Source organism: Alteromonas sp. ABH4_457, from assembly GCF_056160625.1.
Genome location: NZ_JBSWXN010000001.1, coordinates 1 through 115,343, shown reverse-complemented (window position 1 = coordinate 115,343; position 115,343 = coordinate 1). Strand labels below are relative to the sequence as shown.

Annotated in this window: 89 protein-coding genes, 1 rRNA gene and 1 pseudogene (1 of these 91 running past the window's edge); 50 read left to right on the top strand and 41 right to left on the bottom strand. The window is 49.5% G+C overall.

Going from position 1 to position 115,343, the window contains the following annotated elements; all coding sequences use genetic code 11:
- Positions 1–494 carry the 5' portion of a beta-ketoacyl-ACP synthase gene (locus tag ACXAGR_RS00455; protein WP_474847450.1) on the bottom strand. It extends 685 nt beyond the left edge of the window, so only the first 494 of its 1,179 coding nucleotides appear in the window; its start codon is at positions 492–494; its stop codon lies beyond the left edge, outside the window.
- Positions 495–556: 62 nt separating this feature from the next.
- Entirely contained in the window at positions 557–820 is a 264-nt protein-coding gene (locus ACXAGR_RS00450) for a phosphopantetheine-binding protein (protein ID WP_119502389.1), read from the bottom strand.
- Between the two features lie 90 nt (positions 821–910).
- On the opposite strand from ACXAGR_RS00450, the gene ACXAGR_RS00445 reads away from it, so the two are divergent.
- The gene (locus ACXAGR_RS00445; RefSeq protein ID WP_474847448.1) at positions 911–1,669 is read left to right on the top strand and encodes a 4'-phosphopantetheinyl transferase family protein; all 759 of its coding nucleotides are present in this window, start codon (positions 911–913) and stop codon (positions 1,667–1,669) included.
- A 93-nt stretch (positions 1,670–1,762) separates the two neighbouring features.
- Positions 1,763–2,692, top strand: coding sequence for a MaoC family dehydratase (locus ACXAGR_RS00440; protein WP_474847446.1), 930 nt, complete (start codon positions 1,763–1,765; stop codon positions 2,690–2,692).
- A 2-nt stretch (positions 2,693–2,694) separates the two neighbouring features.
- Here the strand turns inward: ACXAGR_RS00440 and ACXAGR_RS00435 are convergent, their stop codons facing one another.
- On the bottom strand, positions 2,695–4,767 hold the full coding sequence (locus ACXAGR_RS00435; protein WP_474843308.1) for a putative bifunctional diguanylate cyclase/phosphodiesterase: 2,073 nt from the start codon (positions 4,765–4,767) through the stop codon (positions 2,695–2,697).
- Between the two features lie 173 nt (positions 4,768–4,940).
- The gene (locus ACXAGR_RS00430; RefSeq protein ID WP_474843310.1) at positions 4,941–5,516 is read right to left on the bottom strand and encodes a uracil-DNA glycosylase family protein; all 576 of its coding nucleotides are present in this window, start codon (positions 5,514–5,516) and stop codon (positions 4,941–4,943) included.
- Positions 5,517–5,597: 81 nt separating this feature from the next.
- Here ACXAGR_RS00430 and ACXAGR_RS00425 point away from each other — a divergent pair, with 81 nt between their 5' ends.
- A complete protein-coding gene (locus ACXAGR_RS00425; protein ID WP_474847444.1) occupies positions 5,598–6,158 on the top strand; it encodes a DUF3237 domain-containing protein in 561 nt (186 codons plus the stop codon).
- A 52-nt stretch (positions 6,159–6,210) separates the two neighbouring features.
- On the opposite strand, the gene ACXAGR_RS00420 is transcribed toward ACXAGR_RS00425, so the two are convergent.
- The 5 genes from ACXAGR_RS00420 to ACXAGR_RS00400 all read right to left on the bottom strand — a co-directional run bounded on the left by ACXAGR_RS00420 (position 6,211) and on the right by ACXAGR_RS00400 (position 15,395).
- Complete coding sequence (locus ACXAGR_RS00420; protein WP_474843314.1) at positions 6,211–7,302, bottom strand: acyltransferase family protein; 1,092 nt, start codon at positions 7,300–7,302, stop codon at positions 6,211–6,213.
- A 71-nt stretch (positions 7,303–7,373) separates the two neighbouring features.
- Positions 7,374–9,185, bottom strand: a complete 1,812-nt coding sequence (locus ACXAGR_RS00415) for a sodium:solute symporter family protein (RefSeq protein WP_474843316.1) — start codon at positions 9,183–9,185, stop codon at positions 7,374–7,376.
- Between the two features lie 110 nt (positions 9,186–9,295).
- Positions 9,296–11,218 carry a sialate O-acetylesterase gene (locus ACXAGR_RS00410; RefSeq protein ID WP_474847442.1) on the bottom strand — a complete coding sequence of 641 codons (1,923 nt, stop codon included), beginning with the start codon at positions 11,216–11,218 and terminating at the stop codon, positions 9,296–9,298.
- A gap of 45 nt (positions 11,219–11,263) precedes the next feature.
- Positions 11,264–12,253, bottom strand: a complete 990-nt coding sequence (locus ACXAGR_RS00405) for a LacI family DNA-binding transcriptional regulator (RefSeq protein ID WP_474843320.1) — start codon at positions 12,251–12,253, stop codon at positions 11,264–11,266.
- A gap of 130 nt (positions 12,254–12,383) precedes the next feature.
- On the bottom strand, positions 12,384–15,395 hold the full coding sequence (locus tag ACXAGR_RS00400; protein ID WP_474843322.1) for a TonB-dependent receptor: 3,012 nt from the start codon (positions 15,393–15,395) through the stop codon (positions 12,384–12,386).
- Between the two features lie 543 nt (positions 15,396–15,938).
- Between ACXAGR_RS00400 and ACXAGR_RS00395 the strand changes: the two genes are divergently transcribed.
- Genes ACXAGR_RS00395 through ACXAGR_RS00385 form a run of 3 tightly spaced genes read left to right on the top strand, consistent with a single transcriptional unit; the run spans position 15,939 to position 19,188 of the window.
- Complete coding sequence (locus tag ACXAGR_RS00395; RefSeq protein ID WP_474843324.1) at positions 15,939–16,523, top strand: gluconate 2-dehydrogenase subunit 3 family protein; 585 nt, start codon at positions 15,939–15,941, stop codon at positions 16,521–16,523.
- Positions 16,524–16,537: 14 nt separating this feature from the next.
- A complete protein-coding gene (locus tag ACXAGR_RS00390; protein ID WP_474843326.1) occupies positions 16,538–18,265 on the top strand; it encodes a GMC oxidoreductase in 1,728 nt (575 codons plus the stop codon).
- Positions 18,262–19,188 carry a sugar phosphate isomerase/epimerase family protein gene (locus ACXAGR_RS00385; protein ID WP_474843328.1) on the top strand — a complete coding sequence of 309 codons (927 nt, stop codon included), beginning with the start codon at positions 18,262–18,264 and terminating at the stop codon, positions 19,186–19,188. Before ACXAGR_RS00390 ends, ACXAGR_RS00385 begins: the two co-directional genes overlap by 4 nt.
- Positions 19,189–19,274: 86 nt before the next feature.
- Here ACXAGR_RS00385 and ACXAGR_RS00380 read toward each other — a convergent pair whose 3' ends face one another.
- Positions 19,275–19,928: an SDR family oxidoreductase gene (locus tag ACXAGR_RS00380; RefSeq protein ID WP_474843330.1), complete on the bottom strand. Its 654-nt coding sequence runs from the start codon at positions 19,926–19,928 to the stop codon at positions 19,275–19,277.
- A gap of 390 nt (positions 19,929–20,318) precedes the next feature.
- On the opposite strand from ACXAGR_RS00380, the gene ACXAGR_RS00375 reads away from it, so the two are divergent.
- A complete protein-coding gene (locus ACXAGR_RS00375) occupies positions 20,319–21,830 on the top strand; it encodes an acetyl-CoA hydrolase/transferase family protein (protein WP_474847440.1) in 1,512 nt (503 codons plus the stop codon).
- A 66-nt stretch (positions 21,831–21,896) separates the two neighbouring features.
- Here ACXAGR_RS00375 and ACXAGR_RS00370 read toward each other — a convergent pair whose 3' ends face one another.
- From ACXAGR_RS00370 to ACXAGR_RS00360, 3 genes are all read right to left on the bottom strand, one after another.
- On the bottom strand, positions 21,897–22,775 hold the full coding sequence (locus tag ACXAGR_RS00370) for a carboxylesterase family protein (protein ID WP_474847438.1): 879 nt from the start codon (positions 22,773–22,775) through the stop codon (positions 21,897–21,899).
- 11 nt (positions 22,776–22,786) lie between these two features.
- Positions 22,787–24,400 carry a glucoamylase family protein gene (locus ACXAGR_RS00365; RefSeq protein WP_474847436.1) on the bottom strand — a complete coding sequence of 538 codons (1,614 nt, stop codon included), beginning with the start codon at positions 24,398–24,400 and terminating at the stop codon, positions 22,787–22,789.
- Positions 24,401–24,501: 101 nt separating this feature from the next.
- Positions 24,502–27,411, bottom strand: a complete 2,910-nt coding sequence (locus tag ACXAGR_RS00360) for a TonB-dependent receptor domain-containing protein (RefSeq protein WP_474847434.1) — start codon at positions 27,409–27,411, stop codon at positions 24,502–24,504.
- Between the two features lie 703 nt (positions 27,412–28,114).
- Here ACXAGR_RS00360 and ACXAGR_RS00355 point away from each other — a divergent pair.
- The gene (locus ACXAGR_RS00355; RefSeq protein ID WP_474843340.1) at positions 28,115–29,170 is read left to right on the top strand and encodes a LacI family DNA-binding transcriptional regulator; all 1,056 of its coding nucleotides are present in this window, start codon (positions 28,115–28,117) and stop codon (positions 29,168–29,170) included.
- Positions 29,171–29,210: 40 nt separating this feature from the next.
- Here the strand turns inward: ACXAGR_RS00355 and ACXAGR_RS00350 are convergent, their stop codons facing one another.
- From ACXAGR_RS00350 to ACXAGR_RS00325, 6 genes are all read right to left on the bottom strand, one after another.
- Positions 29,211–30,407: an MFS transporter gene (locus ACXAGR_RS00350; RefSeq protein WP_474847432.1), complete on the bottom strand. Its 1,197-nt coding sequence runs from the start codon at positions 30,405–30,407 to the stop codon at positions 29,211–29,213.
- Positions 30,408–30,425: 18 nt separating this feature from the next.
- Positions 30,426–31,745, bottom strand: coding sequence for a mechanosensitive ion channel family protein (locus tag ACXAGR_RS00345; protein WP_119502407.1), 1,320 nt, complete (start codon positions 31,743–31,745; stop codon positions 30,426–30,428).
- 80 nt (positions 31,746–31,825) lie between these two features.
- Complete coding sequence (locus ACXAGR_RS00340) at positions 31,826–33,310, bottom strand: AMP-binding protein (protein ID WP_474843344.1); 1,485 nt, start codon at positions 33,308–33,310, stop codon at positions 31,826–31,828.
- Between the two features lie 14 nt (positions 33,311–33,324).
- Positions 33,325–34,161 carry a p-hydroxycinnamoyl CoA hydratase/lyase gene (locus tag ACXAGR_RS00335; RefSeq protein WP_474843346.1) on the bottom strand — a complete coding sequence of 279 codons (837 nt, stop codon included), beginning with the start codon at positions 34,159–34,161 and terminating at the stop codon, positions 33,325–33,327.
- A 44-nt stretch (positions 34,162–34,205) separates the two neighbouring features.
- Entirely contained in the window at positions 34,206–35,603 is a 1,398-nt protein-coding gene (locus tag ACXAGR_RS00330; protein ID WP_474847430.1) for an aldehyde dehydrogenase, read from the bottom strand.
- A gap of 26 nt (positions 35,604–35,629) precedes the next feature.
- Entirely contained in the window at positions 35,630–36,967 is a 1,338-nt protein-coding gene (locus ACXAGR_RS00325) for an MFS transporter (RefSeq protein ID WP_474847428.1), read from the bottom strand.
- Positions 36,968–37,385: 418 nt separating this feature from the next.
- On the opposite strand from ACXAGR_RS00325, the gene ACXAGR_RS00320 reads away from it, so the two are divergent.
- Entirely contained in the window at positions 37,386–37,802 is a 417-nt protein-coding gene (locus ACXAGR_RS00320) for a Dabb family protein (RefSeq protein ID WP_474843352.1), read from the top strand.
- Positions 37,803–37,950: 148 nt separating this feature from the next.
- Positions 37,951–38,823, top strand: a complete 873-nt coding sequence (locus ACXAGR_RS00315; protein WP_474847426.1) for a 5'-methylthioadenosine/S-adenosylhomocysteine nucleosidase — start codon at positions 37,951–37,953, stop codon at positions 38,821–38,823.
- Between the two features lie 52 nt (positions 38,824–38,875).
- Here the strand turns inward: ACXAGR_RS00315 and ACXAGR_RS00310 are convergent, their stop codons facing one another.
- From ACXAGR_RS00310 to ACXAGR_RS00300, 3 genes are all read right to left on the bottom strand, one after another.
- On the bottom strand, positions 38,876–39,841 hold the full coding sequence (locus tag ACXAGR_RS00310) for a carbohydrate kinase family protein (RefSeq protein ID WP_474847424.1): 966 nt from the start codon (positions 39,839–39,841) through the stop codon (positions 38,876–38,878).
- Positions 39,842–39,880: 39 nt separating this feature from the next.
- Positions 39,881–41,221, bottom strand: a complete 1,341-nt coding sequence (locus ACXAGR_RS00305) for a carbohydrate porin (RefSeq protein WP_474847422.1) — start codon at positions 41,219–41,221, stop codon at positions 39,881–39,883.
- A gap of 136 nt (positions 41,222–41,357) precedes the next feature.
- Positions 41,358–42,557, bottom strand: a complete 1,200-nt coding sequence (locus ACXAGR_RS00300) for an ROK family transcriptional regulator (RefSeq protein WP_474843360.1) — start codon at positions 42,555–42,557, stop codon at positions 41,358–41,360.
- 199 nt (positions 42,558–42,756) lie between these two features.
- On the opposite strand from ACXAGR_RS00300, the gene fucP reads away from it, so the two are divergent.
- From fucP to ACXAGR_RS00285, 3 genes and pseudogenes are all read left to right on the top strand, one after another.
- Positions 42,757–44,088, top strand: a complete 1,332-nt coding sequence (gene fucP / locus ACXAGR_RS00295; protein WP_474843362.1) for an L-fucose:H+ symporter permease — start codon at positions 42,757–42,759, stop codon at positions 44,086–44,088.
- 143 nt (positions 44,089–44,231) lie between these two features.
- Positions 44,232–44,498: a CopG family ribbon-helix-helix protein gene (locus ACXAGR_RS00290; protein WP_119502442.1), complete on the top strand. Its 267-nt coding sequence runs from the start codon at positions 44,232–44,234 to the stop codon at positions 44,496–44,498.
- Positions 44,499–44,629: 131 nt separating this feature from the next.
- Positions 44,630–44,785: pseudogene (locus tag ACXAGR_RS00285) on the top strand (type II toxin-antitoxin system RelE/ParE family toxin); the annotation flags it as partial.
- A gap of 65 nt (positions 44,786–44,850) precedes the next feature.
- On the opposite strand, the gene leuA reads toward ACXAGR_RS00285, so the two are convergent.
- On the bottom strand, positions 44,851–46,506 hold the full coding sequence (gene leuA, locus ACXAGR_RS00280) for a 2-isopropylmalate synthase (RefSeq protein ID WP_474847420.1): 1,656 nt from the start codon (positions 46,504–46,506) through the stop codon (positions 44,851–44,853).
- A 155-nt stretch (positions 46,507–46,661) separates the two neighbouring features.
- Between leuA and ACXAGR_RS00275 the strand changes: the two genes are divergently transcribed.
- The 4 genes from ACXAGR_RS00275 (at position 46,662) to ACXAGR_RS00260 (ending at position 51,657) form a co-directional block, all read left to right on the top strand.
- Entirely contained in the window at positions 46,662–47,123 is a 462-nt protein-coding gene (locus ACXAGR_RS00275) for an Lrp/AsnC family transcriptional regulator (protein WP_119502445.1), read from the top strand.
- A gap of 2 nt (positions 47,124–47,125) precedes the next feature.
- The gene (locus ACXAGR_RS00270) at positions 47,126–47,596 is read left to right on the top strand and encodes a trehalase family glycosidase (protein ID WP_474847418.1); all 471 of its coding nucleotides are present in this window, start codon (positions 47,126–47,128) and stop codon (positions 47,594–47,596) included.
- Positions 47,597–47,775: 179 nt separating this feature from the next.
- Positions 47,776–48,345, top strand: a complete 570-nt coding sequence (locus tag ACXAGR_RS00265; RefSeq protein WP_119502450.1) for a DUF2780 domain-containing protein — start codon at positions 47,776–47,778, stop codon at positions 48,343–48,345.
- A gap of 84 nt (positions 48,346–48,429) precedes the next feature.
- Positions 48,430–51,657 carry a DUF748 domain-containing protein gene (locus tag ACXAGR_RS00260; RefSeq protein WP_474847416.1) on the top strand — a complete coding sequence of 1,076 codons (3,228 nt, stop codon included), beginning with the start codon at positions 48,430–48,432 and terminating at the stop codon, positions 51,655–51,657.
- A 10-nt stretch (positions 51,658–51,667) separates the two neighbouring features.
- Here ACXAGR_RS00260 and ACXAGR_RS00255 read toward each other — a convergent pair whose 3' ends face one another.
- The 5 genes from ACXAGR_RS00255 to ACXAGR_RS00235 are packed head-to-tail and all read right to left on the bottom strand — an operon-like array spanning position 51,668 to position 58,154.
- Positions 51,668–53,119 (bottom strand): efflux transporter outer membrane subunit, encoded by a 1,452-nt coding sequence (locus ACXAGR_RS00255; RefSeq protein WP_474847414.1) that lies wholly within the window; start codon positions 53,117–53,119, stop codon positions 51,668–51,670.
- Positions 53,120–53,132: 13 nt separating this feature from the next.
- Positions 53,133–54,251, bottom strand: coding sequence for an ABC transporter permease (locus tag ACXAGR_RS00250; protein WP_474847412.1), 1,119 nt, complete (start codon positions 54,249–54,251; stop codon positions 53,133–53,135).
- Positions 54,252–54,254: 3 nt separating this feature from the next.
- A complete protein-coding gene (locus ACXAGR_RS00245) occupies positions 54,255–55,400 on the bottom strand; it encodes an ABC transporter permease (protein WP_474847410.1) in 1,146 nt (381 codons plus the stop codon).
- The gene (locus ACXAGR_RS00240; protein WP_474847408.1) at positions 55,390–57,162 is read right to left on the bottom strand and encodes an ATP-binding cassette domain-containing protein; all 1,773 of its coding nucleotides are present in this window, start codon (positions 57,160–57,162) and stop codon (positions 55,390–55,392) included. Before ACXAGR_RS00240 ends, ACXAGR_RS00245 begins: the two co-directional genes overlap by 11 nt.
- A gap of 2 nt (positions 57,163–57,164) precedes the next feature.
- Positions 57,165–58,154 carry an HlyD family secretion protein gene (locus ACXAGR_RS00235; protein WP_474847406.1) on the bottom strand — a complete coding sequence of 330 codons (990 nt, stop codon included), beginning with the start codon at positions 58,152–58,154 and terminating at the stop codon, positions 57,165–57,167.
- Positions 58,155–58,274: 120 nt separating this feature from the next.
- Between ACXAGR_RS00235 and ACXAGR_RS00230 the strand changes: the two genes are divergently transcribed.
- A complete protein-coding gene (locus ACXAGR_RS00230; RefSeq protein ID WP_474843382.1) occupies positions 58,275–58,904 on the top strand; it encodes a CerR family C-terminal domain-containing protein in 630 nt (209 codons plus the stop codon).
- A 27-nt stretch (positions 58,905–58,931) separates the two neighbouring features.
- Here the strand turns inward: ACXAGR_RS00230 and dld are convergent, their stop codons facing one another.
- From dld to cspE, 3 genes are all read right to left on the bottom strand, one after another.
- Positions 58,932–60,665, bottom strand: coding sequence for a D-lactate dehydrogenase (gene dld / locus ACXAGR_RS00225; RefSeq protein WP_474847404.1), 1,734 nt, complete (start codon positions 60,663–60,665; stop codon positions 58,932–58,934).
- Positions 60,666–60,721: 56 nt separating this feature from the next.
- Positions 60,722–62,032, bottom strand: coding sequence for a DEAD/DEAH box helicase (locus ACXAGR_RS00220; RefSeq protein ID WP_474847402.1), 1,311 nt, complete (start codon positions 62,030–62,032; stop codon positions 60,722–60,724).
- 85 nt (positions 62,033–62,117) lie between these two features.
- Entirely contained in the window at positions 62,118–62,324 is a 207-nt protein-coding gene (cspE, locus tag ACXAGR_RS00215) for a transcription antiterminator/RNA stability regulator CspE (protein WP_119502459.1), read from the bottom strand.
- A 390-nt stretch (positions 62,325–62,714) separates the two neighbouring features.
- On the opposite strand from cspE, the gene ACXAGR_RS00210 reads away from it, so the two are divergent.
- Positions 62,715–64,802, top strand: a complete 2,088-nt coding sequence (locus tag ACXAGR_RS00210) for a putative bifunctional diguanylate cyclase/phosphodiesterase (protein ID WP_474847400.1) — start codon at positions 62,715–62,717, stop codon at positions 64,800–64,802.
- Between the two features lie 12 nt (positions 64,803–64,814).
- Here ACXAGR_RS00210 and ACXAGR_RS00205 read toward each other — a convergent pair whose 3' ends face one another.
- From ACXAGR_RS00205 to ACXAGR_RS00195, 3 genes are all read right to left on the bottom strand, one after another.
- Positions 64,815–65,231 (bottom strand): hypothetical protein, encoded by a 417-nt coding sequence (locus ACXAGR_RS00205; RefSeq protein WP_474843391.1) that lies wholly within the window; start codon positions 65,229–65,231, stop codon positions 64,815–64,817.
- Positions 65,231–66,433, bottom strand: a complete 1,203-nt coding sequence (locus ACXAGR_RS00200; protein ID WP_474847398.1) for a hypothetical protein — start codon at positions 66,431–66,433, stop codon at positions 65,231–65,233. The genes ACXAGR_RS00205 and ACXAGR_RS00200 overlap by 1 nt, the downstream gene beginning before the upstream one ends.
- A gap of 72 nt (positions 66,434–66,505) precedes the next feature.
- The gene (locus ACXAGR_RS00195) at positions 66,506–67,546 is read right to left on the bottom strand and encodes a PLP-dependent cysteine synthase family protein (RefSeq protein ID WP_474843395.1); all 1,041 of its coding nucleotides are present in this window, start codon (positions 67,544–67,546) and stop codon (positions 66,506–66,508) included.
- Between the two features lie 248 nt (positions 67,547–67,794).
- Between ACXAGR_RS00195 and ACXAGR_RS00190 the strand changes: the two genes are divergently transcribed.
- Entirely contained in the window at positions 67,795–68,037 is a 243-nt protein-coding gene (locus ACXAGR_RS00190) for a TIGR03643 family protein (RefSeq protein WP_474847396.1), read from the top strand.
- An 81-nt stretch (positions 68,038–68,118) separates the two neighbouring features.
- Here ACXAGR_RS00190 and ACXAGR_RS00185 read toward each other — a convergent pair whose 3' ends face one another.
- The gene (locus ACXAGR_RS00185) at positions 68,119–68,856 is read right to left on the bottom strand and encodes a 3-keto-disaccharide hydrolase (protein WP_474843399.1); all 738 of its coding nucleotides are present in this window, start codon (positions 68,854–68,856) and stop codon (positions 68,119–68,121) included.
- A 242-nt stretch (positions 68,857–69,098) separates the two neighbouring features.
- Between ACXAGR_RS00185 and ACXAGR_RS00180 the strand changes: the two genes are divergently transcribed.
- The gene (locus ACXAGR_RS00180; RefSeq protein ID WP_474847394.1) at positions 69,099–70,253 is read left to right on the top strand and encodes a DUF547 domain-containing protein; all 1,155 of its coding nucleotides are present in this window, start codon (positions 69,099–69,101) and stop codon (positions 70,251–70,253) included.
- Between the two features lie 81 nt (positions 70,254–70,334).
- Here the strand turns inward: ACXAGR_RS00180 and asd are convergent, their stop codons facing one another.
- Complete coding sequence (gene asd / locus ACXAGR_RS00175; RefSeq protein ID WP_474847392.1) at positions 70,335–71,456, bottom strand: aspartate-semialdehyde dehydrogenase; 1,122 nt, start codon at positions 71,454–71,456, stop codon at positions 70,335–70,337.
- A 374-nt stretch (positions 71,457–71,830) separates the two neighbouring features.
- Between asd and nhaC the strand changes: the two genes are divergently transcribed.
- The 7 genes from nhaC to cyoE all read left to right on the top strand — a co-directional run bounded on the left by nhaC (position 71,831) and on the right by cyoE (position 79,064).
- The gene (gene nhaC, locus ACXAGR_RS00170; protein ID WP_474843405.1) at positions 71,831–73,252 is read left to right on the top strand and encodes a Na+/H+ antiporter NhaC; all 1,422 of its coding nucleotides are present in this window, start codon (positions 71,831–71,833) and stop codon (positions 73,250–73,252) included.
- Between the two features lie 408 nt (positions 73,253–73,660).
- Complete coding sequence (locus ACXAGR_RS00165; protein ID WP_119502468.1) at positions 73,661–74,071, top strand: hypothetical protein; 411 nt, start codon at positions 73,661–73,663, stop codon at positions 74,069–74,071.
- Between the two features lie 181 nt (positions 74,072–74,252).
- Positions 74,253–75,191, top strand: a complete 939-nt coding sequence (gene cyoA, locus ACXAGR_RS00160; protein ID WP_474843407.1) for a ubiquinol oxidase subunit II — start codon at positions 74,253–74,255, stop codon at positions 75,189–75,191.
- 2 nt (positions 75,192–75,193) lie between these two features.
- Positions 75,194–77,182, top strand: coding sequence for a cytochrome o ubiquinol oxidase subunit I (gene cyoB / locus ACXAGR_RS00155; protein ID WP_474820489.1), 1,989 nt, complete (start codon positions 75,194–75,196; stop codon positions 77,180–77,182).
- Positions 77,179–77,781, top strand: coding sequence for a cytochrome o ubiquinol oxidase subunit III (gene cyoC / locus ACXAGR_RS00150; RefSeq protein ID WP_119502470.1), 603 nt, complete (start codon positions 77,179–77,181; stop codon positions 77,779–77,781). Before cyoB ends, cyoC begins: the two co-directional genes overlap by 4 nt.
- Positions 77,781–78,119, top strand: coding sequence for a cytochrome o ubiquinol oxidase subunit IV (gene cyoD / locus ACXAGR_RS00145; RefSeq protein WP_070126334.1), 339 nt, complete (start codon positions 77,781–77,783; stop codon positions 78,117–78,119). The genes cyoC and cyoD overlap by 1 nt, the downstream gene beginning before the upstream one ends.
- Positions 78,120–78,167: 48 nt before the next feature.
- Entirely contained in the window at positions 78,168–79,064 is an 897-nt protein-coding gene (cyoE, locus tag ACXAGR_RS00140; protein ID WP_474843409.1) for a heme o synthase, read from the top strand.
- Positions 79,065–79,168: 104 nt separating this feature from the next.
- Here cyoE and ACXAGR_RS00135 read toward each other — a convergent pair whose 3' ends face one another.
- On the bottom strand, positions 79,169–80,080 hold the full coding sequence (locus tag ACXAGR_RS00135; protein WP_474847390.1) for a LysR family transcriptional regulator: 912 nt from the start codon (positions 80,078–80,080) through the stop codon (positions 79,169–79,171).
- Between the two features lie 120 nt (positions 80,081–80,200).
- Between ACXAGR_RS00135 and ACXAGR_RS00130 the strand changes: the two genes are divergently transcribed.
- Positions 80,201–81,307, top strand: coding sequence for an NADH:flavin oxidoreductase/NADH oxidase (locus ACXAGR_RS00130; RefSeq protein ID WP_474843413.1), 1,107 nt, complete (start codon positions 80,201–80,203; stop codon positions 81,305–81,307).
- Positions 81,308–81,385: 78 nt separating this feature from the next.
- On the opposite strand, the gene ACXAGR_RS00125 is transcribed toward ACXAGR_RS00130, so the two are convergent.
- Together ACXAGR_RS00125 and ACXAGR_RS00120 are read right to left on the bottom strand one after the other, a co-directional pair.
- Positions 81,386–82,309, bottom strand: coding sequence for an alpha/beta hydrolase (locus ACXAGR_RS00125; RefSeq protein ID WP_474843415.1), 924 nt, complete (start codon positions 82,307–82,309; stop codon positions 81,386–81,388).
- A 68-nt stretch (positions 82,310–82,377) separates the two neighbouring features.
- Entirely contained in the window at positions 82,378–83,970 is a 1,593-nt protein-coding gene (locus tag ACXAGR_RS00120) for an N-acyl-D-amino-acid deacylase family protein (protein WP_474843416.1), read from the bottom strand.
- Positions 83,971–84,327: 357 nt separating this feature from the next.
- Here ACXAGR_RS00120 and ACXAGR_RS00115 point away from each other — a divergent pair, with 357 nt between their 5' ends.
- The 3 genes from ACXAGR_RS00115 (at position 84,328) to ACXAGR_RS00105 (ending at position 88,147) form a co-directional block, all read left to right on the top strand.
- Entirely contained in the window at positions 84,328–84,918 is a 591-nt protein-coding gene (locus tag ACXAGR_RS00115) for a porin family protein (RefSeq protein WP_474843418.1), read from the top strand.
- Between the two features lie 290 nt (positions 84,919–85,208).
- Positions 85,209–87,401 carry a VTT domain-containing protein gene (locus ACXAGR_RS00110; protein WP_474843420.1) on the top strand — a complete coding sequence of 731 codons (2,193 nt, stop codon included), beginning with the start codon at positions 85,209–85,211 and terminating at the stop codon, positions 87,399–87,401.
- Positions 87,389–88,147, top strand: coding sequence for an endonuclease/exonuclease/phosphatase family protein (locus tag ACXAGR_RS00105; protein ID WP_474847388.1), 759 nt, complete (start codon positions 87,389–87,391; stop codon positions 88,145–88,147). The genes ACXAGR_RS00110 and ACXAGR_RS00105 overlap by 13 nt, the downstream gene beginning before the upstream one ends.
- On the opposite strand, the gene ACXAGR_RS00100 is transcribed toward ACXAGR_RS00105, so the two are convergent.
- A complete protein-coding gene (locus tag ACXAGR_RS00100; RefSeq protein WP_474843423.1) occupies positions 88,123–89,097 on the bottom strand; it encodes a LysR family transcriptional regulator in 975 nt (324 codons plus the stop codon). The two genes, ACXAGR_RS00105 and ACXAGR_RS00100, sit on opposite strands and share 25 nt — an antisense overlap.
- Before the next feature lie 469 nt (positions 89,098–89,566).
- Here ACXAGR_RS00100 and ACXAGR_RS00095 point away from each other — a divergent pair, with 469 nt between their 5' ends.
- The 18 genes from ACXAGR_RS00095 (at position 89,567) to ACXAGR_RS00010 (ending at position 114,768) form a co-directional block, all read left to right on the top strand.
- Positions 89,567–92,143, top strand: coding sequence for a TonB-dependent receptor plug domain-containing protein (locus ACXAGR_RS00095; protein ID WP_474847386.1), 2,577 nt, complete (start codon positions 89,567–89,569; stop codon positions 92,141–92,143).
- Positions 92,144–92,971: 828 nt separating this feature from the next.
- Entirely contained in the window at positions 92,972–95,584 is a 2,613-nt protein-coding gene (locus tag ACXAGR_RS00090; protein WP_474843426.1) for a TonB-dependent receptor plug domain-containing protein, read from the top strand.
- Positions 95,585–95,735: 151 nt separating this feature from the next.
- A complete protein-coding gene (locus ACXAGR_RS00085; RefSeq protein ID WP_119502482.1) occupies positions 95,736–96,557 on the top strand; it encodes a sulfite exporter TauE/SafE family protein in 822 nt (273 codons plus the stop codon).
- A 27-nt stretch (positions 96,558–96,584) separates the two neighbouring features.
- Positions 96,585–97,751 (top strand): pyridoxal phosphate-dependent aminotransferase, encoded by a 1,167-nt coding sequence (locus ACXAGR_RS00080; RefSeq protein ID WP_474843428.1) that lies wholly within the window; start codon positions 96,585–96,587, stop codon positions 97,749–97,751.
- 316 nt (positions 97,752–98,067) lie between these two features.
- Positions 98,068–99,255: a methyl-accepting chemotaxis protein gene (locus tag ACXAGR_RS00075; protein ID WP_474847384.1), complete on the top strand. Its 1,188-nt coding sequence runs from the start codon at positions 98,068–98,070 to the stop codon at positions 99,253–99,255.
- An 87-nt stretch (positions 99,256–99,342) separates the two neighbouring features.
- Positions 99,343–99,708, top strand: coding sequence for a response regulator (locus ACXAGR_RS00070; protein ID WP_119502485.1), 366 nt, complete (start codon positions 99,343–99,345; stop codon positions 99,706–99,708).
- Positions 99,709–99,728: 20 nt separating this feature from the next.
- Entirely contained in the window at positions 99,729–101,669 is a 1,941-nt protein-coding gene (locus ACXAGR_RS00065) for a chemotaxis protein CheA (protein WP_474847382.1), read from the top strand.
- The gene (locus ACXAGR_RS00060) at positions 101,666–102,166 is read left to right on the top strand and encodes a chemotaxis protein CheW (protein ID WP_119502487.1); all 501 of its coding nucleotides are present in this window, start codon (positions 101,666–101,668) and stop codon (positions 102,164–102,166) included. The genes ACXAGR_RS00065 and ACXAGR_RS00060 overlap by 4 nt, the downstream gene beginning before the upstream one ends.
- 2 nt (positions 102,167–102,168) lie before the next feature.
- Complete coding sequence (locus tag ACXAGR_RS00055) at positions 102,169–105,096, top strand: methyl-accepting chemotaxis protein (RefSeq protein ID WP_474847380.1); 2,928 nt, start codon at positions 102,169–102,171, stop codon at positions 105,094–105,096.
- A 15-nt stretch (positions 105,097–105,111) separates the two neighbouring features.
- Entirely contained in the window at positions 105,112–105,948 is an 837-nt protein-coding gene (locus ACXAGR_RS00050; RefSeq protein ID WP_474847378.1) for a CheR family methyltransferase, read from the top strand.
- On the top strand, positions 105,941–106,555 hold the full coding sequence (cheD, locus tag ACXAGR_RS00045) for a chemoreceptor glutamine deamidase CheD (RefSeq protein ID WP_119502490.1): 615 nt from the start codon (positions 105,941–105,943) through the stop codon (positions 106,553–106,555). Before ACXAGR_RS00050 ends, cheD begins: the two co-directional genes overlap by 8 nt.
- Positions 106,556–106,562: 7 nt before the next feature.
- The gene (locus ACXAGR_RS00040) at positions 106,563–107,609 is read left to right on the top strand and encodes a protein-glutamate methylesterase/protein-glutamine glutaminase (RefSeq protein ID WP_119502491.1); all 1,047 of its coding nucleotides are present in this window, start codon (positions 106,563–106,565) and stop codon (positions 107,607–107,609) included.
- A 273-nt stretch (positions 107,610–107,882) separates the two neighbouring features.
- Positions 107,883–108,248 (top strand): response regulator, encoded by a 366-nt coding sequence (locus tag ACXAGR_RS00035; RefSeq protein WP_119502492.1) that lies wholly within the window; start codon positions 107,883–107,885, stop codon positions 108,246–108,248.
- Positions 108,245–108,829 (top strand): chemotaxis protein CheC, encoded by a 585-nt coding sequence (locus ACXAGR_RS00030; protein WP_119502493.1) that lies wholly within the window; start codon positions 108,245–108,247, stop codon positions 108,827–108,829. The genes ACXAGR_RS00035 and ACXAGR_RS00030 overlap by 4 nt, the downstream gene beginning before the upstream one ends.
- A complete protein-coding gene (locus ACXAGR_RS00025; protein WP_119502494.1) occupies positions 108,829–110,100 on the top strand; it encodes a sensor histidine kinase in 1,272 nt (423 codons plus the stop codon). Before ACXAGR_RS00030 ends, ACXAGR_RS00025 begins: the two co-directional genes overlap by 1 nt.
- 55 nt (positions 110,101–110,155) lie before the next feature.
- A complete protein-coding gene (locus tag ACXAGR_RS00020; RefSeq protein ID WP_474847376.1) occupies positions 110,156–112,072 on the top strand; it encodes a tetratricopeptide repeat-containing diguanylate cyclase in 1,917 nt (638 codons plus the stop codon).
- Positions 112,072–114,420 carry a DNA polymerase II gene (locus ACXAGR_RS00015; RefSeq protein ID WP_474847374.1) on the top strand — a complete coding sequence of 783 codons (2,349 nt, stop codon included), beginning with the start codon at positions 112,072–112,074 and terminating at the stop codon, positions 114,418–114,420. Before ACXAGR_RS00020 ends, ACXAGR_RS00015 begins: the two co-directional genes overlap by 1 nt.
- A gap of 141 nt (positions 114,421–114,561) precedes the next feature.
- Positions 114,562–114,768, top strand: a complete 207-nt coding sequence (locus ACXAGR_RS00010; RefSeq protein WP_119502497.1) for a hypothetical protein — start codon at positions 114,562–114,564, stop codon at positions 114,766–114,768.
- Between the two features lie 276 nt (positions 114,769–115,044).
- Here the strand turns inward: ACXAGR_RS00010 and rrf are convergent.
- A 5S ribosomal RNA gene (gene rrf / locus ACXAGR_RS00005) occupies positions 115,045–115,160 on the bottom strand.
- Positions 115,161–115,343 lie beyond the last annotated feature (183 nt).

Sequence of the window (115,343 nt, the reverse complement as noted above, 5' to 3'; positions counted from 1 at the left end):
GCAAACACTTTGGCGGAAGAAGAGCAGGCGGTGTTAATCGTGAGTGACGGGCCTTTGATACCGGAAAGGTGAGCGGCAAATAAGGCAGGTGCATGAGGATTATGCACAAACGGCTGTTTGAAAGCTTCGGTTAACCCATTGTCGCTGTTGAGTTTGGTGTAGGCTTCTTCAGTACGGTCGATACTGGACGTACTTGAGCCCATGACTAAACCAATTCGGGCAGCGCCGTATTTGTTGATTAACGCTGAAACCGTATGGCGAATCGTGCCCTGTTCATATCCCAATGCAGCAAGGGCATTGTTCCGGCTTTGCCATTGACCCAGGTCATCCACCCCGTTGATTTGCTCAACGACGCCAATCCAGGTGTCTAAATCTGAACCAGGCAGGTTGTTCTTAATCAGGCCGCTTTTATGCTGTTTGAGCGAAGTCCGTAAGGCGCTGAGATTAACCCCGGCTGCCGAACAGGATTCGTAATCGATAATATCTATTTTCATGTCGTCAAAGATAACCCTCAAATAGCTTTATTTACCGCCGATCCGAGGGTAACCGCCCGATTTTATTTATTCTTTTCAACAAATGCGGTTAAGCTTCGTAAGGTCTCGAACGCTTCGCGTGTACCTTCGTCTTCAGCTTTAATTTGCACGCCGTATTCTTTTGATATCGCTAATGAAATTTCCAGCGCATCAATTGAATCGAGTCCCAGACCGTCACCGAATAATTGATCTTCCGGATCAATTTCTTCCGCTTCCATGTCTTCAAGGTTGAGTGCTTCAACCAAAAGCTGAGCCATTTTTAATTCGGATTCTGTTTGTGTAGCCATAGTTGATACTGTCCTTACTATGTACGCTTCTCTCTGAAAGGGCGCTAGTTTAAACTAATGTTACAATAAAAACTATTTCTGCAAACCGGCATGCTTTCCGATTTTACCCCTTCAAAACCGGCAAAATTCATCAGTGATCAGGAGGTACACCTCTGGCTCGTTGATGTTGCTGATACACATGAAAAAAATGTCATGTCTCAGTTGCAGTCGTATTTGTCTGAAGATGAAAAGCTTCGTATGGCAGGTTTTCGCAAGCAGGAAAGCCAGCACCGCTTTCTGGCAGCACGCGGTGCGCTCAGGCTCATTCTGGCCGGATTACAGAAAGCCGGCGATCCGGCCGGCATGCAATTCACTGTCAACGACCATGGCAAACCGTTTCTCACAACAAACCCGGAAAATCTGCACTTTAACCTCTCCCATTCCGGTGACATGATTTTAATTGCTATGACCCGTGGACGTGATTGCGGCGTCGACATTGAACGGATGAACAGCGCCCGCAATTTTAATGAGCTGGCGGATTTTTACTTTCACCCGTCTGAACGTGATGTAATCTCAGCAGCAAAGGGCGACGCAGACATTATGCATCGCTTCTATACACTCTGGTCGTTGAAGGAAGCTTTCATCAAAGCTGAGGGGAAAGGTATGGCCATTGCCGGAGACAGCTTTTACTTTACCGGTATTGATTCTTTGCAGCCTGAGTTAGTGACAACCGCTGATTCTCAAACCAGCGGCCGGCACTGGCTATTCAGTTGTGAGGTTTACAGGCAGGATTACAGCATGGCCCTTGCCGTTGAAAAAATAAATGAAAGGGATATCACGGTTAAACGGCAACGCCTGGTCTTTGATTAATCCGCCTGCCTGTGATTATCCCGTGCTACAGCGGTAAAATTGCGTTAACGTAGCGCCGCGTAAAGAAAAACACTGTTGATAAAGGAGTTCGCAGTGCAGCATATTAAACAGGCTCTGAAAGCGGCCTTCAAAAAAGCCGACAAGCCTATGTTGGACCGGTGTATTACGGAGCAGCGTTCACCCGGATTGCCAGACATCCGTCGCACTCAGCATTTTCCTGCCCGGCGGGTCATCCGTGCATCCCGGGCCTTTAACCGCCTTCATCACTGGCAATACGACACCCTGCATCCCTGCTTTCCTCTCTTTTTGGGGTTGTCACTGCACATCGACGTTCTTACCGCTAACGCGTCGCCTTTTCCGCTGATGGGGCTGGTGCATACAGAAAATACCATCAATCAACTGTTGCCGCTGAAAGCAGAAGACATGGCGATAACTTGTCACTTCAGTGATGTACGACTTCATCCGCGAGGCATTGCCGTTGACGTTATGCTGACAGTGAGCCAACAGGATATTGTGCGTCAGCAAATTACCAGTACGTATTTATACCGGGGCGCTTCCGGCATGCTGAAACAGACCGGGGAAAGTGACGGCGCAGATGTCTCCGGGTCTGAAAAAACCTTTGCAGTCACTTCTGTAATGAACTTTGACGCCGCTGCAGGACGCCGGTACGCCCGTATCAGCGGCGACTATAACCCTATTCATCTTTACCGCTGGTGTGCCAGGCTGTTTGGCTTCAAACACGCCATTGCCCATGGCACTCATGTACTTGCACGATGCATCTCGACGCTGAGCGATGCGACAGTCACAGGGCAGCATGCTTTTTCTGTTACCAATGCGTTCAGGTATCCCGTGCCGTTGCCGTCTGAAATGCGGCTTAGCAGCAACGGGGAAGAAAGTATCGAAGGCAGTAAAGTGTCTGAAGTGTCTTTCGAACTGCGTGACAAGCAGGCAGTCCGCAGGAAGCAGGTAGTGCTGTGCGGACGCATCGGCGCACCTTTACAACATATACCGGCTAACCCGTGAAACTAACTGGCCTGCGCCAGTTTTTTAAGTAGTAAGGTTTTGAGTTCGTCTGCCGGCAGAGCTTTGCTGTAATAATAGCCCTGATATTCCTGCCCGTTCAGTGAACGGATAAACTCCAGCTGTTCCTCGGTTTCAATACCTTCGGTGGTTACTTTCAGGTTCAGTATTTTTGCCAGCGCAATGACCGATTTTACAATAGCCGCGTCCTGATCATTAAATACCGCTTCCGACATAAAGCTCTTATCAATCTTCAGGCGGTCGATAGGGAACCGGCGAAGCTGGGCCAGATTGGAATAACCTGTTCCGAAGTCATCAATGGATAACGACACCCCGGCCTCCCGTAAGGCCGACATAACGCCCTGCGCATATTTGGGATCCTTCACCAGCGTGCTCTCCGTGAGCTCAAGTTCAAGACGGTTCGCAGCCAGACCGGTTTCCTCTAAAATTAATTTTACTGATTCCACAAATCCTCTGTGACTCAGTTGCAGCGCTGAAATATTCACTGCAATAGGCAGCGCCACACCAAACTCCTTTTCCCAGTTTGCTGAAAACTGACACGCTTTTCTGAGCACCCACTCACCCAATGGCAAAATGAGATTCGAATCTTCAGCAAACGGAATCAGTTCATCCGGCGTAACCGTTCCCAGTACGTCATCCTGCCAGCGGACCAGAGCTTCCACACCGGTGACTTTGCCTGAGCTCACCTCCACTTTAGGCTGGTACGCCAGACTCAGGCCGTCGTTTAATAGAGCCAGTCTGAGACGTTCATCCATTTTGCTCCGGCGCTCTGTGCCGCTGGTCATATTTTCCTGATAAAACACATAATTGTTTCTGCCGGACTTTTTCGCCGCATACATGGCAGCATCGGCGTAAACCATCAGTTCATGTTTCTGCGCAGCGTGATCAGGATACATGCTCACGCCCACACTGCTGGATACGTGAACCAGCATGTCTTCAATCTGAAATGGTTGCTGCAGAGACTCAACAATGCGAAACGCCAGACTTTCCGCCACTTTACGGGAAGGATTGCCCTGGATGAGCACCATAAATTCGTCGCCGCCAACCCTGGCAACCAGATCCGTTTCCCTGACCGCTGCCCGTAATCTGTCTGCCGATTGCCTGATCAATAAGTCACCCACATGATGGCCCAGCGAGTCATTCACATTCTTGAAATGGTCCAGGTCGACGAAAAACACACTGAAGGAATCACTGCCCTGTTGCAGTAATTCCTCGATTTTTTCTTCGAAGTGCAATCGGTTAGGGAGCGTAGTCAGCGAATCACGGTAGACCATGCTTTTCAGTTCACGGTTTGCATCACTCAGCGACGCCGCCAGTTGAGCGTTTTTCGATGTCAGGTGAGTATCGTAGATAGACAGCAGCAGAGCACTCAGCATAATGCTCACCGATACCGAGGCCACTGACACAGCCAGTCTGCCGGGAGACAAGCCATCCACCGGCATCATATGCATGCCTTCAGGATAAATGGTTGCCGCCATACCGGTGTAGTGCATACCGGCAATCCCCACTGCCATTACCATACCGGCAGCTACCCGAAACCAGAAGGAAGGACGTTGATTAGCGACCGGGTTCAGGCTGAACACTAACCAGAGTGCAGCAGCGGACGCGCCTACAGCTATCAGCACCGAGCAGGCAAAAATAAGCGGGTCATAACTCAGTTCACCGTGCATTTGCATGGCTTCCATTCCCACATAGTGCATGATGCACACGCCGGCTCCCATCAGCAGAGCTCCAACCGCCAGCCTTCCGGCTGTCGGGCTACCGTTACGAACCACCGCCAGCGCCAGGCCGGAAGTGAGAATGGCTGCCAGAAAAGATACCAGGGTCAGAGGAATGTCGTACATCACCCGGGTGGACATATCCATTGCCAGCATGCCGATAAAATGCATGGACCAGATCCCGACGCCCATAGAAAACGCACCACCGGTCAGCCATAAATGTGAGGCGATGCCTTTGGTCGCACGCAGGCGTCCCGCCATATCCAGTGCAGTCAGGGAAGCAATGAATGCGACACCAAGTGAGAGCGCAACAAGTCCGGGGTGATATTGTGCATCCATGTTCGTTCCTTTTTTATAAACCGGCAGGTCAGTTGTCCGGTGAACACAACACCGGAAATTAGACTTAAGTCTAATGAGCTATGCGGGAAGGAAAAATGCCCGGTGATCAACATGGATATGTGGTTTCATACGTTTTCATCATACAAGCCAGCCTGGCCGGGCTGTGACGAGCGTCAGGCAAGGATCGCTGCAACCTTCTCTCTGAGTAAAGGCAGCACCCTCTTTTCAAACCAGGGATTCCTCGCCAGCCAGCGGTTATTGCGGCCTGACGGATGGGGCAGCACCATAGCATCCGAACCTGATGATGCTGTTTGTTCTACAGCATCAGTTAAGGTTTTGTACTCCGGAAAATAATATTGCTGTGAGTAGCGCCCGATATGGATCATGATTTCAGGGGACAACTGATCGAGAACCGGTTTGTGCCAGGTGGCAGAACAAATTTTAGGCGGTGGTGCATCTGCACCATTCTTGTAGCCCGGAAAGCAAAATGCCATAGGAAGGTGAGCAAATAAAGACGAGTAAAATGCTGACCGGTTCACCCCGAGCCAGAGGCGAAGTTTATCGCCACTGGTGTCATTCCAGGGCTGGTGGCTTTCGTGAGCTTTGATGCCGGGTGCCTGTCCGACAATCACAATTTTCGCTTCAGCATGCAGTTGCACTACCGGTCGGGGAGCATGAGGTAATCCCCCTGCACACAGCGTGCAACGGTGTATGTCACTGAATAATTTGGCCGGATCCGTTTCAGTCATAGACCCACACTGATTGCATAAACTTCAAACTCTGGCACTATGAAACTGCCTGAAAAACCATCAAATAATAAGGACATATCCATGACTTCGCTACTCAAGAAATACTTGTCTGCCGCCATCATAACATTCTCGTTGTTTCCTCTGGCAGCCAATGCAAAAGATTCACCTCAGTATGCCGACATTCCTGCTCCGGAGTTTGAGTTTCTTTTTGAAGCCGTTGTAACACTTGATCCGCCCCTTGAAGTCGGTGAGACACGATACGGTAAACGCCGGATTATAGGCATTAATGGCGGTGAATTTCGCGGCCCCGAACTCAATGGAAAGGTGTTGGGAGGCGGCGCCGACTGGCAGACAGTGAGAAAGGACGGAACCGCTGATCTGGTGGCGGATTACAGCCTGCAAACCGACTCCGGCGAAATCATCTATGTGCATAATGAAGGGATCCGCACCGCTTCACCGGAAGTGCTGGCCAGACTGGCTAAAGGAGAAGACATGCCTGCAGCGTCTTACTACATGCGTACTGCCGCAAAACTGGAAGTCGCTTCAGACAGTCCCCACGCCTGGCTGAATAAGTCAGTTATCGTGTCCACCGGTATGCGAAAGGCCAACAGCGTCGTCCTGCATTTCTACCGCGTTAAGTAACCGCCTTACTCATGCTGCGCGCAGAGAAAGTCTCTGCGCCTGCTGATCCACATTATTTTGCTGTGACTTTCCGTTTGCTGATTTTAAGCAGGTGGTCTGCGGTCCGGTCAATGGCCGCCTTCAACGGCTTTTTCTTCAGCTCCGTGAACGATGCCAGCACCCGGCAGGCGACCAGCGCGAAGACGACAGCAAAAATGTAGCTGGTCCAGCTGGCTGCATCATGGAAAAACGGCACCAGAGATAACAGTAGAAATAGCGGAGTGTGGTACAGATAAATACTAAACGAGAAACAAGCCAGCGCTTTCACAGCTTTGGTTGCCAGCTCACCAATCCTGATACGCAGATGGTATGCACTGTAAAAATTCACGACTGCCAGCAGAGCAAGAAAATAATCCCCAAGAAACTGCTTGGCAGGAATAAATTTAGGCGGCGTGCCGAGTACATAATGATTAAATTCATCCAGCACAGAATCAAAAGCAGTTACCTTTGTTGCAATAAATCCGAGTAAGGTTGCAGCAAACAGGCATAACGCCGTACCCCGGCCCGGCGTGTATTTATCTTTGCACACATAAAGCAATGCGCCCATTCCCCACAATGGTAGAAACAGCGCAATATACGGTCCCATGATCAGAATTACTGCGAAAATGAGTAACCAGCGGTAGCGGTTTGCATAAAGCACCACGGCGATAAATACGTAATACCAGACTTCATAACTTAGCGACCAGTACGGGAAGTTTCCGGCGGGGAACAGGAATCCCAGCCACGACTGGGAATAAAAAGACAGGAAAATAGGGTAGTACAACCAGGCTTTGTTGATGGTGTAGTCTACCGGTTCGCCCTGAACAGATGTATGAATAAGGCTGGCAATGATTCCCAGCATCAATCCGGGCACAGCCACAGAGTAAATCCGCGCCATCCGGTTGGTGGCGAAGGAATACAGGTTTTTATCTTTCTCTTTTCCGCACCAGGTAATGACAAACCCGCTGAGCACGAAAAACAATACCACGCCATCTCTGCCCAGGCGGGCTTCTCCAAGAATATCCTGAAGCCATAATGGCCCGAAGTGACCGGCGTGAGATAGCAGTACCAGAAAGGTGGCAACTACCCTGACCATCTCAAGGTATACAGACAATCCTTTGTTCATTAGTTATTCCTGAACATTGTTACTATTCTGAACGCAGAGTAAACCGTGACTTTACCATATACAACCTCTTGTCACTCCGCCGTGCGCTTCAGCGGTTCCCACCAGAATATTTTTAGCCACGCAGTGCACAGAGCTATCACAGACAGGCTGATAGCAAAAGGCTCCCACGCTTTAATGACCATAAAGATTGGTGCTGCGGTTAATGATGTATGCCAGATAACACCCACCACCACATTAGCGGCATCTTTTTTAAACTGGTTGTTCGCAGTTATTGCGACGCCATCTTCCTGCAGCGCCCGCACGACTGGTTGCCACCAGCCCCAGGGACGGGTTTTCTGATAGAACGCCTTCAGCACCCCCATATCATCCGGTCGGGTGAGCAGGCTGACGCCAATGCACACCAGCAAGCAGAAACCGAATAAAAACGGGAACGCATACAACGGCTGAATGTCCGTGAACATAAGAAAGACCGACAGAATGATTCCCGCCGTCATGCCGCAAAAGAATGCCATGCCGTTGAAACGCCACCAGTACCACTTCAGCACGTTCGCTGCCGTGTAACCACCGTATAACGCAGACACCAGCCACATCACCATACTGTTCAGTGACGGTACAAACAACCCGAGTAACGAACCACAGACGATGAAAAGAACAGACACCAGATAGCTGAGTTTCAGCGCCTTTCTTTCCGGTATCTCAGGATTGATGTAGCGTTTATAAATATCGTTGACCACATAGGCCGGTGCGGCGTTTGAGGTAGCGGCAAAGGTAGACATGAAAGTCGCCAGCAGCCCTGCAATGATAAGCCCCAGCAGACCTGACGGAATAAAATTGGCCAGGGTCAGCGGTAATATTTGCTCGAAATCTGCAGCGCTGTTCATTTGATTTAAAGCCGGCGTGAGATAAACCAGCGCCAGTACGGTGAGGCCGGTGACCATCATGTAGCGGGGAAATAACAGTACAATACTGACAAAACCGCTCATTTTAGCCGCCTCTGACGGTGTGCGCGCAGCAAGAATACGCTGCATATCAAAGTTAGGCGCAGGCCCGGCCAGGCTTTGCAAAATGCCTTTGAAAAGTCCCAGCATAATGAAAAGCGAAAACAGCGAATAGCCGTCACCGGCAATGCGTTCATTAGCCTCAGGCAACAACGCTTGCCAGTCCAAATCCAGTTGCCAGCCGAACGACAGTGATGTCCATCCCTCAGGCACCACTGCAGCCAGCATGCCAGGAGAAACCTGCATCATTGCAATCACACCGATGGCAATGCAGGCCGCTGTCATAACTAAAAACTGTAACACCTCTGTGTAGACCACACTCACCATGCCACCACGTACAACATAAAGCGCAGTAAACCCGGTGATCAGAGCGCCGTAAAGCACTTCGTTAAGCCTGACATCTGTACTTAACTGCCAGGGCAGGAAGGCCGCAGCGAACTTGCCGATGCCGGTGAATCCGTAAGCGAGAAGCCCCAGCACACTGATCAACGCAAATACAACCACAATGATATGGCTCAGCGTGGCCCCCCGCCCTTCGCCAAACCGGAACCGTATCCATTCTGCCCCCGTCATCACACCCGACCTGCGCAACCAGACGGAAAGGAAAATCATAAGAAAAATTTGGTTAAAGCTGGGCCAGAGCCAGGGAATGAATACGCTTTTCAAACCATAGATAAAAAGCAGGTACACCATCCACATGGTGCCACTGATATCGAACATGCCTGAGGCATTGGACAGCCCGAGCAACGGCCAGGGGATTTTATTCTGGCCGAGAAAATAATCTGTTGTGTTTTTTTTGTTAAATCTGGCTATTCCCATTCCAAGCAGAATGACAACACAGAGATAGCCAGCAATGACGAGAACGTCAAAAGACGACAACTTCATAGCATGTTCCATTAAGGCCGGTGAGGCTCAGTCACCATTTTACCTTTTTGAAACCGGTTGTCGTCAATAAACAATGTATTAACGAATGTAACCCGTCAAACGGTGTGACGCTACTGCCCTGCGGTTACCGATGAAGCGGTCCAGTTGTCCGTTCTGAAGGGTACTGCGGGTAAGCCTTCCCCGTTCACCAGATTCACGACCGGATAATCAGCCCAGGCATAGCGCACGGCAACAGGTTTCTTCACATTCGCATTAGTTAATATAATCTTCTCACCGTCCAGTTCCGCGTCAGCAAGAAAGAACCGCTTATCTTCACCGGCGATAATAAAGCCTGCAGGTGCGTTACCTTCTGTTGTTGTCAGGCCCTCAGCATTACTGAAACGTAACGTCACTTTATCGCCTTTAATATCCATACCTGAAAAGTCCGGCCCTGACGTTACGATATCCTGATGGCCGTACGCCTGCCGGGCCGCCTGACGCCATAACCTCTCGCCCACAGGCCGCTTGTTTTTAGGATGAATGTCGTCCGGATTACCCACATCAATGGACACAGCCATGCCAGTATCCGGCAGAGATAACGTCTCTTTTTGTGCATCCCGCAGGTAAGCCCATGCACTGTCGGGCTGTAAGGCCTGTGGTTTCAAAAATGCTGAAAGCTGCACAAACAGGAATGGCAATGTGCCGTCATCCGCCTTTTTGCGCCATGTCCTGATCAGTGTTTTAAATAAGTCTGCGTAGTATTCCTGACGATCGACATTGCTTTCACCCTGATACCAGATAACGCCTTTTGCCCGGTAAGGTAGCAAGGGATTTATCATCGCGTTATACAAAAACCCGGGAGTGAAGGTGTAGTTTTCAACCTCAGGAACAGGGGGCTCAATGGTATTAGTGCCCCGCCATTGTCCGGATATATCAACTTTCTCAGAGCCGACTTCGCGCCAGATTTGTGCCGGCCGGCCCACATAGGCTTTGTTATCCCAGTCGTTCGTCACCCGGATAGCGAATACGTTTTTTCCCCGCCGCAGCCACTTTTCAGGCAGGTGATGCAGTGAATCACCATTGCGCCAGTCTTCTTTAGCAATCACGTGACCGTTGATAAACACAAAAGCGTTCTGAACAATGTCACCCACATTAATCGTGACAGATTTCGACAGATCATCATCTGTAAGCGTGAAGGTATGTCGCAACCAGGTAAATTCAGTAAACGGTGTACTGTTCGGCAGGGCGACTTCAGACCATTGACTGTCATCATAATCAACCTCAGCCGCACCGGTAGCCAGTGCTACGGCTTCACTGTCGATACGACGCCACTTTTCGGTATTTCGCGTGTCGTTGTCACGCAGCGTTTTTGCCCAGTCAGGGTTGCGTTTTACTGCTTCAGCCTGTTCCCGGTAGCCGGGCACAGTTTCAACCGTCGCCAAATCAATCCAGGCTTCTGCCGGTGTGCCGCCCCAGTTACTTTCAATAATGCCCACCATTACATCTTCTTCTGATGAGACTTTTTCAGCAAAAAACCAGGCCACGGCAGAGGATGCACCGGCGGTGCTGGCATTGGCGACCTGCCACTTGCTCTCAGGCAATGTGGTCTGCACTTCCGGCGACAGGGTATTTGGTACATCATAAAGGCGAATGCGTGCATTACCGGCTTCAGCCAGTGCTTTTTCATTACCTGTAACGTGGTCTTTTAAATCCCATTCCATGTTGGATTGCCCGGCGGCAATCCACACATCGCCGTACCACACATCATCAAATGACAAGGTATTATCGCCCTGCACAGAAAGAGTATAAGGGCCGCCTTTTGCTTGTGCCGGTAACGAAAGGGTCCAGTTCCCTGAAGCTGTTACCGTTGTGGTTTGTTCCACGTTATTTATCACAACACGGACAGTTTCGCCGGGCGCACCTGTGCCCCACACATTGACCGGTTTGTCACGCTGTAACACCATGTGATCAGTAAATAACGTCGCTATTTCTGCTGCGGATGCGTGCACTGACATGACAATGGACAGTGTCATGCACAAGAGGCTTTTTTTCATTTCAATTTCCTGAGGTTAACCGGCGTGCACGCAGCAAGAAGAGTGCTATTTAACCGCCCGCGTGCTTTCCCGGATAATGATTTCAAACGGTAAAATGTATTCGGTAAGTTTCGGCTGTTCACCTTCAATTATGCGGAACAGCAATTCGGCAGCTTCTTCCCCCATTCTCACAGCAGGCTGCCTGATAGTGGTCAATGGAGGATCGCAGTAATTGGCCATATCCAGATCGTCAAATCCGGTGACAGAAATGTCATCGGGTACTTTCAGACCTTTCTCTTTTAAGCCTTTAAGTGCTCCGATTGCCATTTCATCGTTGGCACAGAAAAGCGCCGTAGGCCGCTCGTCCATGTTGACGAAATGCTTCACTGCATTAAATCCGGACCAGAACGAAAAGTCGCCTTCAACCACCAGCTCTTCATCAAAGGCAATGCCCGCATTTTCCAGCGCCTGTTTATAGCCATCCTGCCTGGCCATGGAGTGAAGGTTGTCTTTCAGGCCGGAAATCATACCGATGCGGCGGTGGCCCTGACTGATCAGATACGTCACCATTTTGGCAGCGGCTTCTTCATTGTCGATGCGAACAGAATAGTAAGGGGTACCGGCACAGCCAGCCGCATTCACGGCTTTTACATCTTTAATAGGCAAAACAGCTTTGTCATTGTGGGGAGTCAGCTGAATTAATCCGTCCGCCTGACGGGTTTCCACCAGTTGAATAAATTCCTGCTCCCGGCTGGCACTGTCACGGGTATCACCGAGCAACACATTAAAACCATGCTTTGCAGCCGTATCTTCAACGCCACTGATTAACTGCGCGAAGAACAGATTAGCGATATTAGGTACCAGCACTACAATGGTGTTAGTGCGCTGTAAGCGAAATTTTTGAGAGGTGAGATTTGGCCGGTACTGCAATTTCTCTATCGCCTGATTCACACGGCGGAGACTTTGCTTTGAGACCATTTCAGGGTTACTGATAGCTCTTGAAACGGTGGCTATTGATAAGCCTGACTCTCTGGAAACATCACGGATAGTGGCCATAGTCGATACTTTCTACGCTGGAATGGTAAGGGAATTCAACAAACTCCCTTCACGCTTTTTTAATAATTCATGCAGTGTAAAACATCGGGGGTACTATTCGTACCCCCGCTTCACGACTTTCTGCTTAAGCTCAGAACTTCGCTCTTACGCCCACGATGTAGCGGGTTTCATAGTAGTTCTGGAAGGCGTACTGATCTTCCCATTGCAGGTAATAATCTTCGTACTCGCCAGTGATGTTCGAGCCCTGCGCATAGACAGAGAAGTTCTCATCAATGTCGTAGCTGGCAGAAATGTCCACATAAGATGTCGGGGCCTGATAAAGGTTCAAAGCTCCCCAACCACCCTGACCGGCTAAGCGTTCGCTGCGGTAGTTGTAAGCAATACGTGCTTCAAAACGGTCGCCCTGATACCAGCCGATAACGTTAAACTGACGCTCAGAGTTGTCGTTAAACATATTCTCTTCGCCGTAAATGTCAGTACCGGAACCTTCACTGGGTGAATAAGTGAAGTTAGTATCCATACCGAAGCTGGCTAACAGAGACTCACCTTCGATGAAGTCACTGAACGCGATTTTCGCACCGATTTCAAAACCTTCCAGCGTACCACCGTCACCCTGAACCAGCGTAGTGATTGGTACGCTGCGACGTACTATTCCGTCGGCATCCGGCATTTCCATGTCTACCGTCTGGTTCACAGTGAAACTGTCAATTTCAACACGGAATAGTGCAGCAGATACCATACTGGCCTGACCGGGATACCATTCTAACGACACGTCGTAGTTAGTCGAGCGCCATGGATCAAGCTGCGGATTACCCGCCAGGCTACCACCGGTCACAATGAACTGACCTTGTGTCGGGCTGCCTTCTACTGAATCTAACGCATTGCTTAACGTTAAACCTTCACCGTACTGATTCAGGTTAAGCGGTGTCATGTTTTCTGAATAAGCAAAACGTGCAATTACATTGTCCGTGATGCTGTAAGACAGGTTCAGAGTTGGTAACACATCAGTATAGTCACGGCTTGAAACCACATCGCCGGTATCAATAGCGGTACCACTGTAAGGCAGGTTATCACCGGCAATGTTCTGCTTCACAGTAAGGTCAGTTTCGATAACACGAATACCCACGTTACCGGTCAGCAAGCCGTCCATGCCTTCGAAGTTTGCCTGCAGGAAGTAGCTTAGCTCAGCCACATCAGCGCTGAAGCTGGAACCGGGAACGATTTGTTTTACCGATTCACCGAAAACGCGGTTATGGAAGGCTTCAGGATCATCGTAATCTGCAGGATCAACCGCCCAGATTGCAGGAATACCGGAAACAGGGCCGAAGTCTGTGACCTGTACCACGTTGTTGTACTGATCAAGAGGAATGCTTTCCAGAGCGGCATAAGGCATGAATTCGCCGTTTACCATCTCGCCGTCTGAACACGCTGGCGCATCAGCATTCAGCAATACGTCTGTCGCTTTCCACTGTGCCATACAGCCGGCGGTTTGTACCGGTGAAAACAGGTGATAACGCTCGTAGTCTGCGCTGCGTTTACCATAGCGGATACCGCCTTCGATGCTGGTCACGTAACCGCTGTCGAACAAATATTTGCCTTTCATGCTAAAGGCGTTGATGTCGCCTTCTGAGTTTTCATTGTTCTCAGAGCTGAAAGCGCCAATGTTGTAGCTGGACAAATTGCCCATGTAATCGGCAATAGTCGCACCGTCGCCCAGGCCGCCGGTCAGTGAACGGTCAAAGCCGCTCCACACAGGGTGCTCACCGGTAGTGTCATAAGTCAGATGCGGATTTTCGCTGTAGCCCATAGCATTAATAGCTTGCAGACAGCCGCCGTCATCGCCCACAACCACATCATCGGGTCCGCACTTGTCAGACGGAACCAGGTTAGTTGTACGACCCAGCGTGGTTGACCCGTTGGTCATATCGCCTTCGTTATAACCGTGACGGTGTTCCTGGGAGGCACGTCCGATAATTGCACGGAACTGACCACTGAATGCGCCGCCGTTATCGTAATCTAATTGCAGGTTAATGTTGGTAGAACTGTTGTTGTACACATCATTCTGAGTGAATGACTTCAGACGTGACGGATACAGCTCAGCCGTTTGCCAGGAATACATTTCGCCGCCATCAATCATTGCACCGGTGGCACGCTCCTGTGTTGGCGTAAACCAGCCGCGGGGGCCCCACTTGTTGGTCGCACTTAAACCGACTTTACGGTTGTATTCTTCCTGCTCGGTATAGAACACATCTGCGGTGAAAACAAAACCTTCACCCAAATCTACCTGCATGGATGTATTCAGACCCAGACGCTCACGTTCAGTGCCCTGATTCCAGGCAGAAAAACCTTGTGAACCTAAGATAACGCGGCCATCACGGCCGTCCACGCCAACTTCCGCAGCACTGGTGCGGTCGGTCCAGCCGGCATCGCCCGGGCTGCCGGTATTGATACCATTATACGAGTTAGCCAGATTCACATTGGCGTAGGTACCGGAGATCATGAAACCCACATCGCCGTTCTGCCAGTTATACAATGCAGATAAATTAGGATCGTTCTTTTTAGTTTCATCGCCACGTTGCATTTCTGCTGCACCGCTGAAGGTAGAGCCTTCTTCAAAATCAAACGGACGATAAGTTTTTAAGTTAACAGTACCGGTGATACCGGCATTGCCCAGATTGGCTGTGGCATTTTTAAATACATCAGCACCACGGAACAGAGGTGACGGGATATCGCTGAAGTTAGGTTGAGTGGATACAACAGAGTTTGCACCAAGATACTGTTCACCGTTCAGCTGAGTTACTACCTGAGGTAATCCCCGGATATTGAGTGAACCACCCTCACCCGCAGTACGGCGAATTTGCACACCGGAAATACGCTGCAAAGAGTCTGAAATTGTTACATCCGGCAGTTTACCGATATCTGTTGCAGCAATAGAGTCTACAACAGTGGCTGCCGTTCGTTTGTTGAAAATGGAAGCTTCCTGAGAGCCCCGGATACCGCTGACGTTAATCACTTCGATATCACTGTCATCAGGTACTTCTGTCTCTTGTGCGAAGGCTGTTACAGGTTGGATGGCCGCTAGTACGCACAATGCCAACACCGAACGTTTCACGCCATGTTTTCCGGCAAATGTCTCTTTCATCTCTGGTCCCTAATTGCGAAAAAATTTTCTTAAAAAGGGTGCAATTTCGTGTCCTCCCGATACCACACCCGTAATGTAACCGTTTTCAGGCAGAGGCAATCTATTACATTAAAACTTACTTTTCAATAACAGCAATTTTACAGCACAACCTAAATTGCAGGCAGTATACTCACGTAATTAACATAATTCAAAAAACCATATAATTCTTAAACTTAACCAAAATCAGTCTTATTAAAAAGGTGGTTTTTCATGCCTCCAAATGGCGGATTAAGCCTGATAAACTTCACGATGAATGGTTTTATTTTTCAGATGAAACCACGGAACGCTATTCAGTTTAAGAAACCGTTATCAGCAACAAAAACCGCACCAAAAACTAATAAACAGCTATTATTCAATAATTTAAAATTAAACCTAACAACAAAACACAGAAATCATTGAAACCGGTTACATAAATACGCTAAGGTACACCGCAAATTGTTAAATCAATTTACACAGCATCACAAAAATAAAACGTTCCGGATACCAGTTGGATTTTCAAGACCCATGATGAATCGAAGACAACTTCTTAAAACACTTACCGCTGTAGGGGGCATTGGCGCAGCATCCCTGCTAAGCGGCAATGCCATCGCTGCCGCTCAACACTTCAGAGGCGATGCCACTGCGGCTTTACCGGCAATATTGAGCGTCAATGCATTAGAAACCCTGCGCCGTATTTGCGCGCTGACTATTCCTCAAACCAGCACACCCGGTGCTGCTGAGGTCATGTGTCACCACTTTATCGATCATCAGTTAAGTGTGGTGTACGGCGAAGAGGAACAGCAGTCAGCTCTCGCACTGCTTGCCAGCATTGATAAGAACGCCACATCCTTTGGCGCTAAACAGTTTTCCCTCTTGAACGAAGCGTCCCAATTGCGCTTGTTAACTGCCCTGGAGAAAGCAGAAGCCCCCTTTTCTGCCGCTCAAAAGGGCACGTTCAAGTTTCTTAAAAGCCTGATCGTGTTTGGTTATTACACATCTCAGCCGGGCGCGACAAAAGAACTGACTTACCTGCCTGTACCCGGGGGTTTTAAAGGCTCAGTGCCTCTCGCCTCTGTGGGCAGCGCTTACAGCTCTAAAGCTTATTACTAGCCGGAAGTACCGAAATGAACAAAGAAATGTATATAGATGAATCTTCAGAAGTTTATGATGCCATCGTAATTGGTTCAGGCGTGACCGGAGGCTGGGCGGCGAAAGAGCTGACCGAAAAAGGCATGAAAACGCTTATGATAGAGCGTGGCCGTGTTGTTGAACACCGCAAAGACTATATCTCAGAAGCCGTACCGCCCTGGGAATATGCCAACCGTACCAAGGTGGCAAAAGAACTTACTGATGAGCAATACAAAATTCAAAAGCAGTGTTACGCCTTCCATGACGGGACAAAACACTTCTTTGGTAACGATAAAGATTATCCTTACAGTACAGAGGAAGGGACGGATTTCAGCTGGATCAGAGCGAATCAGCTGGGGGGTAAATCGTTACTCTGGCACCGTCAGTCATACCGTATGAGTGCCTTCGACTTTGAAGCAAATAAGAAAGATGGCCACGGCAATGACTGGCCCATCCGCTACAAGGATTTAGCGCCCTGGTATGAGTATGTAGAAAGGTTCGTGGGGATCAGCGGGGCTGCGGCCAACCTGCCACAATTGCCGGACAGCGTATTTTTACCGCCGTTTGAAATGACAAAACCCGAGCTGGATTTCACCGCAAAAATGGCGGAAGCGGAGCCGGATAAACCTGTCATCATCAGCCGTTGCGCCCATTTAACCAAGCCGAAGAAAATCCATCTGGAGATGGGTCGTGCACAGTGCATGGCCAGAAACGAATGTCAGAAAGGCTGCTCGCTGGGTGCTTACTTCTCAACACAAAGCGCTACCCTGCCCGCTGCAGCCAGAACAGGTAATCTGTACATTGCGCCAAACAGCGTGGTGGAAAGCCTCATCTATGATGAGAAAACTAATCGCGTGAAGGGTGTACGTGTTATCGACAACGATACCCTGAAACAGCGGGAATATTACGCCAAAGTGGTGTTCTTATGTGCTTCCACTCTGGGGACCACTCAGATCATGCTGAACAGCACATCTAAACAATTCCCCAACGGTATTGCTAACAGCTCCGGCGTACTTGGCCATTATCTGATGGACCACAATTACAATGCACTGGTGACCGCCAGCATTGACGGCTATGAGGAAGAATATTATTCCGGCCGAAGACCGGCATCGCTGTATATTCCTAACTTCCATTATGAACCCCGGCGCTACCACAAAGACTTCAAACGGGGTTATGCGTTAGCTGGCAGTGCATCACGGGCTGACTGGCAATCGATGGGCAGTATGGATGGCTTTGGGAAGTCCTTTAAATCACTGTTACACAATCCTGGCGGCTGGGGAATTGGCCTGCAGGCTCAGGGAGAAATGCTTCCCCGTCACGATAATCAGGTGGCGCTGCACAGTTCCAAAAAAGACAAATGGGGTATTCCCCAGTTAAATATTAACTGCAAGTGGTCAGATAACGAAAATGCCATGATGCAAAGTGCGCTGGAAGTGGCCTCTTCGATGATGGAAAAAGCCGGCTTCAATAATATTGAACAGCGTATTCTGGGTCAGGCGCCGGGCCTGGCTATTCACGAAGTGGGAACAGCCAGAATGGGCCGGGACCCGAAAGATTCTATTTTAAACGGCTATAACCAGGCTCATGACGTACCGAATTTATTTGTGACAGACGGTGCCAGTTTCTGTTCTACTGGCGTGGGAAATCCCTCGTTAACCTTTATGGCAATTACTGCCAGAGCAGTTGATTACGCAGTAAAAGAATTCAAATCAGGACGACTATGATGACTAAAACAATGAAGCGACTCTCTCCTGTCGCTCTGGCTATTGGCCTTGGCGCAACAGCATTGCTGGGTGGTTGCAGTGAACAACCCGCTCAGAACACGCAAACTGCATCTGAACCGGCTGCACAGGTAGCAGCCCCGGAGACAGAACAAGCTTTTGTTGCTCCGCAAATCAGCGTGCAACTGTGGTCGGTAAAAGACGCATTAAAAGACGACTTTAAAGGCACGCTGGAAAAGCTTGCAGCTCTTGGTTTTGACGGTGTTGAATTCGCAGGCGACTTCGGCCCCTACGCAGAAGATCCTGCCGGCTTAAAAGCGTATCTGTCTTCCATTGGTTTAACGGCCAGTGGTGCACACGTACAAACTCCGCAGTTAACGGATAACCTGGAAGACACCGTTGAGTTTTATCAGGCGCTGGGTATTGATGCTCTGATCATTCCCTGGGATGACCGCGCATTTAACGGTGATGATGTTAAAGCATTCGCTGCGGAACTTACTGATTTATCTGAAGCGCTGGCACCTTATGGCATGAAGGTTGGTTTTCATAACCATGCTCAGGAATGGGCTGATTACGGCGATACCAGCTATTTCGACTATATAGCCAGTCATACGCCTGAGTCAGTCATTTTGCAGCAGGATGTGGGCTGGACAGTACACGCTGACAAAGATCCCATTGCTTTCGTTCGTCGCTATCCCGGCAGAACATTAACCACTCACTTTAAATCCGATGTACTGGAAGACAGTGACTTGCTGCCCATTATCGGCAAAGACGACATAAGCTGGTCTGCGATTTACCGTGCAACAGTGTTAGATGGTGGTGCTGAATGGATTGTCATTGAACAGGAAGTCTATCCTGACGGACTTTCTCCTATGGACGCTGTAGCCGCCTCTAAAGCCGGCTTCGACGCCATCATTGCAGAGTAATTAAACGCTGATGCTGTATTCTCTGCACCTGTGCATTGCTGCACAGGTGCAGAGTGCCAGCATAATTTACTACTTAGTATCCGTAATCAGTCCGGAACCAACGCGATGGCTTCCCTGACCGGAGTTTCACCTTCAGTCAGCTCGATAATTTTACGGCTGATCCCCTCGTTTTCGATAATAGCCAGCAACGTTTCAGCCACATCATCTCTTGAAATATCACCATATTTAATGGCGAGTCCGGCATTTACCTTTCCGGTTCCCTCTTCCAGCGTAAGCGTGCCCGGCCGGAGGATGACCCAGTCCAGCTTACTTTGCGCTAAGTAAACATCCGCCAGACGCTTCACCCGCATGTAGTTTTCAAAGGTTTCTGATATATGTTTGCCCCGGCCGGCATCCGGGAATACCGACACAAGAATGAAACGCTTCACACCGGCAGCCTGCGCGGCATCTACCGACTTTTCCAGTCCCTCACCGTCTACGGCATTCGTTAACTCCACACTGGCACCACCGGCACCGGCGGAGAACACCACGGTATCAGCGCCTTTCATTGCTGTAGCTAAGCTGTCGACGCTGGCATCTGTAATGCTAAGAAGACAGGGTTTCCCTCCCAGCCCGGTCAGGCTGTCGCTTTGTTCCGGCTTCCGGTGCATGGCCGTGACCTGATGGTCGGTGTCACTTAACCGCTTCACTAAACGTGAACCCACTTTACCTGCTGCACCAACAATAAATACGTTTGCCATGATTTACTCCTCTTTCAGATTATCGCCCTGCGTATGTCGCTCAGGCTTGCCCGTTTGGAAGAAGGGCAAAAAAATCATAAGTACAAGATTGGTACTCAGCGGAGTGAGGCAAGATCAACCGGTGCGATGAAACGTAGCCCTTTATTAAACATGAGCTGAAATTGTCTTCCAGCTATGCTTCACAAACCCTTACCAGCAAAGGCCTGAAACCGGTTTTTGTTGGTAAAATTGCCCCGTATACAACTGACGTCTTATTCCGTTCCCGTTAATTCGATGTAAAGTCATTGCTGTATTTTTTAGCAGCGGACTTTCTTGTTCAATTGCTGCTTCCCCTCTTCTTTTTACCATCGCATTGGAATCTTTTTTGAAAAGCGATTTACCGGAGTGATCATGTTTTCTGAATCCAGAATTTTGTGTCCGCAATTAAAAAATAAAGTGATGAGTGCTGAACAGGCTGCTGCATTCATCAATGACGGTGACACAGTAGGTATGAGCGGTTTTACCGGCGCCGGTTACCCAAAAGCCCTGCCGGGTGCCCTGGCTAAACGTGCAGAAACACAACGTCAGGCAGGCAATCATTTCCAAATCAATTTGTGGACCGGTGCCTCAACAGCGCCTGAGCTTGATGGTGCGCTGGCAGCCGTGGATGGTATTAACATGCGCTTGCCCTTCCAGTCCGACCCTGTTTGCCGCAAGCAAATCAATAATGGTCAGATGCATTACATCGATATTCACTTATCTGAAGTATCCCAGTACGCCTGGTCAGGCTTTCTGGGCAAACTGGACATTGCGGTTATTGAAGTGACGGCTATTCATGAGGATGGCCGGTTAGTGCCTTCATCTTCAATTGGCAACAATAAAACCTGGATTGAACAGGCTGATAAAATCATTCTGGAAGTGAACAGTGGACAAAGTCTGAAACTGGAAGGCATGCATGATATTTATTACGGCACCGCCTTACCGCCAAACCGCAAGCCCATCATGTTAACCAAAGCCGATGACCGTATCGGCGATGCGTATTTTACTATTCCCCCGGAGAAGATCCTTGCCATCGTAGAAACCTCTGCCCCTGACAGGAACAGTCCATTTACGCCGCCGGACGCCTGCTCAAGACAGATTGCTGACCATATTCTCAATTTTTTCCGCTTTGAAATTCAGAAAGGCCGCTTACCCAAAGAACTGCTGCCATTGCAATCAGGCGTGGGCAACATTCCCAATGCCGTACTGGAAGGCCTGGATACCGGCGGCTATAAAAACCTGACAGCGTACACGGAAGTGATTCAGGACGGCATGCTAAAAATGCTCAAGTCTGGTACGTTATCAGTAGCCTCGGCCACAGCATTTTCACTCAGCCCCACGGCGCTGGACGAGCTGAATAAAAACATGGATTTTTACCGCGAGAAAATCATTCTCCGCCAGCAGGATATCAGTAATCACCCTGAGATCGCCCGCCGTCTGGGCGTCATTGCCATGAACGGCTTGCTGGAAGCAGATATCTACGGGAATGTGAATTCCACTCATGTGATGGGCACCAGAATGATGAATGGTATTGGTGGCTCAGGCGACTTCGCCCGTAACGGATACCTGTCTATTTTTGTCACCCCGTCCACCGCTAAAAACGGCGCAATATCCTCTATCGTGCCTATGGTGTCTCATGTGGATCACACCGAACACGATGTAAAAGTCATTGTTACCGAGCAGGGTCTGGCTGATTTACGGGGCCTGTCACCCCGTCAGCGTGCAAAAGTCATCATCGATAAATGTGCCCATCCGGACTATCGCGACAGACTGCACGACTATTTCGAAAGAGCCTGTGCCAGCGCCCGCGGTATGCATACCCCTCACATTCTCGGCGAAGCCCTGAGCTGGCATGAGAACTACGAACAGTTTGGTAAAATGTAGGTATACCTGAGAAAGCCGGTGATTGACCTGATCACCGGCGGATGTTGAGCCGGACACACCGGCATTTTATTTCTTCTGTGAAAACAACCATGGCAGTAGTCCGGGTTCTGCCAGAGCCGGATCCCAGCTGTTATGATTCACGCCCGGGTAGGTGGTGAATTTGACCGGATTGCCCTGTGCCTTCAGCCCTTCCACCATGCGAATGTTATATTCGGGGATCACCACCTGATCCACATCGCCATGGAATGCCCAGACGGGAAGATCAGAACGGATATTACCGGCAAGTTCAGCATTTGCACCGCCACAAATTATCACTGCGGCAGCGAAGGTGTCAGGCTTTCTGGCTAACAGCTCATAGCTGCCCATGCCCCCCATAGACAATCCCATCAAATACATGCGGGATGTATCCACGAAAGGCTGCTCTGACAACCAGTCAGTTATCGCTATGACGCCTTTAAGCGCGTCGGTGGCCGGCACGTCATTTTCGCCGGTATACGGATAGTCAAAACTAAAGGGTAACTGACTGCGGTCAGCGATGGCAGCGGCCCAGTAATCTTCTGCAGGCGCCTGAGGGAAAATAACGATGGCGGGAAAGTCGCTGCGGTGCTCTGCAAACAATTTACCGCCGTTGTTCAACTGCGCCTGATTGTCGTTGCCACGCTCTCCGGCACCATGCAGAAAAAGCACCACCGGATAGTTTTTTTGCGGATCAAATTGTTCCGGCAACATCATCTGATAAGGTGTTTTTGTGCTTCCGCTGTCAAAAACATTGGCTTCATAATACTGTCGCCAGACTTCCCCGGCGGCGGACTCCTGTGCACTCACATTCTCTGCCGCAGGTTTTTTTGGCGCCTGAACAACAGGCGTATTGTGAGTGGTACACCCTACCAGCAGAACACTCAATGCCACAGCACTGATTGAAAACTTAGCCAATCTTCCCATCATCTTTTTCCCTGTTAGTGTCCAATGGACTGAATGTTCGACTGTACTTTATGGTCGATAGTAAAGCCCAGCTTTTTCAGTCCCCGCTGAACATCTTTATCCTTCATAAAAGTGTTCCACAACAGAGCTGTCCGGTAGTTTTCTATCATACCTACAATAGGCCCCTGATCGATGGCCAGATAGGTATTTCTTACCTGGGTTTCCGGATTGTCTGACACACTTAAATTAATGCCGTCGAAAAAGCCCATCCGGCCAAACATGTGGCGGCCATGGTTACGGTAAAGGTTTTTCAGTACTTTCATCGACTCAGCCGGTGTATACGGCATAGAGGATAAGGCGGCCGTTGGCGAAATAGTGCCGTGATCCCGTTCAGCGCCCGGTGCATGTGCCGTATAACCCACCGGCACCATATCACCGGCTGTCAGCCCCCAGAGATCTTCACCATAGCCCTGCCAGCCAAAGGGATTATCAATACAGTACGCACGGTTTATCAGTGTATGGCGTTTGTTTTGCTCCCAGTAATTCGTGTAGCGATCACGCAAGCCTCTCGGATCCAGCCCCATGAAGCTGTAATGAGCAAAGAACAGAGGGCCCCCCATGTTCACTTTATTACCCAGCGGTAATGTCATACCATAATAGGTTGAGTAGTTTCTGAATTCTTTGACTTCCCAGCCCCCCCAGCCTTCGTGGTAAGGTTCAGCGGAAATAGCATTAGTCGGGGATGACGCAGCAAGAATGTAGACAATCAGCGCCTCATTGTAGCCTTTGATAGGGTGATTCATTTTCCAGCCGTAATTTTTCGACCAGTGCCAGTACAGAATATCTTTGCCCTGTGTATACCATTCCCAGTCCATGTCTTCCCACAATGCAGTAATGCGATTACGTAAACGCTGCTCTTCTTTATCATCGCCGTTGAAATACTGACGGGCAGTCAGCAGACCCTGCATCATAAATGCGGATTCAACAATATCGCCGCCATCATCGTATTTACTGAAGTTAAAAGCATTCAAATCATCTGCGGTATACCAGTGTGCCCACATGCCCTTGAAACGCTCGAACTGTTCCAGGTGGTCTGTCATTTTGTTCAGTCTCGCCACAGCCGCCTTGCGGGTTACCCAACCCCGTTCCGCAGCAGTGATGATGGCAGCAATACCAAACCCTGTACCACCGGTTGTCACGATGTCACCATCCTGGTCCATGAAGGGGATGCGTTCCCGCGCCATGCCACTGGAAGGTTCAGCATGGTCCCAGAAATAGCGGAAAGTATAACGCTGCACCATATCCAGCAGCTCATCATCGGTAAAATCGCGGGTTTTGGCTTCTCCTGACGCCAGTTCTGTTTCTGTATCGCCGTTTACTTCCATAAGCCGGTATTGCAAGGTCAGATTAGTGCCCAGATCACGGACAAAATCCATGGCAAATGCACTGTTCGTTTCCAGTCGCGTGTGCCAGTTCTTGTCGTCCTGCGTTACCTGAACACGATAGCGGGTACCTTCTTCATGCAATGATTCCCAGTTCAGTTCTACGTGACTGTCGTAACCGGTTATCTGCCATCCGGCAGCGAATACGGGCAGATTAAATAAAGTGATAATGGCGAAAATTGCGCCGGAAAAGCGTTTACTGTTCATGCTGTCTGGCCTCTGATTAAGGTCATGTTTTTTATTGATAAAGTCGGGGCAGTCATGCTGCCCCGTTTTGAATTAAAATATCTGATGTTTGCGTTGTTACATCAGAAGCGCCAGCCTGCTGACAGCTTCAACTGACGTTTTCCGCCGTTAGTTGCCGCAGTCATATTCGGCTGCCGGAAGTTACTTTCATCAGGATTCAGATAGAACGTGTTGTAGTTATTTTCGTTAAACAGGTTCTGAACATCAAAACGAATCCAGGCGACGGAGTTCTCACTGATATAATCTGTCGGGAAGTCTTTACTCAGTGCCAGATCAAAGCGTGAATAGTCACTGGCCGGTGGCTCTGCCCGGCGGAAAGCACACTGGTCATTTTCATCACACAGGGTGTATTGATAAATAGTTTCAGAAGACCAGGTGTATTTGGCAGTGAGCGCCACATTCCAGGGTAAGTCGTAAGAACCGGTAAGCACAACCCGGTGATCAGGCACGCCTACAGACTTGTTCCAGCCGTAATCGCTGACTGACTCATAGTCAAAAGCATAGACTTCACTGTAAACACGGTTTTCTTCCGCATCAGTGAAGGTGTAAGCGATGTTCACGCCCCAGCCGTCTTTATGAGAACGGTTCAGTTTAAAGTAGAGGTTATTCGCGCGGGTTTCACCGTCGTTAGTTCCGATGATCAGACTGCCCCAGCCCGGAATACCGTATCCCCAGGGTGAGCCCCAGTTGGTGCCGGGTTGAAAAAATTCGCCGTCTGGCAAGCGGTTGCCCAGCAGCCAGTTAAAGCCATTTTTACTCACCGTTCTGGCAATACTGATTTCTGAGTTCCAGTCACCGAACACACTGCGTACACCTAAACTCATTTGATCGGAGTACGGCATCTTTAAATCGTTAGGCAACAGATGACGGCTGCCCCTCACCTCTGTGCTGCTGATTAAAGAATCCAGCCCAGCCTGCGTGAGATAAACCGGGTCCCATGCCACACAATTTGACGATGAAGCATCACACTGATTAGCACTGTCACCCTGAAAGAAGTATTCCGCCGTAGCAAACGAACCGGAGCTTTGTTCCAGCTGCATAAAATCGAACTGATTACGATCATAGGAACGGCCATAGCCACCGAACAGCATATGGTTACGGTCTTCGTCCATCACATAACTGAAACCGAGACGGGGCTGCCATGCACCGGTGAAGTATTCTCTCTCGCTGCCGGTACTGATGTAATTTTCAATATCAAAATTGGCGTTCTGAATGTTCTCCCAACCCCTTAAGGCATCGACTAATTCATCCGGCGTCTGATAGTCTTTGTAGCTTGGGGTTTCTTCGTAATCCCAGCGGATCCCGATGTTCAGCGTTAACCTGTCAGTAACTTCCCAGTCATCCTGAATATAAATACCGAACTGACGGTTTTTCGCTTCTACAGCACCGCCCACTGAATCGTCTGCCGGGATCCCCCACTGCACGCGATAGGGCTGCACGATGTCGAAGCTGCCCTGACTATTGAATTCAACGTTGTAGTAATACTGCGGATTAATTGGCTGTTGCTGTATGGTGCGTAATTCGATGTCTTTGTATTTAAAGCCGGCTTTAATCACGTGATAACCGTGCCAGTCCAGATCAAGCCAGGTGAAATCGTTTTGGATCCCCCACCCTTTCTGACCTTTTTCCTGATAGTCCTGCCCGCCGCCGACGTTGATGATCGACTGCTGCGCTGCGGTCACTAAACGCATGCCGGGTTCATCAGTGAAAGCACGGGGGTTCCAGGCAGCATCTTCATAAGTCAGTCGGAATTCGTTCTGCCAGGCATCTGCTGTGTAGGTATATTTCATGTGATAACGGTGGTCCTTTACCTCGCGGTCAACACCGTATTCATAGGCATTGGCGCCGCCAAATCCGGATACATCACTTTCATCCCGTAATTTCACGGACAATTCCAGCGCCTGGTCAGCATTGATCATCCAGTCAATTTTGCCGAAAAACAGATCTTCCTCAAAATCAGAAGCAAAACGGCCGATCTGAGATGCGTATTCATCAGGCAAAGTGACAAAGTTAACCCCTTCTCCACCGATCACATCCTGAGGCTGGGCAATGGTTTTCTTCTCGTAAGATGCTAAAAAGTGCAACTGATCTCTGATAATGGGGCCGGCAAAGGTTGCACCGGCGTGACGGATGAGTGAGCGGGTTTTCCCCTGCGTTTCGTTTGGTTCAGCCTCACGGAGTCCTTCATCGGTGTAGTCGACAAAGAAATCACCTTCAAATTCGTTAGTGCCCGAACGGGTGACGGCGGTAATGGCTGTACTGCCGACCTGGTCATACTCGGCTTTGTAGTTTTGCGTAATCACCTTGTATTCGCCAATGGCACTTTGCGGGAACGGATTTCCCCGGCTGGAGTCCTGACCGGTGACACCGCCTTTAAGGACATAATCTTTCTGGCTCACCCCATCAAGAAACACGTTAACACTGCGCTGATGCTGAGCCCCGCCGCGCAGACTCACGCTGCCGTCTGACGAGGTATTTACCTGCACGCCAGGGGCAAGATCGGCAAAGGCCAGAAAGTTACGGTTATTCTGTGGCAGGCGCATCATCATTTCAGGGGTGATATTGGTGCCGATTTCTCCTCCGGAGAATGCCTCAATGCGGGTACCGGACACCGTGATGACTTCCATATTGTCATCTCCGCTGGCTGCCACATCAAAATTCAGTCGCGCTGTCTGCCCTACGCGAAGAGTGATTTCTTCAACATCACCGTCCACGATAACCTGATAAGTACCGGGTTTCAGACCAACAAACACATAGGAGCCGTCTTCACGGGTAGTGGTTTCACTGACATATCCCCGTTTGGTATCACGGGCCATGACCTTCTTGCCGGCCAACGATTCGGTGGTGCTCTCTACTTTACCCCGCAGAGTGGCACCTTCAATCTGTGCCAGTGCCGGAAAACTGCTGATCCCCGCTGAAGCGATGGCAATAGTCAGGGCGCTGCGCTTCAGCCAGTGTGGTGTCTTCTTCATTGTGTCTCTCCATAAAATAGTGGCCGGCTTCATATCCACGATCCATCTGTTATGACCTGTTGCCGGTAACGCTCACTGAGCGGAGGATCTCTGTCCATTTTTGCTCAGCCTGGTCATGTCACTGTCGATACGCTTTCCCTGATTGCACAACTACCACTCTATGGAAACCGATTTCATCAACAAACCAATAAAACGCCGGATAGATCCAATGAAAACCAGGTGAAAAGGATACGATCCGGCGTCTGGGATCCAAATCTACATTAGCCTTTAGTCTAAAGTCAAATACAAAAAATTAACAAATCCGGTTCACTAAAATAACCTAAAAACCCGATTTAAATATTAAAATACATAAACTTACATAAATATGACCTTTACAAAAATGTTAATACGGATGAGGTAATAGAGAGGTCCATAAAACAGACAGGTTGGAAGGAAAAGACAGGCGGCCACTAAGCATTTCCGGAGAGTGCGGATATCATGACATAGTGTGATAAAGCAGAGAATTCAAAGCAAACTATTGATTTACATTAATTTAAAGAATTAAAAAACAAATAATGAAACCGATTTCCATTACTTTTATTGCCTTTACTGTCCCGAACTGCCAAACTCACTGAAAAATATTACGTGCTGAAATACACAAAAGCTCAGTATCAGCCGGTTTTTCCTTATCCCGACAACCCGCAGAACAAAGAGGATCAGGCTCATGAATAAACGTTTGCCGGCCCTGTCGAAAAGTGGCCATAAAGAACTGGCAATGAGTGATATCGCCAGCAAAGCCGGCGTCTGCAAAGCGACGGTGTCACGGGCATTAAATACACCGGAGCGTGTAAGTGAAGCCACCCGTAATAAGGTGCTCGCCGTCGTCTCGGAAATGGGTTACACACCGAACAAACTGGCTGCCGGATTGCGTCAGGGAAAGTCGCGCAATATCGCCATTATGCTGCCGGATATTACCAATCCCTATTTTTCTCCGGTTATCCGCAGTATCGAGAACGTTGCTCACCGGCGGGGTTATTCAGTGATCCTGAACGATACGCAGGACAACCCGGTACTGGAAAAAACCTTCGCAGGTATGGTGAAGACCCGTCAGGTGGACGGCATCATCACGAATTCCAGCCGTATCCCCTTCGACATAGACCCGTCATTGCCCGTGGAAGAACAACTTCCTCCGCTGGTAAACGCATCTGAATTTACTGAAATTGGCGGGATCCCTAAGGTAGGCGTAGACAATTACCGTATCGGCGTAGAAGCCACGGAACACTTACTCCGGCTGGGTCACCGTCAGATCGGGATCATTGCCGGCCCTGATTCTATTAACAGTTCCCGTTTGAGAGAAACCGGCTTTCGTGATGCGATGAAGCAGGCCGGCATTCCGGTTGACGGGCGCCTGCTGTACCACGGTGATTTTTCCAGTCAGTCGGGGGTCGAAGGCGTACACCGTCTGATGCAGCAGCGCAACCGGCCTACCGCCATTTTCTGCTTCGGAGATCTCGCCGCCATCGGCGCAATGCATGCTTTAAGGGAACTGGAATATTGCATACCCGACGATGTATCCATTATCAGTGTAGACGGTATTGCTTTAGGCGAATATTGCGCGCCGCCGCTTACGACCATTGCCCAGCCAATGGAAGAAATTGGCGAAAAGATTGCTCATATTCTGCTGGATTTAATTGACGGTAACAGGCCGGCAGAACTGATGAATATTCTGCCCCATAAGCTGATAGTGAGGAAAAGTACCGGTCCTGTACCGCAACCCTGAAATTATTGCTGTCAGCGCCTGGCCGGTTGTGCAAAGCAACTTATACCTGCTGAACTTTACCTGCCGGCGCAAGGCGGTTTGCAGTGAGAAACAGCAGTGCAATTACCGCTGCACCGGCCGCGACAGCGGCACTGAAATAGAAACTTGCTACCGGAGATATGGCCCAGATTTGTCCGCCGGCAGCAACGCCCGCAGCCTGTCCGCCACCGATACATACAGCACAGTATAATGCCTGCGCTTTGCCTTCATGGGCAGTGTGCACGCATTGCTTGAACAGCAGCACCGCCACCGTATGAACTGCACTGAAAGACACGCCGTGGAGTAACTGCAACAAAGTCAGCTCTGCAACATTGCCTGCCTGCATCCCTGTTCCCAACCAGCGAAAGGCTGTCAGACACAGGCTCACCAGCAAAATGAACCGTAAACTGAAGCGGCGCATAACCCAGGGCATAGCGGCAAACATCAGTAATTCAGACGCAACAGCGACAGTCCACAGATTGCCGGTAACGGCCGCACTGATACCTTCCTGCTTGAGAAACAGACTGTAATAGCCGTAATAGCTGCCATGACTGAAGTTCACCAGAAAGAACACCACCAGCAACAACCACAGCACCGGATTTTGCCAAATCCCGCCGGGCTGTTCCAGATTGCCGTCCGGTTGTTCCTTTACAGGCTGGTCGCGATTGACCAACGTCATCAACCATAATGTGAACAGCAAGCCGGCGACAATGTAAGGCAACAATGCCACAGAATAAAGATTGATGATCTGTCCGGTAAGCCACACAGCGCTTAAGAAACCGAAGGAACCCCACAGTCTTATTCTGCCGTAACGGTGAGAATCTTTTCCCAGGTGATTCAGCGTGATAATTTCGAACTGGGCATTCAGTCCCTGCCAGCAGAACGCACTGGCACATACTGCCAGAACCAGCGCCCAGTAATGTTCAAAAAAGGCAAACACACACAGAAAAATCAGCGCTGCCGCTAAATTTCCGGCACGGATAACACGCAGGCGGGAAGATGCGCGGTCACACACCTCGCCCCACACGTAGGGAGCAATGAGGGTTGTCACCATCTGCAGTGCGGTGAGCTGTCCGGTCTGCCAGGCGCTGTAGCCCATCGACTCCATAAACAGCATCCAGTAAGGCAGCATTGTGCCGAGTACCGCACAGACAAAAAAATAAACCCCGGACAGCCGCCAGTAAGGCACGGCCGGTTCGGGGTTTCTGCTGGTAAACATCCTTGTTCAGACTCAGTGCTACGGGGTAGTGTTACTGAGCTTAATAGCGTCTTCGTTGATAACCCGCACTTCACGCTGCGGGAACGGGATCTCAATATCGTGTTCGCGGAGGGTTTCAAATACCATCAGCAGCAAGTCGCCGCCCACGCGGTTCTGACCGTCATCCACACCTTCCATCCAGAACTCAACGAACATGTTTACGCCGGAGTCACCAAAGCTGTCGATTTCACAATCCGGCCGGTATTCAATCTCCACATCATCGCCGCTGATCACCTGAGGATGTTCACTCACCGCATCTTTAATGATTTCAACCATTGAGCGGATATCCGTTCTGTAAGCAACAGAGAAATCAATCCGGTAACGTTGTTTTGAATCTTTGTGTGTCCAGTTTACCAGCAACGAGTTGATGAACTTCTCGTTAGGCACCAGGATATCTTTACCGTCGTAAGTCTCCAGCACCGCATAACGCATTTTAAATTCACGGACAAACCCTTTGCTGCCGTCGTCCAGTTCAACGTAGTCACCGACAGTTAAAGAACGGTCGAGCAGGATAATAATACCGGAGATAAAGTTCGACGCGATGGACTGCAAACCAAGACCAAGACCCACACCCACAGCACCACCAAATACGGCCAGCGCAGTCAGGTTAATTCCCATGATATTAAGCAGCAACAGGAAGATAACGCAGAACAGCGCCACTTCGAACAGCTTGGCGAACACTTCTTTGGTGGTGACATCCAGCTTCTTATGGTTGCGGATAATATCCTTACCCATGGAGTTTGAAGCACGGCCAAGCCAGAACAGTAAAATACCGAAAATCAGCACACGGGCGATACCGTAAGCTGATACATCAACGTTACCCACGCTGAAAGAAACGGTTTGCAGTGCGCCGATAACTTTAGGCAGCACATCAATCAGATGAAGGAAAACTATGGGGATCCCCACCCAGCGCAGAAACGCCGCAATCCCTTTATTGGAGACGAACTCACGGATGCAGGAATGAATGAAGATCAGCACAGCGATAACCACTGCGATTTCCAGCAGCCATGCATCCAGCTGATATTGTTTGCCCAGTACCGAAGTCAGTTTCAGTAAGGTGATAGTAATAATAGGAAATAATGTGCCGCCGAGACGATACACAAACATTTGCAGTGAGTGTGCGCCTTCTTTCGGCTCCTGCCGTGTCAGCACAAACAAACTGCGGATCTTCCTTGATACCAGCCATCCCACCAAATAAATCGCCAGCAACGCAGCAACCTGATACAGGAAACCGGGGCTTACCACCGCTTCCTGTACGTGCTGAAACTGACTTTGTAACTCTGCAACAAAATTTTCCATCAATAAACCTGTTTGAGGATTTTTAACGGGCTTGTTGTATCGTCATTTACCGGTGTGGTAAAGCTTTTCCTTATATTATTTCAATGTTCTGCGACCAGTGCTCTGAGTTCTGATTTAAGAATGTTCTTCCTGACCTTTCCGGCACCTGTACGGGGTAATGCGTCCAGCAACCGGACATGTTTGGGTAGTTTATAACGGGCCAGCCCTTTTTCCATTTCCCTTAATAAGCCTTCCTTATCGAAGGATTCATGACTCACCGACGGCACCACAAACAGACAACCGGATTCTCCCCACTTTTCGTCCGGTACACCTATCAGCGCACATTCCAGTATTTGCGGGAAACGCAGTGCTACAGCCTCAACTTCAGCGGGATACACGTTCTCGCCGCCGGAGATGAACATATCTTTGATGCGATCCACAATCCGGATATAGCCGTCCTCGTCGCTCACGCCAATATCACCGGTCTGAAACCAGCCGTCAGGTGTGAAACTGCGTTCATAAGCGCGGTGGTTCTTCCATACATCCACAAACAGGTTCGCACCCTTGATCTGTATTTCACCGGCTTCACCAAATGCCACCGGCTGATTACCCGGCCCGGTCAGCCGCACATCGATACGGTGTGTAGGTAAACCGACGTAACCGGCTTTCTGATCGATAATACGCATATCAAAACTCATCCCGAGCACGGTGCCGGCTTCACTCATGCCATACCCGTCCACGATGGGGATGCCGTCATTTAACCATGCTTTGATCTGTACTTCCGGATGAGGCGCACCACCGGTCAGCAGCGCTTTCAGTCCTGTCATTTTTGACGCATCAAAATGTGCCAGTTGACGAAGGGCATTGGCCATTTGGGGTACACAGAAATAATGACTGACCGCCAGCTCAGGATCACACAACCGGTCAAAGGTACGTGCCGGCTCGAATCCGTCAGAAATGATTAACCGCCCACCGAAGTAAAGCGCAGGACGCACACAGGAAATCAGGCCGATGACATGGAACATAGGTGTTTCGCACAAAAAGGTACTGTGTTCATCCACATGCCCCAGCAGCGCCATATTCTGCGTGGTTTCCATAATGGTTTGTTCGGTATGTACAATACCTTTCGGTAACCCTGTTGTGCCTGATGTGTACAGGATAAGCGAAGGTGCGGCTGCGTTCTCGTTACTGATAACAGAGGGTGTCAGTTCGCTGACCAGATCAGGCAATGTGGAAAGCGCTACATAGGGCAAACCGGCACGGTCAGCCTCTTTATCGCCACATACCAGCGAAGGCTCGCAATCATCCAGTAATTGCATCAGTTCTTCCTGAGACAAACGCCAGTTCAGAGGCACAAATAATACCCCTGCCCGTCCGCAAGCCAGATGCAGCGCCACGGTTTCAGCAGAATTTCTCGCCAGACAAACCAGCCTGTCACCCTTATGCACACCTTGTTGTGACAACCAGGTCACCAGGCGGGAAACAAAACCGTCCCACGCCTCATATGTCCAGCGACGCTGCGAGGTAATGTCGTATACCGCTTCGTCTCCGGGACGCAGACGGGCCTGAAAAGAGAGAAAATCCATGCTGCTCACTCCGCTTACTTCTGCTGACTCTTATCGTATGCACCCAGACCCGGCTTATAGGTCTTGTCATCAATAAACTGCTTGATGCCTTCTTTGCGGCCATCGTTATCGAAGCTGTTTGCTGCTTCCTGCGCACGTACCAGATAGTCTTCCGCATTGTCGTAAGTCATTTCTTTCACGCGGCGGATGGCATCTTTTGTGGCTTTCAGGGCGACCGGATTTTTGCCTTTCAGCACATCACATACCGTCTGTACGCGGGCTTTCAGCTCACTCAGCGGTACCGCTTCGTTAACCAGTCCCCACTCAGCCGCAGTTTTACCGTCAATGTTCTCACCCATCATGGCGTGGTACATAGCTTTACGCAGTGGCAGCAAATCAGCCACGACCTTACTGGCACCGCCGCCCGGCAAAATACCCCAGTTAATTTCACTCAAACCGAATGTGGCTTCTTCGGCCGCAAATGCGAGATCACAGCCGAATAACGGGCCATACGCACCGCCAAAACACCAGCCATTGATCATGGCAACCGTTGGCTTGTGGTACCAGCGCAGACGGCGCCACCAGCCGTAAGCTTCTGACTGCGCCCTGCGTGTTGCGCCCAGGCCTTTCGCTTCGTTTTCTCGGAAATATTCTTTTAAATCCATGCCCGCACTCCAGGAAGTGCCTTCCCCTGTCAGCACCAGTACGGCTACATCGTCGCTGTACTCCAGCTCATCCAGTACCCGCATCATCTGGCGGTTCAGCGCCGGATTCATGCAATTGCGTTTTTCCGGACGGTTCAGGGCAACCCACGCCACCCCGTTTTCGATTGTCACCGCTACGGTGTTTGCTTCCTGATTTTCTGTACTCACAATCATTCCTTACTCAAAACGATAAAATTCAATACTTTAAAAAATTAAATGGGATAGTGGCCGGGTTCAGTTTCCACAGTGATCCAGCGCAGTTCTGTAAACTGGTCGATACCGGCTTTGCCGCCAAAGCGTCCATAACCAGAGGCTCCCACACCGCCGAAGGGCATTTGCGCCTCATCGTGCACAGTAGGGCCATTCACGTGGCAGATACCTGACCGAATTTTTCCGGCGACCTTCATGCCCCGTGCCGCATCGCGGGTAAATACCGCCGCACTCAGTCCGTACTCAGAATCGTTGGCAATTCGCACCGCATCCGCTTCGTCTTTTGCACGGATCATCGCCACCACCGGGCCGAAGCTTTCTTCACTGTAAATCGCCATGTCCGCGGTGACTTTATCCAGCACCGTAGCCGGCATTAGCACCGATGTAGCTTTACCGCCGGTAAGGATCACAGCACCTTTGCTGACCGCGTCGTCAATCAGCCCGTTGACCTTTTCAACAGTTTTCTGGTCAATCACCGCACCCAACGGGGTGTTCCCTTCACGGGGATCGCCGGTTTTCATGGTGGATACTTTCGCTGCCAGCTTGTCGGCAAAAGCATCAGCCACCGCATCTACCACAACCAGACGCTCGGTAGACATACAGATCTGGCCCTGATTCATAAACGCGCCGAAGGAGGCCGCTTTCACCGCTTCGTCAAGATCAGCATCGTCCAGTACCAGCATAGGGGCTTTACCACCCAGCTCCAGCAAGCAGGGCTTCAGATGTTCTGCTGCCCGTTTTGCGATAATGCGGCCCACGGCGGTTGAGCCGGTGAAGTTAATGCGTTTTACCGGTTTGGCATCAATCAGCGCGCCCACAACATCTGCGGCATCTTCCGGCGCATTGGTGACGATATTTACTGTATTTTCAGGGAATCCGGCTTCTGCCAGCGCTTCGATGATCAGCGAATGAGTGCGCGGGCACACTTCCGATGCTTTTAAGATCACTGCATTGCCGCAGGCAAGTGCCGTGGAAATGGCGCGAACACCCAGAATAATTGGCGCATTCCAGGGGGCAATCCCCAGAATGACACCAACCGGAACACGCTGAGCCATAGCAACACAGCCAGGTTTGTCAGACGGGATAACTTCACCGCTGATTTGTGTAGTCAGTGAGGCGGCTTCACGCAGCATGGAAGTTGCTAACATCAGGTTGAACATAGCCCAGCCTGCAGTGGCGCCCGTTTCTTCCATCATGGCTTTGACGAAATCGTCTTTCTTACCTTCAAGGGCAATGGCAGCCTGAGACAGGATGGCACGGCGCTGGTTAGGGCCAAAACCGGACCAGATTTCAAAGCCTTGCTGTGCTTTTTCGGCAACAGCCTGCATGTGTGCACCTTTCATTGCCGGTGCCTCACTGGCAATTTCGCCGGTGAGCGGGTTTAAGCGGGTAAAGTTCATCAACACTCCGTTTTCCGGTGGATTAGTTATTTTGTGACGGCAGACAAAGTAGAATGCGTTGCTGCTCCCCGTCCGCCCTGTTTATTGTTTAAGAAATAAATCGCCAGTGTGGCTACCAGCGCGCCGGTGCCCATGGCAATGGCAACACCCTGCAGGCTGACACCATTTGTGAAAAGTAATCCGGCAACCACCGGGCTCAGTGCCGCACCACCGCGGCCGATACCAATGACCACGCCTGTGCCGCTTGCCCGCACGTTCGCCGGGAACGCCTGTGCCATTAGTCCGTACAGCCCTACAACACCGGCATTAGTGAAAAACCCTGTGGCTGCGGAAACCAGCGCCAGCGTGCTTAAATCGCTGTAACCAATGCCAAAAACCGACACCATCACGAAAGCCAGAATAAGTACCGGTATCATGGTGAGGCGTAAATTCAGCTTGCTGGTTAGCAGTCCCAGTAAGATGGCACCAACCGCACCGCCCAGGTTTGCCCACACCAGCACCTGACCGGCCTGTGCAGCACCAAAGCCCATGTCCACCACAATTTTCGGGATCCATTTTAGAATGAAGTAGAACGTCATGATTTGTGCAAAGTATGCCACCATTAACAGCAGCGTGAGCTTGCGCATTTCAGGCGAAAACAGTGTGCTGTAACTGGATTTTTTGGCTGATACTGCCGGCGCAGGCAATGCATCCAGCAGAGGCTTTTTCATACGCGCAAGCATATGATTAACCTTGTCCAGCGTTTTTTCTTTCGGATGGTTAACCATGTACAGCAGAGATTCAGGCAGCCAGAACGCCACCACCAGCATGAACAGACCGGTAATGCTGCCGCCGAAAATAAATACGGCACGCCAGGTGTGGGTTTCCAGCAACATTGACGCAATACTTCCGCCAAGCACTGCGCCGATGGGATAGCCGGTGGCCATGATAATGACGCAAAGGTTACGGCTTTTCTTATTCGCAAATTCCGATACCATGGCGTTTGTAGAAGCCAGCATTCCGCCAATTCCCAAACCGGTAATGAAGCGGATGATCAACAGTGTCATCACGCTATCGACGAACGCTGCACCAAACATACCAGCGGTCATCAGTACCAGACAAAACTGAATCGTAGGTTTGCGGCCAAACTTATCGGCAATGCCGCCCAGAAAAATAGAACCGAAGGCCATACCCACCAGCTCCATGGCCAGCACCACACCCAGCTCGGCGCGGTTAATCCCCCACTCTGCCGCAATTCCCGGCGAAGCAAAGCTGATAGCCAGAACATCAAAGCCATCCAGCGCATTAAGAGAGATACAAATGATAATTGCCACCCATTGCACAGGGCTCAGTTTGGAATCATCAAGAATTGCAGTTAAAGACATAGTGACCATCCTCTAAGTCACATACGCAAAAAGAAAACAAGGTGTCAGGCGTAAATGACTTGTGTAATCGTTAAACACGATATTAACAATTAAACACATTCTGAGAATGGCATAAAGTGACTAATTACTTTGCAAAAAGTGACGCTATATATTTTATGCAAAGAATTTTAAAATTTGCTGTCAGCCAGAAGCTGTTGTTAAGGTCCTTTGCGGACTGCCCGGTGGAGACCCGGAAGGCTCAAGCGGAACCGGTGAAGCCATGATACGATACGGGCGTATCAGCGGCAGCCAGTGTCATCTTACACTTGTCGCTGTAAACCTGACTTCTGTCTGCTTCGTGAGCACAGTATGATTGCATAGCATGATTGTCGCCTTTACACTCAGTGACACTTTGCCTGAAAATTTACAAGGATTATCAATGACGGACTCTTCCCGCAGACAATTTATGACCACCGCCGGAGCATTGGCAGCCGCCGCGGCCCTGCCCGCTTCTGCGCAAGCTGCCTCATCAAACTGCTCGCTGGATGCGCCCGTACTCCACATAGTGTATTTCTGGCTGGCAAATCCGGACTCAGCGGAAGATAAAGCGATACTGATTAAAGGTTTGAAATCTCTTCAGGCTATTCCTCAGGTTCAGGCGCTGCACGTAGGTGTACCGGCCTCAACCCTGAAGCGGGATGTGATTGACAATAGTTTTCACGTGTCTGAATTAATGATATTCAACTCTGTAGAAGATCAGGATGCGTATCAAACCCACCCGGTTCACCTGAAGTTCGTAGAAGAATGCTCGCACTTGTGGGAACGTGTTGTGGTTCATGACTCATTGTCAGCCTGACTTGAGCCTGACCGCTGCCGGCCAGAGTAGAAAGATCCATTTTTTTCTTTAACAGGTCACGCAGCTTAAAATGCCACCAGAAATTTGTGAGAACAATAACATACTGAGACATAGCGTTTATGTTTTTCAAACCGGAAACCAGCTACCCATGAAAACTGCTTTTCTCGTTTTAATCTTTTGTTTGTTCAGCCGGATGATTTGCGCCGGCGAATTCAGCGCCGCGAATATAGAAACCACCACACCTTACCGTGCACCGGTAATGATTCAGGGACCTATGCCCATTGAAGCTGAATATTTTGCCAGTCTTCTCACCGGCGTCACCATAGAGAAATCAGGCACCACCACCTTCTATAAAGGTTTGCTGAATAATTACCCTGTTGTGGTCGCGCAAACCGGCAAAGGCCTTGAGAATACCGCTGCGGCCACTGCGGTGGGCATCACCCGGTATCATCCTGTAGCCATTATTAATCAGGGCACTTCAGGCGGTCACGATCCGGCTTTGCTGGTCGGTGATATTGTGCTCGGTAAACGTGCACTGAACGCAGGAAATTTTAAAACCCCTTTCAGGGAAAAGGGTGAAGGCTCTGCGCCATTAAGCTGGAAACCCATGGACTTACTGGCCTCGTCAGGCAGTGCCGGTGAAGGGGAGTCAGCAAAGAAATCAGAGAGGATCCGCTATTATGTGGGTGACAGTAAACTGCTGGCATCCGCCCATGCCATAAGCGGTCAATACAAACGGGGAAAAGTAACGGAAGGCACTATTGCCAGCGCAAATTTCTGGAATAACGAGTTAGACCGGATTGCCTGGCTCCATGAACATTTCGGTACCAGTACAGAGGAAATGGAAACCGCCGCAGCGGCGCAGATTGCTCACGCGTATGATGTACCGTTTCTGGGAGTGCGGGTGTTATCGAACAATCTGACTAACGGCGGACACTACGATCCTTCAACGGCCAAGGACTGTCAGCAGTTTGTCCGTGACCTCGTTACCCATTACATCGCATCATTAGAGGCGAAATAAGCAGACTGTTTTTGAGCCGCAGGTTGCTGCGGCTCTTTTCAGTAAAGCCGGATTATTTAAGTTCGATATCACTGCGCGAGGGCAACGCATCAAACGCACCGTACTTTGAAACTGCATGGGCGCCGCAGCGGGTAGCAAAACGCAGAGAAGACATAATGCTTTCAAAGTTGCCTGCCCAGGCCACAAATGACGCTTTATCCTGTACTTCTTCTGCTAACGTGAATAAGAACCCGCCCACGAAGGCATCACCGGCTGCTGTGGTATCTACTGCACTGACAGGAGGCGTAGGATAAATACCGTTGGTGTCGTGACTGTAAAAAGCCACCGGATTTGCGCCATCCGTAACCAATACCAGCGACACACCGCAGTCCATCCAGCTTTGAATCTGCCCGTCGATATTCGACTCGCCATACAGCTCAATGAGCTCCTCTTTGCTGGCCTTTATCACATCCACCTGTTTTGCCGTTTCATCAATAAAATACGGTGCCAGGGAAGGCTCTGCCCAGAATGCAGGACGTAAATTAATATCCAGACACAGAATGCTGCCTGCCCCTTTGAACCCGTCAATGGCAGACAAGGTGACTTGGCGTAAATCCGGCGTGCTCACTGAGCCCGAGCAGAAACTGACAATGCGGGGTTTCTCAAATAATGCAGGCACCAGGTCTGCTTCTGAGATATCAGTATGGGCCGCATTGTCGATATAAAAATCGAAAGATCTTTCACCGTCAGCGTCAAGGCCGACAAAAGCCAGAGCGGTTTTCCCTTTTTCAGAATATGTGGTGAAAGCGGTATTCACCTCAAGGGCTTCCAGTGTTCGGTGCAGGTAATGACCAAACTGATCTTTCCCCAGCTTACCGAACAGATAGCTTTCGCCACCCAGTTTGGCAACTGCAACAGCAACATTCGCAGGTGCGCCACCGGCAAATTTTCTGAAGCTTTCCGTTGCGTCTGTAATTCCGGGCTGCCCCTTGTCAGACAGCATGTCGATTAAGGCTTCTCCCATGCATAACACTTGCATTTGCATTCTCCTTACTGATTGTGCAACAGATAAACCGGCTTACTGAAAAAGCAAACCTGCGAGATTGATATCAAAGCGCAGCCCCAGCACCACGGCATCACTTAGGTCTTCCTGTCTGGCTTTGTCGCCAAACTGATCGGGATTAACGATGTAATGGATGTTGGGCTGAATGCGGATGTTGTCGTTCACATGAATGCCGTAACTCAGTTCCATCATTGCCTGCATACTGGCGGGACGGCCTGAACCTTCGTTAAGGTTGCGCAAAATAAACTGGTCTTCAATGGCGTCATGGCTGTAATGTTGCTCTGTATACACAAAGGCGACCGTATCTTTATCGCGGCCCGGGAATGTCCCCCGCTTCACAAAGCCGGCCTTAAAATAAAAATCTTCAATCAATTCACCGGAGGTGCCGGTAAGCACAGCACCAAACAAGGTAACGCTGCGCTGAGAGTTCAGGTCGGGTCTCAACACGGTCTGTTCGAATCTTGCAAATACACCGGAACGGCCGTTGCGGGTGGCGTAGTCATTTCCGCTCAATGCGGCATAATCACCGTTCTCGTCCTTTGACGGGTCGGTATAATCAGCACCGTCATACCAGCCACCCACTTCATAGCGGCGCGGATAGTCATCATTGTCCCATGTCGTCTGATACCCCAGCGTGACAGGCACCACCACCCCGGTAGAATCTTCAACTCCCCAATCCAGACCATGATCGTCTGACGCCTGGTGAGGCGTATTTTCTTCGTAAACACCGGCATGGAAATAGGTTTTGTCATTAAGCCAGAATTTAGCATGACCACCCCAGCTGGACACCGGCCACCAGGTAAAGTTACTGGTACGGAAGACGAATGTGGGATTGCCGCACGCAGAATTGGTCTGAAAATACTGACACAGCTCGGAACCCAGAAAACTGATATTGGCGACAGTGCGGCCGGCTTCAACCTGAAGTTGCCCGTCAAGAAAGTGTTTTTCTACGGTAAAACGGGCCAGACGGCTGTTCTGTCCGCCATAAATTTCCTGCACCGATGTACTGTTGCCAATGTATTTTGGTGCAAGGTTTTGTCCGTGACGGTTAGTCACTGCCACATGGATTGTGGTGTCTTTCCAGTCAGATGCCTTCTCCATGTCGAAATCTGCACCCACAAAAAGCTGCCCGGCATAGGCACTGCCCCGCTGTTGGCCGCCATTCACATTCGCTGCCGCTTCGCCGGTATAGCTGGCCTGGAAATTAACGTAATCAGGCATGTCCTGTGCACTTACCTGCCCGGAGGCAAGAAGCAGAGCGATGGTTGCACCACAGGTTGAACCGGCCTGAGACACCTTTGTCATCAGCGGTTTACGGGAGGAAATTTCAGATATCAATGAAGGAAAAAAACGCATGCAGCATCCCCTGGCAAAGTGTGATTTCAATCCACAACACGATCACACCGTGTTAACAGTGACTTCAAGGAGACGCAATTTAATGCAGCTGAATTATTAAATCAACTATATTTATTTAATAATTATTGACGAATTGTTAAAGACTGTACTGCGCGAGTAAGGGCAAATTGGCGCTGCCAAAGGACTGGGCATCCGCCCCGACCGAGCCTCCGCGTAAGATTAACGAAGATAATCCCCGGAAGTCAGCCGACTGTAAAAGGTGCCCGCAGCGACTGAGCAATTCTGCTTTGATGTTGTCTGGCAGAGCGCCTTCAATAACCACCGCATCAAGGTCCAGAAAGGCATGGGCACTCATGGCACTGTGCACAATGCCGGTAGCCACAGAGTCCAGCCATTCGCTGATCCCGGGCACATCTTCAGGCCATACTTGTTGCCTTCCATGCAGGAATGCCGTGTCCTGCCCCGCCTCTTTCAGGGTTTTCTCCAGCAGGTATATTGATGCCACATCAAGAAGCTGGCCGCCGGCAAGACTGCCCGGATAAGGCAGAGATCCCACCGCACCGGCATTACCGTGACGACCGGTATGTAACTGCCGGTTCAGTACCATACCGCCACCGATGAAGGTGCCGACAAAGCAATACAGGTAATCGTTGAGATCCCGGTGTTCACCAAACCAGAGTTCGGCAGCACAGGCTGCGGTGTCATCGTTGCACAGATAAACTGGCAAATCGGTGATCTTCTGAATGGCAGCAGGAACATCAAAGTCCTGCCATTCTGACAATGCCTCTTCCGGCGCGCCGGCCTGCTCGCTCCAGCGCCAGATTTCAAATGGCATGGCGACACCCACACCACTCACACGCAGTTTTTCCCCGTCACTTAAGGTTGATAACATCGCCCGTATCCCCTTTTCTGCGAAGCGGATCATGGCATCCACTGCCGGATAGTCCCACTGCTCCCGAAGTGACGAGCGTACTTTGCCGCAAAAATCGATAAGGGTGATCTGAATACTCCGGCGACCAATTTTGATACCGACCCCATAAGCCCCGTCTGCCTTAAGAGAGAAGGGTACGGTGGGTTGTCCCCGCTTACCTCTTTGGGGCTCCCCGCGCAACAACAGCCCGTCTTCTTCCAGTTTATTGATTATTACAGTGGCGGCCTGGGCTGACAGGCCTGTTTCATTGGCTATACGGGCTTTGGGCAATTCCTGATGCTGACGGATCAGCGTCAGAATGCGGCGTTCGTTCAGTGCCCGCAGACCTGACTGGCCTTTCAGCGGGGTGCTTTTTTGCCAGAATCCATGGGGTTCAACTTGCTGGCCGGAAGAATTTGCAGGCATATGAGACATCTTATTTTCATTAAATCAACAACGTATAGTAGTCCTTCCATTCCCTGCTGCCTAGTCCCCTGGCAAAATGCCCCCTTAAAGTCATCCGGAAGAAAGAAAAACAATTAAATAAATTATGTTGATTTATTGACACATAAAATTTTTGTTGTTTAAATCGCTTAACTAATTGTTTACATGCTGAGGAATGACCGTGCAAAAACGCGCGCCACTGGTTTCTAAAGAAACGCTTGTCCCATTCATTTTGCTCACCATCTGCTTTGCAGCCTGGGGCGTTGCCGCCAACATGACGGACCCGCTGGTAAAGGTATTCAGTAAAATATTTACCATGTCGTCATTACAGTCTGCACTGGTGCAGTTCGCATATTACGGCGCTTACTTTTGCCTGGCAATTCCCGCAGCATTCATTAACAAACGGTTTTCCTACAAAACAGGTGTGTTAACAGGCCTGGGCTGTGCTGCCACCGGCGCATTTCTGTTCTACCCCGCCAGCCAGACCATGACTTACGGTTTCTTTCTGGCGGCGCTGTTTGTTCTCGCCGGCGGTCTGTCGATTCTGGAAACCTCTGCTAACCCTTATGTTATGGCCATGGGATGCGAAAAAAGCGCAACCCGACGCTTAAACCTGGCCCAGGCGTTTAACCCTGTGGGCACAAACTTAGGGGTTTTCCTGGCGGCAACCCTAATCTTACCCAACCTTAATCAGGCCTCAGCGGAAGAGCGGGCGGCCATGTCGGTTGCAGAATTGAAATCAGTCATTGGTGCTGAGCTCGACGCCGTTATGTTGCCTTACGTAGGCATGGCCTGCGTGCTGGTGCTGGTATGGATTGCCATTGCATGTATTAAAACGCCGGTAAATGAATCCACAGAATCCCGCAGTGAAAATGTGCAGCTGGGCGCGTCACTGAAACGTTTGCTGGGTAACCGCCACTATCGTTTAGGTGTGCTGGCTCAGTTCTTTAATGTAGGCGCGCAAACCTGCGTCTGGACTTTCACAATTCAGTACGCCATGAAGGCCGTGGGCGGTAATGAAGTAGATGGCGGACAAATTCTGCAGTACAGCATGATTGTGTTTCTGATCTCCCGGTTTGTCATGACCTGGCTGATGCAGTTCCTTTACCCTGCCCGCCTGCTGATGATCATGTCATTAGTTGCCGCAGGCCTGTGCATCATCATGACTCAGTCACCGGATTTCATCGGCGTCATTTCACTGGTATCAATCTCTGCCTGTTTGTCTTTAATGTTCCCGACGATTTACGGTATCGCACTGGACGGACTGGGCGAAGACACCAAACTGGGCGCGGCTGGTCTGGTCATGGCCATCCTCGGCGGTGCAATTCTGCCACTGTTCCAGGCTGCACTTATCGATTCATCCGGCATCGTTGTGTCATATATCGTACCGGCCATCTGCTTCCTGCTGGTCGCCGGCTACGGGTTGTTCGACATCAAATCTCACCCTACACGGGTTGCCCATTCTGACGGTTCTGAAAAGGTTACATCAGAAGAGCAGTTAATGGCGAAGTAACGGGCGCGGACGATTAATAAAAATGTATAGAAAGGCGACGGTTGTCGCCTTTTTTGCGGGCATTTTTTCGACAAATAAAGCATGTGTGGACTCTTTTTAACATGATGTACTACGCTGTAATACAAAATCTTTGGAGATAACTTATGAGTATTACGAGTGTCCGTCTCAATGACGATATAGAGAAGCCACTGGATTCTCTTGCGAAAAAGCTGGATCGAAGTAAAAGCTACCTTATCAATCAGGCGGTGAGAGAGTTCATTGCCAGGCAAGCTGTTGATGACGCCCGATGGGAAGAAACTCTGGAAGCAATAGAGTCAGTCAACAGGGGGGAGCTGATTGATGATTCAGAAGTGAATGCATGGCTCAATAGCTGGGGTTCAGACAAACTGAAAAAAACGCCTTCAATATGAAACTTCAGTATACGCCGCAAGCGGTGGATGATTTGAAACGTTTACACGACTTCGTCGTATTAAAAAGCCCGTTAGCGGCAAGAAAAATTGCAATTGAAATTCAGGACGCAGCGTAACGGTTAAAGCACTTTCCGGAAATAGGTTTACCGGTTCTGGCAAGCCCTTCACCAGAATGTTTCAGAGATATCTATATTGGCAATTACACGATTCGCTACCAAATAAAATCGTCCGGACTCATCTACATTTTGCGCATCTGGCATAACAAAGAAACCGAAAAAGATTCATAAGCAAGAAAGCGGACTGATGTTCTTCTTGTCCGCATCCCTACTAATTATGGCTTTATATGCCAGCATCACATCAACCGGTTAACCCCTGACAACAGCGCTTTAATCGCGGCAGTGATGATATTGCTGTCGCTGGCACAGCCGAAGGTGGAATCAGCCCCTTCCAATTTCACTTCGATGTAGCACACGGCTTTTACGCCTGCACCTTCACCCACCGCGTGCTCGTGATAATCTGCCACTTCCACTTTTTTATTCAGGAAAGTGCTCAGGGCATTGGCCGCCGCTTCAACCGGACCGTTACCGGTGCCCCCTATAGTGTAAACTTCGTTATTCAGGGCAAACTGAATACTCACCGATTGCTCACCGCTTGCCACCGACGTAATCGTGCTGCCGGTATAGGCGAAAGGCGTTGCGGCATCGAAATATTCCTGCTCAAAGACTTCTTTCATACGTTTTGCCGACATTTCTTTGCCGGTGCTGTCGTTTTCACGCTGCACAGTACGGCTGAATTCAATTTGCAGTTTTCGCGGCAGTTGCAGATTCGCTTCCTGTTCGAGCAGGAAGGCCACACCGCCTTTACCGGATTGGCTGTTTACGCGGACAACCGCTTCAAATCCGCGCCCCACATCTGCCGGATCGATGGGCAAATAAGGTACACGCCAGCGGCCGTCTTTACTCTGCACCGCCATCCCTTTTTTGATAGCGTCCTGATGTGAACCGGAAAAAGCGGTGTAAACCAGTTCACCGGCATAAGGATGACGGGGATGCACAGGCAACTGATTGCACTCTTCCACCAGCTTACGGACCTGATCGATATCAGAGAAATCCAGTTCCGGTGACACGCCCTGGGAATACATGTTCATTGCCAGAGTCACAATATCCACATTACCGGTACGTTCGCCATTGCCGAACAGGCAGCCTTCGATACGGTCAGCTCCCGCCATTAATGCCAGTTCAGCAGCCGCCACAGCGGTACCCCGGTCGTTGTGCGGGTGCACACTTAACACAATACAATCCCGCCGATTCAGGTTGCGGTGCATCCACTCAATCTGGTCGGCATAGGTATTCGGCGTATTCATTTCCACCGTCGCCGGTAAGTTGATAATGATTTTGTTCTCTGTGGTTGGCTGCCAGATGTCCACCACCTCATCCACGACCTCTTTAACAAAGTCGATTTCGGTACTGGAAAACACCTCTGGGGAATACTGATAAGTCCAGTTCACTTCCGGTGCGCCGGCGGTCAGTTCCTTCACCCAGCGGGTACCGGTCAGGGCGATGTCTTTCACCCCAGCTTTATCAGTGTTGTACACAATCTCACGGAAGTCCGGCGCAAGGGGATTGTACATGTGTAAAATAGCATTGCGGGCGCCCCGTAAGCTTTCAACAGTGCGCTCAATCAATTCATAGCGGGCCTGAGTCAGCACTTCTATGGTGACGTCATCAGGAATATGGTTGCCTTCAATCAGTAGCCTGACAAATTGAAAATCGATATCTGATGCCGATGGAAAACCCACTTCGATTTGTTTAAAACCGATGGACACCAGCTTTTTGAAGAAACGCAATTTGGTTTCAATCGACATCGGGTCGATAAGCGCTTGATTCCCATCGCGGAGGTCTGTACTCATCCAGACAGGTGCCTGTGTAATGGCTTTATTTGGCCACTGACGTTCAGGTAAGGATACGCCAATGAATCGCTGATATTTGGTATGAGGATGAGTAAGCATGAAACGAAGACTCCGGGATGTATAACGGTTCACGTAGTGTACGCGATATCTGTTGGCAGAGGATTGCCATCACTTGCTTACTTCACACCCTTGAAGCAATAATATAGCTCAAATTGTCACTTCAATGACTTTTAATGCCAGACAGGAGAGCGAAAGTGGAATTAGACAAGACTGACAGACAAATACTGGAAACGTTGCAAAAACACGGTCGTATTTCAAATCAGGAACTGGCTGAAGCCGTCAACCTTTCTCCTTCCCCCTGCCTGAGGCGGGTAAAGCAACTGGAAGACAGCGGCTTTATTGACGGCTATGTTGCGCTGGTTAATGCACGAAAATTGGGACTGACCCTGGTGTCGTTTATTCAGATCGTCATGGACAAGCACACCCCCGAACGATTCGAGAAGTTCGATAATGCTATTGCCACCTTTCCTGAAGTACTCGAAAGCCATTTGATCACCGGTCAGTCTGCAGATTATCTGTTAAAAGTCATCGTAAAAGACATGGATGACTTTCAGCAATTCCTGCTTAATAAACTCACCCGTGTAGAAGGCGTCAGCGGCGTGCATTCCTCTTTTGTGCTGAAATCCCCCAGGAAAAGTACTGCTGTGCCGGTGTAAGGGTGACTTTATCGTTTGAGCTGCCCTGGCGGTCAAAAGGCCGTTACCTATTCACTGATCCCGTAAACAAAAACGACGCAGGTTTTCACTGCACACACCAATATGAACAGTTTAATCTTCTGTCAGGGTTAATGCCGGCAGCCTTCGGAAATGCAGCGGTGGCCTATGACGGTACGACGTTGACGGGAATATTCCTTCGCAGGGAGCCGCTTCAGTGGTTTGCGGTACAGGGATTACAGTCATATGAACACAACAAGCTGGCAGTTGAAGTGATGTCCCGCTGGTTAAATACGGTGGATACCTACTACAAAGCCAACCATACGCTGATGGAGAAATACAATGTGGAAGACATTGCCATCTCTGCCAGCGGCGGCGAATACGAAGTACAACATGGCTTCGGCTGGACCAATGGTGTAACGCAGTTTTTTGCCAAAGCGCTGCGTACCGGCACGCCTGCCAGCCCTGCTTTGTAAAAGCATTTGCATTAGCCCGCATTGCCCGTTAAGGTTGCCTCAACAATCAACGGGCAATGCTTCAGTGTTAACGTGATCCCTCATTAGTTAGCGTCTCTGAAGCCGGACCTTGTGTCTGTCCCCCTGCTCCTGTCATACTTTTCACTATTACACCCTCACAGGGTGACTCCGGAGTTTTTATGAAAGTACAATCTGTTGCCGCTCTGGCTGCACTGGGATTTATATTATCGGCCCCTGTAAATGCTGCATCATCATTGCAGGATTTAAAGAAGGCGCTTACTAAGACGGAAACCACAGAATCCGCAACGGCCAGCGCGTCTGAATCAGTAGATTTATCAGGTTTAATCAGCTCAGTCAGCAGCAATTTAGGTGTAACTGAAGCGCAATCGGAAGGCGGACTGGCTTCTCTGTTTAATTATGTAAAAGGGAACCTTTCTGGTACGGATTACAGTGAACTTGCCGGCAACATTCCTGGCCTGGAAGGGTTATTATCCAGCGTACCGGAAACATCCGGTTCTTCATCTTCAAAGTCTGATGCCTTGTCCGGCTTGCTGAATAAAGCGTCTGAGTACAGCAGCACGGCAAAATCCATCAACGATCTGAAGCAGCAGTTTGAAGCACTGGGTCTGACGCCGGAAATGATCAGCAGCTTTGTCTCTCAGGCCAGCAGCTATTTCAAGAGTGAAAATAACACCGAAACCCAGTCTATTTTCCAATCAGGACTGGATAATTTGCTCTCCGCCCTTTAGGGTAAAACCTCTCATTCATGCAGAGCAGACCGGCAACATCATTGTTGCTGGTCTGTCTGCCGGCTTCTCATTTAATAGTTAAACATGCATTCAAAGAACCGGATCTCTTCTTTCAGCCGTAAACCCCTGTGGCTTCGTTTCTCCGTTTACTTTTTGTTAATTTATCTCACTTACGCGCTACTGGCGGGGGTAGTATTACCTGCAGTGCTGAAGGCCACCGTGCCGGATAAACTCACTGACATGCTGGGGCGGGAAGTCACCGTTAAAGACATCTCAGTGAACCCGTTTTTATTGCGGGCTGAAGTCAGTGACTTCAGCATAAAAGAAGCTGAGCGCGACGAAAACTTCTTTGCCTTACAGGCACTGACCGTCGATCTGGGTTTCTGGCAAACGCTGACCAGCTTTACTCCCACTGTTGAAAATATTGCCTTGCATGCACCCTACGTGCAATTACATCGCTTAACTGGCGGAGAAAATACACGGCTGAACGTCTCTGACATCATCGATACGCTGGCAAAGAATGCGCAACCGGAAGAGCCTGAAACAGCCCCGGAGGAACAGGCTGGTATTCCACACATCAGGCTGAATCATTTTACACTGCAAAATGGCCACATTTTACTTAGCGACGCAGTCACCGGTGCCCGGCTGGATTACCCTGAGCTGGATATCACGCTTACCGGACTGGATACACTGGCCACTATCACTGAACAGCCCAGCAAATCAGCAAATGGCCCCGAATCAAAAAGCAGCGAAACCGCAAGCCGTGAAACTGACAACGCTTACGCCTTTCAGCTAAACACGGCAGAGGGCGGCAAAGTCAATCTTAAGGGTGATTTTCAGCTTTCACCGCTGATGTTTAACAGCGACATCCGTTTGTCGGACATTGCACTGGCCCCCCTGTGGCCACTTTCAAACGACATAATAGATGTTGAACTGACAGACGGCCGTGTTGATTTGGCGCTGGCGTTTTCCTTATTCGAGGACAATGCGTCACTGAATGTGACCGTGAAAGACGGCAGTTTCGGATTACATTCTCTTACCCTTTCCCATCAGGACGAGCCGAAGATAACCTTACCGGAACTTGCCGTCGACGGCATAGAGGCAAGCCTTGCGGATAAGTCTGTCAGCGTTGATAAGATTGCTGTAGCAGACATGCAGGTAAATGCCCTGTTCGATGATGATGGCCTGGATTTACAGCGATACCTTTTACCAAACACAGCGTCACCTGAGACAGAAACACCAAACACAACACCAGCAAACACGGCGTCTTCAACGGGCAGCACATCTGCTCAAACGCCGGCCAGCGAGGAAGAATCAGGCTGGCATGTTGTATTAAATGCCTTTGAATTTACCGGCGGTGAAGTCGCACTGAACGAGAAAGCCATTGCTGACAATATGTTCTGGCGGGTTTTCAATATAAACCTGACAACAGGTCCGGTTGACAGTCAGTTTACCTCACCGGTTCATTATAACTTAGCCCTGTCCACCAGCGGCAATGCTGAGGGTTTTGCTAGTGAAGCCACCGGCACGCTCCGGTCTGAAGGCGATATCGATGTAACGGCACAGCAGGTGAAAGGTGCACTGACGCTGGATAATTTCCTTCTCGCGCCGCTGCAACAATATATCTCGCCTTATGCGAATGTGGTAATGGAAAGCGGACGCCTCAGCACGCAGTCCAGTTTCACTGCTGACACATCAGGCACAGCAGACATTAACGCTTCTGTCAGTCTTGCTGACCTTGCCATTATGGACACACAAAAGAAAGCGCCATTACTTAAATGGAAGGCCCTTGATATCGCCAACCTTGCATTCAGTAAAAAGGCAAATACCTTGAGCATTGATAATGTGGTGTTGAGTGAGCCGTTTGCGAAGCTGGTTATTGACGAAAACAAACACACCAATATCAGCGATATTATTGTGAGCCGCCCTCCGGCAACAGAAGACTCTGGCGCTGCAAGCGAACAGGCCGTGCAGGAAGAGTCTGCGCAGGTAGAGGGTGCAGAACACAAGGAAGGTGACACGCCGGAGAATGCAGCAGATGAAAAATCACAACTGGCTATAACGGTTAATCATATCAGCATTGAGAACGGTAACGCCTACTTTGCCGATAACTCTCTGACACCCCGCTTTGCTTCAGGAATAGAATCGTTAAACGGTACTGTCAGCCAGCTGGACTCTGTATCAGGAAAAGCGGCTGCCGTAGATATAGCGGGCAAAATCGATAACTATGCGCCGGTATCTCTCAAAGGCAATATTGACCCGTTCAGAGACGCCCTGAATCTTGATTTGATGTTCTCGGTAAGCGGTGCTGAGCTGACTTCAGTGAACCCGTATTCCGGCACCTACATGGGGTATTACATTGACAAAGGGCTGCTGTCGCTGGATGTACAATATAAGCTTCAGGGTGATGCGCTGGAAGGCGAAAACCACGTAGTCATCGACCAGCTAACGCTTGGTCAGAAAAGTGACTCTGAGCAAGCCTTAAGTCTTCCTCTCGGGCTTGCCGTCGCGTTGTTACAGGACCGCAACGGTGTGATTGATTTAGGCCTGGAAGTCTCCGGTGATGTAGACAGCCCGGACTTCAGCTTTGGCTCGATTATCCTCAATGCCATTGGCAACCTCATCACCAAAGCCGTTACCGCGCCCTTCTCTTTCCTTGCCAGCTTAGCGGGCAGTGACGATACCCTCAACGAGGTGTCTTTTGCTGCCGGTAGCAGCGAGCTTGATGATGAAGCCACAGCCACATTAACTACTCTGGCAAAAGCGCTGAAAAAGCGTCCCGGCCTGCGACTGAATATAGAAGGGACAGTGAATGCGGTAACCGACGCTGGTGTTCTGGCAGAAAAAACCTTACAGGACAGACTGCTGAGCTTGTCCGGTGCCGTCGCACTGCCAGCGAACCTGACTGCCAGCAGTTATCCCGTCGAAGGCCCGTTATCTGATGCACTTAAACAGGCTTTTACGGAGACGTTGGGGATCACTGTGGAAGAAGAACGGGCTAAAATCATCGCTCAGCTTACGCCGTCAACGAATGAAAAAGGTGACTCTGAGCAAACGGAACAGACACCTCCTGAGGTAGACGAAATCCGGGTTCAACGGGCATTGCACATTGCCATGTACAACTCTGTGCGCAGTAATATCGACATTTCCCCGGGCCAGCTGGCAGCACTGGCAGACATGCGCGCAAAAGCAGTAAAACGTTATCTGATCAACGATGCCGCTATAGATGCCAACCGCCTGTTCCAGTTAAACAGCCGCCACCATCTGCAGGAAGATGTGAGTGGCGCAACGCTTACGCTGGAAGCGGATTAAAGGCGTTGCACTAATGCATGCCCGGGCCTCCCGTCGCTTTGTACACGCTAAGCTGGCTTAAGGTCACATTCAACTGAGATTGAATGTGACCAACCTTAGCATCTAACCATTGTCGTTGCGCCATCAGAACAGGCAATTCACTTGTCAGGCCAGCTTCTGCGTCTGTTTTAGTCAGTGCAAGTCTTTGGGTTATGCGGGACAGCGCTTGCTGACTTTGCTCCAGTTGTCTTCCGGCGCTGTTGGCCTGCTCAATGGCACTGTCAACTTCTGTCCATGCCGATAACACTTGCTGTTGATATTGCACAATGGTTTGCTGTTGCGTAATTGATGTGATCTCAACCTGACGATGAAGCTGGTTCCGGTTGAACAGCGGTAAGTAAAAGCCCGGGCCAATTTGCCAGGTTCGCGACGACCAGTCGGATACCGCACTGCTGCTTAGCGCTTCAATGCCCACATTACCTGTTAACTGGAATTGTGGGAACAGCGCCGCTTCTGCAATGCCTATGTCTGCGGTCGCCGCTCTTACTTTGGCTTCTGCCGCGCGAATGTCCGGGCGCTGACTTAATACACTGGAAGGTACGTTGAGTGTAGAGAGCACATACTCATGAAACGCATCGTGTGGCGCTTCCAACAAAGGTGTCAAGGAACCCGGTTGTACGCCCACCAGCAGCGAAAGCTGATTGGCTAACACATATACTTCACTGCGCTGACCGTCCAGCGTAGCGTTTAATTGATGAGTTTGTGCTTCTAACGCTAAACGTTCTGATTCATCGCCCAGCCCTGCAGCAATCAGGGCCTCCTGTATAGATAATTGAGTATGCAGGTTTGTCAGTTTTTGCTGTTGCAATACCAGTACAGCTTGCTGTGCGCGGTATTGTACATACCGGCGCATTAATTCTGTCGTTAACGACAAACGTAAATCAGCCAGTTCACTCTCTGCCATTGTCTGCTGAGCATCTGCTGCATCAATCTGATTAGCTACTTTTCCCCACAGGTCAGGTTCCCAACTGGCATCAAAGCCCGTTGAGTAAACGGTAAAAGGTGATGCCAAAGCATCCGTCAGGGCATCCTGTTGCTCACCAGAGGACGACAACTTTATAAATCTCGTCATACTGCCGTCTTCACTCAACCGCTGCCTTTTTACACTGCCTGAAAAGCCTGCCTCCGGCTCGCCACCGCTTCCGGCTACCTGCCGGTAAACACGGCTGCTGGCGAAATTCAGTGCAGCCACCTGTAAGCTCTGGTTATGTTTCTCTAACATGCTGTGAAGCGCCATCAGCGTCTTATCGTCGTTTAACCAACGCGACACCGCGTGGTTTTGTGTTTGACCATCAATGCCTTGCAAAGACGGCCAGGTCAACGGTACTGCCACCTCAGGTTTTTCATATTCAGGACCCAATTTTGTGCATCCCGACATGGTCAATGCAGTGATGAGCGTTAAAGAAATAAGCGAAACTTTCATATGATGAATGTCCTTATGAAGTCCTGTGTCTGAAAAGCCAACTGGCTACCGGCAGAGTAATGGTGGCGATAATAACCAGCGGGATCATCTCCTGATAAACGTCAGCAAACGTTGCCCCTTCAAGATAAACACGCCTGACAATATTGACCGAAAAACGCAGTGGATTAATGTAGGTAATATCCTGCATTAATTCAGGCATGTTGGTCAGCGGCGTGGCAAAACCCGACAACAGCATGAGCGGCATGAGTAAAACGAAGGTATACAGCATGGCTTGCTGCATATTCAGAGAAACGGCAGAGATAGACAGACCGATCCCCACACTTGCCAGTGTAAATAAAAATAACCCTGTATAGAGCGTCGTTAACGCCCCCTGAAAGGGGATCTCAAACCAGTACCGGCTGATAAGCAGCACCAGCGAAGATTGAATAAGCCCTATACACACCGACGGCAGCGCTTTGCTGATTAAGATTTGCGAAGGCAGGCTGGGTGTCACAAGTAACTGCTCAAATGTGCCCTGCTCACGCTCTCTGGCAACGGAAAGTGCTGTAAGCATCATTGTTTGAATCATGCTCAGCGCGGCAATCATTCCCGGTAAAATAAGCCAGCGTGTTTCCATATTCGGGTTAAACCAGGCGCGGTTTTTCACCTGCACAGGAAGCTGCCTCCCAAGATCATTTTCCGCATTGTAAGACATGGTAATGGCGTTAAAGCTGCCAAGGGCCGCGTTAGCTGTTGCCGAATTCCGGCCGTCGACAATAAGCTGTATCTGGCTACTTTCCCCGCGGGATAATTTGTCTTCAAAGTCAGCGGGAAAATACACCACCATCAGCGCCTTTTGATTACCGATAACGTCAGCAATTTCCGTACTTCCCGACAGCGTAGCCACCTGATTAAACAGACCGGCACCCTGCAGTTTCTGAAGTACCTCGTGGCTGGCCTGGCTGTCACTTTGATCGAGCACGGCATAAGGCACCTCTTTCAAATCAAATGTGGCGGCATAGCCAAACAGCAATGTTTGCATAATGATTGGCATGATCAAAATGACACGGCTTGAGGGATCTTTTAAAACAGAAAGAAATTCTTTCTGGCACAAATTAAAGATAAGAAAAAAATAGTGACGGACACTTCCCATAGTTTAATCCAGTGTCTTTTTAGTAAGAAAACGGGCCAGACTGAGTAACACCACGGCGTACACTGTGAGCAACACCAAATCTTTAATAATTACGGGCCAGAAATTACCGGCCAGAAACACCGTTCGCAGCAGTTCAATAAAGTACGTGGCAGGAAGCAAACTACCAATAACATGAACGCCGGCGGGTAAATTACCTAAATCGAAAATAAAGCCGGAAAGCATCATCGCGGGCAGGAAGCTGGCGAGAATGGCAATCTGGCTTGCCAGAAACTGGTTGCGCGTCAGTGCCGAAATAAGTAGCCCGATTGCTAATGCCACCAGCATGTATATCACTGACCCTAATACCAATACCCAAAACGCGCCCTGAATGGGCACATGGAAAAGAAAAGTCGACGCCAGCACGCACAATACCAGGCCGATGATACCGACACCAAAATAGGGAATTATTTTAGCCAGAATGATTTCAGCAGGCCGGACCGGGGTAACAAAAAGTGCTTCCAGTGTGCCCCGCTCCCACTCGCGGGCCATGACGAGCGCGGTGAGAAACGTGCCCACCAATGTCATGATAAGTACGATAAGCCCGGGCACAATAAACCATGTGCTGGTGTTGGCATCGTTAAACCAAAGCCTTGGAACAACAGTCACGCCTCCGGATTGATGCGCGTTTGCTCCGAGGCGGTCTTGCTGCTTTGACGCCCACACACCGGTGAGCGTTGAGAAATAGCTACTTATCGAAGAGGCCCGCGTTGCATCGCTGCCCAGCACGATAAGTTGAATGTCTGCATTTCCGGTTTTTAATTTGCTGGCGAAAGTGTCATCGAGAATGGCAATGGCTTCAACATCCCGCGCGCGCAACGCCTTTTCAGCCTGTTTCAAGGAGGTCATCTCACTGGGTATGAAATAAGGCGACAGCCTTATCGTTGAAACGAAATCATTTGTCTCTGGCGCAGGCCGGGTAGTCACCACGGCTAAACGAATATCTTTCACATCCAGCGTAACGCCAAAGCCAAAAATAAAAATGAGCGCGATGGGTAAGCCAATACCAATCAGTAGATTACTTTTATCACGTAGTAATTGCCGGGTTTCCTTTTTTACCAATGCCCACAAGCGAATAGCAAAGGCGCGAACAGGACGGGACTCACTTGACATCAGCGACATCCCCGTCTCGTTTTTGTCGACTTTGCGCAATGATACTGATGAATGTCTCTTCCATGCTCATTGCCGAATCGCCGTCTATGCCAGCCCGTATCTCCTCAGGCGAGCCCATGGCGAGCTTTTTACCTGCATCCTGAATCAAAATCTTGTCGCAGTATTCAGCTTCTTCCATAAAGTGGGTGGTAATGATGATGGCCGTGCCGGTTTTTGACAGTGCCGTGATACGTCGCCAAAAAGCCCGGCGGGCTAACGGGTCCGCTCCGCTGGTTGGCTCATCGAGAAACAATATATCGGGCTGGTGCATAAGGCTGGCCGCCATGGCTAACCGCTGTTTGTAGCCTCCGGGTAATGATGCACTTTTTTGCTGCACATGAGAGGCTAAATCAAATTGGGAAATCACCCGGTCAATGGCTTGTTTTCGCTGCTTTCCCCACAGCCCGTATGCACCCGCGAAGAAGCGCAGGTTTTCAAAAACGGTTAAATTGCCATACAACGCGAATTTCTGTGACACGTAACCAATGCGGGACCGTGCGCCAGCAGCGGCCGTTCGTAAGTTTTTTCCTGCTACGTCCAGCGTGCCTGATGTGGCGGGTAACAATCCGCAGAGCATCCGGAAAGTCGTTGTTTTTCCCGCACCATTTGGCCCGAGTAAGCCAAAGATATCACCGGGATAAACTTCAAAAGACGTTTTGGCAACTGCCGTAAAGTCACCAAACTGTTTAACCAGCTCGTTAACAGACACGACAGGCTTACCGTGCGTTTGAGATTGCCCGGTATGTTGGTTTTGCTGCGCTAATGAGGATACATCCACTGCGGCGGGTTTAATATGAGTCTTCAAATGCATCATAAACGCATCTTCCAGGCGGGGAGGCACAGATTCAGACTGCGCGGCTTTTACCTGATGCGCGATGGCTTTTATATCTTTGTCTTGATGTAACACGCAGCGTACCCGCCCCCCCTGAGGGACGGCATCGATTACGTCCTCTTCGTTATTAAGCAGTGCACTTTGTAAATCCCGCGGCTTTTGGCTTGATGAAGGAGTTACCACGAAACACCGCCCCGCTGCGTCCTGCTTTAATTTCTCAGGGGTACCTTTTGCCAGAATGTTTCCTTCATTAAGCAGGTACACCTGATGGCACCGTTCAGCTTCATCTAAGTAAGAGGTGCTGACCATAACCGTGAGCGACTCATCTTCCACAAGTTGACTGATAATCTTCCATAACTCTTGTCGTGACAGAGGGTCAACGCCAACAGTGGGCTCGTCAAGCAGTAAAAGCGCCGGAGAGCGCACCAGCGTGCAGGCTAAACCGAGCTTTTGTTTCATGCCGCCCGACAAGTTTCCAGCCGGTCTTGAAGTGAATGCAGAGAGATTCGTCATGCTTAGCAGGCGCTCGTACCGCGCCTCACGGGTTGCTTTATCCACACCATGTAAGTCTGCGTACAAATCCAGATTTTCCTGTACGCTTAAATCTTCATACAAACCAAATCGCTGGGGCATGTAGCTAATTAAATTTTGTACCTGCTGTGCGTCTGTCGCCGTTTTATAGCCAAGTACACGTAAGCTGCCATCAGAAGGAACCATCAACCCTGCGACCAGGCGCAGCAGCGTGGTTTTTCCTGCACCATCGGGCCCCACCAGAGCGGTGAGTTCCCCTTTCTTTGCTTCGAAATCTACCTGTTTGAGGGCTACGGTTTGCTGACCGTCTCCGTTGAATTGTTTAACCAGCGCGCTGGCACTCACCACCGGTTCACTCATGATTAGTGTCCGTTGTTAACAAGCATCACAGTGGCAGGCATCCCCAACTTAAGGGTATTGTCAGCATCATCAACCCTGACCCTAACCTCATAAACCAGTGACGTGCGCAAATCCTCTGTTTGCACATTTTTCGGCGTAAATTCAGCGACAGAAGAAATAAAGCTGATAGTGCCTTTGATGGTTTTATTCAGCCCGTCAACATGAACATCAACGGCTTCACCTACCCTGGTGGTCGCCAGTTGGGTTTCATTAATATAAACCCGTATCCACTTGGGTGACGTTAACGCCAACGTGATAACAGGACGCTGAGTGGTGGCAAGGTCGCCGGGTTCCATCAGTCTTGCCCGCACTTCACCATCACTGGGGGCGAGTAACACAGTGCGGCTAACCTGTTCAGCCAGTAAGGCTTTTTGTGAAGCCAGCACTTGTAACTGTGCTCTGGCCTGATCGATGTCTTCTTTTCTCGGCCCCTCTTCAACCAGTGCTAAACTGGCCTTCGCTTGTGCAAGTGCTGCCTGCAGCGCAACTACCTGATCCCTCGCCTCATCAATATCCTGTTGGCTTACGCCTTTACCCAGTGTTTTGCTGTCAACTGAATGCAGTCTTTTAAGCCGGGCTGATGCAATATCCATATTCGCTTGTTGCTGCACCACCACCGCTTTTGCCTGTGCAATCTCCTGGGGTCTTGAGCCCGCCTGCAACTTTGCCACTAACGCTTCCTGGGCGGCAATTTGCGCATTGGCCTGCGCCAGCTCAAGGTTTGGCACGGTATCATCCAGTCTGGCAATAACCTGACCCGCTTTAACCACATCCCCTTCTTCCACATTCACAGCTGTTACCCGCTCGGACTGAGTGAACGATAAAGACACCTGGCGGATATCGACATTCCCGAACAGTTTTGTTTGCTCAGCCCCGCGTTCAGGCCAAAACGTATAGACGGAAACTGCCGCCGCTACCGCGACGACAATGAGTACAGCGAGCTTTTTGTTCATAGAAGAATTCACTTGTGTAAACATCAACACATAACACAATATGAAATTCAAATTTGAATTTCAACTAGTTCAGCGGTAAAGTGCCTGATAATTTACATAAGCGACCTGGTGATGAAATAAATGCAAAACCGAAAGGGCCGTGCCGATGGTGAAGAAACGAAAAAGCGCATCTTCGCTGCCGCCGCCGAATTATTCGCTCAACGGGGTTATCACAACACGTCAGCCAAGGATATTTGCAGTGCAGCAGGCGTGAATGCCGCTGCAATCAATTATCATTTTAATGGTAAAGATGGTCTGTATGAGCAGGTATTTTCTGCGGCGATAGAACATTTTCTGCATTTAGACTTTTTACAGGCACTCGATGAGAGTCACGCAACAGCGCAAGACAAGCTGGACGAACTCATTGAGCATGTGGTGGCCAACATACTGGAAGAGCGAAGCTGGCACGGAAAAGTGTGGGCGCGGGAAATTGTCACGCCATCGCCGATGATTAATACGGTGTTAGTAAACGAAGCTCACACAAGGGCGAGCATCATCAAGAAGATGGTGATGGAGGCCAGCGATTTTAACGCTACCGACGATGACGTTACTCCTGTCTACGCCTTATTCACATTATTAGCACCTTGCATGATGCTGATGATAGTAAACCCGGAGCTGCCCACGCCGATCCAGCCCATTTTTTCACGCCCGCAAAGTGAACTTGTCGCTTACATTAAAAGCCTGATGAGAAATCAGTATCCTGCTAAATAGCACACAGGCCCGCCGGGGTTGGCCACATCAATCGTGACCACCACAACAGCTGTCGCTGTGCTCAGCCCAGTTTTTCAGTTTGGTAGTTTTACCGATCCCCGGGTTGAAGCTGTTGGTCGGGTCGAGCTTGCGATAGAACGACTTCAGTGCGTCTTTGGCAAAATACTCATGCCCCACGTTATGCTCTGCGGGGTACTCAGCATTCCGCGCATCAAAGGTCTGCAGTATTTTGTTTTTCAGCACTTTTGCATCCGCGCCTTTCTTCAACACGTAGTTCTGGTGCATAACGTGGCAAAACAGGTGGCCGTAGTAGAGTTTAGTATCAACCTGCTCATCGATTTCTTCCGGCAGCTCTTCAAACCAGTCGGGATCGTTACGGCGTAATGCCACATCGATAGTCATCATCGCACCCACATTTTTACTGTTCATAATGTGGTAGCGGCCGATAGCACCACCGGCAACAAACCGGTGCAGTATCGCTTTATCTGCTTCATCTTCCGTACATTCGAAGTAGCTGCCTTCATGGGTTTTAAAGAAATTATCCAGATACGCTCGGGCTTCATCTACACCGTCGTTACTCATTTCTAAAATCCAGTGATGCTGGTACTTGTCACGATACACTTCCATGCGGGCCGGTAAATGGCCGGGGAACAGATAACTTAAGTACTGCATGGTGCGGTCTGACATTTTGTTTGGCAAAAAGCCCAGTTTGTCAGTGAAGGCATCAAACTTACGTTTAAAGGCAAACAGCTTAGGGATGAATTTCGCCCCCAGCTTGCTGATGACGATAAACATATCTTTACCGTACTTCTTCGATACGTCGTAGCAGTCGCGGTGCAGATATTCACCGGAGTCCGGTAAGTTTTTAAAGGTAGAAAGAATGTCCCGGCGAATTTGGGTGAACATGGCGGCATCATTAGAGCCCACATAGAACACCTGCTTTTTGTCCGGAATCGGAAAGGTATCAAGGCGTACAGCGAATACCGCCAGTTTACCCGCACAGCCACTGGCTTCATGTAAGCGGCGGCCGTCATTATTAAAACGTGAAGGCGTGTCAGAATCGACATCCCGCACACGCTCATCGTATTCGTTATCTGATGCTCTCAGTTCAGGGAAAGCCACATCGTCTGCTGCGTAGTTCTGCTGTTGCAGATTGGTCAGGATTTCTTCCGGAGAGTCACCAAGATGAATACCCAAGTTATTGACCAGCGACAGCTTGCCACTCTCATCAATTTGGGCAAACAGAGACATTTCGGTGTACGCCGGGCCACGTTTAACCAGCGCACCGCCGGAGTTATTGCAAATCCCGCCGACAATAGAAGCGCCGATACAGGACGAGCCAATCACCGAATGAGGCTCACGGCCGTAAGGCGCGAGCTTTTCTTCCAGACCAAACAGTGTGCTGCCCGCCAGACCGACAATTTGCTTACCTTCGTCAATCAGCTGTATATCATCAATACGCATGGTGCTGATGATTACCAGCGGACGGTCGTAATCTTTACCATCCGGCGTTGACCCGCCGGTTAAACCGGTGTTGGCTGCCTGCATGATAACGGCCACATCCGCTTCCACACATAACGTCAGTACCCGCCAGATTTCCACTAATGTTGCCGGGCGGACCACGGCCAGAGCTTCACCGGAACCGAAACGAAACCCTTTACAATAAGGCTGTTTCTTTTCTTTATCGGTAAGTAAGTGGGCTTGTCCAACGACGTCGCCTAACGAGGAAATCAAAGACTGTGTATCGGTTTGTCCGCTCATAGGTCTCTCTGGCAGGTTGTACTGACGAAATTTCAGGCCACGCACTATACACTAAATTAAGAAGCGTGCGAACCCGTTGACGCCCTCGCAGGCTTTATGCGGGCTGGCCTGCGGCGGGATGGAGAAGCCTTTGCTTGGGGCTTTTTATCCCCGGCATTTGCCTCTTTTGGCTGTTTGGGCTTCTTCGGCTTCTTAGGTTTTTTGGGCGCTGACAAGGTAGTCTCTGCTAACTTAAGATCCGGCTCAAATCCACTCAGGGTTTCCCGTGGCAGCAACTTCTGGATAAGGGTTTCAATATCCTTAAGTTGTTGTAATTCATCAGCACTGACCAGTGACCATGCCTGACCGCTGGCACCGGCACGGCCTGTCCGGCCAATACGGTGCACATAATCCGCTGCGGTATTGGGTAAATCCAGGTTCACCACCACCGGTAACTGGGCAATATCAATACCACGTGCGGCGATATCTGTTGCCACCAGCACATTGACTGTGCCGTCTTTAAACTCGCTCAGTGCACGGGTTCGGGCGCCCTGGCTTTTGTTACCGTGAATGGCAGCGCTTGGAATACCGGAATTGGTCAGACGGGTAGCAATCCGGTTAGCACCATGCTTGGTACGGGAAAACACCAGTGTCTGACGCCATTTCTGCTGCTTAATCAACGCTGTCAGCGCACCAACCTTCTTCGATTTATCCACATTGACCAGGATCTGCTGAACCTCTTCCACGGTGGTGTTCGGAGGCGCAACGGAAATCTTAACCGCTGACTGGGTAATCGATTCTGCCAGGGCTGTTACGGTAGGCGAAAACGTGGCAGAGAAAAGCAGGTTCTGACGTTTGGCCGGCAACAGCTTCAGCACACGTTTGATGTCGTGAATAAACCCCATATCCAGCATGCGGTCGGCTTCATCAAGCACAAGTACTTCAAGCTGATCAAACTTCACCGCGTTTTGCTGGTACAAATCTAACAGACGTCCCGGCGTAGCCACCAGAATATCAGTACCGCCACGCAAGCGTTTCATTTGCGGGTTGATACCTACTCCGCCAAATACCACGGTGGTTTTTAAATTCAAAAATTCATTGAAGCCACGGATATTGTCTTCTACCTGCGCGGCTAATTCCCGCGTCGGTGTCAGAACCAACGCTCTGACATTGTTACCACGTGCCTTTTGCCCTGAAGACAGTTTTTCCATTATCGGCAGTGCAAAGCCTGCTGTTTTACCTGTACCGGTTTGCGCGGCAGCCAGTACATCTTTACCGGACAGAATGACCGGAATAGCCTGGCTTTGAATAGGAGACGGAGACGCAAACCCAAGTGCGGAAACCGCTTTTAATAACGGTGCACTTAAGCCCAGTTCAGAAAACTGCATGAAAACCTCAAAGAATGGAAAAAATGACTTACAGAAAAACGGGCGCTACCAGTGAGCGCCCGTTATAAATAGGATAAGCGTTTGCTTACAGTACTACTACGTCAGCAGCCTGTGGGCCTTTGTTGCCTTGTTCGATAGTGAACTGAACGTTTTGACCTTCGCTTAAAGAACGGAAACCGTCAGATTTGATCGCACGGAAGTGTACGAAAACGTCTTTGCCGCCTTCCTGAGAAATAAAACCGAAACCTTTAGCTTCGTCAAACCATTTTACTGTACCAGTTACCTGAGACATAAATTACTCCAAAAAAATAATAAGTTAAATTAAATACGCCTATTTACGTATGAGGTCTTTCAGGTTTGGAACAGGCGTAGATCAGTAGTTTTCCGGAAGTAATTCTGTGAAGACTTACAAAGAATATAAAGAAATAGCATTAACAAGTTTGAATAGGACCTTCAAAAGGCGCGGCGATGTTACCAGTTGTTTATCAGAATATCCAGCTTATTTTTTAACCGGTTTTCAATGACAGAATTTTAATCTTCGCCGGCCCGTTATTTTCTATATTTATGATTATAAAATCGCCATGCAGGAAATTGCACAAGCAACACCAATGCGCTTTATAAATCCGTGACTATACTCTGAATAGACCAAGTATATAAAAGTCACGCCATCCGGGGTTAATGTTTGAAAAGCCTTCGCACAGAAATTGCGGCAATAACGCTTATTTCTATTACCGTCATCAGCGCGCTGGTGATGTGGGTGTCGTTGCGTGTTTACGAAGGTCTTTACGAAGAATTTGTCTCTCAGGAGCTGCAGGCTCTGTCTGAGAACCTGGCGAATGACTTGCTGCCACATATGACCGCAGATGACGAGTTCCCGCTCATCAGTGTACTGCTTCGTTTAGATGAATATGACAATGTGGAATTTGCCCGTGTCTATAATACGCAAAGCGAGATAGTTAGTGCTTACATCGGCTCTGCACTTGTTAAACACAGGCAGCATTCAGGAACTGAAAGCTCTACCGAAGATGTGAGGCTACACGAACTGGACTACGGACTTCATATTGAAGACAGCCATATCCGCGTAGTTAAAATAATTGGTGACCCGGCCCTGCCTCAGGGCAAACTTGTCATTTCCTATCTTATTGAGCAGTCACTTGCAGACAGCCAGAGAAAGTTCATCGTAGCCATTGTGCCCTTTGTTATTTTCATTCTGCTTATCGCCGTGTTTCTCGTACTGGAATTACAACGCCGCTCCCTGCAACCATTGTTTAAACTCATTGAGAAAATGCGCCGCGTAGAAGAAACCAAAGATTACGCCATAGAAGTAAGCATTGAAGGGAAGTCGGAAATCAAAGCTCTCACCCACGGCTTTAACAGCATGATGTCAGACATCAACAAACAAACCGAACTTAACCGGCAGAAAAATAAATTACTCACCCGTCAGCAGGAGCAAATGGAAAAGCTGGCGAACTTCGACCCCCTTACCGGATTGCCGAACCGGCAGTTTTTAATGAAGTGCCTGAACATCGAGCTGGCCAGAGCCAAGCGGGAAGAAAAAGATGTCGCTCTGCTGTTTCTTGATCTCGACGGGTTCAAAATGGTGAACGATTCCTTCGGTCATGACGTGGGTGACAAATTGCTTTGTAAAATTGCTGATGTGATCAGTGACAGCCTGAGGCTGGATGATGTTGTCGGCCGGCTTGGCGGAGACGAATTTGTCATCATTCTTGGGGAATGCAGTTCGGTGGAACAGGTTGAAGAAGTAGCTGCACGGCTGGTTGAGGCTATCGGCAGTGATCAACTGGTCGATCAATGGAAACTGGAAACAGGCGTAAGCATCGGTATTGCGCTGGCAAAGGACTGCGACTTCAGCCTGACCACCTTAATGAGCAATGCGGATATTGCCATGTATCATTCCAAGCGAAACGGTCGGGGTCAGTTCACCCTGTTCACCCGCATGATGCAGGACGACAACCACCGTATGATCCGCATCTCTACCAGTATTCACACGGCGATTGAAAACAATGAATTCTTCCTTGTCTATCAACCTAAAGTGGACCAGAGCAGTAAGGTGATGGGTTTTGAAGCATTGATCCGCTGGTATAACCCTCACCTTGGCATGGTGTCACCGGCAGAATTTATCCCCATAGCTGAGCAGAGCAATAAAATATCAGTCATCACACTCTGGGTCATGGCGCAGGTATGCAAGGACGTAAAACACATTCTCAGACAATACGGAGAAGCCACAACGATTTCCCTGAACCTGTCAGCCAATGATTTAAAGGACGAAACGGTCACTGCTTTTGTTCTGGAAAAAATACGAGAGCTTGGCGGACTGGCTGGCGCCATTGAGTTCGAAATTACGGAATCTGCCTACCTCAAAAGTTTTCAGGCGGGGAACGCGTTTTTTGATGATCTTCGCGCACTGGGATGCAAAATAGCACTTGATGACTTCGGTACAGGGTATTCTTCTTTAAGCTACCTCACCGAATTCAGCATTGATACGCTGAAAATCGACCGTCAGTTTGTCAGTCAGATTGGAGTCTCACAACGTTCAGAACTTATCACCGTCACCATTATTGAGATGGCACGTCACCTGAAACTGAAAGTCTGCGCCGAAGGCGTTGAAACCCTGGACCAGGCAACGTTTTTGATAGATCACGGGTGTCACCTTTTACAAGGCTATTATTACGGCCGGCCAGAGCCGATTTGTGAAAATAATGAAGAGGACGGGTTAATTCCCGCCCTCGAAAGCCAGCATAGTATGTAGCAAAACCACCTTTCAGCCCGAGGTGTACAGCACTGTCAGTGTTTCCGGCAGCGTCACATCTGCAGGGAGATAGCCCACACTGCCCTGATTTTCCAGTAAGTATTCCATCATGGCGTCCACAGATTGCACCTGAACCGGCGCCTTATTTCTGCCGCTGAACCGCATTTGCGCCCAGTATGACTGAATGCGTGACTCTGTGAGGCCCACAATACGTGCGTTAAAGATAAGCCTGGTTTGCGCGCCGGGGACAAGTGTTACCGGTTCAAGCCCGGACGAAGCTCCGCCCATAAACAGATTGCGCACTTCATGCTTTTCCATGGTGCCTGCCGGCTCTGCAAGATTTGCTACCACAATAATCTCATCACTGGCTTTTGCAGGCTGTGACGACATTAACAGCGCAAGGGTGAGAGTAAGATTCATCAACTTCATCAGAATACCCACTCCAGTCCGAACTGGTACAACACGGCCTGACGGTCAAAGTTTTCGGAGCCCGCTTTTAACTCGAACAAAGAGGTTTTACCGGGCTCACCGTCTAAAAACGTTACTTCCGCTTTCAGTGCCATGCCCGGGCGGAAGTCCCACCGCCCGGTCAGGGTAACAGAATCCAGCACATCGGTGGGAAATCTGGCCTGCAGTTGCTCCACGCCGTAGTAGAGCATATCAAGCTGAGGATCCAGACCAACGGGGATAGTGTTGTTCAGTTCCCCGAGGATCTGATTGGATTTGGCGTAGGTCACTAGTAACTGGTAATCACCGAAATAGCGTCCCAGCGTGACATAGTAGTTTTCGATACCGGCCAGAATATTAATGGTGGATTCCACGTCTACATATTCTGCAGACATAAACCAGTCCAGGCTGTCGTAGCTTATTCCCACAAGGTAGGCATCCACCTGTCCCGTTAATGAAAAATAATCAGCTAAATCATCAAATCCGGTGGCTTTCAGTCCGCCGGTCAATTCTCCCAGACCGGCAATATCCGCTTCCACATCGGCAGAAATAAACGTGGCACCGCGCAGTTGCCAGCCCCGGTAACTGATTTCGGCGATACCGCCGTAAATCTCTTTCACCTCAATGTGAAAGCTCTCCCCGCTGGCTTCAATGTCATCAGAAAAAGAGCCGTAGTATCCTTCCAGCCCTATATAGACATCGTCAATGTTGAACTGATAGCGAGCGTTCCCTCCTTCGTAGCGGGGAAAGAACAGATAGCTGCCGTACAACTGTCGGGGAGGAGATATCCAGGGATAGGCGTATCCCACGTCAAATACGTCAGAATACTGGAGATACGGTGTACGCAACCGGCCTGCTTTAAATTGCCAGTTTGCGTTGGGTTCATAGCTTAAGTAGAGCCATTCCAGCCCGGAGCCGCGACTTTCATCACTGTGCAGAAGCACCTGCCCGGAGACCGATACCGTGCCGGTCAGTGCATAATCAGCCTGTAAGCCCAGCAATGACTTCTCTGAGACACTGACTTTATTCTCATAGCCTTCAAAGTAAGCCTGATCAGTATCCAGATAGCCGGCCACCACGCGGGCGAACCCTGAAAATTCCACGGGGAAGTCGTCACTGGCATTATTGCAGGGTGAGAACAACAATGCGGCAGTGAAGACAACTGTTAAACCTGACTGTTTCAACCTGTGAGATCACTTTATCCAAACTCATACCTGTTTTGAGTATTATTCAAAGTGTCATTTTTACCAGCCGGTTTATGCAAATTTTTGCAACTGCTCAGTGTAAACGCTGATGTCCCCGAACATTTTCTCTACCCACTGCAGATTGTGGTAAGTATCAAGATAACGCTCACCACTGTCACACATCAATGTAACGATAGACCCCTGCTCTCCCCGGGATTGCATTCCTTCAGCCACCTGCAATGCGCCCCACAAATTAGTACCGGTTGAGGCGCCGGCGCGGATCCCGGCAATATCTGCCAGCCAGTGAATGGTGGCAATACTGGCTTTGTCTTCCACCTTCAGCATTTTGTCGATGACATCCGGCTGAAAGGACGCTTCTACTTTGGGCCTTCCTATACCTTCAATGGCACTCCCCCGCTGACTGGTTAACGTGCGGTCTCCGGACTGATAGCTGTCGTAAAACACGGAATGCTCAGGATCCACAACAACCAGCTCTGTCGCCAGCCCCTTATAACGGATATAACGGCCAATCGTCGCTGAGGTACCGCCGGTACCGGCGCTCATGACCACGGTGTGGGGCACGCTGTGAGGTTCAGCCGACATCTGGCCGAAAATACTTTCAGCAATGTTGTTATTGCCCCGCCAGTCTGTGGCCCGCTCAGCAAACATGAACTGATCCATAAAATAGCCGTCACACTCCTGCGCCAGCCGGACGGCTTCATCGTGCATATGGGTGGGACATTCCACAAAATGACAACGCCCGCCGAAACGGGTGATCAGGTTAATTTTGCTTTGTGCCGTGCTGCGGGGCATTACCGCGATAAACGGAATACCCAGCATACGGGCAAAATATGCTTCAGATACAGCTGTGCTGCCGGAGGATGCTTCAACGATAGTCGTGTTTTCACCAATCTTGCCGTTGCACAGGGCATAGAGAAATAAGGAACGGGCCAGACGATGCTTTAAGCTACCGGTGGGATGGGTACTCTCATCTTTCAGATAGATATCAATACCCTTCAGATTAAGTCCTTCGAGCTTAATAAGGTGCGTATCAGCGGAGCGCTGAAAATCCGCATTAATTTTCCTGATCGCCTCTGCAACCCAGTTTTTCATAGTGAGGTCCGTTTTTGTTTGTATGAAGTCAGTATAAAAGCATCAGCAGGGAATCTTCCCGCATTTTTTGGCTGCAAGTCCGGCGAAAGAGAAAAATAATTGCAGACTATGAACTTAAAAGAGAATAAAAATGCAAAGAGATACTCTCTTTGCTGAGCCAGACATTAAATATCATTAAACCATACCGCAGACTTGTTCTGTACTGCCTGATCTCCGCTATGCTACCTGCCCGTAAAAGAGGAGCTTGTATGACACCGGCAGAATTGTCCCGCGTAGTAGAAATGGCGTGGGAAGACAGAACCCCGTTTGAAGCAATAGAGAAACTCTACGGACTCAATGAGTCCGCAGTAATAAAGCTCATGCGAAAGGAGATGAAACCATCATCCTTTCGCATGTGGCGGAAACGTATGCAGGGAATACAAACTAAACATCTGAAGTTACGTCATCCCGGCATTGAGCGCGCTTACTGCCCGACACAGTACAAACGCTGACGGCTCTCAAAGCGTTACGGGCTTTAAACAGGCTGCCGCCTGAGCGCAGGAAGCCCTTTTCTCCGCTTCGTTGTAGCCAGCTTACAATTCTTTTATTTTGATATTCCGGAAAGCAACGGGTGATGTCCATTCCTGCAGCACGATGTGCCCTTTGGTAGCCTTGCCGAAATCAGCAAAGCTTTTAAAGTTGGACTGAGATACCCAGTCTTTCCATTCTTGACTGCCAAGGTCAACTTTCGCGGTTAAATTGCCATTCAGGTAAAAGGCCACTTCACCGTTATTTTGCTTGATAACCGACTGATTCCACTGCCCCTGCTCATGCACTGAAGTTTGTGTAAGCTGTGCGGAATAACCATACAGGCACCCCGGATTTTTCGCCGGCTTTTTATTATCGATATGTTCAGGACCCAGAAGCTGATATTCAGGTCCGGTTTGCCAGGCAAGCTGATTTTCCGGGTTTTCCTGAACATTAATGAACACACCGCTGTTACCATCTACGGTTGTTTTCCATTCGAAGGCCAGTTCATAGTTTTCAAATTCAGCATCTGATGTCAGGTCGCCATGCTGAACACCGCTGGTACGCAGATCGACAGTGATAGTGCCGTCCTGCACTATCCATGAAGGCTTAGCATCAGGATGTTGAAATAAGTGCCATCCATCCAGTGTCTTGCCGTCAAACAGCAACTTCCAACCCTCTTTGACTTCAGTTGTGGTCAGCACATTTTGCTGAGATGAAGATGTAGCAGCCATTGAACCGGCACTAAAGGCTGACAATGCACACACTGCCAGCAGCAATTTCTTATGTTGGTTGATTTTCACAGACCATCCTTAACAATATTCCCGAGGTTTACAGATAAGTGTGTCCCTAATCTGCTGAATGAGACATTACAGTAACATCTTTGTTACTTCCATCGGCTCCCGGCCTTTTTCTTCCGGTGTCATACTCAGTGCGGCAGACTTCCGCACATGCCTGGCATAACCGGCCCTCCCTATTTGCTTTCCTTTGTCCCGGGGCGTATAAAAGACAGTACATAAAGTGTTCAAACAAAAGGATTATTGTGATGAAGAATGCCTGTTGCCTGTGCTTTGCATTCCTGTTTATCAGCCTGCTGAGTTACGCCGGAGAAGCTGACGTACCTGAGGTGTTCAGGGGCCATGCGCAAGACAACATGCTTTATCTGCAATATGACGATCTGGACACATTTTTAAAAACATTTGTTTCCGTGACCGGCTGGTCTGAAAGGCAAAAAGCGGAGAACATAGATTCCAGAGTGGGTACGCGCCTGAAAGTACGCATTAATCCGCTGACGGTACTGGAGGGTAATAAATTCTACTTTACCGCCTTTGACAATGAACAGGTGGTTTCCACGTTGGCAGATATGCAGGCCAGTCTGATGTCTCTGCCGGATGAAATTCCTTTGCCTCTTCTCAGTGCAGATGAGCAACTGGCATACTGGCTGAATCTCTATAACTTCACCATGCTAAATGAGATTGCTAAACGCTATCCGGTCTACAGCATGAGTCGCTACCTCGATCCTGAAGAAGACAAGTATTTCCTTGATGACAAAGTCACGATAGTGGCAGGGATCCCTCTCAGCCTGAATGACATTAAAGACAAAATCCTGAAGGAAAAATATGACAGCAATCCGCTTATCCTGTATGGCCTGTTTCAGGGCAATATTGGCGGCCCCGGCATCCAGAAACGGGCATTCCGTAGTCGCGGAATATGGCGGACACTGAAGAAGTCTGCCACTGAATTTATTAATTCAAATCGTGGCACCTACTACGACGGCAAGGTTTCAGTGTTCTATGAGCGCAACCTGAACTGGTTTCATAACGATGAGGCGGCATTGAAAGCGCATATCCTGATGTATCTCGGCGGTGAAATGACTGAGGAGATCGATAAGGCAGAATCGCTGGATTTCGCCATGAAAGACTGGCAACTGGCAAGCGTAATGGGTGATCAGCGTAGTTACGGCGGGTCTGGTGCGACCAACAGTGCGGCTATGTTAGATTCAGTTGTAGTGAGCGGCAGCGCATTAGTTCCCACTCATATGATGGAGGAATGGGTTTCTAAAACGCCGGCGAGCACCCGTTTATCGCCGTCTCAACTGGCAGTACTTGATGATCTGCGTACCCGGTTCGCTGTGGCCCGGGGCTCGGTATCTGTCACCGATCTCAGCGAAGAAGAGGCGAAGTCAGACAAAGACCAGTAGCCACTGGTAAAAGGAATTCCGGACCAAACAAAAAGGGCGATGTTTTCACATCGCCCTTCCGTATTATGCTTTTTTAACGTTTCATGCGTCCAGGATAATCCGCAGCATGCGACGCAGCGGTTCAGCCGCGCCCCACAATAACTGATCACCGACAGTGAAGGCGGAAATGTATTCCGGCCCCATTGTCAGTTTACGGATACGACCTACAGGAATCGATAAAGTACCGGTTACTTTTGCCGGCGTCAGTTCCTGCATGGTGATCTCACGGTCATTCGGGATCACTTTCACCCAGTCATTGTGCTTCGCCAGTAAACCTTCGATTTCCTCGACACTCAGGTCTTTTTTCAGCTTCAGAGTAATGGCCTGGCTGTGACAGCGCATTGCACCAACACGAACACATAATCCGTCTACCGGTACCGGTGAGTCCTGAGTACCCAGGATCTTGTTGGCTTCAGCCTGCGCTTTCCATTCTTCACGGCTTTGACCTGACGGCAGTTGTGTGTCGATATACGGGATAAGGCTGCCGGCCAGTGGCACACCGAACTGATCTGTCGGGTTTTCATCAGAGCGGATAAATTCAGCGACCTGACGGTCGATGTCGAGAATAGCTGTTGACGGGTCGTCTACCAACGCTTTCACATTACCGTACACAGCGCCCATCTGACTGAGCAATTCACGCATGTGCTTTGCACCGGAACCGGAGGCCGCCTGATAAGTCATAGGCGATGCCCACTCAACCAGATCGGCTTCAAACAAACCACCCAGCGCCATCAGCATGAGCGATACTGTACAGTTACCACCTACATAGGTTTTTACGCCGCCCTGCAGACCTTTATCAATTTCACCACGGTTTACCGGATCTAAAATGATCACCGCATCATCTTTCATCCGCAGTGCTGAGGCAGCATCGATCCAGTAGCCATTCCAGCCGCTTTCCCGCAGGGCCGGATAGACTTCTTTAGTGTAATCACCACCCTGACAGGTAATAATAATATCCTGCTTTGCCAGTGCTTCGATGTCATTGGCATCTTCTAGTACACCGCAATCTTTACCGGCGAAATCCGGCGCAGGTAACCCTTTTTGAGAGGTCGTGAAAAAGGTTGGCTCAATGAATGAGAAATCGTTTTCTTCCTGCATTCTTTGCATTAATACAGAGCCGACCATACCGCGCCAGCCAACTAAACCAACTTTATTTTGAGACATTCTCTGAACCCTTCTTGTGTCCTTCCCGGCGCCTGTCTGACGGCAAAACCTCTTGCGGGCTCTTTATCTTTTGCCGTTGTTCACCGGAAACCTGTTGTAAAGGCCGCAGTCTATAAAGAAAGTCACGGCTTTGCCAGCAGCATTTGTTATCAGCAATAGCTGTTTTTCATACAAGACGGGTAATTTCCGTTGAATAGTCAGTATTGCGCGATGTTGTGATTGCGCTGTGTCGTTGATTCCGATAGGGTAGAAATTAGCCAGAAGAATAATAACCTATTGATTTAGATTAACTTACCTGCCTTCTCCGGCCACTGAGATAATAAAAGAGCCCGCTTTTATCAGCAGGAATGGAACATATACAAGGATGCAGAATCATGCAAACAGTCAGACAACCTTCTCTGCTCCAGGTCGGATTACTCGCCGGCGTAATTATTCTGATGATAATTGTTATGACCCAATATACTCCGCTTCCTATTCAGCTGGCGCTTCTGGGCGCCTGGTTTGCCACCCTCGGGCTGGGGAAATGGCTCGGTCGCAGTTATGAATCCATGCAAAACGGACTGCTTACCGGCATCTCTCAGGGTATGGAAGCCATTCTTGTACTCATCGCAGTGGGCGCCCTGATTGGCAGCTGGATGGCCGGCGGCATTGTGCCTTCTATCATTTATTACGGTTTGTCTGTAATGACACCTCAGATATTCCTGTTCGCCGCCTTTTTTATCTGTGCGGTAACTTCCCTGGCGACCGGTACATCCTTCGGTACTATCGGTACCGCAGGCATCGCCATGATGGGGATTGGTGAAGGCTTTGGTCTGCCCGCTCCTCTTGTCGCCGGTGCTGCCATATCAGGGGCTTATGTGGGAGATAAATTGTCCCCGCTGTCTGACACAACCGTGATGACGGCCTCATTATGCAGAGTTGACCTCATCGAACATATTAAATCCATGCTTTATATCAGCGTACCTGCAATCGTGATTGCCAGTACCCTGTTTTTGTTCACCGGCATTCTCACAGGCCATCAGGGAAGTACCGGACGGGCGACAGAAGTTATGGCTGTTATAGATGCCTGGTTCACGGTCAGTCCGTTTATGATCTTGCCAGCACTGGCGGTCATCACCCTGCTAATTCTTCGTCAGCCGGCGGTTCCGGTTATCTTCTTTGGTGCTTTACTTGGGGTTGTCTGGGCCGTCTTATTTCAGCAGCAGGATGTCATACCGGCATTGGAAACGCTGTATGGCGGAAGCTACATCGAATCTGATGACAATGTTATCGCCGTGCTGCTGAACCGCGGCGGTATGGTGTCTATGCTGCCAAATATTCTGCTTATCATTCTGGCTCTGGGCATCGGCGGCCTGATGGAAGCCACCGGTGTACTGGCTACCATTACCACCTCACTGCAACGCTGGGCTGATAACGTAACAAAATTGGGTTTATCCACACTACTGGCAGGGATCATTGGCAATATATTGGGTGGCGCGGCCTATGTATCACTGATTACCGCCAGCACGATTACCGGTAAAAACTATGATGCGACGGGTACGGACCGGCGGGTACTGTCCCGTAATGCAGAATCCGGCGGAACGGTGGTGACACCGATGATTCCGTGGTCAGACGGCGGGGTATTCATGGCCACTACCCTGGGTGTGACCACAGCAGCTTACCTGCCTTATTTATGGTATCACCTGCTGGTACTTGGCATTGCTATTCTCTACAGTTTTACCGGCTGGTTTCATTTCAACAACGCCATCCGGCCCGCAAAAACCTTTACTAACGAACAAAAAACAACCGAATCGTAGTTGCAAAAATCGCAGGTTCACGCTCCTTATCTGAATATTTCCACTATTTAACTATTGTTGCGCGATTGTTAAATCCACAACAAAATCAGGGACTATCGGTAAGGATAAAAGGAAAAAACTACGACTTTGGTCATGCGTCCATAAGACCTTAGGAGCGATCAGGTCGGATATTGACTCATATTGTCTGAAATTGATATGGATCAACCCCGCCCCAAATGAAAACAAAATGTTAACTGCGATCACAATGCGTTTTCACGCCTGCCGGAAATCTGTTCTCAGTCTCTTTCACTTCACTTGAGTCCCCGGTGATTTTTCTCTACTCTCTGACGCCCGAAGACTAATTTCCTGTTGAAAAGTCGTTTCGAGACAATTCAGCATGACCGGTACACACGAGGACAGATAGTCAGCATGATTACCTCATTGCTCACCAACAATGCTTATGCGGTTTCTTTAAACCGTATGGCAATTGACAGCACCACGCGTGTTGGGGTGGTGCTTTGGCTGGCGACCCTCGTACTGGTATTCAATGTGTCTTTAATTATCAGCGGTATCATGGCGGACTCATCGGAGTTTGTTGGTGCCCTGCATGACAACCTTGTTGTCGAACCTCATTCCCTGGCAGTGATGCACGAAGCATTATCTGTGTTCTTCTTTTCAGCAGTCCTGCTTATCTGTTTATTGGGTATACAGCTACAGCCCGCCCCGTTAGCGCGCGCCGGTGTAGCTGCCTCCCCGAAACCAGTTTTAATCGTTAACGACGATTACCGACAGCCGTTTGTACAACAATCTGGCAGTCGCGCACCACCTTCTGACAAGTGATTTTCTGTTGATTACAGACGTGCCTCAGGTACGTCTGTAATCAAGAGCGCGTCGCGGGTCACTCCTCTGCTGGTTCACGCCGTGTTCACTTGTTCGAAAACCTTCGATAGTCACTATCGGAATATTACGCGTGTCGTCTCTGACGGCAATAACGTTGAACCCGGGTTATAGGAAAATGCTTTTGTCTATTCGTAACCTTTCTAAATTAGCTTTTGCGTCAATCGTGCTGTTACTGGCCGGTTGTAGCGGTGGCGTACTTGATCCGAAAGGACAGGTAGGTATTGAAGAAAAGAACCTGATCATTCTGTGTACGATTCTGATGCTTATCGTTGTTATTCCGGTGATTGTACTGACGCTGTATTTCGCCTGGAAATACCGCGCGAGCCGCGACTTTGAAGTCTACACACCGAAATGGGCTCACTCTACCAAGATTGAAGCCACGGTTTGGTCTATTCCAATTCTGATCATCATTGCACTGGGCATCATTACGTGGCAATCAACCCACGCATTAGACCCTTATGCACCGCTTGAAGATAAAGGCGAGCACATGACTGTTGAAGTGGTTTCACTCAACTGGAAATGGCTGTTCATTTATCCTGAGCAAGGCATTGCAACGGTAAACGAGTTGGTGATTCCGGCTAACAAGCCAGTTTCATTCAAAATCACTTCTGAAGGCACAATGAACTCGTTCTTCATTCCTCAGTTGGGTAGCCAAATCTACTCAATGGCGGGCATGGAAACTCAGTTACACCTGATTGCTGATGAGCCGGGTACCTATAAAGGTATTTCTGCAAACTACAGCGGTGCAGGTTTCACTGGTATGAAGTTCGACACCATTGCAACGCCAACTGAAGCTGACTTTGATGCCTGGGTTCAGAAAGTGAAATCAGAAGGCGGTTCACTGACTTCTGAGAACTTTACGCAATTAGCTGAAGATAGTGAAAACCACCCTGTCACTTATTACAGCACGGTCAGCGACGGTCTGTTCCACGAAATCATCATGAAGTACATGAAAGATCATGGCTCTATGGATTTCTATGGTAAGCCAGCTAATGCCGCTACCGGTGTAAAAGCCGAAGCGATGCAGCACAAAGGCCATCACATGGGGGTTGAAGAGTAAGTATGTCTTTTTTAGGTAAATTATCTATTGAGGCTGTACCGTACCACGAGCCAATCGTAATGGTTACGCTTGGGGTAGTTGCAGTACTCGGTCTGGTGATCGCAGGTCTGATCACCAAATACAAAGCATGGGGCCCGCTGTGGCGCGACTGGATCACGTCCATCGACCACAAACGCCTGGGTATCATGTATATCCTGCTTGCACTTATCATGCTTATGCGTGGCTTTGCCGACGCCATCATGATGCGTACGCAGCTTGCTGCGGCAACAAACGGAGCAGAAGGTTATCTGCCGCCGGAACACTACGACCAAATCTTCACCGCGCACGGTGTTATCATGATCATCTTTATGGCAATGCCATTTATGGTGGGCCTGATGAACATCATCGTTCCGCTGCAGATTGGTGCTCGTGACGTTGCCTTCCCGTTCCTGAACAACCTGAGCTTCTGGCTGACTGCTGGTGGTGCAATTCTTATCAACCTGTCTTTAGGTGTGGGTGAGTTTGCGAAAACCGGTTGGGTTGCTTATCCGCCACTGGCGGGTCTGGAGTACTCTCCGGGTGTCGGGGTTGATTACTATATATGGGCCTTGCAGATATCCGGGCTCGGGACGCTCTTGACCGGGGTTAACTTCCTGGTAACTGTATTCAAGATGCGTGCGCCGGGCATGAAACTGATGCAAATGCCTATCTTCACCTGGACTTGTACCTGGGGTAACATCCTGATTGCTGCGTCATTCCCTATTTTGACTGCAGTACTGGCGATGCTTACGCTTGACCGTTATCTTGATTTCCACTTCTTCACCAATGATTTAGGTGGGAACTCGATGATGTACATCAACCTGTTCTGGGCGTGGGGTCACCCTGAAGTATACATTCTGGTTCTGCCAGCATTTGGTATCTTCTCGGAAATCATTTCTACCTTCACTGCGAAGCGTCTGTTTGGCTATAAGTCAATGGTTTACGCGTCGGGTGCAATTGCAATCCTGGGCTTCATTGTTTGGTTACACCACTTCTTCACAATGGGTTCCAGCGCAAACGTTAACGCCTTCTTCGGTATCATGACGATGGTTATCGCCGTACCGACCGGGGTTAAACTGTTTAACTGGCTGTTCACTATGTACCGTGGCCGTCTGACTATCACAACTCCTGTGCTGTGGACGTTAGGCTTCATGGTTACCTTCACCATTGGTGGTATGACAGGCGTACTGCTTGCTATCCCGGGTGCTGACTATGTACTGCACAACAGCTTGTTCCTGATTGCTCACTTCCATAACACCATCATCGGTGGTGCGGTATTCGGTTACCTGGCAGGTTTTGCTTACTGGTTCCCGAAAGCGATGGGCTTCAAACTGGATGAGAAAACCGGTAAAGCGGCATTCTGGTGCTGGCAGATTGGTTTCATGGTTGCGTTCATGCCACTGTACGTTCTGGGCTTCCTGGGAATGACCCGTCGTCTGAACCACACTGACAACCCGGACTGGAACATCTGGCTGTACATTGCTGCGGGTGGTGCATTCATCATCGCTGCAGGTATCTTCTTCCAGTTGCTGCAACTGTTCATCAGCTTCAAGAACAAAGAAGCACTGAAAGATACTACGGGTGATCCGTGGAATGGTCACACGCTGGAGTGGTCAACTGCGTCTCCGCCTCAGTACTACAACTTCGCTGTTATTCCTCACATCAAAGACATTGATGCATGGACTGACATGAAAGAACGTGGCGAAGCGTATCAGAAGCCTGAGAAATATGCCCCGATTCACATGCCTAAGAACACCTCTGCTGGTTTCTTCATGAGCATGAGCTTCACGGTAATGTGTTTTGCACTTATCTGGCACATCTGGTGGCTGGCCGCTGTTGGTTTCATCGCCGGTATCGCAGTATTCATCAAGCGCTGTTACACCAGCGACGTAGATTACTACGTACAGGTTGATGAAGTAGAGAAAATCGAAGCAGAGCATTTATCTGCTAATGCTAAAGGAGTGAACGCATGAGCTCAGTAGCTACTGATATGCATCACGATCACGACCACGAGCATCACGAGAGTAATAGCGTTTTCGGCTTCTGGGTTTACCTGATGACCGACTGTCTGTTGTTCGCCTCGTTCTTCGCAACCTACGCAGTGTTGTTCATGAACACTGCCGGTGGCGTGTCTGGTAAAGACATCTTTGAACTGGACTTCGTTGCAGTTGAAACCGCGGCACTACTGTTAAGTAGTATCACCTTCGGCTTTGCAATGATTGCAGCACACAAGCAAAACAAAGGCGGCACGCTGTTATGGCTGGCTGTGACCTGGGTTTTCGGTGCCGTGTTTATCGGTATGGAAATCTATGAATTCCATCACCTGATCGTTCACGGTAACGGCCCTGATACCAGTGCTTTCCTTACCGCGTTCTTCTCGCTGGTAGGTCTGCACGGTCTGCACGTAACTTCAGGTCTGATTTGGATGACCATCATGATCATCGAAGTGATGCGTCGTGGTCTGAAAGATCAAACTGTTACGCGCCTGAGCTGCTTAAGCCTGTTCTGGCACTTCCTGGACATCGTCTGGATTTGCGTATTCACCGTTGTTTATCTGATGGGAGCACTGTAATGAGTCAGCACGATTCTCACGCTGTTAGCCATGCAAACGACCATGGTGATGTGAAATCCTATGTGATTGGGTTTGTACTGTCGGTAATTCTGACAGTCATCCCTTTCTGGATGGTTATGGAAGGCGACTTCTCTAAAGGCACCACTATCTGGAGTATCGTTACTTTAGGTCTGGTACAGATTTGGGTTCACCTCAAATACTTCCTGCACCTGAACTTCGTTACCGAAGATGGCCGTGCAAGCACGTTCTCGTTCCTGTTCAGTGCCCTGATTATCTTCATGGTAGTCGGTCTGTCTGTCTGGATCATTTACGAGTCTAACGCGATGATGATGTACTAGCCTCCCGGCTGGTACATTTTCTGAGCGTACGCGAGGTAAACTGGAAATATGAAACCTGTATTTCGTCGATATTTAACCGTGACTAAGCCCGGCATAATTATGGGCAACCTGATCTCTGTCGCCGGTGGTTTTCTGCTGGCATCACGGGGTGACGTTGACTTTATGTTGATGGCGGCAACGCTGATTGGCTTATCACTGGTTGTTGCATCCGGATGTGCAATTAATAACTGCATTGACAGGGATATTGATGCCAAGATGCAACGTACCCGCTCCCGGGTTACCGTGACCGGGGAAATGTCGCTGAAAGCCGCATTCTGGCATGGCATTGTGCTGGGTGTGACGGGTTTTGCCCTGCTGGTGGCGTACACCAACGCCACTGCGGTGTTTTTCGCTGCACTGGGTTATGTGGTGTATGTGGGCGTTTATAGCCTGTATATGAAACGTAACTCTGTGTACGGCACACTGGTTGGCAGCTTGTCCGGTGCGGTTCCCCCGGTTGTGGGTTACTGCGCGGTAAGTGGCCAGTTCGATGCTGCCGCTGCCATTCTGCTGGTGATGTTTAGTTTGTGGCAAATGCCCCACTCTTATGCCATCGCGATTTTCCGTTTCAAAGATTATGAAGCGGCGAATATTCCGGTACTGCCGGTTGCAGAAGGTATCGAAAAAGCCAAACTGCATATCGTGCTTTACATTGCGGTATACGCGATTGTAACCATGATGCTGTCGATTGCAGGTTACACAGGTATCGGTTTCCTGGCCGTCGCCTGTACCACCAGCTTCTGGTGGCTACTGATGGCACTGCGTGGTTATCGCCCTGATACCGACATGACACGCTGGGCGCGTCAGGTGTTCGGCTTCTCCATACTGAACATCACGATCCTCAGTATAGCCATGGCGGTAGACTACCACGATGTAGCACCTAAACTGTTCGCCTTAGCGCTATAGACTTGTGAATACGAAAAAGGGCCGCTCAACTGAGCGGCCCTTTTGTTTGTGCACTGCTTTTATTTCAACACAGATTTCCTTTGTTCACTTCTCTTCCCGGGGTATCACACCTCGCTCAGAATAATTTTAATTTGCTCCCTTATCCATTTTCGCAGGCCGTCTTCATGGGTACGGGGATGCCAGATCTGCTCTATGTTCACATCGGGCAGCGATACCGGCGGCTCGCAGCTGGTAAGGTGCTGACAGGTAGCGGTTGCATAATCAGCGATGGGCTTCAGGCAGGTAAGAAAGACCTCCCGCCCGGTCACAAGTCGCGGTAGCACCATGAAACCTGATGCGCCGGCTACCACCCGCCGGGTTAACCCCGCTTCCGCTAAGGCAGTGTCCACATCACTGTTAAGGTTGCCGGTCAGCGTTGACACTACATGGGGCTTGCTGGCATAAGTTCGCACATCCAGTGGCGTACCCGCGGGGATAAGGGCTTTGTCATGCACCACCCGATACGGTGTAACCATGAGTGACTGACGATAAAAATGTTCGGGAAGATCCCTGAAAAAGCCGGCAATAGCTATGTCACAATCACCTTGCTCCAGCGCCTGCACCGGCAAGCGTCCGGACGTATTGTGCATGACGATGGTTACGCCCGGCGCTTCCGTCTGTACTTTATCCAGTAAACGGGGAAGGAGTAAGAAATCCACCAGATCGGTGCCATAAATATGGATTGCCTCTTCCCGCTGTCCGATGGCATCACCCTCTGCATTAACGTAGAACTCTTCCAGACACTTCACCACACAGCATACCTGTTTAGCCATCTGATGCGCTTTGGGCGTGGGTGTAAAGCCGCGTCCGGTGCGGATAAACAACGGATCATCAAACTCACCACGCAGCTTGTTGAGTTTGTGGCTCATTGCGGGCTGGCTCAGGTTCATGCGAAGCGCAGCCTTGTTCAGGCTGCGCTCTTCGTAAAGTACAGTAAACAAATACAACAGGTTAAAGTCTTTTGATGCGATATTCATAAATTGGAATTATATTTTCGAAAACATTCACTTTTTAAAATCATAAACCGCCCCTATTACTGATAGCAAGTCAGGGGAGCATTTTGTTCCCGGCCAACTCATTACCATTAAGGAAACGTTATGCCCGATTTATTCAGCCCTTACACGCTAAAGTCAGTGGAACTCAGAAACCGCATTGCTGTACCGCCTATGTGCCAGTACAGCGCAGACGATGGTCTTCCTAACGACTGGCACCAGGTTCACTATGCGTCACTGTCACGGGGTGGCGCTGGTCTTGTGATCGTAGAGGCAACCGGTGTTGCCCCTGAAGGACGCATAAGCCCGGGATGTCTGGGTTTCTGGAGCGATGAGCATACCCAGGGCCATGCCGCTATTGTTAAGCGCATCAATGAGGGAGGCGCGGTGCCGGGTATTCAGCTTGCTCATGCCGGCAGAAAAGCGTCTGCGAACAAACCCTGGGAAGGTGACGACCACATTGCAGAAGATGATCCCCGCGGATGGCAACCCATCGGGCCGTCTGCGGTACCGTTTGGCGCAAACTTACCCCGTACACCCACGGAAATGACAAAAGATGATATCGAGCGGGTAAAAGCAGACTTTGTTGCTGCCACGAAACGCTCTGTTGAGGCCGGCTACAAGTGGTTAGAGCTGCACTTTGCCCACGGATACCTGGCGCAAAGCTTCTGGTCGCCGGTTGCCAATCAACGGGATGACGAATATGGCGGCAGCCCTGAAAACCGCGCCCGTTTTCTGCTGGAAACCATCGATGCAGTTAAAGCCGTGTGGCCGGAAGATTTACCATTAACCGTGCGTTTAGGCGTTATAGAATATGATGGTAACGATGACAAGCTGGTACCTGAATCCATTGAGCTGATCAAAAAGATGAAAGACCACGGCGTCGATTTTGTCAGTGTATCGGTTGGCTTCAATACACCTGAAGCCAATATTCCATGGGGCCCTGCATTCCTGGCGCCGGTATCACAACAAATTCGCGAAGAAGCTGACATTCCGGTCGCTACAGCATGGGGTGTTGATGATCCGATGCTGGCCAATAAAACCATTGAAGACGGACAGCTGGATTTGGTGATGGTAGGGCGTGCGCACCTGGCAAACCCGCACTGGAGCTATGATGTGGCTAAAAAGCTGGGTAAAGAGTCACCTTCATGGGTACTGCCTGCACAGTATGCACACTGGTTAGCCCGTTACGCACCGGCAGATTATAAATAACAGTCTGAACAGATAGTAATCTGAAACGTTGCCCGCAGGGCAACTATGGCGCAGGTAAGTACCTGCGCCATATCATGCTCACTGATTTATCACCCGGGCAGGTATAACCCCGTAGTTTTCCATCCATTCCAGCATATTACTGAACCAGTCAGTGGGATGATTCATCCCGAATCCGTGCCCGCCATCAGGCAGCAGTAACATCTGTACAGGCACCCGCTTTTCCACAAGCCCGGCATGAAATTGCAACGCATTCCCTACAGGCACGGCTTTATCATCATTAGCATGAACAATGAAAGCTTGCGGTGTATTGGTGGTGACATTGTCTTGTGCGGAGAAAGTTGAAATTAATCTGTTGTCCGGCGATTCGCCCAGTAAATTCAGCCGTGATCCCTGATGCGTTACGTCTTCTTTCATTGAGATCACCGGATAGATAAGCACCTGGAAATCCGGACGAAGCATTTTTTTCGTATGCGCTTTATTCACCGGCTGTTTGAACTGAGTTGCCAGTGTGGCAGCCAGATGTCCTCCGGCGGAGAATCCCATTACGCCCACCCTGTCTGAGTCGATTCCCCACTCTTTTGCATGCTGACGCACCAGACTGATGGCCTGCTGCGCATCCTGAAGAGGACCATAGGAAGGGTAATCCATAATGTCTTTCAGTGGCATACGGTATTTCAGCACAAATGCGGTAACACCTGCCCCGGCGAAACGGCGGGCGACATTAAAGCCTTCTTTATCGATGGCCAGCCTTTCATAACCGCCACCGGGCAAAATGATAACAGCGGTACCGTTGCGCTCATCCTCAGGAGGCGCAACCATGGTCAGCTCAGGAGAATCCACTGCGACAACTGAGCGGTCGTTTATCACCTCTCGTCCCTGAAACTCTGTGGGTGTGTGGGCTATTTCCCCGGGGATCCCTTCAGGATAAAGTGTTAATCCGGTTATCTGAACCTGCTCTGCTGACACCGCAACTCCGCTGTTAATCAAAACAATCAGTATCATACCGGATAAACCGGCCTTGCGGCGCTGCAGCGATAATCTTTGCGACAAACATTGGAAGAGAAAGGCCCTCATACTTTTCCCGCCCGGTGAGTCAGGATCTCACCGGCATGCTGCCCGGTCATGCCTTGCGGCGTTTTCACAACAACCCCGTTCACCAGGATATATTCTATGCCGGTGGGGTACTGATGCGGTGCGGTAAATGTTGCATTATCAATCACTGTCTGCGGATCAAAAATCACAATATCAGCACGGTACTGTACTGCCAGCGTACCGCGGTCGGTCAGATCCATGCGTTGTGCCGGTAGTGCAGTCATTTTATGAATTGCCTCAGGCAACGTCAGAGTTCCCTTCTCTCTGACGTAACGACCCAATACCCGGGGATAGGAGCCGTAACTGCGGGGATGAGGATTCCCTTCACCGGGTATTGCACCGGCTGTGTCTGTGGCTACTGAGGTAAACGGATATGCCATGATTTGTGCCACATCCTTCTCGTCAATAGCATGGAAAATGCCTTGCGCGCCTCCCTGCTCTTCAATTTCCATAGCCAGTTCCGCTGCATTTGCCAACGTCTGCGCTCTGCCCTGCTGAGCCAGTACCTGACCAAACGTCAACCCGTCCCATTGCGGATTTGCAGCAAAATGGGCTATCTGCAGCCTTTCCGGATCGCCACCACCGCGGTCTTCACGAATGTTCTTTTCAATGCCGGCTTTCACTTTTGCCCGTGTTGCCGGGTCACTGAGACGTTTTAACACTTCTCTGTGACCACCGGCCAGCGACCAGGGCGGAAACAAAATACTGAAGCGGGTTGATGAAGCGGTATAGGGATACTGGTCCAGTGTCACGTCCATCCCCTTTTCACGGGCCGCGGTAATCATACCCAGCGTTGTTTCGCTGTGGCCCCAGTTTGGCAGTCCCACCAGCTTATGATGACTCACATGCACGGGGATGCCGGTATCTTCAGAAATCGCAATAACTTCTTCCAGCGCTTCAGTGATGAGCGCCCCTTCATCCCGCATGTGCGAAGTAAAAATACCACCGTACTGGTGTGCGGTTCCGGCCAGAGCCTTTACTTCAGCGTAATCAGAGTAGACACCCGGCACATACTTTAAGCCGGTCGACAAACCGAATGCTCCCTCTTCCATCGCTTTGGCCACAAGCGCCTGCATGGCCTTAACTTCATCTGCTGTGGCTAGTCTGCCAGCTTCTCCCATTACTTCACGGCGCACATCATTGTGACCCACCAGCAACGCCAGATTTGGACCAAGAGGTGTCGTGGCAGCCTCTCCGAGAAACTCGCCGGTGTGAACCGGTGAAAATCCGCAATTACCGCCAAGAATCGTAGTGATCCCTTGCTGAACCAGATTTTCCAAACCTGGTTGAGTAGCCGCAGAGCGCTCGGCATGAGAATGCAGATCGATAAACCCCGGGCTGACCACCAGTCCGTCCGCTTGTATCACTTGTGCAGCATCACTGGCTGACAGCTGCCCCATAGCGATTATGATGCCGTCTTTAATACCAACATCAGCAGACACTGCCGGTTTGCCGGTACCGTCTATGACCTCTCCCCCGCGGATCAGAATATCGTACTGCGCTGCCGCCAACGGAAAACACAGTGACAATAATCCTGCCCCCAGAACTGTTTTTACTAATCTGCCTGACATCGACGCTCCCTCTTTCTGATCATTTTTTACTGATTGTCATTGTTGTCCGTTATTTATACCCCGGAGAAAGAGCACATGCTTGTGTTGCATGATGAAGTAACCGCAGAACGGGACTGTATTCCTTACAAAGAGTTTTGAACAGGTTTCATGAGCACCCGTTGAAACGGCCAATATTTCACCGGATTTCTCCTCTTCACCCCGTTTATTGGTCAGTTTACATACAAACGTGTATGGCATGCTCTTTGAAACTGTTTAATCAGCGGGCGGCACTCTCTTCAGGTGTACTCACCTTACCGGTCTCTTTTACCGGTTTACAGGTGCAGCCCATACGCTAAACAAAGTAAGAGGAATTTTCTGATGAAAAAATCAATCACAGCATTCGCGGGTATTGCAGCGCTCACTTCTTTATCAGCTTTCAGTGCTTCCGCACAATCTCTGGACACGCCCTGGCAGGATCAACCGGGTTTCTACGTAGGTGGTAACTACGGATATCTGAAAGTAGACGGGCAGGACGATTTTGATGATGATAATGACGTCATTCAGGGTCTGGTCGGTTATCGTTTTAACCGCTATCTGGCCGTAGAGGGATCGGTTATCGACTTCGGTGATTACGGCCATAACCTGTCACGGGCCGATACTGATGGCTGGACAGCGGGTGTAAAAGGTATCTTACCAATTACTAATCAGTTCTCTGTTTATGCCAAAGCCGGACAACTATGGTGGGATACTGATTATTCAGTGAATGGTGTATCCGGTAGCTACGACGACGAGAGTTTATTCATCGGTGCCGGCGTTGCGTACAATATCACTGAGAACTTCCTCGTGAATGCAGAATACACAGTTTACGATGCGGATCTGGATGCCAATGACCTGGCCGATGATCCCGGCGATGTGGACTTTAATACCGATTTAAAACAAGCCAGTGTAGGTGTTGAATACCGCTTCTGATTTGTAAATGTCACTCAAAGCCTCCGGCATTCCGGAGGCTTTTTTGATTCTGACAACCGGCCGGTCACTCCTGTGTACTAACTTCAGGAAAATTCTACAAACCGGCGGACAAACTTACCTGAAGGCAGGAAGCAGGCTCACACCCTCACTTTAACATCTGACAAATTTTCCAATTTAAAACAGCAAGATAACCATATAAGACGGGTATCAGGTCGTATGGAATAGTTTCTGCATTTCATAATGCATTTGTCACTTAATATGCTCATTCCGGGTTGGCATGAGGAGGAACGATGTCAGCAGAACAATCTATTTTCAAACAGGGAGAAAATTGCTGGGCGACTAGTCACGCCAGCTTCGCCACTCCACTTATTGATTGTGGTAATTACTACAAAGCTTTGCATTCGGCGATCCTGAAAGCGAAGCACAGTATATTTATCGTCGGATGGGATATCGACAGCCGGATCAGGCTGTTGCGCGGTGAAGACGAGGCGAACTCCGAAGCCCCCTCAGTGGTCAGTGATTTGCTGGCGTGGAAAGCTGAGCAAAACCCTGACATGAAAATTTACCTCCTGCGCTGGGATTCTTCTCTGGCCTTTTTTGCTCAACGGGAAATGTGGGCGAAAGAAGTATGGGATGAGAAAACACCTGACAACGTACTCACGGAACTCGATGACACGATTCCCATGGGAGGCAGTCAGCATCAGAAGATTATTGTTATCGACGATGAACTGGTATTTTCGGGCGGTATGGATATTTCGACCAACCGCTGGGATACCCGTGACCACCCCATTGAAAGTGAAGAACGCAACGGTCCTGACGGACCTTACACGCCACTACATGACGTCCAGATTGTCTCTGCCGGCCCTGTGGTAGAAAGGTTCGCCGAACTGGTGCGCTGGCGCTGGTTGCGCGTAGCCGAAGAAAAGCCTATCGCCATCCGTGAAGAAGCTGAAACAGACCTGGACAGTCCTGTTCCCGCTTCATGGCCGGACGGCTTTGAGCCCTGGTTTGAGAAGGTCGATTGCGCCCTTGCCCGCACTATTCCGTTCATGGACGAAGTTGAGCCTGTACAGGAAGTCCGTCACATGTTGCTTGACCTCATCAATGAAGCAGAACGGGTAATCTATATTGAAAACCAATTCACTTCCCGTCAGGAAATCGCAGAAGCGCTGAACCGCCGTCTGAAAGAAAAGCCTGAACTGCATGTCATTATTGTCAGCTCCTATGAACCAAAAGGTAAATTCGAGTGTGAGGCATTTTGGGCAGGTCGTATTGAATTTAAGAAAATTCTTGAAAAAGACATCGAGCCTGAACGCATCATTATGTCGTATTCGTCCATTACCGACGAGCACGGACAACATGCGACTAAGCGTATCCATTCTAAAGTGATGACCATCGATGACCGCTACGCCGTTATCGGTTCGTCGAATATCAGTAACCGTTCAATGAGTCTGGATACTGAAATCGACCTTGTTCTGTTTGGTAATAATGATGCAAACCGCCGCCAGATAGCCCGTATCCGTGACGATTTACTGGCAGAGCACACCGGCCGAACCGTTGAACAAGTTACCGCAATCATGCAGGAACCTAATCCGGCACGGGCACTAATGGAAGGCCAGCTGGCTCATGGCTATGTGCTTACCCAGGTGCGTGACGAAATATTTACCAGTCAGGAATCAGGTAAAAATTTCTTTTCATCCTTATCCGATCCGGAAGAGCCGCTGATCCCGCCAATTCCGGGATTAAACGGTGAAGCAACACCGGTACGCAATCCCCGCCGCCGCACGATCATGGTTGGTATCGGCGTTCTGGTGATTGCAGCCCTGGCGGCCACGCTGCTGCTCGCCAGTCACTTTATTCCGTGGTTATCGACAGACAATATCAATGCCTTCCTGGAGGAAAGCCGGGGCACCTATTTCGCACTTCCGACGGTTTTACTTGTCTATGTGGTTGGCGGCTTCTTCTTCTTTCCTGTCACCGTAATGTCACTGGCGGTCTCTGCCATCTTTGGACCGGTTTGGGGACCATTGTACGGCATTATGGGCGCCCTGCTGAGTTCCGCGAGCATGTTCGGTGTAGGTAAGCTGGCAGGTAACGCGGGATTGCGTAAAGTTGGCGGGCCGAAAGTTGCTGCTGTTGATGAGAAGCTGAAAACCAGTGGTATTGTTGGTGTCGCCGCTATCCGGATGTTGCCCATCGCACCATTCAGTCTGGTTAATCTGGTTGCCGGCATTTCATCAATTGGTCTGATGCAATTTTTGATTGGAACATTCCTGGGCATGTTCCCGCCGATGATAGCGAAAGGTCTGGTAGGCGATTCTATTACTCAGATTTTCCGCAATCCGTCACCGGAGACGATTTCCTATCTGGTAGGCGGCATCGTATTGTGGGGCCTGATGATTTGGGGCTCACAGAAAATTGCCAAGCGATACCAGGAAAGCAAACAGGTAGAAAAAACAAAGGGTGAAGAATGTGTCGCATAGTCAGTTATAATATCCATAGCGGTATTGGTCGCGACAATAAGCATGATTATCGCCGCATTGGCAGTTATCTTGCCGAACTGGGTGCAGATATTGTGTTGTTGCAGGAAATGGATACGCGGCCTGAACACAGAGATATTGAAACGGACATCAGAGATATTTGCGCCAGTCAGGTGTTTCAACTGGTACCTTCACCGGCTATTACAGAAGCCGGCGGGGGCTGGTACGGGAATGCAGTACTGACCCGCTTTCCCGTGCTGAAAAATGAAACCCTTGATGTGAGTCAGGATGGTTTTCAGCCGAGAAATATTCAGGCTGTAGATTTACTCACGCCGTCAGGGCCACTGACAGTAATCAATACTCACAAGGGATTGAAGAAAAGTGAACGCCGTTCACAATTCGCAAAGCTTCATGAATACATTGCCGGCAGAATGAAAGAGAATAAGACGCCTATTGTGCTCGGCGGAGATTTCAATGAATGGCAGTTTTTTACCCGCGCATTCCGTGCTCTGGACAGCGTGCTGAACCAGCACAAAGCGGGGGCCACGTTCCCCAGTCAGTTTCCGCTATTTTCCCTGGACCGGATCTGGACTTCACCGGACATTAAACTACGCCGGATCCGCCGTCTGAAAAATGCCCGCACGAAAATTCTCTCTGACCACCTGCCCGTTCAGGTAGACATTCGCCTCCCCGAACAGGATGTCAGTGATTTACAGGAACCGTTTCAGGCACAGGCGATGCTTGGCTGACGATATTTGAGATCGCCACGCCAGTGATTTAATTCCTGCTCACAGGCAGTCACCCTGCGGATAACATCCCGCATTTTTATGCTTGCATCTGTGAGTGATCCGCTTCGGTTAGTGGCCATTAATACCTGACGGCGCATTTCCGGCTGCTCAATTTTCAGGGCTTTCACCAGGCCACTTTCTTCAAGATGGAAAATGGCAGACGATGGTAAAATCATCGCCCCCTCGCCCTGCAGCAATTGCCTGAGCCCTGTCATCAGCTGGCCCGAATATGCCGTGTTGTGCCTCAACGCAACACCAGTCACTTTTTCGTAATGGGCGATGAGCATCCCCAGCGCATCCCGGCTTCCGGGTGTAAGTAACTCAAACTGGCTGAGTTCCCAGAATTTGATCGTGTTACGATCCTGATATTTCTGATACAGCTCTGACTGGTCGTTCACGCCGAGCACCAGATACATGTACTCCTCGATCAGCGGCTCGCAAACCATTGAAACAGCATCAACATCCTGCTCATAGGTAATGGCGATATCAATCTGATTGGTCTCCAGCCAGCCCCGGACTGAATACGACGGGCCGGTGCTGATATCCAGTTTCAGCTTGCTAGCCGATTTTTTTACTTCCGACAATAACGACATGGACAGCACGTTACCGATAGACGGCAACATGCCAACTTTCACAGTACCTGACCGTTCTGCAACGAGGTGCTGTAAATCGGCTTTAGCCGCATTGATATCGTCAATCAGCCGTCTTGCATGCTTCGCAAAAACCTCTCCGGCTTCGGTTAAAGAAACCCCTTTGAAACTCCTTTGAAACAGCGGTGTGCCCATTTCTCTTTCAAGATTGGCCAGTTGCTGGCTGATTGCCGGTTGTGCAATATCTAACTCTCTTGCGGCTGCGGCAATACTTCCTTTTCTCAACGTGGTGAGGAAGTACTGTAACTGTTTTGAATTCATGGCATGTCTCCTGGCGCCTCCATCAAAGTTTTTCTGCCGGTGCCTACGCGCCTTGTCGTTTTAATTTCTTGTTAATACCTAAACGGTATTCTTTTTTGTATTCCAGAACAGCAACTTATATGCCATTGCAGCGAACATTTACAGATATCAATTGTTAACAAAAGGTAAGAATCCCCTGAATGAAAAAAAACATTTCTGGTCTGATATCCCTGCCCGGCCCGCTATTTCCGGTGTTCCCCGTTTGCCCTCAACATATTTTTTATACCCTTCCATATTCTTTTTTCTTCCGCGACGCCGCTCTCATTTTTTAGTCTTTATGAACACAGTTTACAGCTACGCAGCATCGCTGTTCAAAGCTTGTGCATCTTATTGGTGCCGCTGTGAGCCATAGTTGGGCGCGGCCACCGGATCCTCCATGAGCTGCGCCCGCAAAAAGAGCAATCAGGCAACAAACCGGGAACACACACTCATGAAAATAAAAAAATTAAGTGCGTCTATTTATGCCGGATTAACCGGCATGACCATGGCATTAGCGCTGACTCCTTCTGTATATGCACAGGAAACTGATACTCCTGATGCCGAATCGGATCCTTCCCTGGAACGGATTGCTGTTGTTGGTGCGCGGGGTGCGCCGCGTTCTGTGACAAGCTCTCCTGTGCCAGTTGATGTATTGACAGCTGAAGACATGGAAGGTGTAGCATTCTCAGATATGAACGATGTAATGATGACCCTGGTGCCGTCTTACACCCTGTCACGCCAGCCAATTTCTGATGGCGGTACGTTTGTGCGCCCTGCACAGATGCGTGGTCTGCCCACCGACAAAACACTGGTTTTAGTTAACTCCAAACGCCGTCACCGCTCTCCGCTGGTGCAAATTGGTGGCTCAGGTACGCAAGGGCCTGATCTCGCAACCATCCCGACTGCGGCTATCGGTTCTGTTGAAGTACTGCGCGACGGTGCGGCCGCACAGTATGGCTCAGACGCCATCGCAGGGGTCATTAACTTCCAGTTAAAAAATAACAGTGAAGGTGGCTCACTGTCAGCCGAGCTGGGCCAGTATTACGAAGGCGACGGCGATCAGATGGTGATCAGCGGTAACAAAGGTTTTGCGTTAGGTGAAGACGGATTCTTAAGTATTTCTGCTGAAATTACTGATTCAGAAGCGACCTATCGTGGTGAACAGTACTGTGAAAGCTGGTTCTGTGTGACCGACCAGTCTGAAGAATATATCGCTGCTGCTATTGCAAGTGCTAATGCCGTTCACGGTTCAGATGAAGTACAACCCTGGGGCCAGCCAAACTCTAAAGGCACCCGTGTATTTTTTAACTCCGGTTATACGATTTCTGACGAAGTAGAATTGTACGCATTCGGTAACTATTCAGAGACCGAGGGCGATGGTTCCTTCTTCTATCGTTATCCGGGCAACGGCACCATTGAAGACATCCGTCTGCAGGATGGTTCAGTCTGGAGCCCGCTGGAATTCTTTCCCGGTGGCTTTACGCCGCGCTTCGCAGGTGAAGTTACCGACTTCTCACTGGCAGCCGGTGTGAAAGGGATGAGTGGTAAGTGGACGTATGACATCAGTGGCCGGTTCGGTTCCAGTGAAATTGATTACACCCTGAGCAATACCATCAACCCGTCGATGGGTAACGAGTCCCCGACTTCATTCAAGCCGGGCTCTCTGACCAACGAAGAGAAACAACTTCAGGCTGATTTCACCTATGATCTGGACGAATATATTTTCGCTTTCGGCCTGAGCTACATGGACGAGTCCTACGACATCTCCGGCGGTGAAGAAGATTCCTATACTGCAGGTCCATATGCCTCAGCGGATCCATGGGGTTTCTGTAACGATGACGGCACAGCGACGGCGGCAGGCTCAGCCATTGCAGACCTGGACTGTGCAGACGAATCCGACCCGGTTTACACTGTAGTTGGCGTAGGTTCCAACGGCTTCCCGGGATACTCTCCCGAATTCTCCGGTGAATATAACCGTGACTCTTACGCTGTTTACACCGACATTTCCGGTGACGTAACAGACAAACTGTTTGCTCAGGCAGCATTACGTTACGAAGACTACTCTGATTTCGGTTCTGAACTCGTTTATAAAGTGGCCGGTATTTACCAGCTTACCGATGAAATCGCACTGCGTTCTTCATACGGTACGGGTTTCCGTGCTCCGACTCCGGGACAGCAAGGTACAACAAACGTATCCACCCGGCTGCCTAACGGCTTCCCGGTTGCTACCGGTCTGTTCCCTGCCAGCAGCGCAGTTGCTCAGGCGCTTGGAGCCAGTGCACTTGCACCGGAAAAATCCACCAACATTACCTTTGGTATGACGGCGGATTACGGCGACTTCACCCTTACTGTGGATTATTACAATATTGAGCTTGAAGATCGTCTGAATGCCATCTCAACGCTGGATGTCAGTTCCGATCCTGATGCAGAAGACCCGGAAGATTATCAGCGATACCTGAGCCTGGCGAATGCCGGTGTTTCCGGTGCAGAATCAATCGGTGGTGTGTTCTACTTCCAGAACGCTTTCGACACCACAACCGAAGGTGTGGATGTGGTAGCAACGTACAATATGCAGTCAGATATGGGTGACACTACCTTCACAGCATCATTTAACTACAACAAAACCACACTGGACAACGATCCTGAAAACTTCTACAACGAAGAAGATGAGTTTGACCTGGAAAACGGGACGCCGGATTTCCGTGGTACTGCCTCAGTTAAACACAGCATTGAAGACTGGATGATTGTTGCCCGTATGAACTACTACGGCGAATATGAAAATGCCGCGAGCAGTTCTCTGGATGTGATTCAAACCTTTGGTACAGAAATCCTGTTTGACCTTGAGCTGACTTATCACATCAGTGAAAGTTTGTCTCTCAGTGCCGGTGCCCGTAACCTCTTTGATGAGTATCCGGACGCTGGTACTGACGAAATGGGTGAAACCTGCTGTGGTCGTATTTACCGCTCAGACTCTATTGTTGACTGGCAGGGTGGCTATTACTACACCAAGTTAAACTATACCTTCTAAGAACACACAACCTCTTTAAACAGCAATCAGGGCCGGCTTTCTTGCCGGCCTTTCTTTTTCCCTCCAAGCACACGGTTTGTGCCTGCGCTTATATCCGCGTCCGTGCAGTTAAATTCTCCGCAGGCGAAGGCAGTCTCCCCTTCTGTTACTCCCGAATAAGAAGCCACTGATGTGTATTTACTCTCAGATAGAAGAATAATTTGACGGTATTTCAACCGGCAACTAACTTCATATGTACAGAGCGTGTTCCTGACAGGTAACCGCATAGCCGTATTTGTGCGAACGCAGGGTGTAAATTTTAGCTTTAGTTATCCACCTGCAACCAGCCTTAACAATGCGATAAGAAAAACTAAACAATCAAAATAAGCCTCTACACAACAAACTACAAATAAACAATGACTTAAAACTTCTTTATGGCAATTATTAATTTATTGTGACGGCCACATAAAACTTAAAAAACACTTTATTTTCAATAAATTAAGATAAGGCGTATAAATACCAGCCGGCGATTAGTTGTTAAAAATTCGTTTACAGGACGCTGAAATTAAAAAAAATTTCTGCCTGATTTAGTCATTACTCCATGATTTTTATACTTTTTGTCACCCCCTCCATATTTTTCCTATAGCCCTACATATTCTTTTTTCTTCCGCGATACAGGTCTGTTTTTTTAGTCTCGATTACACACAGCACGCCACCGATACAACGTTGTATCAAATATTCTGACCGCCAGGGGCGGCTGTGAATTATTGTTGGGTGCAGTGTCGAGATTTCTCCCTGGCCTGTATCCAAAGAAAAAAGCAATCAGGCAAATTTTGGGAACACACATTAATGAAAATAAAAAGGCTCAGTGCGTCAATCTATGCCGGATTAACCGGCGTGACTCTGGCTTTCGCTCTTTCTCCTTCTGTTTACGCACAAGAAACTGATACCCCCGATGCTGAATCCGATCCGTCTCTGGAACGTATAGCGGTTGTCGGTGCCCGTGGTGCCCCCCGTTCAGTAACCAGCTCTCCGGTTCCCGTTGATGTATTCAATGAGGAAGATCTGGAAGCGGTTTCTTTTACCGATATGAACGATGTTGTCCGCACCCTTGTCCCTTCTTATACCGTTTCACGTGAACCTATTTCAGATGGTGGTACGTTTATCCGTCCGGCTTCTCTTCGCGGACTGCCAACGGATAAGACGCTGGTACTGGTTAACTCTAAGCGCCGCCATCGTGCAGCTCTGGTGCAAACCAGCGGCTCAGGTACCCAGGGACCAGACCTTGCAACAATTCCTACAGCCGCAATCGGCTCGGTTGAAGTGCTCCGCGACGGTGCTGCTGCACAGTACGGTTCAGATGCGATTGCAGGGGTAATGAACTTCAACCTGAAAAACAATTCTGAAGGTGGCAGTTTTTCTGCAGAATGGGGCCAGTACTATGAAGGTGACGGCGACCAGCTCACGCTGACAGGAAACAAAGGCTTTGCGCTTGGAGATGATGGTTTCCTGAGTATTTCTGCAGAGTACACCGATAACGAAGCCACCAGCCGTGGCGAGCAATATTGTGTATCGTCATTCTGTCTGGATAAATCCAACCCGAACTACGATCCCGACGCATCTTATAACGCTTATCTGACAGATGACTTCCTTGCAGCCGCAGAAGCCATGGGGCAGGAATCGCAGGGCGCGAACGTCGTACAGCCCTGGGGCCAGCCAAATTATGAATCAGCAAAGGTCTTCTTCAATGCCGGCTATGTTTTTTCTGAAGCAGCTGAACTCTATGCGTTCGGTAACTACTCAGAAAGCTCCGGTGACGGTGCGTTCAACTACCGTAACCCAACCAACAGTGTGAATGCCGATATTCGCCTGCCTTCAGGTGAAACATGGAATGCACTTGAGTTCTTCCCGGGCGGCTTTACTCCCCGCTTCGCCGGTGATATTACTGATTATTCACTGGCAGGCGGCGTGAAAGGTGCCTCAGGCGATCTGAGCTATGATTTCTCTGCCCGTTACGGTTCAAACGAAATTTCTTACTCCATCTGGAATACATTCAACCCGTCATTAGGTAACGAATCACAAACTTCATTTGAACCGGGCGATCTGGTGAACGAAGAAATGCAGTTACAAGCTGATTTTGTTTATGACTTTGACGGTTACGCCTTTGCATTCGGTCTGAGCTACCTGGATGAATCTTATGAGATTCAGGAAGGAGAGGAAGCATCATACACTGCCGGCGCTTATTCTCAGGCAGATCCATGGGGATTCTGTAACGATGACGGCACAGCCACTGAAGCCGGTTCTGCTATTGCAGACCTGGATTGTGCAGACAGCTCTGACCCTGTGTATACCGTAATGGCTGTAGGATCAAACGGTTTCCCGGGATACTCTCCTGAGTTCTCCGGCGAATACAACCGAGATTCCTATGCAGCTTATGTAGATATATCCGGTGATATCACCGACAGTATTTTTGCTCAGGCAGCGCTGCGTTACGAAGACTATTCAGACTTTGGTTCTGAGTTAGTTTACAAAGTAGCCGGTATTTATCAGGCAACGGATGAAATTGCTCTGCGTGCCTCCTACGGTACAGGCTTCCGGGCTCCGACGCCGGGCCAGCAGGGTACAACAAACGTTGCGACGACGTTTATCAACTCTGAGCCTGTTGCGGTAGGTTTATTCCCTGCCAGCAGTGACGTTGCCCAGGCCCTGGGTGCCAGCACACTGGATCCGGAAACCTCCACTAACATTACGTTTGGTTTAACTGCGGATTACGGTGACTTCACTTTCACTGCTGACTTCTATCACATCGAAATTGAAGACCGTTTCAACGCGATTTCAACGCTGGAAGTTTCAACAGATCCTACTGCCGGAGACGAGTATGACAACTATCTGGCCCTGGTGGCAGCCGGTGTTTCAGGCGCTGAATCCATCGGTGGCGTACGTTACTTCCAGAATGCGTTTGACACCACCACTCAGGGTGTTGACCTGGTAGCAACTTACCGCCTGTCTTCGCAATACGGTGATACCACATTCTCAGCCTCATACAACTACAACGATGTAGAGTTTGATTCTGACCCGAGCGAGGTGTTTAACCCTGAAAATATTTATGACTTCCTGAACAACACGCCGAATTCCCGCGCGATTTTGTCAGCAAGACATAACTATGACGCGTGGCAGGTTGTCGCCCGCCTTAATTACTATGGCGAAAACTCAAACTCTGATTACAACACCAACACTGAAGTACTGACTATTCAGGACTTCGACAGTGAAATGCTGTTTGACCTGGAAGGCTCTTACCTTGCAACAGAAAGTCTGCGCATCACGGTGGGTGTTCGTAACCTGTTTGATACCTATCCACAGTATGACGAAATCGAAGCGTCGAATGGCCGTCTGTACCGTTCAGATTCTATCGTCGACTGGCAGGGTGGTTATTACTACACCAAGTTGGAATACACATTCTGACCTGTACTGGCGGGTAGCTGTTTTACGGCAAGTCGACCTCGTGTCGGCTTTGCTGTGAAAGGGCCGGGGGAGTTCACTTTCGCTGCTTACAGCTGAGATAGCCCCTGAGGACATACCCTCTTTAATTAATGTTTAGCGGAGTTTTGTAGTTATGGAAATCGAGTTGGTCTGGTTTGTTGTTACGTTATGTGCTGCAGGTGCCATTGCAGGCATAACGTCAGGCCTGTTTGGCAACGGTGGCGGCTTTGTTGTCGTGCCTGCCCTGTCTATTGTCTTTCCCTTCTTTGTTCCCGATTCTGATGAAATCGTGAAAGTGGCTATCGGCACGTCTTTAGCCTCTATTGTTGTTTCCAGCCTGCGTTCTGTAATTGCCCACAAAGCGAAAGGTGCTGTGGACTTTGCCGTACTGAAATCCTGGTCGGTATGGATAGTCCTTGGCGTCATCGGCGGATTACTCATTGCAGATAACACCAGTGCAGGCGGACTTAAAATTGTCTTTGCAGCCGGTGTACTGCTTTACTCAATTTACTTCCTGTTCCCCGATTTTGTCGTGCGTCCGGGAATGTATTTCTCTATGCCCAAAGGTATCGGTAAAGCCACCCTCGCATTTGTGCTGGGTGGTTTTTCTGCCTTACTGGGTATTGGCGGTGGAACGCCCACCGTTATCACCATGGTCATGTGCCGCCGCACAATTCAGCAGGCAGTTGCCACTGCTGCAGGTGTCGGCTTTCTCATCGGCCTGCCAGGCGCGTTGGGCTTTTTGTTCATGCGCCACTCTGAAACTGCCGCCCTGCCGGTGGGTACCGTGGGATATGTCAATATTCCCGCCCTTATTGCCATCAGTATCGGTTCGATTATGACGGCCCCTATTGGTGCCAACATGGCGCATAACTTCAGTGAAAAAATGCTCAAAAGACTGTTTGGCATTTACTTAATCATCGTGTCACTCGGCATGTTTTATAAAGCCCTTTAGTCTTTTCACTTTCAAAGGAACTTATTTATGACTTACAACCCTGCACGACGTTTATTCTTAGGCGGCAGCCTGGCTGCTACAGCAGCCGGCGCAACCGGTATTATTACTCCTGCTGCGCTGGCAGCAGGTTCTTCAGTGGCGGCGCCTCACGTAATGTACGGCCCTCAGGCCGGCATCGCCAAGCTGAATGCAAATGAAAACCCCTATGGTCCGAGCCCTGCTGCTCTTAAAGCCATTGCAGAAGCCTCGTCCACCGGCGGTGCCTATTATGCTTATCAGGCGGGCATGTACTTAACTGACATGATTGCAGAAGAGTATGGCCTGAAAAAAGAAAATGTGGCAATTACCGCCGGTTCCAGTTTGATTCTGGCCTTCGCCGCTTATGCCGCCACATCAAAGGGAAAAATACTGGGTCCGGATCTTTTCTGGGATACCACATCCAAGGCGCCAATCAGTCAGGGCGGACCGGATATTGTGCGGGTACCCAACACAGCTGATCTGGATATTGACCTCGATGCACTGTACAACGCTATCGATGACAACATTGCCATGGTCCATATTTGCAACCCGAATAACCCGACCGGCAAAGTGCTCGACACGAAAAAGCTGCAGGATTTCTGTATAAAAGCCTCGAAGAAAACGCTGGTGCTGGTTGATGAAGCGTATAACGAACTGATCAGTGATGGCCCTGCACACTCAATGATCCCGCTGATCAATCAGGGCCACAATATTATCGTGGCGCGTACTTTCTCAAAAATTTATGGTCTGGCCGGCATGCGTGTGGGTTACATGCTTGGCTCAGAAGAAAATATCAGCTTTATCAATCAATATGGTCTCGGCGGCTATTCCATCAACCAGGCCGGCTTGGCAGCAGCGATTGCGAGCTTTAAAGATGAAGCCTTCAAAGACTTCTCACGGGATAAAGTGATGGAAGCCAAAGACATGATTATGTCGGCAGTTAAAGCGAATGGTTTGACGGCACTGCCATCAGCGACTAACTTTGTTTTTGTGAATCTGGGTGATAATGGCGATGCCAATGCCTTCCGTGCTGCTATGGAAACAGAAAATGTGCTGATCCGCGGACAGTACCGGACTTACAAGCCCTGGTCGCGGGTGAGTACCGGTAAAATCGAAGATGTGAAGATGTACGTCGACGCAATGCCAAAAGCGCTGGAAGCCATGTACAAGGCGTAACTGTACGTTAAACACAATGTAATCTGGTCGATGAGAGGTGCTGTAAGGCGCCTCTCATTCTGCTGCATGCCTGATAATCCCCCCTCTTAATCCGGTTCGCAATTGCGACAATCACGACATTCCTGACGATTGAGAATTTTTTTTCTACATTCCTTTCATTACTGAAATTCTTGTCTATAACTTAAATTAACGTGCGCCTGATAACGCATCAGGCAAATCCTTTTGGTCAGTAAATTTCTAAAATTTCACACAGTCTGGACCCAAAGAGACAGAAAAAGCCGACAACGTGCAGGCAGTAACAATCCCGGAATGTATTATGATGAGTGACAATCAAATTATGGTCGGAATAAAAAATACACCACCAATTGCAATGATTGGTGCAGGCGTGAGCCTTGTTGTGGGCTTTGGTTTAGTGTCAATGGGTCTTGCTTATCCGGCAATAGTCGTTTCTTCCATCGGCGTTTTTCTGGCAGCAAAAATGCAATCAGGAGATACAGAACCACAGGCCGAAACTCAGGCTGTACACGCTGAGCCTGTATTTGAACAACAGGAAGTCACCGGCGATATGATGTCGGTAACTCAGGATATGGCTAAAATTATCAGTGACTGTGAGAAAAACCTGTCTGACATTTTCAATACACAAACCGATGCGGTAACCACTCTAAGTGAAGCTTTCCTCAATTTGCAACGCCTTGTAGGCGAGCAAAACACCTGTATTACCCGACTGATTCAGGCAGATTCTGACAGCGGCGAAATGTACTCAAACCGCATGCGTACCTTTGCTGATGAAACAGAGAAGTCACTGGATAAATTCCTTGAGTCTACCGAACAGATTTCAGAAGGCACCACCACCATTCTGGAAAAAGTAAACCGTATCTACGACACCATGCCTACAGTGCTTAAAGCCCTTGGCGATATTGATGATATTTCTGCCCAGACTAACCTGCTGGCACTGAATGCTGCAATTGAAGCGGCACGTGCCGGTGAAGCAGGCCGCGGCTTTGCTGTTGTTGCAGACGAAGTTCGTGCTCTGTCGAACCGCTCCACTCAGTTCAGCGGCGTTATCAAGAAACAGATGGAAAACATCGGCGTGCAAATTGATGAACTCACGCAGGATGTCCGCACACTCGCCGCCCAGGATACAAGCTATATCATTACAGCAAAGCGGGACATTCAGGGAGAGCTGGACGCGATTATCGTAAAAGCTGAGAGCGACGCGAACACAACGAATGAACTTGAAGGGATCTCCGGTCAGCTGGACAGTGCTATCGGCTCTGCTATCCGCGGCATGCAGTTTGGCGACATTAACGGTCAGAACCTCACCTATACCCAGGAAATGCTCACCATCGTTAATGAGCAACTGCCTCTGCTGGGAACCAATGATATTGCCACGGTTAAAAAGAACCTGGAAGAGCTGCAGAGCAGCATGAAAAACCGGGCTAACCTCGATCATAATCCGGTATCTGCCAGCAGCATCGATGCCGGAGAAATTGAATTATTTTAGCAACCACCAGCGCGGCTCGCTTGTTAGCCGGGATGACATGGAATCGCCGGATTCGGCGCAACACGTGAAAAAATTGTCGGGAGTATTATGAGTAAGAATATCCTCATTGTTGATGACTCACCATCAATCCGCCAGATGGTAGAAGTGACCTTAAAGTCAGCCAGTTACCCTGTAACTACCGCCGTAGACGGACAGGATGCGTTAGATCAATGCAAAGTGAAACGCTTCGACTTCGTTTTAACTGACCAGAATATGCCAAGAATGGACGGTTTGACGCTGATCAAAAACCTTCGCGGTATGTCAGCCTATGCCCGTACGCCCATTATCGTGCTCACCACGGAAGCGGGTGACGACATGAAGGCAAAAGGGAAAGCTGCCGGTGCCACAGGCTGGATGGTTAAGCCTTTCGACCCTGCCAAATTACTTGCGGTTGTAGGTAAGGTTCTCGGTTAGTTGTAACAGGAAGCGTCACTATGTCTATCGATATCGAACAATTCCACGCGGTCTTCTTCGACGAAAGTCAGGAACACCTGGATGACATGGAACAGCTCCTCATGGAACTGGATGTCGAAGATCCCGATCTTGAGCAACTCAACAGTATTTTCAGGGCCGCCCACTCAATCAAAGGCGGTAGTGGAATCTTCGGTTTTGATGCGCTTACCGGGCTCACCCATGTCATGGAGAATTTGCTCGACAAAGCCCGCAAACAAACCATTTCGCTGGACGTGCCTACCGTTGATTTGTTTCTTGAAACGGTAGACTTACTCAAGGTCATTCTGGATGCATATCGAACCAGTAGTGAGCTTCCTCAATCTGACATAGACTCCGGTGTAGCAGCCCTCGAAAAAGCGCTGGCTGCAGCCGACGGACAGGCAGCAGATGCTCCGCAACCCGCTGCAGAAAGCGCTGCGGCAGATGACGATGATATCGATGGTTTCGGCTTTTTCGATGATGATGATGACGAGCCCGCAGCAGAAACAGCGGAAGTCGCAGAAAACACAGAAAATGAAGCGGCAAAAGCAGAAACAAAAGATGACGATATAGACGGGTTTGGCTTCTTTGATGATGAGCCTCAACCTGCTGCATCACCGGAAGAAAAGCAAGGTTACGGTTTCTTCAAACCGGTTGAAGCCGTTGCAGAAGACGCCAAAGCCGCATCGGCAGAGGCGGCGAAAGCAGCCGCTAAACCTGCGGCAAAGAAAGCTGCAGCGAAATCTGCGGCTAACAAAGAAGCGTCTTCTATTCGTGTTGACACCCTTAAAATTGATCAGATGGTAAACCTGGTGGGTGAACTGGTTATTACCCAGTCCATGCTGTCGATGATTGGTGATGAAGTCACCGGAGCCATAGGTCAGAAGCTGCAAACAGCCATTGCAGAACTGCAGCGCAATACCCGCGAGATTCAGGAATCGGCAATGTCCATGCGTATGCTGCCGGTGAATATGACGTTTAACCGCTTCCCCCGTGTTGTGCGGGATCTGTCTTCTAAACTCGGCAAAAAGGTTGACCTCGTTATTGAAGGCGGCGCAACTGAAATCGATAAAAGCATGATTGAAAAACTGGTCGACCCTCTGACTCACCTGGTACGAAACAGTATCGATCATGGTGTAGAGAAGCCGGCAGACCGGGTCGCATCAGGCAAAACTGAAAATGGTACCGTGATTTTACGGGCTGCACAGCGTGGCAGTTCGATTGTCATCAGCATTATTGATGACGGGGCAGGACTCAGTCGTGAACGCATTCTGTCCAAAGCAACAGAAAATGGCCTGCCGGTGACACCGGACATGCCTGACAGCGAGGTCTGGTTACTGATCTTCCAGCCCGGATTTTCCACGGCAGCGGAAGTAACTGACGTGTCCGGTCGTGGTGTTGGTATGGACGTTGTCCGCCGGAATATTGAAGCGATTGGCGGCCGCATAGAAATCGATTCACATAAAGGTCTCGGGTCAGCCTTTCATATCCACCTGCCCCTGACGCTGGCTATTGTGGACGGTATTTGTGCTGCCGTGGGCGACCAGATTTTTGTCATCCCGCTGGTCAATATCATCGAATCGCTGCAACCGGTAAAAGAACAGCTCAAACTGATTAAGAACGAACATCTGCTGTGGATAAGAGAGCAGTACTGGCCTCTGGTACCGATTCACCAGATGATGCATGTGGACCATGCTGTTACGAACCCCACGAAAGGGATTGTTGTACTGCTGGAAAGCAGCAAACGTCGCTTTGCTATTCAGGTCGATTCTCTGCTCGGCCAGCAACAGGTGGTGATCAAGAGTCTCGAACAGCACTACCGTAAAGTGCCCGGCATATCCGGTGCCACCATCATGGGAGATGGCCGTGTTGCCATGATCCTGGATGCAGATGCCATCGCAGACTTGTGCAAACCTGTTCATGAAGAGGAAAAAGTATTATGAGTGCCCATGCCAGAGACCATCTCGCATCTAAAGATGTTCAGGAATACTTAAGTTTCATTTTAAGCTCTGAGCAATATGCCCTCGATATTACCTCAGTAAAAGAAATTCGCGGCTACGAGAAAGTCACCCCCATCGCCAATGCGCCCAAATTTATCAAAGGCGTGCTGAATCTTCGCGGTGACATCGTCCCCATCGTCGACTTGCGGATTAAATTCAATATTCCGGATCCGACCTACAATGAATTCACCATCGTCATCATGTTGCATGTTCATAACCGTGTTGTGGGCATAGTCGTTGATGGCGTCTCGGATGTTGTACGCCTTACGGAAGATGAAGTCAGGCCACCACCTGATTTCGGGGTGATTTTCGACAGCCGGTTCCTGAAAGGGCTGGCAACTGTGGATGACCATATGGTCATTCTGGTTAACATTGAACAACTAATTTCCAGCGAAGAAATCGGTCTTGTTGCAGAGCAACTGACCGGTGAGGGAGAGTAATTATGGGTATGTTTGACTGGATCAACAGCGAAGCTTCGCGTGATCAGAAAATTCAGATGCTGCGTAAATCGCAGGCTGTCGATGCTTCTACCTGCTGCATCATGATGGCTGACGCAGACAGAAATATTGTCTACGCCAACAAAGCCGTCGTTAAGTTATTAAAGGATAACGAAGCAGAATTACAGAAAGTATTGCCGCATTTTTCAGCAGACAATCTGATTGGCGAGAACATCGATCAGTTCCATAAGAATCCCGCTCATCAAAAAGGCATGCTGGCAGAGCTCAAGCGTCCGATGTCGTCAAACATCGTTGTGGGCAAAGTTAATTTTAAACTCACCCTCACCCCGCTGAAGGACGAAGAAGGCCACTCAGTGGGCACCATGGTGGAATGGGTGGATCAAACAGAACTTCTGCTGAAAAGCGGCATGCTGGAGGCCCTTCACCGGGTTCAGGCTCTGGCCGAATACACAGCAGAGGGTGAACTCATCGACGTGAATGAGAATTTTCTGAAGCTCACCGGCTATAGCCGGGCGGAAGCACTGGGAAAACATCAAAGCGCTTTCGTGAAACAGGAGCTGGTTCACAATCAGGTATATAAAGACTTCTGGGATAAATTACGGCGCGGCGAAATTGACTCCGGGGAATATCAACGCTTTGGCAAAGATGACAAAGAGTTCTGGGTGCAGGCTTCGTATAACCCGATTTTCGACACTGCCGGCAAGGTCACCAAAGTGGTTGAGTTTGCTATCGATATAACCAGAGAAAAACTGAAAAATGCCGATTATTCAGGCCAGATTGAAGCAATTGGTAAAGCTCAGGCCGTTATTGAATTTGATACTTCCGGCAACATTCAGTGGGCCAATGATAATTTCTTAAGTGCCACCGGCTACAACCTGGATGAAATAAAGGGCCAGCACCACAGCATGTTTGTTGAGCCGTCTGAAAAAATCAGTGCTGCTTACAGCAATTTCTGGAATGAATTACGGGGCGGCAACTTTAAGTCAGGGGAATATAAACGGGTTGCCAAAGGCGGCAACGAGATCTGGATTCAGGCATCCTACAACCCGATTATCGATATGAACGGCAAGGTTTTCAAAGTCGTTAAATACGCCACGTTGATCACTGAACAAAAACTGAAAAATGCCTATTTTGAAGGACAAATTAACGCCATCGGGAAATCTCAGGCGGTCATTGAGTTCAATGTGGACGGTATTATCCAGTGGGCTAATGATAACTTCCTGAACACAGTGGGTTACACCCTTGATGAAATAAAAGACAAGCATCACAGAATGTTTGTAGATAAAGAAACCCGGGGTTCAGAGGAATATTCTCAATTCTGGGCTGACCTGAAGAAGGGTAAGTTCTTCTCCGGTGAGTTTAAGCGAATTAATAAAGCCGGTGAAGAAATCTGGATTCAGGCCTCCTACAACCCTATTCTGGATATGGACGGCAATGTTTTCAAAGTAGTGAAATACGCGACCAACATTACCGAAGAAAAGTTACGTACCGCTTATTTCGAAGGCCAGATTTCGGCTATTGGTAAATCTCAGGCTGTGATTGAGTTTGATATGGATGGCATGATCCTGAATGCCAACGATAACTTCCTGAACACAGTGGGCTATACCCTTGATGAAATTAAAGGTAAACATCACAGCATGTTTGTGGACCAGGAAACCCGCAACAGCAATGATTACCGTTCGTTCTGGGATCAATTGAATCACGGTGTCTACCAGTCTGGCGAGTACAAACGTTTTGGCAAGGGTAACAAAGAAATCTGGATTCAGGCTTCTTATAACCCCATTCTGAACCAGAATGGCAAACCTTTCCGCGTGGTGAAATACGCAACCGATGTCACCGCCCGTACCACTGCAGTTTACGATATTAAACAAGTTATGACCCAACTGGCGAAGGGCGATCTGACTTGCGAGATTGAACACGAGTTTGAAGGCGAGTTCAAAGTGCTGGGCGAGTCTATCAACCAGTTTATCCGTGATATGCGGGTCACCATTTCACGCATCAACCACGCTGTTGAAACCATCAGCAGTGCGTCCAGTGAGATCGCCAGCGGAAATGCAGACTTATCCAGCCGGACAGAGCAGCAGGCGTCCAGTCTGGAAGAAACGGCGTCCTCAATGGAAGAACTGACCGGTACTGTGCGTCTGAATGCAGAGAATGCCGAGCAGGCCAACAGCCTTGCATCACAGGCTTCATCTATCGCCGTAAACGGCGGCAATATGATTCAGCGCGTGGTTGAAACCATGGGCAGCATCAACGAGTCAGCCCAGAAAATTTCAGACATTATCGGCGTAATAGACGGCATCGCCTTCCAGACCAATATTCTGGCACTGAATGCCGCCGTAGAAGCCGCCCGTGCCGGTGAACAGGGACGCGGATTTGCGGTAGTCGCCTCAGAAGTAAGAACGCTGGCACAGCGCTCTGCAGAAGCTGCAAAAGACATCAAAGAGCTGATTTCAGACTCGGTAGATAAGATTGGCAGCGGCAACACGCTGGTGAAACAGAGCGGCGACACCATGGGCGAAGTGGTTACCTCGATTAAGCGGGTTAACGACATTATGTCAGAAATTGCTGCGGCGTCTTCTGAACAGTCCAACGGCATAAACGAAATCAGTAAAGCCGTTACGCAAATGGATGAAATGACGCAGCAGAACGCGGCGCTGGTCGAAGAAGCCGCAGCAGCAGCGGAAAGTATGCGTCAGCAGGCAGCACAACTGTCAGAGCGTGTGGCCACATTTAAATTAAGTGATAAAGACCGCTCAGCAGACCCGATGGAAGACTTACCTGCCATTAGTGCAAGACCGAAATCTCAGTCCCGCAAGCCGGCAGCAGCAATCGGATCAAACGGGAAAAGCAGCAAACCTGCAGTAAAGGCAGCGGCCCCTGAAGATACGGAAGAATGGGAAAGTTTTTAAAGGAGATGGGCCGGTATGAGCCAGAGCGCCCGGCAAGAATTTGCGTTTAATAAAGAGGATTTTGAGAGAGTCAGACGAACCTTATATCAAAAGGCAGGGATCAATCTTACAGATACAAAAGATTCACTGGTGTACAGCAGACTCGCCCGCAGACTGCGGGCGTTGTCGCTGAACAGCTTCGATGACTACCTCACATACCTGAAACGTACGCCTGAAGAAGACGAGAACTTCATCAATGCCCTGACGACAAACCTGACTTCATTTTTCCGTGAGGCCCACCACTTTGATGCGCTGGCAAATTACCTACGGACGCATCCGGGCCAGCGGACAATATGGTGTTCAGCCAGCAGTACCGGCGAAGAGCCCTACTCCATCGCAATGACAGTGGCAGAGGTGTTCGACAGTTTTGATAATCCGGTATCGATCATTGCGTCAGACATTGACAGCCAGGTACTGGCGAAAGCCAGCGCAGGCATATACAACAGCGAGGCGACAACCAAACTGACACCGCACCAGTGCAAGAAGTTTTTGCACAAAGGTAAAGGCAGCCAGAAAGGTAAAGTGCGGGTAGTACCGGAACTGCGAAAAAATGTCAGTTTCAGACGCATCAATCTGATGGATGTGACCTGGCCAATACGGGGACCCATTGATGTCATATTCTGCCGTAACGTGATGATTTATTTTGATAAGCCCACCCAGTTGAATATTTTGAAACGCATGGTGGCACTGTTACCGGATGACGGTTTATACATCGCCGGACATTCAGAGAACTTCAATAAGGATTCACAGATCGTTACGCCAGTGGGGAAAACCATTTACAAACCGGCCCGTGAAGACAGACGCTATGGCTGAAACCTTCATGGACGGCGTGGGGCACGAAGCCAACACATATTATGATCCCCGCTTTGTCCGGCAGGCTGTAAAAATTCTGCCGGGAGAGTATTTTTCTACCGGCAATGACACACTGATGGTCACAGTTCTCGGCTCCTGTGTGTCTGCTTGTCTGATGGATTTGCACAACGGCGTGTGCGGCATGAATCACTTTTTGCTGCCCTCAGACAGAGGCTCTGAAGGTGAATTTTGTGAAGCCTCCCGATATGGCATGTATGCCATGGAGTTGTTGATTAATCAGATGATGAATTTAGGTGCCGATAAGCGGCATCTGCAAGCCAAAGTATTTGGCGGCGGAAATGTGGTTGCGGGTATATCCGTCACCAATGTTGGCCAGATGAACTCAGAGTTTGTAACTGCTTACTTACGAAGAGAGCGCATTCCAATCGTTGCCAGCGATTTAATGGAAGACTACGCCCGCAAAATATATTTCTTCCCTGACTCAGGACAGGTACTCGTGAAACGGATACGGAAATTCAATAATTCAACGATCATGGACCGGGAAAGTGCTTACCGCATTAAGTTGAAACAAGGGCCTGAACAGAGTGAATTTGAACAGTTTGATTAGGTGAGCCATGACGATAAAAGTACTTGTTGTAGACGACTCCGCGTTAATCAGAAATCTGCTTGGCGAAATCGTAAAAAGCGAAAGCGATATGCAGCTGGTTGGTGCCGCACCCGATGCCTATGTCGCTAAAAAGATGGTGCAGGAACACAATCCGGATGTCATCACTCTGGATATAGAAATGCCCAAGGTCGACGGCCTGCGTTTCCTCGATGTACTGATGAAAGCTCGTCCCACGCCGGTGGTAATGATATCCACCCTCACGGAAGCAGGCGCTGATGCCACCATCCGTTCACTGGAGCTTGGCGCTGTTGATTTTATCCCTAAACCCAAACTGGGAGTTGTGCAGGGAATAGAAGAATACCGCGAATTGATTTTATCAAAGATACGTATGGCAGCCCGCTCGCGGGTACGTCAGCAAAAGCCGGCCACAGTTAAAACAACGACAGCACTCACCTATTCAAGTACTGAGAAAATCATCGCCATTGGCGCTTCTACCGGCGGCACGGAAGCGATAAAAACCATAGTCAGTGCGTTACCGGCCAATGCACCGGCGACGGTTATCACCCAGCATATGCCACCGGGTTACACCAGCACCTTTGCAAAGCGGCTGGATGCCTGCAGCCAGTTAAAAATTGTGGAAGCCCGGGGTGATGAGCGTTTACTTCCCGGCCACGGCTACCTGGCTCCCGGCGATAAACATATGGAGATCATCCGCAGTGGTGCCGATTACCGGATCAGATTAAATGACGGGCCCCGTGTCAGTGGCCACAAGCCCTCAGTGGATATGATGTTTACCTCGCTGGTTGAATCTGCCGGCAGTAACGTAGTGGCCAGTTTGCTGACAGGTATGGGTAAAGACGGCGCTGACGGGTTGCTGGCTCTGAAAGAGAAAGGCGCATTCACCATTTGTCAGAATGAAGATACCTGTGTGGTATACGGTATGCCTAAAGTTGCCGTCTCGCTGGGGGCGGCGGAAAAGATTTTGCCACTTGAGAATATCGCTCAGGCAATGGTTTCTCAACTGGAGAAAATGAAGGCAGGCAGCCGTTTGTAACATTCTTAAGTATGACGGCTTATATCAGATTATGGCGTTGCATCCGGTAGCACAGGTGAGAAGTTAGCTACACTGGATTTGGGAAGCTTTTAGTGACATTTGTGCAGAAAATTTCACCTAAAGAATAACACACAAATGTCACAAAAGACCTATACTCAAAATGACGTGATATTAGCAAATAGTCGAAATTGAAAGATTTTTTTTCAGGTGGACTTGCAGGAATGAAAATATCGCAAATACTCATGATAGGTTCGAAATTGTCTGGAGGTAAGAATGACAGTTCCGCTACTTGTGGCCGATGACTCGCGTCTGTCACGAAGAAGTGTACTAAAAGCGCTTCCGCCTGAAATCGAGTTTACTGTCACAGAAGCTGCGAATGGCAGGGAAGCAATTGATCTGCTCGAAAAGAACGGGTTCAGATTACTATTACTCGACCTGACTATGCCCGAGGTGGACGGTGTTGGTGTGCTTGAATACCTCGCGGACAAAGAAGAAAGACCAGATGTGATTGTGATCAGTGCTGACTTCCAGCCTGAAAAACAACGCATTGTTATGGATCTGGGGGCGCACAAATTCATCAGAAAGCCTCTCGATAAAGAAGAATTAGCCATGACATTGTTTGAGCTGGGGTATCTATGAGCAGTGTTATTTCCCTCACAGAAGATCAACGTGACGCCCTTCAGGAGCTAATGAATATCTCTATGGGGCAAGCTGCTAATTCGCTGGCGCACCTGATAGAAACTAAAATAGGTATCTCCATACCTAAAATATCAGCCGTTACGCCAGCCGAATTATTTACACTTATTAATCGCAGTGAAAATGCGTTTTACACCAGACAATCTTTCCTTGGAGATATCCAGGGTGAAGTGATGGCGGTAGTATCAGAGCAGGGTTTAACCGAAGTGGCCAGCCTGCTCGAATACGAGGCACCGCTCAGCCAGAGTGATATTGAAGAAACCATACTGGAGCTGTCAAATATTCTGGCCGGCGCTTGTCTGGCCGGTTTATCGAACCAGCTTGAACTGGCAACCAACCTGAATATGCCGACGCTGTTTTCTCCGAATAAGGCATCATTCACCGAACTTAACTGGCAGCATAGCCTGGTAATGGAAGTGCAGTTCGATATTGAGCTCTCTTCATTTTCCATGCGGGTAGTCTTTTGTCTCGACCGTGCGTCACTAGTACGGCTAACCGAAACTATTGATGAATTGCTGGGTTAATGTTCGAGCAACTTTTTGGCAAATTACCGGTTGGGATCTGCATTGTAAATGAAGATTACCAGGTCATTTTCCTCAACGACTTTTTTATCGACCGCATGGAAACCGGACTCCGTGCTGACTACATGGAAAAGCCGGTAGCAGAGCTCTTTCCAGAGCAGGAAAAGTTTCTGCGCCGCAGAATTAAATCTGTCTTCGTTCTTCAACATCCCAGTTTCAGCTACTGGGAACAACGCCCGCATATTTTTCCGTTTAAAAGTAGCCGCCCCATTACCGGTGAAGAGACACAGATGTACCAGAATATGGAAATCGTGCCCTTATCTTCTCCGGAGCATGGCAAGCTGGCGTGTATTTTCCTTCAGGACGTTACCGCCCAGGCCAGTTACTTCATTGCCCAGCAGGAATTATCCAAAGCGCTGAAACGTGAGCATGAAGAACAACTTAAACTCATCAAGAAACTCGACTCAGCGCAAAGCCAGCTTATCCAGGCAGAAAAAATGGCTTCTACGGGACAACTGGCAGCCGGCATTGCCCACGAAATCAATAATCCCATTGGCTTTGTCTCAGCCAATCTGGACACTTTAAAGCAATACGGTGAACACCTGATAACCTTGTGCGACACGCTGGCAGACAATATTGAAAATACCGATGAAAAAACACGCACGCTAATCACGGGCCTTCTGGAAGAGCATCATTACGACTTATTAAAAGACGATATGACTCCGCTGATTGATGAGTCCAGAGACGGCCTTATCCGTGTGCGGGACATTGTCGAGAACCTTAAGCGGTTTGCACTGGAAGATTCGGCCGGATGGCAACTGATGGATTTGGATGAAGCGGTAAAGCAGATGGCAGAGCTGGTATCAGTCCAATACAAAAAGCCCACGTTTAAAGTCACCTGTGAACCCGCCGGCCTGAAAATCTATTGCGAGCCGGGCAGCCTTAAACAGGCTTTGATGAATATGGTGATCAATGCGGCCCAGTCCATCAATCATAAAGGGTTTGTAAAAGTAGATGTGCATGGTGATGACACAACGGTCCGCATCAAGATCATCGACAGTGGTGAAGGCATTGAAGAAAAGCACGTTAAGAAGATATTTGATCCGTTCTTCACAACCAAACCGGAAGGGCTGGGTCAGGGGCTCGGGTTATCAGTGGCTTATACAGCCATAGAACAACATGAAGGCAAAATTTCAGTCAGTAGTAAGGTGGGTAAAGGTACCGTATTTGAAGTCACTTTACCGGTACTGACCCCGGACGACGAAGCACATTAATATTCCCGGGCTGAACTGTTGCAGGTTATGTTTGGCCTCCCGCCCGCATCAGGCTATGATACACCGTCTTTTTCTTATGCTGACAGGAACAGTGATGTATCCGGCTTACCGGTTTAAAAGATACCTGGCAGGCCTGCTTGCTTTCAGTATTCTCAGTTTCAACGTATTCGCAGACTTGTGGACAGGTGATGCCGCCGTGCATCTTGCCGGTGTAAGAAACTCTCCGCAGGACGTACTCGACGCATTACCGGCCAGCAATGATGAACTGTCTTCAGAACAGCGAGCCCTGCATTTTTACCTCATCAGCCGTGCAAATGGCGCGCTTGCTTTGCATGAAAAAGCGGAAGAAGCCGCTTTAGCAGGTCTGGCACTGGCACCGCCTCCCCCTTTAAATGACTATCTGACGCTGGCGCTGGCAGAAGCCAGAGACGGACTGGGTCTTGCTCAATCCATGATCTCTGCTGCGGCAGAATCGCTGGCCCGGGCCCGTGACGGTGATGACGAAGCCCTGTTGTTTTATGCAATCAGTGTGAACGGTTATATCAATGTAACTTTAAACCAGTACAGCGAAGCCCTTGCGTTATTTCAGGAAGGTTACCGCCGGCTTGAATCTCCGGGTGCTTTTTTCAGCCGGGCTGATTTTGCCAGCATGATTGCCCTTGTATACGAATACCGGCAGGAACCTGAAATGGCATTGCGTTTCTATCGCGAAGCTGAAACCTGGTACCGGCAAAATAATGTGCGCCTTGAACTGGCGAATACCCTGTTTGGATTAGGCAAAGCCACTATCCAAACCGGCGATGGTGATGAAGGCATGACCCTGCTTCTTGAATCTGCAGATATTGCCCTTAACATCCGCGATTTACAGGGTGCTGCATTCAGTTATGAAGCTATTGCATCTGAGCTGATTGACCGGGGGATGACCGCCGATGCATCGCCGTTTTTAGATGATGCCCTCAGTCTGTTTATGCAGGCTGGCAATCCGTTTATGCAAATTAAAGTCTTAATTGAAAAGGCACAAATTGCCGTTGATCAGGGTCAGCCGGAAGAGGCTTTACGCAGACTGGCCAGAGCTGAGGAAATGGCCACGGGTGAATCCTTTTTGTCACAACGAATTGCCATTGCAGATACAAAAGCCCGCGCTTTTGCCGCCAAAGGTGAGCACCAGTCTGCCTATCTGGTATTACTGCAAAACAGGCAGAACCGCGCTTTGTTACAGAAAGAAATTAACTCCAGGCGAATTCTGGAATTACAGACCCGTTTCGATGTGGAAAAGCAGCGGGCGCAAAATGCCCTGCTGGAAGAGCAAAATTTACGTCAGCAAAACCAGTTAAAGAATGAACAGCGCCTTCAGCGCTATACAATTGCACTTATCGGATTGCTTATTGTGGTATGTGGCCTGCTGAGCTGGCTGTATTTTAATGGGAAACGTCATCAGAAACGCCTTGAACAACTGGCAAACTATGACGGCCTGACTGGTTTAATGACACGCCGGAAAACCATGGAAGATGCTGAGTTACAGTATCAGATGGCCCAAAGACACAAAACGCCTTTGACAGCAGCGGTTATTGACCTCGATCATTTTAAACAAATTAACGACAAGTACGGCCATCAAACCGGGGATGATGTGCTCAGGGCCTTTGGCAGAAAGGCGCATAAGCATTTCAGGAAAACGGATATTCTGGGCCGTATTGGTGGAGAGGAATTTCTTTTCCTGTTTCCCCATACCGGGACGGACGACGCGCTGGACATGCTTGAGCGTTTTGCCGGCAGCGTCCGGAAAATTCCTGATGAACTGAAAATCAAAACGATGCAGGTCACGTTATCCGTCGGCCTTGTCGATGCCACTTCGTTTTCCAATATGACCAGAGTAGTTGCTGTCGCAGACGAAGCGTTGTACGAGGCAAAGGAAACTGGCAGAGATAAAATAGTGACCGGTCAGCCCTCTGCTACGGACGGACAATCTCAATAGTGACAGGCAAAGGCTTCATTTTATCCCGCCGGACCATTCGCAGGGATAGCCGCGAATGCGTTGAATTGTGGATTTCCACTGAGAATGGTCCGGTGCGGCTTATCTCTGAGCCACAAACCAGCGTTTGCTTCATCAGAACATCTCATCTGGAACAGGTTCAAAATCTGATCCGGGCGAAAGGCCTGGATATCACCCCGGAAGCGGTCAATTTCAAAACCCTGGAACAGGAAGAAGTCATACTACTGCGGTGTGCTGACGACTTCACAAGGCACAAATTACGTCGCGGGATGCAGAGCGCAGGGCTGCCACTGTACGAGGGAGATATTAAGTCTGAAGACCGTTTTCTGATGGAGCGTTTTGCGTACGGAGCTGTAAGTTTTTACGGGACGCAGGTTCATAATGAGGTTGTGAACGCCAAAGTGAAAGGGGCACAGTTTCGTCCGCAACTGACCAGCGTATCTGTTGATATTGAGTGTGATGAAAAGGAAAACCTGTATTCCATCGCTGTTGCTTCTGAGACCATGAACCGTGTATGGCTGAATACTGCAGGAACCACACCGGTCACTGACGAATTTGCGACCTTTGATGTCATTAATCTGCCCGGTGAAAAAGAAGTCCTTACCGCTTTCTGCAAGGCTGTCGCAAAGCTGGATCCTGATGTCATACTGGGCTGGAACATCAAGCAGTTTGACCTCGCTGTGCTTAACAGAATGGCACGGCGACAAGGCATTCCGCTGACATTGGGCCGCCAGGGAGAAACCCTTACCGTACGGGAGTGGGAAGACGGCTCACAGGTGATAGCAGAGATTCCCGGCCGCTGTATCATTGATGGCATTGATGCGCTGAAAACCATGACCTGGCAGTTCGAAAGCTTCGCACTGGACTTTGTTGCAAATGCCTTGCTGAATAAAAGAAAGCTGATTACCGGCGGGGATAAACTTGAAGAAATTAAAACCTTATACCGCGAGAATCCTTCTCAGCTACTCGCATACAATCATCAGGATTGTGTTCTGGTAAACGACATCGCGGAACATACACGTTTCATTGATTTTCTCATTTTACGCAGCACCCTTACCGGACTGGATATGACCCGGCCCGGCGGCTCAGTTGCATCGTTTATAAACGTATATCTGCCTAAGCTGCACAGACAGGGATATATATGTGGAATCCGCCCGGAGAATGGCGGTCTTGCAAGCCCGGGAGGCTACGTGATGACGTCCAGACCCGGGCTGTATAAGAATGTACTGGTACTGGATTTTAAGAGCCTGTATCCCTCTATCATAAGAACTTTTCTTATTGACCCCCTTGGTCTGGCTGAAGGGTTACTGCACCCTGAAAACGCCATAGAAGGTTACAGAGGAGCCATGTTCTCCCGCACGGAGCATTTTCTGCCCGATATCATTGCAGGACTTTGGCAACAACGTGATGAAGCTAAACAGCAGCAGGATGCGCCGCGCTCTCAGGCGATAAAAATTTTGATGAATTCATTTTACGGTGTGCTCGGTAGTGGCGGTTGCCCTTTCTACGATCCCCGTCTTGCCAGCTCGATCACTATGCGGGGACACGACATCATGCAAACCACTGCCGGCTGGATACAAGAAGCCGGCTACGAAGTGATTTACGGCGATACGGACTCTACATTTGTATTCACAGGTGATGACTGCACACCCCGGCAAGCTGAATTAATTGGTACGCAGTTACAGGACATGATCAACCGCCGCTGGCGTGAGACGTTAAAACAGGATTTTGATTTACACTGTCATCTTGAAATTGAATTTGAAACCCACTTCCGCCGCTTTTTTATGCCCACAATCCGTGGTTCAGAAGAAGGTAGCAAGAAGCGTTATGCCGGCGTGGTGGTAAAAGAGGGTAAGGAACAACTGATTTTCAAAGGGCTGGAAAATGTCAGATCAGACTGGACTGCGCTGGCACGTCAATTTCAGGAAAAGCTTTACGCCCTTGTCTTCGCAGAACAGTCTCCTGTGGATTACATCAGAACATTACTCAGTGATATCCGCGCCGGTAAACTGGATGACTTTCTGGTGTACGCAAGGCGGCTCAGAAAGCCTCTGAACGCTTATACACGCACGCAACCGCCTCATGTTAAAGCTGCACGTCAGGCTGATGAGATGAATCTGGCAACAGGCAAACCTCTGCAATACCAGCACAAAACTACAGTGCGTTATGTTGTCACTATAGCAGGACCGCAGGCTGTCGGGTATGTCACTCAACCACATGACTATGAACACTATATTGAAAAACAAATCAGACCCATTGCTGAAAGCATCCTGCCGGCAACAGGGATCAACTATGATGATATAGACAACCAGCAACTGGGTTTATTTTAACCCGTTAGCCGTCCCTTCCGGTAATTCAACGCAGAGCCATTTCACTGGCACACTTTATCCGATATAACGTTTACATCCCTTGCAGGACGGCCTTCAGGCGCTGACAGGGAGCTTCGACTTAGTCACCGGATAGGAGGAACAGTGTTTAACTGGAAAGCCATACTGAAGCCCGCGGACAGGGCCTCAATTCTTAAGCATACCGGCCTGCTCGCTTATGCATTTATTGCCAGTATCTTATTCAAATCTCTGGGATTCATTCCGTCACATCAGGTGCCGGTAACCATGCTCATCGCATTTGTGTCTCTGGAATGGATGTTTTTCCAGCGCACTAAGTTCACTTCTCAGTAAGTCTTCTTTTTTATGATCCCTCCGGATACTCACAATCGGTGTCCGGTTTGGCTATCCGTTTCTCTCTCTGCTCCCCTTTTCTATCAACTTTTCAATGATCATCCCTCTTCTGAAATCCTTCGGTAGACAGACAATTATATTTTAAATAACTGAGTGGCTGGCTCCGGCAAAAAGTGATTCAGCCTTAATGTTATGACTTTTGACTAGCAGAGACTCTGACCAGAGAAAAGAAACGAAAAAAGCCCGCTCAAATGAGCGGGCTTCTTCGAATTGGGAGCCTGACGGTGTGCTACTCTCACATGGGGAGACCCCACACTACCATCGCCGCTAACGCGTTTCACTTCTGAGTTCGGAATGGATTCAGGTGGTACCACGTCGCTATTGCCGTCAGGCATAAACTTTTTATAACAATTCTGGAAAGCTGGATATCTTCATCAATCAGAGTAACGCTACTCTAACTCATTAATTAGTCAGTCTTTAACTTACAACTTCTAAGTAAAAGCTACTTAGGCGTTGTATGGTTAAGCCTCACGGGCAATTAGTACAGGTTAGCTTAATGCCTTGCAACACTTCCA

Bases quoted from the DNA above. Each gene is read 5' to 3' on its own strand.
- ACXAGR_RS00395 (WP_474843324.1), top strand. From the start codon at position 15,939: ATGATGAATCGAAGACAACTTCTTAAAACACTTACCGCTGTAGGGGGC.
- ACXAGR_RS00235 (WP_474847406.1), bottom strand. From the start codon at position 58,154: ATGAACAAAAAGCTCGCTGTACTCATTGTCGTCGCGGTAGCGGCGGCA.
- ACXAGR_RS00060 (WP_119502487.1), top strand. From the start codon at position 101,666: ATGAGTGCCCATGCCAGAGACCATCTCGCATCTAAAGATGTTCAGGAA.
- ACXAGR_RS00075 (WP_474847384.1), top strand. From the start codon at position 98,068: ATGATGAGTGACAATCAAATTATGGTCGGAATAAAAAATACACCACCA.
- ACXAGR_RS00345 (WP_119502407.1), bottom strand. From the start codon at position 31,745: ATGGAAAATTTTGTTGCAGAGTTACAAAGTCAGTTTCAGCACGTACAG.
- ACXAGR_RS00425 (WP_474847444.1), top strand. From the start codon at position 5,598: ATGACTTCGCTACTCAAGAAATACTTGTCTGCCGCCATCATAACATTC.
- ACXAGR_RS00420 (WP_474843314.1), bottom strand. From the start codon at position 7,302: ATGAACAAAGGATTGTCTGTATACCTTGAGATGGTCAGGGTAGTTGCC.
- ACXAGR_RS00305 (WP_474847422.1), bottom strand. From the start codon at position 41,221: ATGCGTTTTTTTCCTTCATTGATATCTGAAATTTCCTCCCGTAAACCG.
- ACXAGR_RS00085 (WP_119502482.1), top strand. From the start codon at position 95,736: ATGGAAATCGAGTTGGTCTGGTTTGTTGTTACGTTATGTGCTGCAGGT.
- ACXAGR_RS00300 (WP_474843360.1), bottom strand. From the start codon at position 42,557: ATGCCTGCAAATTCTTCCGGCCAGCAAGTTGAACCCCATGGATTCTGG.
- ACXAGR_RS00255 (WP_474847414.1), bottom strand. From the start codon at position 53,119: ATGAAAGTTTCGCTTATTTCTTTAACGCTCATCACTGCATTGACCATG.
- cyoC (WP_119502470.1), top strand. From the start codon at position 77,179: ATGAGCTCAGTAGCTACTGATATGCATCACGATCACGACCACGAGCAT.
- ACXAGR_RS00330 (WP_474847430.1), bottom strand. From the start codon at position 35,603: ATGAACTTTACCCGCTTAAACCCGCTCACCGGCGAAATTGCCAGTGAG.
- nhaC (WP_474843405.1), top strand. From the start codon at position 71,831: ATGCAAACAGTCAGACAACCTTCTCTGCTCCAGGTCGGATTACTCGCC.
- ACXAGR_RS00220 (WP_474847402.1), bottom strand. From the start codon at position 62,032: ATGCAGTTTTCTGAACTGGGCTTAAGTGCACCGTTATTAAAAGCGGTT.
- cyoE (WP_474843409.1), top strand. From the start codon at position 78,168: ATGAAACCTGTATTTCGTCGATATTTAACCGTGACTAAGCCCGGCATA.
- ACXAGR_RS00050 (WP_474847378.1), top strand. From the start codon at position 105,112: ATGAGCCAGAGCGCCCGGCAAGAATTTGCGTTTAATAAAGAGGATTTT.
- ACXAGR_RS00130 (WP_474843413.1), top strand. From the start codon at position 80,201: ATGCCCGATTTATTCAGCCCTTACACGCTAAAGTCAGTGGAACTCAGA.
- ACXAGR_RS00245 (WP_474847410.1), bottom strand. From the start codon at position 55,400: ATGTCAAGTGAGTCCCGTCCTGTTCGCGCCTTTGCTATTCGCTTGTGG.
- ACXAGR_RS00415 (WP_474843316.1), bottom strand. From the start codon at position 9,185: ATGAAGTTGTCGTCTTTTGACGTTCTCGTCATTGCTGGCTATCTCTGT.
- ACXAGR_RS00195 (WP_474843395.1), bottom strand. From the start codon at position 67,546: ATGAAAAACTGGGTTGCAGAGGCGATCAGGAAAATTAATGCGGATTTT.
- ACXAGR_RS00315 (WP_474847426.1), top strand. From the start codon at position 37,951: ATGAAAACTGCTTTTCTCGTTTTAATCTTTTGTTTGTTCAGCCGGATG.
- ACXAGR_RS00070 (WP_119502485.1), top strand. From the start codon at position 99,343: ATGAGTAAGAATATCCTCATTGTTGATGACTCACCATCAATCCGCCAG.
- cyoB (WP_474820489.1), top strand. From the start codon at position 75,194: ATGTCTTTTTTAGGTAAATTATCTATTGAGGCTGTACCGTACCACGAG.
- ACXAGR_RS00105 (WP_474847388.1), top strand. From the start codon at position 87,389: ATGTGTCGCATAGTCAGTTATAATATCCATAGCGGTATTGGTCGCGAC.
- ACXAGR_RS00240 (WP_474847408.1), bottom strand. From the start codon at position 57,162: ATGAGTGAACCGGTGGTGAGTGCCAGCGCGCTGGTTAAACAATTCAAC.
- ACXAGR_RS00410 (WP_474847442.1), bottom strand. From the start codon at position 11,218: ATGAAAAAAAGCCTCTTGTGCATGACACTGTCCATTGTCATGTCAGTG.
- ACXAGR_RS00030 (WP_119502493.1), top strand. From the start codon at position 108,245: ATGAGCAGTGTTATTTCCCTCACAGAAGATCAACGTGACGCCCTTCAG.
- ACXAGR_RS00230 (WP_474843382.1), top strand. From the start codon at position 58,275: ATGCAAAACCGAAAGGGCCGTGCCGATGGTGAAGAAACGAAAAAGCGC.
- ACXAGR_RS00430 (WP_474843310.1), bottom strand. From the start codon at position 5,516: ATGACTGAAACGGATCCGGCCAAATTATTCAGTGACATACACCGTTGC.
- ACXAGR_RS00055 (WP_474847380.1), top strand. From the start codon at position 102,169: ATGGGTATGTTTGACTGGATCAACAGCGAAGCTTCGCGTGATCAGAAA.
- cyoD (WP_070126334.1), top strand. From the start codon at position 77,781: ATGAGTCAGCACGATTCTCACGCTGTTAGCCATGCAAACGACCATGGT.
- ACXAGR_RS00205 (WP_474843391.1), bottom strand. From the start codon at position 65,231: ATGAAGTTGATGAATCTTACTCTCACCCTTGCGCTGTTAATGTCGTCA.
- ACXAGR_RS00390 (WP_474843326.1), top strand. From the start codon at position 16,538: ATGAACAAAGAAATGTATATAGATGAATCTTCAGAAGTTTATGATGCC.
- ACXAGR_RS00380 (WP_474843330.1), bottom strand. From the start codon at position 19,928: ATGGCAAACGTATTTATTGTTGGTGCAGCAGGTAAAGTGGGTTCACGT.
- ACXAGR_RS00450 (WP_119502389.1), bottom strand. From the start codon at position 820: ATGGCTACACAAACAGAATCCGAATTAAAAATGGCTCAGCTTTTGGTT.
- ACXAGR_RS00080 (WP_474843428.1), top strand. From the start codon at position 96,585: ATGACTTACAACCCTGCACGACGTTTATTCTTAGGCGGCAGCCTGGCT.
- ACXAGR_RS00385 (WP_474843328.1), top strand. From the start codon at position 18,262: ATGATGACTAAAACAATGAAGCGACTCTCTCCTGTCGCTCTGGCTATT.
- ACXAGR_RS00190 (WP_474847396.1), top strand. From the start codon at position 67,795: ATGACACCGGCAGAATTGTCCCGCGTAGTAGAAATGGCGTGGGAAGAC.
- cspE (WP_119502459.1), bottom strand. From the start codon at position 62,324: ATGTCTCAGGTAACTGGTACAGTAAAATGGTTTGACGAAGCTAAAGGT.
- ACXAGR_RS00040 (WP_119502491.1), top strand. From the start codon at position 106,563: ATGACGATAAAAGTACTTGTTGTAGACGACTCCGCGTTAATCAGAAAT.
- ACXAGR_RS00265 (WP_119502450.1), top strand. From the start codon at position 47,776: ATGAAAGTACAATCTGTTGCCGCTCTGGCTGCACTGGGATTTATATTA.
- ACXAGR_RS00365 (WP_474847436.1), bottom strand. From the start codon at position 24,400: ATGAACAGTAAACGCTTTTCCGGCGCAATTTTCGCCATTATCACTTTA.
- ACXAGR_RS00020 (WP_474847376.1), top strand. From the start codon at position 110,156: ATGATACACCGTCTTTTTCTTATGCTGACAGGAACAGTGATGTATCCG.
- ACXAGR_RS00090 (WP_474843426.1), top strand. From the start codon at position 92,972: ATGAAAATAAAAAGGCTCAGTGCGTCAATCTATGCCGGATTAACCGGC.
- ACXAGR_RS00260 (WP_474847416.1), top strand. From the start codon at position 48,430: ATGCATTCAAAGAACCGGATCTCTTCTTTCAGCCGTAAACCCCTGTGG.
- ACXAGR_RS00310 (WP_474847424.1), bottom strand. From the start codon at position 39,841: ATGCAAGTGTTATGCATGGGAGAAGCCTTAATCGACATGCTGTCTGAC.
- ACXAGR_RS00035 (WP_119502492.1), top strand. From the start codon at position 107,883: ATGACAGTTCCGCTACTTGTGGCCGATGACTCGCGTCTGTCACGAAGA.
- ACXAGR_RS00340 (WP_474843344.1), bottom strand. From the start codon at position 33,310: ATGGATTTTCTCTCTTTTCAGGCCCGTCTGCGTCCCGGAGACGAAGCG.
- dld (WP_474847404.1), bottom strand. From the start codon at position 60,665: ATGAGCGGACAAACCGATACACAGTCTTTGATTTCCTCGTTAGGCGAC.
- ACXAGR_RS00360 (WP_474847434.1), bottom strand. From the start codon at position 27,411: ATGAAGAAGACACCACACTGGCTGAAGCGCAGCGCCCTGACTATTGCC.
- ACXAGR_RS00250 (WP_474847412.1), bottom strand. From the start codon at position 54,251: ATGGGAAGTGTCCGTCACTATTTTTTTCTTATCTTTAATTTGTGCCAG.
- ACXAGR_RS00400 (WP_474843322.1), bottom strand. From the start codon at position 15,395: ATGAAAGAGACATTTGCCGGAAAACATGGCGTGAAACGTTCGGTGTTG.
- ACXAGR_RS00095 (WP_474847386.1), top strand. From the start codon at position 89,567: ATGAAAATAAAAAAATTAAGTGCGTCTATTTATGCCGGATTAACCGGC.
- ACXAGR_RS00355 (WP_474843340.1), top strand. From the start codon at position 28,115: ATGAATAAACGTTTGCCGGCCCTGTCGAAAAGTGGCCATAAAGAACTG.
- ACXAGR_RS00350 (WP_474847432.1), bottom strand. From the start codon at position 30,407: ATGTTTACCAGCAGAAACCCCGAACCGGCCGTGCCTTACTGGCGGCTG.
- ACXAGR_RS00125 (WP_474843415.1), bottom strand. From the start codon at position 82,309: ATGATACTGATTGTTTTGATTAACAGCGGAGTTGCGGTGTCAGCAGAG.
- asd (WP_474847392.1), bottom strand. From the start codon at position 71,456: ATGTCTCAAAATAAAGTTGGTTTAGTTGGCTGGCGCGGTATGGTCGGC.
- ACXAGR_RS00320 (WP_474843352.1), top strand. From the start codon at position 37,386: ATGACGGACTCTTCCCGCAGACAATTTATGACCACCGCCGGAGCATTG.
- ACXAGR_RS00065 (WP_474847382.1), top strand. From the start codon at position 99,729: ATGTCTATCGATATCGAACAATTCCACGCGGTCTTCTTCGACGAAAGT.
- ACXAGR_RS00370 (WP_474847438.1), bottom strand. From the start codon at position 22,775: ATGATGGGAAGATTGGCTAAGTTTTCAATCAGTGCTGTGGCATTGAGT.
- ACXAGR_RS00435 (WP_474843308.1), bottom strand. From the start codon at position 4,767: ATGGATGCACAATATCACCCCGGACTTGTTGCGCTCTCACTTGGTGTC.
- ACXAGR_RS00165 (WP_119502468.1), top strand. From the start codon at position 73,661: ATGATTACCTCATTGCTCACCAACAATGCTTATGCGGTTTCTTTAAAC.
- leuA (WP_474847420.1), bottom strand. From the start codon at position 46,506: ATGCTTACTCATCCTCATACCAAATATCAGCGATTCATTGGCGTATCC.
- ACXAGR_RS00180 (WP_474847394.1), top strand. From the start codon at position 69,099: ATGAAGAATGCCTGTTGCCTGTGCTTTGCATTCCTGTTTATCAGCCTG.
- ACXAGR_RS00115 (WP_474843418.1), top strand. From the start codon at position 84,328: ATGAAAAAATCAATCACAGCATTCGCGGGTATTGCAGCGCTCACTTCT.
- ACXAGR_RS00325 (WP_474847428.1), bottom strand. From the start codon at position 36,967: ATGTCTTTAACTGCAATTCTTGATGATTCCAAACTGAGCCCTGTGCAA.
- ACXAGR_RS00110 (WP_474843420.1), top strand. From the start codon at position 85,209: ATGTCAGCAGAACAATCTATTTTCAAACAGGGAGAAAATTGCTGGGCG.
- ACXAGR_RS00445 (WP_474847448.1), top strand. From the start codon at position 911: ATGCTTTCCGATTTTACCCCTTCAAAACCGGCAAAATTCATCAGTGAT.
- ACXAGR_RS00375 (WP_474847440.1), top strand. From the start codon at position 20,319: ATGTTTTCTGAATCCAGAATTTTGTGTCCGCAATTAAAAAATAAAGTG.
- ACXAGR_RS00100 (WP_474843423.1), bottom strand. From the start codon at position 89,097: ATGAATTCAAAACAGTTACAGTACTTCCTCACCACGTTGAGAAAAGGA.
- ACXAGR_RS00120 (WP_474843416.1), bottom strand. From the start codon at position 83,970: ATGTCAGGCAGATTAGTAAAAACAGTTCTGGGGGCAGGATTATTGTCA.
- ACXAGR_RS00290 (WP_119502442.1), top strand. From the start codon at position 44,232: ATGAGTATTACGAGTGTCCGTCTCAATGACGATATAGAGAAGCCACTG.
- ACXAGR_RS00405 (WP_474843320.1), bottom strand. From the start codon at position 12,253: ATGGCCACTATCCGTGATGTTTCCAGAGAGTCAGGCTTATCAATAGCC.
- ACXAGR_RS00135 (WP_474847390.1), bottom strand. From the start codon at position 80,080: ATGAATATCGCATCAAAAGACTTTAACCTGTTGTATTTGTTTACTGTA.
- cheD (WP_119502490.1), top strand. From the start codon at position 105,941: ATGGCTGAAACCTTCATGGACGGCGTGGGGCACGAAGCCAACACATAT.
- ACXAGR_RS00025 (WP_119502494.1), top strand. From the start codon at position 108,829: ATGTTCGAGCAACTTTTTGGCAAATTACCGGTTGGGATCTGCATTGTA.